Below are 115343 nucleotides of genomic sequence, written 5' to 3'. Positions count from 1 at the left end.
TTTGCCGCCATGGATCCTTTGCCCCTTTTCTTCGGCGGCTTCGGATGTCTGTATTCTGGAGATCCGTATTCGGATTCATTCCCGGTTTGCTCTTCTCCCGGACGATAATATTCGTATTCTTGATTCATAACATTTATCCCCTTTCTGACAGTTATCCCTTTTCTACTCGATACACAGTCTATCGAATAAATGTGTATATTTTGTGATGAAATCATAAACAAAAGCTGAATTCCCTTCTCGGAAATCCAGCTCTTTTCTCTATTCTACAGTCACAGATTTGGCAAGATTTCTCGGCTTATCCACATCGCAGCCACGTCCTACTGCCACATAATATCCAAATAACTGAAGCGGTACAATGGCAAGAGAATTCGTGAAAAACCGATTTGTCTCCGGAATATAGACTACATAATCCGCCGCCTTCTCCACATCCAGATTTCCCTCATTGGTGACTGCCATGACAAAGGCACCTCGCGTCTTGACCTCTTCCATGTTGCTGAGCATTTTTTTATAGAGATCCTCCTGGGTCAGTACCGCTGTAACAAGCGTTCCCTCCTCAATCAAAGAAATCGTTCCGTGCTTTAACTCCCCGGCAGCGTAGGCCTCTGAGTGAATATAAGAGACTTCTTTCAGCTTCAGGGAACCTTCCAAAGAAATCGCATAGTCAATTCCCCGTCCGATAAAAAAAATGCTTCTGGCTGCCAGATACCGGTTGGCAAACTTCTGGATCCGATCCTTATGGCTGAGCAACATCTCCACCTGTGCGGGAAGCTTTTTCAGATCTTCGATCATCTCCGCTAATTCACTCTCGCTGATCGCTCCTCTTGCGTATGCAAAGCGCATAGCCAGAAGATATAATGCAGTCAACTGACAGGAGTAAGCCTTCGTAGTCGCTACCGCAATCTCTGGCCCCGCCCAGGTGTATAGTACATTGTCCGCTTCTCTGGCAATAGAGCTTCCTACAACATTGACGATTCCAAGCACCTTGCATCCTTTCTTTTTGGCTTCTCTTAAAGCCGCCAGAGAATCCGCCGTCTCACCGGACTGGCTGACGACAATTACAAGGGTCCCTTCTGCCAGAATCGGATCCCGGTATCGGAATTCGGACGCTAGATCCACCTCTACCGGGATTCTCGCCATGCCTTCCAACACATATTTTCCTGTCATACCGGCGTGGTAGGCAGAACCGCAGGCTACAATCACGATCTTACTGACCGCCCGGATCTCCTCATCATTCATGCCCAGTTCCTCGATTACGATCTGTCCGTCTTTGATCCGAGGTGAAAATGTATCCGCAATCGCCTTCGGCTGTTCGTACATCTCCTTTAACATGAAGTGCTCGTATCCACCCTTCTCCGCAGCATCGGCATCCCAGTCAATATGAACCGGCTTTTTCTGAAGAGGCTCCTCATCCACTGTGAAAAACTCCATATCTTGTTCAGTGAGCCTTACAATCTCTTCATTCTCTATAAAGTAGACATCTCTTGTATATTTCAGCACTGCTGGTACATCTGAGGCGATAATACTGCCCCCATCCGTATGTCCTACGATCAGCGGGCTGTCCTTCCGGACAGCGTAGAGCTCATTGGGATGATCCTTAAAAATGATACCGAGAGCATAAGATCCTTCCATCCGGTGCATGATCTTCGTCACTGCTTCCAGTGGATTTCCCTTGTAATAATAATCCAGAAGGTGTGCGATCACCTCCGTATCTGTCTCAGATACAAACTGGTATCCTCTGCCCTCCAACTTCTTTTTCAGCTTGATGTAGTTCTCGATAATTCCATTGTGGACGACTACAATCGTCTCTTCGGTGTTCAGATGAGGATGGGCGTTCGTATCAGATGGGGAACCATGTGTCGCCCACCGGGTATGCCCGATTCCAAGTGTACCCGGCAACAGGATGCCATCGTGTGTGAGCTCGCTAAGTGCCTTCAGACGCCCTTTCGTCTTTGCCACATTGATCTTCTCTCCGTCAAAAACCGCAATCCCGGCAGAATCATAGCCCCTGTACTCCAGCTTTGACAGACCATCCAGCAAAATCGGTGCTGCTTCTTCTTTTCCAATGTATCCAACTATTCCGCACATATTTCTCCTCCATTTTGTACAATCAGCCGTTTTTTTTATACTTTTAGCATCACGGCCATTATTTTAGCACCTTCCCTGCCGGTTGTAAAGTATTATTTTCTGAAAGACAAGATTGCAAAACTTGTCCGAAATATCCGTAAAGTGCAAAACAGCAGGGCATGTACCCTGCTGTTTCTTATCGTTTCCTTTCTACAGATCAATGAAATCGATAGAAAAGTCGTCATCATCATCTTTTTGCGTCTTTTTCTTTTTACCACGCCCGAACTTCTTGGACGGTCTGGATTCCTCATAATTCTCTTCAAAGTCGTCGTAATCGTCATCATAGTCATCGTCATAGTCGGAATCAAAATCGCTGTCATCGTCGGAGGATTCTTCTGTGTAGTCATCCTCATAATCATCCTCAAAGTCCTCGTAGTCATCTTCATAATCTTCAAACTCGTCGTCTGCGGAGGAATCGTAGTCCCCATAGTCATCGCTGTCAAACTGCTCGAACTCATCAAATCCTTCTTCCGGCATCTGGATCTTTGGCAGATCATCAGACTCCTTCTTCATCGAAGACTTCGTCTCCGGCCCCTGTGTACCTGATGAAGAGCGCTTTTGGGTGAGGTCATCCAGCTCATCGTACACATCGTCCAACTCCAGATTTCTGCGGTGCAGCTTCACTGCAAGGATCAGAATGAGAAGAAGAAGAACGAGGAACACAAATCCTGCTCCAATCAGTACGACTTCCACATGATCCTGTACAAAAGTGGTCACCTTCCCAAAGACGCCGCTGTCAGAATCCTTTCCGGATGTCGTTGCCGTCACATCATCTCCATAATACTGGTATGTCTGATCCTTAGAATCATAGCGGTAAATCGCCTGATCTCCATCAGCATTCAAACCATTCATAAGATAATATCTGCTGTTCTTGCTGTCCTGCCATGCAGGAAGAGTCTGAGTATCGGAAAGCTCCAGCTCTACTTCCTGGTATCTTGCAGGAAGCGTCACATCCCCTCTGTCGCCCAGAAGAATCAAAGAACCGCCAGAGGCAAGATTCACAATCTGAATCGGGGAAACGCTTCCATCCTCTGCATGATAAAGGAAAAACGCGCCTACATTGCCGGAATCCAACAGGTATAAAAGCTGTACATTACCATTCTCTTTTACCGCTCCCTTTACCGTCTCGCCATTTACCGTAATATCTGCCGCGGAAAATCCCGCAGGAAGCTCATTACTTGGGAAACTGCTTGCTACCGTGTATTCGGTATCATTTACATTCAGTGTGACTTTGCTGCCTGTTGCCGTGCCAGAAGATGACTGCGTCCCGTCTCCTGCCTCAATCTTTACATCGGAGTATCCCGGAGGATCCAAAAGATTTAGTGTCTCGCCATTGGCATCCGTTACTTCCGCGCCTTTCTGCTCAAGCCTCGTTTCTCCCTGGACGAGCGCCTCAAACTCCATATTGAAATCCAGACGCTCCTGACCATTTACAGTCCCGGAATAAACTAAAGTTCCATCTCCCTGATCTGTGACGTTTGCATCACCGTCAACATATCTCATGGCCGTCGTATCGTAATTCATCGTCAGCTCAACCTGGCCAAGGTTTCCGTCACGATTCACTACGCTTCCCTGTATGGTGAACGTCTCTCCGACCTGAATCCCGTCAAGGTCTGTAAAGAAAATCACTCCATCTGCCGCATTGACATACAGCCGGGTAAACGGTACTACCAGACACACTGCAAGCAGTATGCCTGCCAATCGTTTCATCAATTTCATATTTGTACCTCTTCTTTCGTCTCAGATTTTGTTTACATACATAAGAATATGATACACGGTTTACGACGAAATGTCCAGAAGGTATCTTGTGAAATCCAGATACTTTTCCTTATATTTTTCTTAAACAGATTTTGAAGATCGGTTATGGCTCCAGTCTGTGCATGTCTCTCGGGAACAGAGATGCTCTTCTGACATTGCTGTATCCTAAGAGCTGGCTTGTAAGGCGTTCCAGACCGATCCCCATACCTCCGTGAGGCGGCAGCCCTGCCCGGTGTGCCATGAGATAGCTTGCAAATGATTCCGGGCGCATCCCCCTGCGTTGTAACTTTGCCACCTGCTCTTCGTAGTTATGAATTCTGAGGCCTCCGGTAGTAATTTCCAAACCTTGATAGAGAAGGTCAAAGCTTCTTGTCAGTTCCGGATGTTCTTTACTTTCCATGGTGTAGAACGGCCGCTTTTTCTCCGGGTATTCCGTCACAAACACAAACTCGCTGCCGGTCTTTTCTTTGACCCATTGGCAGATCCTTTTTTCTTCCTCCGGCTCCAGATCTTCAGGGTCTGTCACCTCACTGTGGCGAATCCGCGCCACAATCTCCTTGACTTTCGCAAAAGGAATGACCGGAATCTCCTGTAAATCCGGCAGACTGACCTTGAGAAGCGCAAGTTCCTCTTCATATTCCTCCTTCAGATAAGAAAACATCGATTTCAGCATGTAAGTCTCCGTCTCCATCAGTGTTTCCACACTCGTTACATAGCCCATCTCCACGTCTACACTGGTGTATTCGTTGAGATGCCGGGAGGTATCGTGTTTCTCCGCCCGGAACACCGGGGCAATTTCAAAGACCCTTTCATGAACTCCGACCATCATCTGCTTATAAAACTGCGGACTCTGGGCAAGATAGGCTTCTTTTCCAAAGTAGTCCATACGAAAGATATTTGCTCCGCCCTCCGCTCCGGCGGAACCGATCTTCGGAGTATGGATTTCCGTAAATCCGTACTTTCGGAAAAAGATGCGAAATCCATCCGTAATTCCGTTCTGGATGCGGAAAACAGCCCGTTCCTTTTCATTCCGCAGTGTCACCGGACGGTAGTCCAAAAGTGTCGCGAGAGAAGTGTCCACCTCTTTTTGATTGATCACAACCTGGCTTATTTCATAAGGTTTTGAGAGGATTTCCACATCAATGAGATGAAGTTCTGCCCCCATACGGGACCGCTCTTCCCCGACGACTTCTGCCTGGAAGATCACACAGCTTTCCTCAACAAGCACTTCCAGTGGAAATTTCGCCTTTTCTTCTGAATAAACACACTGGTAAATGTGCTTGGCGCAACGGAGCAGCACAAACGCAAATCCTCTCATCTTTCTGATTTTATAGACACTTCCGTGGATTCGGATCACTTCTCCTATATGCTCCAAAAGATTCGTTTCTGTCACCGGTACGGAGCTTCCTGTGATTCTATACATTTCATTCATTCCTGATTTTCCTTCTTTCTCGTTTTTGATTTCTGTTTTTCTCTTTCCCACTTTTTGAACCTTTCTTCGATCCGCCTGCCATCCATGTGGGCATCGTCTTTATGTCCCATTTGATCACAACCTTTCTCTATCTGTCAGGAACTCTTTTGTTTCCGGGAAACAAAAAAACAGAACCACACAAGACTCTCTCCACATCCTGTGTGATTCTGCTCTTCTTTTTTCCACACAGGTACAACACAAGAAGCGCTTGTACCTGTGAATCGTTCACAATACAAGCGCTACCTATCGTCGTCCCTGTACATACTTACAAAATTACTCACTGGGGTCATACAAAAGCAGCTCCTTTCGATTTCCCCCATTCTACACCAGAGCATTTCATATTGTCAAGCAGAGAAATTATTTTTTTTGTATTTTTCATACCGTATTTCCGAAAACTTTCTTCTGGAAAAAAATACTGCAAGCCAGACTCCTAAAAATACAATTACCAGAAACGGTGTCACAAAAAAGCATACGATCGCTCCGGCCACAAACCACAAAGCCCACAAAAAGAGTTGGTTTCTCGCCCCGGTCACCACCAGAGCCGCATCGTAGCACTTTCGTTTTTCCTTGGGAAGCTCCCTGTAGCTTTTGATGAGCCACACACATTTTTCTCCCAGAATGGTGAACACAACTGCGTGTGCCACATGCAGAGCCGCCATCATCATACAGAGAAATACAGAAATTACAATTACCCGTTCCATGTTCCTTCTCCTTTGCATCGGTCTTCTATTATCTTACTCCGAATTTTGGAAAAGGCAAGCGTTTTCTCAGCCAAATTATCGTTTTATTGTATTAGCCAACATTCGCCTGAAACTTCTGTCTTCTACCTGGTCTTTTGCACACGGATAACGATTGCGGCCGCAAGAAGCGCAACTCCGGTAACAGCAAGATATACTTTCTCTTTGTAGCTTCCAGAAACAAGGGAGAACAGATACCAGTTCCCCAGATATTTTGCCCCTGCCCCAAAAGAGAAAAGATAATATCCAAGTGATGCCATGTATCCGATCACCGGATTGTCACTCAGTGCAAAGGCCGCCGCACCGAATCCTCCTAAGAATACCATCCCCGCAAGGGACGCCATAAAATAGTTTCCAAACGGGAAGTCGCATCCTCCTCTTTCAAGTCCCAGGAGAAACACTCCTGTCAGAGCAGCCATGACAGCCACATTCAAAAAGATTCTTACCAGGTAGATACTTCCCATGGACGTATATCTGGCACGGATCAGATCCCGGATGGCTTTATCCTGTTCCGGCAAAAAGACCGGGATCAAAAGGAGCATCCCCGGAAGAACCACATAAAAATCCAAAAGCCTTGCAGTCTCTCCAACGCTTAAATTGCGGACTCCCGCAAGGAGAGGCGCAGCCGCAAAAAGCATGATACTAACGAGCGCCTGCTGTGGCAGATGATGCCGGACGTACTCTTTTCCGGATGCGAGATATCTTCCCATTTCCCCATTTCCCCTTTCTTCTTGCTTCAAAGATCATAGCTGCTCCGGTCACAAGAGCAAGCGCCAGTACAACATAAAAGATACGGTTTAGCAAAAGCTGCGAAAACTGATCATGGAATCCTGCATAATTCATCTCCGTATTATGTCTTGGAATCAGATTCATCCCATACTGGCCCCCGTGCATCGTCTCCTCTCCGGAGAAGAGAGAAAGAAACCACCATGCCGCCTGAACAAGAACTCCGGCTGCCGTTCCGGTCAGCTCCGTAAAGAACATGCCAAGGGCTGTCACTACAAGGATGGTCGGCAAAAGCCATCCCAGGCTGTAGACGACAAACGCACTCATATGAAGATCCACATCGATGCCTTTTCCAAAGCTTACGCACTCCATGAGCGGATGGCAGGTAAGGAGCAGTACCGGCACAAACATGGAGAAACAAAGCGCTGCATATCTGCTGAAGAGAATTGTAAAAGACGAAGCTTTCCGCGTGTAGATCAGCTCTTTCATCTGTGCTCTCTTATCCCGGATCTCCCTTGTCACTGCTACAAAAACCGGGAGAATCGCCAGGATGATTCCCATATAGTCGCAGAACAATCTTGCATATCCTCCGGTCAGTCCGTCTTTTTCCAGAAGATTATGATACTCTTCCAGTGCGTCCTCATAGGTCATCTCCACCACTGCGCTGTTCTTAATTGCCTCTGCCGTAAAATCGGATCCTGGTCCGAGAATCTTGCAGACTTCCTTCATCTCCTTTAAGAATGTTTCATAAGTCAACCCGCCTTTTGGTTTCAGAGTGTAATTTCCTGCCTTGATAACACTACTGCCGTCCGGCATTTCCACTTTCTGCTCTTCTTCCCAGGCATCGAAGTCTTTCTGGAGATCTTCTATCGGAAGCCCGGTCATCTCTTCCAGGATTGTCTCCACTTTCTGCTTCTCAGAATCATTAAGATTCACATGCTTGTTAAAACCGATCGGTGCTGTCGTAAAGCTGTTATGAAAATAGGATTCCGCGAGATTACCAAGCGCTCCTTGTATCTGGTCTTCCGGTTTGTCGGAAAGCTTCATGCCATAGCTTCCTTCCTGCTCTGGCTGAGGCTTTGGTTCAAAGGTGATCGTTCCCATCTGGCTGAAAAAAAACAGTGCCACTGCCAGAATGTAGAGCCAGAAAATCAGGCTCTTCCACAGCATACGACATTCCTTTTTAAACAACGTCCAGATCATGTGAAAATCCCTCCTTTTCCTGCATCAGATACAGATAGGCGTCCTCCACTTGTGGCTCGCAGGCCGTAGCCCGGATCTTCGGAGGCTGCTCCGCCAGAAAACGGACGGTCACATTGTTGCCCTGAGTCAACATACTCGTCAAAGTATAGTTCTCTTTCATTCTACTAAGATCTTTTCTGCTGATCTGAGCTGTATAGACTTTCCCTTTTGTCATTTCCAAAAGCTCCGTTACTGTCCCGCTGTAGTAAAGCTCTCCTTCATCCATGATGGCTATCTGCTCACAAGTCGCCTCAATATCCCCGACAATATGAGTCGATAAAATGACAATTCTCTCCTCCGCGATTTCGCACAAAAGATTCCGAAAACGTACACGTTCTTCCGGGTCCAGTCCTGCCGTAGGCTCATCGACAATCAACACTTTAGGCTCGTGGAGAATGGCCTGGGCAATCCCGAGTCTTCGTTTCATGCCGCCGGAGAGCGCCCTGACCTTTGTCCGGTATTCATCCTGAAGATTCACTTTCTTTAATAATACCGGGATCCTTTCTTTCCTGGTCTGTCTGGAAAGCCCCGAAAGAGCTCCCAGATAATCCATTGCCTCATACACCCCCATATTTGGATACATGGAAAAATCCTGCGGGAGGTATCCTGTGATCCTGCGAACCTTCGCTGCTTCCTCTACTGGAATCCCACAGATCGTGACCTCCCCGCTTTGCTTTTTCAACAGGGTAGCAAGCACCTTCATCAGCGTCGTCTTTCCGGCTCCGTTTCTTCCCAGGAGGCCAAACATTCCGGAAGGAATCGTAAGGGTAAGATGTTTTAAGGCATGTTTTCTTCCGTAGTATTTATCCAGGTCTTTGATCCTGATTTCCATCTGGTTTTTTCTCATCTGTCTACTTCCTTTCTTGTTGATATCTCTATCATACAAGGGATTTCCCTAGATTTTCCCTAAATAAGTGAAAGGATTTCTTTAGATTTCCTTCCGAATTCGGAAAGAGGCTGACACCACAGCCCCATTTCCACTGATACAGTTGGTGTAGCTGACATCTCCGCCATGTTTCCGGCAGAGAATAGCGGAAAGATTCAGACCGATTCCGAAATGTTCCTCCTTTGTACCCTCGCTGAAATACAGATGGGAGGCATTTAACAGGGCATCTTCTGAAAATCCCAGACCATCGTCGGAGACAAAGAGATACAATATGTCTCCTTCTGTTTCTGTCAATATTTCCACATGACTTTCAGCATAGCGGTTAGCATTAGAGAGCAAGTTATCCAGCACCTCCAGAAAAAGATCCTCGTCAAGATACAGCTTCTGATCTTTCATCTGATTCCGGTAACAGATCCTTACCTCTTTTGCCATATTGAGGGCGTCCACCATCCCCAAAATCCGGGCCGCAATCTCAGAGGATTTCTTTCTGACCGGATGAAATGGAATCTCTTCCACCGAACGGAGGGATTTCATCGTCCCACTGAAGCGCTCCAGCCGCCCACACTGCTCAGCCAAAAGTCCCAGTGTATCCTTTAATTTTTCCTGGCTGATCGTTCCTTTTGGAAGGTAACGAACAAGAAAATCCGAATACCCGCGGATCACCGTAAGGGGAGTACGTAGATCATGGGCAAATGCTGCATTGAGCTGTTTCTGGTCCTCCACCAGCTTCCACATTTCTTTTTGATTTTCTTCCAGACTTTTCCGCATTTCCTCAAACGAAGCGCAAAGTCTCCCCATCTCATCCTCACTCGCATAGGAGACCGTAAAATCCAGATCCTTCCTGCCAATCCGGTCCACAGCCCCCTCCAGGATGGCAAACGGTTTTTTTAGCCGCTTCCGGTAAAAAAAGGAAGCAAACACCAGCATCGTGATCACTGTATACACAAATGGACACCATTTGGAAATCTCCTGCAAAAAAATCATCCCGGTCTGCTCCCAGGCCGAAAGTTTCCCCTTCTCATGGTAATAAACATAATGGCCCCCATCACTGGCGTACATAGAGTCCATATCCAAAGCATTTCGCTCTACCAGGATGTCCATCCACCGCTCGCAGACCTGGGTGGTAGCAAAACTCAGCAGTAATGCAGCCACAGCAGCAATACACAGATAGGCAATCAACGCCTTTTTGATCGGAAGGTTCCGAATCCATATCCGAAACGTTTCCATTTTTTCATCTACCCAATCCATTTATACCCCACTCCCCAGACTGTCTCAATGTAATCTTCCTTTGTTTTCTGTGCGATCTTCCCCCGAAGCCTCCGGATATGCTCCGTCACAATACTGTTGTCACCGTTTCCTTCCAACCCCCGGACCGCCTCGTAGATCTGCTCCTTACTAAACACCTGTCTTGGATGCATGGAGAGAAATTCCAGAATATCAAACTCCGTCTTTGTCAGACGGATCTCCTCCCCGTCAAAGCGTACACTGCGTTCATCGTAGCGAATCCGGAACCCTTTCGTCTCCTCGCTCTCCTTTTTGCTTTGTCTGCCCCGCTTCTCTCTCCGCAGATGGGCCATGACTCTTACGCCCAGCTCATCAATAGAAAAGGGCTTTGTAATATAATCATCCCCGCCGGAGAGCAGCCCGTTAATCTTATCCTGCTCCTCTATCTTGGCGGTAAGAAACAAAATCGGACAGCGCACCTCCTCCCGGATCTTTCGGCACACACTCATACCATCCAGATCCGGAAGATTAATATCCAGAAGAATCAGATCCGGCTGCTTCTTTGCCAGTTCGACTGCCTCCCGTCCATTTTCCGCCGTCCAAGTCTCATACCCCGTCATCTCAAAATAATCTTTTAACAGCATCCGGATTCCCGGTTCATCGTCTACAATCAGTAATCGTTCCATCGCCCTTTCCTCCCCGTTGTTTGAACTGTCATACACTTTATAGTATACAATATCTTTCCCTATTTTTTCCCTATTTTCTCATAACACTTCAGGGCTTGTACATCCTGTAAAACATGCTATAATGAAACATAGGAAAAATTACATAGTAAAGGAGAACAATTTCCATGAAAGCTTATGAAAGATTACTAAAATATGTCGTTGTCCGAACTCCAAGCGATGAGACAAGCGACACTGTCCCATCCTCCAAATGTCAGTTTGACCTTGCAGGCATCCTTGTTGACGAGCTGAAAGAACTTGGCGTGGAGGCACATGTGGACGAACAGTGCTATGTCTACGGAAAGATTCCGGCAACTCCTGGTTATGAATCGAGTCCGAAGATCGGATTTATCGCGCACATGGATACGGTTTCTGATTTCTGTGATCACGAAATTGTCCCGGTACTGCACCCGGATTATGACGGAAAAGATCTGGTACTTGGAGAGAGCGGACGCACCCTGGAGGTCAGCGCATTCCCGCATCTTCCAGAGCTAAAAGGTCGTACTCTGATCACAACGGACGGTACGACTGTGCTGGGAGCCGACGACAAGGCGGGTATCGCTGAGATTATGACCATGATCGAGCGGATTAACGAAGAGAACATTCCGCACGGACCGATCCGAGTAGCATTTACGCCGGATGAAGAAATTGGTACCGGAGCATCCCACTTCAACGTGCCGGAATTTGATGCTGATTTTGGATATACTCTGGATGGAGATACGGAGGGCGAGATTCAGTATGAAAATTTCAATGCCTGCAAGGCAGACTTCGAGATCACCGGATTTTCCGTACATCCAGGTTCCAGTAAAGATACGATGATCAACGCCTCCCTGGTGGCATGTGAAATCAACAACATGCTTCCGGGCTGCGAGACCCCTCGCGGAACCGAAGGTTATGAAGGCTTCTATCATCTTGTATCCATGAGTGGAGATGTAGGAAAAGCAGAGCTTCATTACTTCCTGAGAGACCATGACGCCAATATGTTTGAGTCACGCCAGAAGACACTTCGTCTGATTGAGAAAGACTTAAATGAAAAATGGGGCGAAGGTACTGTGAAGCTGACGATCACCCAGCAGTACAAGAATATGTCCACCATCATCAAAGACTGTATGCATCTGATCGAAAATGCAAAAACCGCATGTGAAAATGCAAACGTACCTGCTCAGATCCTTCCGATCCGCGGCGGTACAGACGGATGTCAGTTAAGTTTCAAAGGTCTCCCATGTCCGAATTTGGGAACCGGCGGACACGCCTATCACGGCCCTTACGAACACATCACTGTCGAGGGAATGGATCTGGCGACAGACGTTGTCATCGAGATCGTAAAGCTTTACGCAGAACAGAACTAACATCATAAAAAAGAGTATTTCTGCCGGATGTCAAATTCCGGCGGAAATACTCTTTTATCCCATCCTATTTAGTGTGCTTTGAATCCCTCTCCAAGCACTTCGTTGGATTCCACGATAATGATGAACGCCTTCGGATCAATCTCTTTTACTATCTTTCGGATCCCGTACATTTCTTTATTGTTGCAGGCACAAAGCACAACGTCACGCTCCACACGGGAGTAACTTCCCTCCGCCTTTAAAAAGGTACATCCGCGTCCCACTTCCTGATCAATCCGCTCCGCGACTTCTTTCGGGAAGTCTGTTACAATCAAAGACATTTTACCGGCATCAATTCCGTACATCATCTTATCCACAACCGCGGATAAAAGGAAACTGATCACCATTCCATAAATCAGGCTGTCAATATCTCTGGAAACAAGAAGCGTTCCGAGCAATACGACAAGCGCCTCCAATGCAAAAGAAATCTTTCCAAGGGACAAATGTGGATTCAGTGCCTTGATGGAAAGCATGATGAAGTCAGATCCTCCGGTAGACGTATTTCTCATGTAGATCATCGCATAACCAAGCCCGGAAAAAACCCCCGTACAGATCGCTGCCAGCATCCGGTCGCCAGTGTAGACTGGAAACATCGGCGCCACCACGTCCATAATTACGGATGTGATAATGATCGTCCGAATAGAACGAATAAAAAAGTCTTTTCCCAGAATCCGGAAGCAGACGATCGCCACCGGAATATTTAACAGCATCGCCACCGTACCGATCGGCAGACCAAACAGGTGATAGAAAATCAGGGCGATTCCGTTAAATCCTACCATCGGGAACTTTGCCATAGCAGCAAAATTGTACGTTCCAATGGCAATCAGAATTCCCCCTATAATGTCGATCAGTATATCCATGCCCAGTTTTTTTGTATCCAGTTTCTTCATCACAGATTCTCCTTTCCAGTATGTCCTCACTTTACGCCAAAAAAATAACATCTGCAAACTATAAATTATAATTCGCAAATGCTCTTCCAGAAAATAGTATACTATTTTTCTTTTTTTCTTGTCAACCCCTTTTCTTTACTTTTCCGTTCAACCTGACTATAATGAAAGAAAAAGATCACAAGGAGGTCCTATATGAAACTCGTCTTTCTGGACGCCAAAACCATTGGCTCCGACATCAATCTGTCTGCCTTCGAAACTTTGGGCGAAGTTGTCTACTATGATTTCACTACCCCGGACGAAGCCAGTATTAGAAGCAGGGACGCCGACGTCCTCATCGTCAATAAAACAGAAATCAACGCAAAAACCATTGGGGAGGCATCCCACTTAAAGCTGATATGTGTGACTGCTACTGGGACAAACAATCTGGACAAAGACTATCTCAAAAGCCGTGGCATCGCATGGCGCAATGTGGCAGGATACTCCACAGATTCGGTGGCACAGCACACCTTTGCCATGCTCTTTTATCTGCTGGAGAAGATGCGCTACTATGACGACTATGTAAAAGAAGAACGCTACGTGAGCGACCGGATTTTCACTCATTTTGCCGAACATTTTCACGAACTTGCCTCCATGCGCTTCGGGATCATCGGACTTGGAAATATTGGGCGAAAGGTTGCACAGATTGCCTCCGCCTTCGGTGCAGACGTCGTATACTACTCTGCTTCCCACCAGCCGCCTCAGGAGGGCTATCATCAGGTAGACCTTGACACTCTGCTTGCCACCTCCGATATCATCTCCATCCATGCGCCGCTGACCGTCCATACACAGGGACTTATCAATTCCGCTGCCCTTGAGAAAATGAAACCATCTGCCATCCTCTTAAATCTTGGACGGGGACCGATCGTCGTGGAAACAGATCTTGCAAACGCCCTCAAAAAGGGGACCATCGCCGCCGCTGGACTCGATGTATTAAGCCAGGAGCCCATGACGGATGACAATCCCCTCCTTTCCATCAAAGACAGCAAAAAGCTTCTTATTACCCCCCATATTGCTTGGGCGGCAATAGAGGCACGAACCCGTCTGATGGAGATTATTTATGGCCAGATAAAAGACTTTTTTTCCATCTCCTGATAGTCTTTCCTATTTCTGCCGCGGCTGCGGCTGCTGCAACGACAGCCGCTCCGCCCATCAAACAAAAATCCCCCAGATTAAAGGTGATCTTTCTGATCTGCGGGTCCGCCGCGTCAAATCCGATATAATCCACCACATAGCCCCGTTTCAGGCGGTCATACAGATTGCTGACCGCTCCGGAGAGCATGAGGGATGTCCCTGCAAATTTCCATTTTCCCTTTTTGGAAAACAAAAGCTTCATGTAATATATCAGCAACAGAATTCCTGCTCCCAGGGAGCCTCCCTTTACAAGCCTATCCTCACCGCTCAGCATCCCCAGGGCGAAACCGTAGTTGTGAACCTTGCGAATCCGGATCTTCCCCCCGAACATTTCCTCTTCCTTTGCGCTGTCCGGACGCTTTTCGATGCGGTCTTTCCAGAACAAATCCAATGTCGAAAGGGCAGCGCTTATGGTAACGATCCATTTTTTCATTTGCTCTTATTCTCCTTTGATCCGGTCAATCTCCTTTTGCAGATCCTCAATCTGCTCCTGTCTCTTCTCGATAGCCTCGCAGAATTCAATACAGCACTCGTCTGTCAACTCGTGATTTTCAAACTTTTCATACACAGACTTTCCAATATCCACATAGTCACGCTCATTAGCACGCTCTAAGGTGCGGATCTGACTTTTTAATTTCTCCCTGTCCCAGATCTCATTGGTCTTCTTCCCTACGATATCGGCTGTTTCAGAAAGCTTTTTACCAAGCTCGTCAAAAAAATGATCCATTGTTTTTCCTCCTTTATAACTGCCGGATTTCCTCAAAAGTATGATACAAATCCATGGTACCGTACCCCCACAACCGGTTTGGGTATTCGATCCCTGGGTTCCTCCTCGTTCCAAGAATCAATATATTGCGAATTTGTGAGGAGGAAGCCTGGGCTCCCTGATCCTGTATAATCCACTGTAAAAGCAGCGCCGCGCTCCCTGCCGCAATGGCAATTCCAACGCTGGAGCCTGACCGCTCCGTAAAGCTCCCGCCAGGGATGGCCCCGGTCACATTGACTCCGGGGACGGCAAATTCCGGCTTAATGTTCCTGTCTCTAGTATATCCCCTGCCGGACTGAACCGCAACTGAATTTTCCTCCCAGTTATAGAAAGCGGCCGTAATCGCAGACGGGGTGCTCCCCGGTTCCAGCATCGTTTCATCCGGGCTTGGCCGCAGGAAATACACCTCTCCGGTCAGAAATTCTGAGACCGGAAGCCAGATGTGAAAAAGTCCGTCAATGCTCTGAAGCGGCTCCAGACCGATCTTCCAGATTCCCTCCGCCGGGTCGATAAACCGTAGGATAATCAGCTCTGAATTGGTACGTTCCACCAAAAGCCGGTAATCGATGATGACCGTCGTCTTTTCCAGAAAAAAGCGATACTCATTTCTACTGTTCTGGCGGATAGGCACTTTCTGGATCATTTCACCTGATGGCGAGACCAGAGATACCGCCAGGACATTGGGAATATCTGTCCAGATCTCCGCCTGAAATCCTTTGACCCCCTCTCCTACCCGAAGCTCTACCATCTCCCGGTCCCCCTGGATCCTCGTCTCTCCCTGATAGTGATGACGCTTATCCGCCTCGTTGCCCGTCCCCGTCACTACCACCCGGTTTCTGCCGTTAGCGTAATTTTCCAACTCCTCGCAGATAGGTGCCGTTCCGTTATGCCCTCCGAGACTGCATCCAAGCGGTACGCAGATCACAAGCGCCCTGTCGTATTTCCGGGCAAGCTGATCCAGGTAATAAAGTCCCGCCAGCATATCATTTTCCTGGAAGGCAATCGCTCCCTCCCGGATAAAATAAAAATCCCGCAGATACTGTTTGGCAGGCTTTAACTTTACCATGGCAATCATCGCCTCCGGCGCCGCCCCCACAAACTGATTCTCCACATTGGCGCTCCCTGCCGCCACGCTTGCCGTAAATGTCCCGTGTCCGTCCTCGTCCCTTGTCGGCACAAAGGAAAACGGGTCCTCCTGACGCAACGCCTTATTAATATCTTCCCTCGTATAAGCGCTGCCATAGCAGAAACCCTCAGGCGGATTCCCATCCTGAATCGTCTGGTCCCAGATTCCAAGAATCCTTGTAGAGCCGTCCAGCCCCTGAAATACTGCGTTTGGATAGTCAATTCCCGTATCCAGAAATCCGATGAGCATCTCCTGACCCTTTAATTCCAGACCGGGATAATTCTGGACGGCCGTAATCCCTGCCGCATTAAGTGCTCCCATATCAAGGGGGGTATAGCATCTGGGAATGGAATAATAGGGAATCATGTTTTCCGGAAAGCGATCTGCCTCCTCCTGTGGGAGATACACATTTTTATAGTGTACTCCCGCAGGCTGGGTCAGATAAGTTCCCTCCCTCAGATACGGTAAAAAACGATCTGTAAGCATAAAGTCCCGGTAGTCCTCTGAAAGCACGGCCTCCCTGCACTGTTCTTCTTCCATAAAAAACCTACACATACTTTTTATCAGTATATGTAGGTATCTTCTTTCTTATTTCACTTTTTACCTGCCAAGCCTTGTGGCCGTATTCTGCTCTAACATAGGCACTTCCTGTCCCCTCAGCCGGATCACCGGGCCGCCGGTACCCTCTATGTAAGCTCTTGTAATGATGACTTCACCGATACTGTCATCCTTTGGAATCTCATACATAATATCCAGCATGAATTCCTCAATGATCGCCCGCAGAGCTCTGGCTCCTGTATCCTTTTCCATTGCTTTCTCTGCAATAGCATACAGAGCGTCATCCTCGAACTCCAGACGCACTTCGTCAAGTGCCAGAAGCTTCTGATACTGCTTGAGAATCGCGTTTCTGGGCTCCTTTAAAATCTTGACAAACATCTCCCGATCCAGACTCTGGAGTGTACAGATTACCGGAAGCCGTCCTAAAAACTCAGGAATCATCCCAAAGTTTCTCAGATCCTCTACCGTCACTTTGGATAGAAGATTCTTGTCGTGGTCATATTTGTCCTTCAGATCCGCAATAAATCCAATGGAGGACTGCTTATTCAGGCGCTCTTTAATGATCTGCTCCAGTCCCGGGAACGCTCCGCCACAGATGAAAAGAATATTCCTCGTGTTGACCGTGGTGAGCGGAACCATGGCATTCTTACTGTTGGCTCCCACCGGCACCTCCACATCGCTGCCTTCCAGAAGCTTCAACATTCCCTGCTGTACAGACTCCCCGCTGACATCTCTTTGATTGGTGTTTTTCTTCTTGGCGATCTTGTCGATCTCATCCACAAAGATAATCCCCCGCTCTGCCTTCTCGACGTCGTTGTCCGCCGCGGCGAGAAGCTTGGATACGAGACTCTCGATATCATCCCCGATATACCCGGCCTCTGTAAGAGACGTAGCGTCTGTAATGGCAAGCGGCACATCGAGAAGTCTCGCCAAGGTCTTGACCAGATAAGTTTTACCGGAGCCTGTCGGGCCAAGCATAAGGATATTGGACTTTTCGATCTCTATATCGTCCATTGTATCCGTCACCACCCGCTTGTAATGGTTATAAACCGCAACGGAGATGATCTTCTTCGCCTGCTCCTGCCCGATCACATAATCGTCAAGCTTTGCCTTGATCTTGTGAGGAGCCGGAATATTACGAAGATCCAGCTCCGGCGCCTCATCCTTTTCTTTCTTTTCTTTTTTCTTCTTAACCTTCTGCTGCTTTGGCATCATATTCTCCAGATCCTGCATATTTAAAATCTGGACTCCCGGCATCCGCATCAGTTGGTTCAAATCGATCTGCCCGTTATTCATCAGATCAAAACTTTTCTGCATACAGTCTGGGCAGACATATAGATTATTCGGAAGCTCTATCATCTTACCTGTCACGCTCTCCGGGCGGTGGCAGATGGAGCACAGTTTCTCATATTCTCTGTCGTCCTTAGACGTATCTTCTACAACGCCTTTGACAGCTTCTTCGAGTTTCTGGTCTTCTGTTTTTTCTTCGTCGATCGTTGTATTCTTTTCCTCTGACATTTGCTAAAACCCCTTCTATACTGATTTTACAGCACGTTATAGAAGTTATTATAGACCAGATATCACGCCCGGACAAGTAAAGATTTTCTAAACTGAGAAGTTACTCTTCTATCCACTCTTTTAACTCATCTTCCATCAGGACGCCGGAATGACGTTTTAAAGCTTCTCCGTTTTCAAACAGAACCACTGTCGGGATGCTTAAGATCCGGTACTGCTTTGCAAGCTCTCTATTCTCATCCACATTGATCTTTCCAATTTTCACTGCATCCGTCTTCTCCGCATAGGAATGAAGAATCGGGATGAATGTCTGACATGGTCCGCACCACTCTGCCCAGAAATCGATGAGTACCGGTTTGTCAGACTGTAATACCTCCGTCTCAAAATTCTCCTGTGTGATTTTTAATACTTCTGCCATTTATGTTTCCTCCTTTTTGGTTACGGTTCAGCCATGTACAAAGTCATAAAACCTAAACTCAAACTTGCTGCAATCGAGCCGTCATAGCTGAACTGTTCCTTTTTTCTTTTATTATACCTGATTTTCCACTGTTTTCCGTAACAAAGTCACCAACAGATGCGCTTAGCGTAGACTGTCCCCGGCCAGTTCGTAGAGCCGCTCTTCGTCGAGGACGCGAATCTTACCTCGGGATAGAAGCACAAGCCCCTCCTGCTGAAAATATCGCAGCATGCGGGTGACGACCTCCCTTGCAGATCCAAGCTCCCTCGCCGCCCGGTCGTGAGTAAGCGAAAATTCCATTTTGCCTGAATTTTTTGCCTCTTCAATCAGAAAAGCCGCCAAACGCTTATCCACACTTTTTCCGAGAATCTGCTCCATCGTCCACATCACATCAGAAAACCGCTCTGCCATTAGTTCGTTAGTATATTTCATCACCGAAAGTGAAGTATCCATCAGCTCCTGATAGGCGTACGGCGGGATCACCCAGTAGATGGTCTCCTCCCTTGCCTCCATCCAGATTTCAAAGTCGATGGTACGGAAAATACAGCTTGCGGCCAGAAGGCACAGATCCCGCTCAAACATCCTGTACACTGTGATCTCTTTGCCCTCCCCGGATGTCACAAAAGCCCTTAGCTGTCCACATTTAACGATAACAAATCCCAGGCAGTCAGCGTTTCCCCGGTGGATAATCTCGCCTTTCTTCGCGGTTTTGAGTACCGCTTCCCTCAGGATTTTCTCCTGTTGCGGCTGGCTAAGCTGTTTCCAGAAAGGCAGATATGCTTCTATCTCATTTTCTGCACGATTTCCCATTTTTATCCCTCATTTTCCATCATCTTTAGAAAATCTTCCTCCGAAAGAATCGGAATCTCAAGCTCCTTTGCCTTTCGGTTCTTGGAAGACATAGACTCCGTGTCATTATTAATCAGGTAGCTTGTCTTGGATGTGACAGAGCCTGTCACCTTGCCCCCCCTTTTCTCAATCTCTTCCTTTATCTCATTACGGTTCTTAAAATGATGAACTGATCCCGTGATGACAAACTGTATCCCGGTGAAAATCTGTGCTTCCCTCGTCTCCTCTTTTGTAAGTTTCACTTCTTTTAGAAGCTTCTCATAGCCGGCACGTCTGTCCTGATCCTGAAAATAGTCTGTGAATGACCCGGCAATCACATCACCGATACCGCCGATCTCACTGAGCTCCTCTCTGGTTGCGTCTGCCGTTCTCTGCGGATCCTCGTCAAACTGCTTACAGATCAGTTTCGCCGTAGCTGCTCCCACATTTTCAATGCCCAGGGCATAGATCAGCCTTGCAAGGGTTGTCTCCCTGGATGTCTCAATACTGTCTAACAAGTTTTGACAAGATTTTTCTCCAAATCCCTCCATCTTCCTGATCTCCTCCCTGTGCTGATCCAGATGATAGATATCCGCAAATTCATGGATAAAACCTTTTGCGATAAACTTCTCCATCGTTGCCTCGGAAAGGCCGTCAATATTCATGGCGTCCCGGCTCACAAAGAGGGTGAACGCCTTGATCTGTTTGGCCTGACACAGCGGATTCGTGCAGTAGAGTGCCCTGGCATTTAAAATCTGCCGGACCTTGGTCCTGCCACCGCAGACCGGGCAGGATTCCGGTACGTCCTTCACCCCGCTTCTTGTCAGATTTTCCGCAATCTGCGGAATAATCATATTGGCCTTGTACACCTGGATCGTGTCTCCCACACCAAGCTCCAGTTCCTCCATAATACTGATATTGTGGACACTGGCTCTCGATACGGTTGTCCCCTCCAGCTCCACGGGATCAAAAATCGCCACCGGATTGATAAGCCCTGTCCGAGACGGACTCCACTCAATCTCCTTCAGCGTCGTCTCCCGAATCTCGTCCGCCCATTTAAAAGCGAAAGAATCCCGCGGAAATTTGGCCGTACTTCCAAGTGACTCTCCGTAGGCAATGTCATCATAAACAAGCACAAGCCCGTCGGATGGCACCTCGTTTTTCTGGACCTGACCCGCAAACCACGCCACCTCCTCTTCCACGCTTTTTGCGGTCACGAGATGGTATTCCACAGTCTCAAATCCCTGTTCTTTCAACCACTCCATCTGCCGTGCTCTGGAATTTTCAAAATCCACACCTTCGGCCCGAACAAGGGAGAATGCATAGAAATGGACATTTCTCCTGGCCGTAATTTCATTATTGAGCTGACGCACCGACCCACTGCAAAGATTCCTCGGATTCTTGTATTTGGCGTCCACATCCTCGATCTCTTCATTGATCTTCTCAAAATCATCGTACCGGATCACCGCCTCACCCCGCAGGATGAGTTCCCCCTGGTACGAAATTTTCAACGGAATATTTCTGAACACTTTCGCATTGTTGGTGACAACCTCACCGATTTCCCCGTTTCCACGAGTAACTGCCTTATATAAAGCTCCATCCCGGTAAGTCAGAACGATCGTAAGGCCATCCATTTTCCAGGAAATCAATGCTTTCTGATCCCCCAGAAATTCTTTAAGACGTTCCACTTCCTTCGTCTTATCCAGAGACAGCATCGGCCGCTCGTGCCGCTCTTTCGGGAGCTCACTCACCACCTCGTAACCCACATGAACCGTCGGACTCGCCGCCAAGGTCGTATGAAGCTTGTCCTCCAGTGCTACAAGCTCATCGTACAGTCTGTCATACTCGTAATTACTCATTATTTCCCGCGCCTCCTGGTAGTAAGCGCGCCCTGCTTCATTGAGCAGTTTCACGAGTTCCTCCATTCTCCGCTTCTTTTCTTCCAGACTTGCATCTATCTTTGTCATGTTCTTGGTCTCCTGTTCCCTTTTCTTTCTCTGCGACCGGTTGAACGCCTGACTTTCACCGGCTGATTGGTGGAATATTCCAGCATACTGCTAAGCTCCTCCAGCTCCTGCTCTGTAAGTTTCCGGTACTGTCCGGGCTTAAGATCTCCCAGTCGGACCCCCATAATCCGCACCCGCTTTAATGTGATTACCTGATATCCCAGCGCCTCACACATCCGGCGGATCTGCCGGTTGAGCCCCTGAGTCAGGATGATCCGAAATGTGCGCTTCCCTTCCTTTTTAATCTGGCATGGTCTTGTCACGGTGTCCAGAATCGGGACACCTCCTGCCATTTTCTCTAAAAATGTGTCCGTCATCGGTTTATTTACCGTGACAAGGTATTCTTTCTCATGGTAATTTCCGGCACGCATCATCTTATTGATAATATCGCCATTATTGGTCATCAAAAGCAGTCCCTCTGAGTCCTTATCAAGCCTCCCGGCGTAGGTAATCCTCGTGGGATAATTGAGATAGCGGATGATATTGTCCGGTTCACGCTTTTCTTCGGTGCAGACAATCCCTCTTGGTTTATTGACCGCCAACACAATCATTTCCTCCTCCGGTGTGATCACTTTCCCATCCACCATCACTTCCTGTCCGGCTGAAATTTTCATCCCCATGACGGCCACTTCCCCATCCACCATCACTCGTCCTGCTTCAATCAGGCGGTCCGCCTCCCTCCTGGAACAGACGCCCGATTCGCTTAAATATTTATTCAGACGAAAGGACTCCCTCATGGAACGCTCCTGAAACTGTCTTTCTATCTGGCTGTTCATACGATTGATGACTCCCTTTTTTCTAAAACTACGTTATCTCTATCTTACTTAGAACAGCCCCAAAAGTCAACGGACGCCCCAAACAAGACTATATCTTTTTTTCCCCACTTCTGATATACTGATACAAAGAACAACAAAATTTCTTAACATTATGAAACGATGACGCCTGGAGGCTATCTATGATCAGCTACATTATGAATACAAAAAACTGCATGTCCGTCCTTCTTCTGTCCGACCGCTTCGACAGTTTCTCCTTCATCGGAGGGGAAATCACTACCTACTGCACCTTTCAGATCGACGGGACATATCACCCGGAATTCTTCGCGGACAAAGAAGACGCCGGAAGCGAGCCGTACGTACGCTGGAGCTATGTACGGGAATACTGTCTTTCCCTCATCAAAGGGAAACAGACGCCCCTGCGTTTCCACTTTATCCTGTCCCTTTCACCGGATCAGATCGAAGCACTCCTGCAAAGAGCAGATCTCCCTTACCGGTCCGGCGATATCAAAGGTCTTTACCTCAACTTCCGCTTTGATGGCACCCGTCTGCTCTGCACCACCGGAACCTCTTTTCACACATTTGTACAGGATAAGAGTCTGGAGCATCTGTGGGATGGCACAGTGATGAAACTGTTTGCGTCCAAAGGACTGGAATTTGAAGAAAATAGTTAAATAGATAGCTTTACATAGAGGCAGGTGCGATTTCATACAAAATCACACCTGCCTCGATCTGTTAGAGGTAAAAAATCGGTATTACCGACATCCCCCTTTTCATTAAAAAACATTTTATTTTGTCAGCATCAACATGATATCGTTACTTCTCTTGATGAAGTCTGTCATCTGTTCCGGGCTGAGCGGTTTGTTGGAGAGCATTGCAAGATCGTAAAGCTGCTGGCAGATGATATTGATGTTCTCGCTGTCTTTATTGTTTTCGATATACTGTACCAGTGGGTGGTTGATGTTCAGTACCAGTGTCGTATCGCTTCCAAACATGGAGGCGTCCATGCCGCCCATTCCGTACATCTTCATCATTTCCTGCATTCTTCTGGACTCTTCAGAAAGGGTCATCATGGATGCGATGTTTTCGTCTTTGATCTTTTCCACTTTGACCTGAAGGTTTTCGTTGTTCATCGCTTTCTTGACGATAGAAGCGATCTCCTCAGCCCGTTTTCCAAATGCTTCCTTTTCTTCCTCACCGACTTCCTCTTTTACTTGATCTGTCACATCTGCGTCAATTCTCTGGAAGTGGATATGCTGGTTTCTCTGCTCCAACTGTGTGATAAACGGTGCGTCAATGTTGTGCGAAAGTATGACAGCATCCATACCCTGGCTCTTAAAGAGATTGATATACTGGCTCTGCTGCTGTTCATCTGTCACGTAGTAGATCGTCTTCTTCTCCGTCTCTTTTGCTTCTTCCTTGTTTCCACCGTCCTCTGTCTTTGCTTCTTCCGGTACTTCTCCGATCAGCTCTTTCATGGACAGATATTTGTGATCCAGATTCTTAAAGAGAATGGAGTCCATCATCTTATCACAGAATTTCTGATCCTTAAGGCATCCGAATTTTACAAAAGGACTGATATCGTCCCAGTATTTCTCGTAGTTTTCCAAGTCAGTATTGCACATTCCGGTGAGTTTATCCGCCACTTTCTTGGAAATATACTCTGCCACCTTATTGACGAATCCATCATTTTGCAGTGCGCTTCGTGATACGTTCAACGGAAGATCCGGACAGTCGATGACACCTTTTAAGAGCATCAGATATTCCGGAATGATCTCCTTGATATTGTCGGCGATAAACACCTGATTGTTATACAGTTTGATTGTTCCTTCGATAGAATCGTACTCCGTGTTGATCTTCGGGAAATAAAGAATTCCTTTTAGATTGAACGGATAATCCATATTCAGATGAATCCAGAACAATGGCTCCTTATAGTCCAGGAATACTTTTCTATAAAATTCAATATAATCTTCTTTGCTACATTCGTTCGGGTGCTTTGCCCAGAGCGGATGAATGTCGTTGATCGGAACCGGGCGCTTCTCGATTTTGACTTTCTCTTTCGCCGGAGAGACTTCTACCATCTCTTTTTCACCCTGCTCGTTTTCTTTTTCTTCCATCTTGGCATCTTCGTGAATGTGCTCTACGACAACGTCCGTATCTTTCAGTTCACTCTCGTCAATAGTCTCATATTCGATTGGGGCATTGGCCTTTTCCAGATAAATCTCCACCGGCATGAAAGAACAGTATTTCTCCAGAACTTCTCTTGCCCGGTATTCGTTCGCAAACTGTAGGCTGTCCTCATTTAAGAAGAGGGTGATCTCTGTTCCGACGCCCTCTTTGCTACCTGCCTGCATCTCGTACTCCGTGCCGCCTTCGCTGACCCAGTGTACCGGCTCGGCTCCCTCTTTATAGGAAAGGGTATCAATGTGTACTTCATCCGCCACCATGAACGCAGAATAAAATCCAAGTCCGAAGTGGCCGATCATGTCGTCCTCTGTCGTCTTGTCTTTGTACTTTTCCAGAAACTGAGTCGCTCCGGAAAAAGCGATCTGAGTAATGTACTCCTCTACTTCTTCTGCCGTCATACCAATTCCGTTGTCAATAAACTTCAACGTCTTTTCTTCCGGGTTTACTACTACATGAATTTGCGGCTTGTAGTCCTCAGAAAGGTTGTACTCGCCCATCATATCCAGCTTTTTCAGCTTTGTGATGGCGTCACATCCGTTTGAAATCATCTCACGAAAGAAAATGTCGTGGTCAGAATAAACCCACTTCTTTATAATAGGAAAAATATTTTCACTGCTGATGGAAAGACTTCCTTTTTTCACTGACATGATATATCACTCCTTCATCATCTATCCTGCCGGAGTCAGCCTTTTACAATCTTATTATAATCTGAACTGTCTCTCCGGCATGTCTTTTTCACATCTAACTGTTATCTTAATACCCGCCTGCGAAAAAGTCAATAGAAAATTAGCACTCTTTTAAAAAGAGTGCTAATAATACCTCTTCGGGATACGGCTCTCGCACGGCACTTTTGTCTGACATTTTCCGCACCCATACCGTGGAGCGTACGTCTTCTTCGTTGATTCCAGAAATGTATCACATGGGCTATGCCTCTTTCCCCCTTCCATAGAAATCGCTCCTGCGGGGCAGCGCCGAATACACGCCCCGCACCGTGTACAGTACTCATATAGATCCGTATATTTCCGCTTTCTCGCCTCAAATGTTTCCGTTACAATCAGGCTCCCCAATCTCCCGGCCATCCCTTTCTCTGTAATGATCCCCTTGGAAAGACCAAAAGTTCCAAGTCCACAGACAAAGGCGACATGACGCTCGGACCAGTTACTCGTATAAGACGCGTCCTGCCAGTTTCCTACTCTTTTGGGATCTGGCTTTGTCACGCTGCAAAACCGCCCATCCGCAGCAGGAATCACACTCTCAATTCCTTCTATCCCAAGTATTTTCTGGATCTCCTTACAAAATGCCATTACAAACCGCTGGCCCTCTATCCGGGCGTGCAGCCACAAAGCGGACGGCTCCGGTCCCGGAGTACGATTACTGCTCCTGACTTCTTCTGTAAAAGGGAGAAAAAAGCTCATCACACTGTTCGCTTTTGGAAGCCATTCTTCCGGCAATAAAAACTGCGGTCCAACCGCTTCCTTCTTTTTCAGTTCTTGAAACATCGGATCTTTGGCGTCCCCATATCCCCAGACCGGGGGATCAAAGATCCGCGCCCCGGCAAGTTCTGGTGCAATCGCCTCTTCCAGAGATACGACATTTCTTCTGCTTTCTGCCACAAACTGCGCCGCCTGCTTTTCCATATCTTCTTTTTTCATATCCTCTGTCCCCTCTCTTCCTTTCTGGCTCTGCTTTCAAAATAAAGGAAACGCTCAATCGAGTCCAGGATATCCCGAAACTCCTCCCTCGGTGCCAGCTCAATATAACGTTCCAGAAGGTCTGTCTCCTGCTTTTTGTATCTTCCATAAAAAATATCATACAGATTGTGTCCCCGGATATGAATCCGAATCTCCTCCATGTGGGCTTTCACATCCTCCACTGTCTCCAAATCCTTCCCCAGAACCTCTCGCAGCTTCTTTCCACTACGGATTTTATGCAGATACTCCTTCCATTTTTCCAAAAACATCTCATAAAATGCTTCCTCGGACGGCACGACCCCAAGAAGTGCCATAATTTTAGGATTCAAAAAATAATTTTCAAAAGAATAATACTTGAGGATGAGAACGTTCTTCTCCGTCACCCGTGGAAGCCGGTCCACATCTTCCAGATTCCGCTCTTCGTAATACTGGCATAGCTGCCGTTTCAATTCATTCGCGTCTTTCCCATCCCCATCCCGGATCATAAGAAAATTGTCCTGAAGATAAATCTGATTCATGTATTTCAGGTTGGCGTACGTCTTAATATTCGTACAACTATTGGTGGTAATGATCGCAATCCTGGAAAGTGTCCCGTCCTCCTCGTACGTCTCGTCATAGTATTTCTTAATCAGAAGCGGCAACCTGCTCTTATCCTGTTTGCCCTCCACGATAAAAACAAAATTTACATTCATCAGATCATTGGCAGAATACCCCAGATCATCCAGCACCCCACTGATATCCGTCCGCTCCTTCACTTCCGATGTACCATCCTTTCCGACAAGCACCTGTCGGATCTCTCTGCTGTTGAAATTTGCCAGCAGATTAGGGGCATGCGTCGAAAAGATCACCTGGCTTGTTCTGGAAAGTCGGTAAAGAATATCTCCTGTCACTCTCTGAAGTTTCGGATGCAGGTAAATCTCCGGATCCTCCACAAGGATCACATCCGTCCCCTCCTCCTTTGTCTCCTCACATGTTTCCAAAAGAGACAACATATAAATGCTTCTCATTCCTTTCCCCATCGTATCCATACTCCGGGCCATCTTCTCATCTTCCCGGCAGATCTCCGTGGTAACGGAAAGCATCTTCTCCAGATCCCGGTTCATGGAATAACGGATCGTCTCTTTTCCCCCGTTCTTACGGAAATTGGCGTTGACCCGTCTGGAAAACTCATCCAGATTAAGCTGGTAGAGCTTATGCTCCAAAAGCTTTGCAGCCTCGAAAGCATTGAGGCTTGCTGTTTCCTTCTTATGAATTAACCCGATACAGGAGAAACAATGATTGCAGACTTTCCCCATGTCAAACATGCAGTTGCCGGCCCTCATCCGTTTGACAAGGTCATCCTCCTGCATCAGCAAAAGATCTTCCTCAAAATTTTCCAGATCACGCTGTGCGTCAATGTAATACAGCTTCGGGAGCAGCATCAGAATATAACGATTATGCTTGGAAATCCCGTCTCCGTACCGGATCTTCCCTTCCCGGTTTGCCGTAAACTCAAATGTTACTTCTCCGTCCTTAAAAGAGGGAATCTTCCTGCCAAAATCCCGGCGCCACGATTCGTATCGCCGATAAGAACTGACAATACCGTGATGGTACATCCGCTGTAAATCCTCTTCTCCCACCGTCAGTGTCAGCATGATCTCAATATTGGGATAATCCTCCCGGAAATCCTCTTTTCGCACCTGATAACTCCCGGCTACGGCACGCAAGGCATCCAGTACCGCCGTTTTTCCAGTGCTGTTCTGGCCAACTAAAATCAGCGCCTGTTCAATATCGGGAATGTGAATTTCCCGGATCGATTTGAAATTCCGTATCCGGATATCCTTGATCCTCATGGAATCACCTTCTTTCTTCCTACTCCTATTGTAGCAGGAAGCCTCCATCCCTGCCAGCCATAATCCTCCTCCAAAGGCAAAGAAGAAAGGACAGCGGGAGAAAACTCTCTTCCCACGCTGTCCGTCTGCCTTCGTTTCATCTTTGTTTTCTTTTATTTGGATATCGTCTCCCCTGCTTCCACCGCATTGATTTTCTCCCGGATGGACGCAACCGATGTGTCATCCGGCACAATCACAGAAAGCGGACCTCCGGAATAGGAATAGCAGTACTGCGTGGAAGAAGTTCCTTCCGCCGCAACGGATATGACGTTCCATCCTTTCATTCCCGCAAGCTGTACTCTGACAAGCTCCTGGAGCTGACTTGTAGACATATTCGTCTCTGTGTTACCACTGACCTGGTCAATAAGACGCGGTCCCTTAATCAGAATCGATGGAGACATAGCCTTTTTCAACATCGCTTCAATGACTGCCTGCTGGTTCTTTCCCCTCTGATTATCCCCCTCTGCCAAAGCATGACGCTCCCTGCAGAAAGCCAGGGCTTCTTTTCCATTAAAATGATTGAGCCCTTCCTTTACTTCCACAACCATGCCGGAATCATTGCCCGTCGTAAAGGCCAGCTCAGAATCTACGTCAATCCCGCCAAGGATATCTACCATCTCGATCAGAGATGTAAAGTTCACACGTACATAGAAAGGAATATCCACCTGGTAAAGCTCCTCCAGGGTTGCCATAGAAGTGGCGATCCCATAAGTACCAGCATGGGTCAGCTTATCCGGCGCTCCGTTTGACACACCCGGAATCGGCACATAGTAATCTCTCGGCGTTGTCACAAGCAGGATCTGCTTTGTCTTTGGATTCACTGTGGCAATAATATTCACGTCGCTTCGGCTCTGCTGAGTGATATCTCCATACACATCAATCCCACTGATATAAACACTGAACGGTTCTTCCGATACATTCACCGCAGCGGCAGCTTCCTTTCGGTCAGGAGCTTCGTTTCCGTCGGTGATATCATTCAAAGCTGTACGCACTTCAAACATATAGTAAGACGCAAGCAACAGCAGAGCACTGATCAGCAGCCCCAGAATGCCTCCCAGGAACCTCTTTTTCCGGAATCCGTTCTGCATCCGAAAAATCAGAAGCGCCAGCACAAGCAGCACGACTGCCGCTCCCCCCAGAAATGTCCACGGGATCATTCCGAAATAGACTGCTGTTCCCAGAAAGACTGCCGTCGCAATCATCTGAATCAGAAAAATCAGTCTGCCATGTAATCTTTTGGTATGTCTCCCCCCTGCCGGACCTGGCTCGCGCCCTCTGTATCCGGAGGAAGAACTGCGCCTTTTACGGGTACCAAATCCGAGATCTTCTGGCATCCGGGTCCGCCTTGGCCGCTCCTCATATTCATAATCATCATCGTCGTAATCATTATAGTCATCATATCCATACGAATCGTAATCGTCATAATCATCGTATGTATCATAGCCGCGACTGCGGTCATAGCTGTCATAATCGATATAACGACTGCTTCTGCGATTACGAATATCATTCTCATCGATCTCATTGCCATCGTAATCGGTATACCGACTCCTGGAACGTCTGCCTGACGTTCTCGTCGTATTGCGGGAGCTGCTGGAATTTCTTTTCTTAGTAGAACTGCCCTGCTTCTTTCTCTTCTTCAGGGCCTGCTCGTAAGCCAGTCTCTCCTGACGACTCATTTTAGACATATTACATCTTCCCTTTTCTCTTATTTATTCCCTCGTTAGATTATAGCCCGTCCCACAAAAGGAAGTCAAGGACAAGGGTACACTTTACAAAATCAGGTAGAAAGCCGGAACCCTGATAAATCCCGTATTTACGCAGGTTTCCGGCTCTGAATGAAATTCCGTTTCACAAAATATTAAGAAAGTTGTCAGATTTTTGTACTTTTATCTGGCGCTGTCCTCCCATTTCCGATAGATTGCTTCCAGGGCGTCCGTCACCCCCTCCACTCCGAGAAGACTTGCATTGAACAACATACCGTGTGCCTCAATACTTCCCCATTCTCTTCCGGTATGGGCCTCGTAGTATGTTTTTCTGTCCCGGTCCATCTTCTTGATCTTATCCCATGCCTGCCTGGAATCTAATCCGTAAATCTTCATAATACGGCGGATTCTGTCCTCCTTATATGCATAGATAAAGCTGTGAATACAATTACTGTAATCTCCCAGAATATAATCTGCACATCTTCCCACGAAAATGCATGGTCCCCGGTCAGCAAGACGGTTGATGATACTGCTCTGCACTTCATAGACCTTATCACTTAACGGCACCGACTCATTACTGTCGTTGATAAATACCGTATAATCCCGCATATTAACCACATAGGCAGACAAAAACTTTCCGAGGATCGTCTCATCCACCTTCTCCGCCGCCTCCTGACTGATTGACAACTCATGCGCCGCCATAGAGATCAGATTATTGTCATACAGCGGAATATTCAGTCTCTCTGAAAGCCGGTTGCCAATCTCATGTCCTCCGCTGCCAAATTGCCTGCCGATTGTAATAATAGTATGATTCGTCATATTCCCACACTCCTTTTCCCACTCTATAGTGAAACCATGACTGCTACTCTCTCTTCTTTTTGTGGATCTGAAGCTGCAGATTGACCGACATCGGATTGATCACCACGCCCTTTGTCTCCGGCGCCAGCAGATCCGGAATCTTCTCTGCCGGAATCACTGCCGTTCGAAAGCGGTTCTCCCTGTTAAACTTTTGGAACTCCAGTACGTCGGTAAATACCGGCTGGTAGGAGTCTTCCTTCTTATCTTTTAAAAGCGGCACTCCCTTGTCCGCCTCAAACGCCACAATATAACGGCCTCTGGAGAAATGTGCCATCACTTCTTCCTGTAACTGTTTGACCTCCGATTCTCCCTCACCCTGGTGCAGTCTCTGGGTCTTCTGCATCAGGTATAATGCCGTCAGGACAAGCTCCGGATTCTCTACACGGATCTTGCCCTCCGGAAGTTCTTCTGTATCCGCCCTATGTACAATCTCCGAAAGCTGGAGACTAATCTCACTTTCCAATCCCTGGCCGATAACGACACAGTTGACTCCCATTGCGTATAGATTTGAGAAAAACCGCAGGAGCTGCTTATTCTCCACTTTTACAAGGCTTACAGGTTCCTTTTTTGCAGCAAGCGCCTTAGCGGCATTCTGCGCGTCTTCCAGTTTCATGTATACGAGAACCTCATCATCAAATGTATCCGGATCACAGATTACATATGGCATCCTTGTGCAGGCAGATGCAATCGTATAAACCTCCGGGGCCCTCTGAATATTGCGGATCGCCTCCTGTTTTTGAGGCGTCAGTGTTCCATTTTTCTTCTCATCACTCATGGTCGATCTTGTCCTTTCTGTATCATTCCTGTACAGATATAGTATAAACGATTTCCCGAAAACCTACAATTTCTTTCTGCCCTTTCTTCGGTTCCTATTTCTTGATATGAATGTGGCTCAAGAAGATGAACAGTGCCATCCCCAGTGCCAGGATGTATCCAAAAGCCCCAAGCGCCGGGATCCCCCAGATTTTGGGCTTCATATCCGTGGTACAAATGATACTGGAACTGATCAAAAGCGCCATGGCCAGAAATCCCATGACCAGTCTCTTTACAATCCTGGAAAGCATCTCGTTTAAGTCGTCCGCGGCGTGCAGATCCAGGTTAATCCGGTTCTGGCCTTTCAGAAATCCGTGCAGGATATCTGCCGTCAGTGCCGGAATATCGAGTGCTTTGTGAAGAGAACGGTACATGCTTCTGGCATTTTTCTTCAATGACTTCTTAAAGTCCTTCCCCAGATAAAAATTTCCTGCCATACGGGCAGCAGCAATGTCCACCATATTGATCTCCGGCGCAAGATCCGCAAGGACACCTTCCATATGGGTCAGCCCCCTTGCCAGCATCGTCAGACCGTGAGGCATCCGGATCTTGTTCTTCTTCATCACTTCCATCAAATCCTGAATCACATCCGCCAAATCGATATTTCCCATATCGGTAGTACCGTACTTAGACAACAGGTCTCCAATGTCCCGATACAGCTCACTCTGATCCGGCCGCCCCTGGAACTCTCCCAGCGCCATCACCACTTCCAGAATCAATGCCACATCATTGGCCGCCACACCCTTTACCGCCTCGGCGATCAGATCCTTGTCCCTCTCGGTCAGCCGTCCCATCATCCCCATGTCAATCCAGATAATTTTCCCATCCCGTATCCGCACATTACCCGGATGTGGATCCGCATGGAAAAATCCGTCATCCATGACCTGCTTGATATAATTGTCCACGAGCTTCGTTCCGATCTCCTTCAGATCGTATCCTTCTTCCAGAAGACGCTCTTTTTCATGGATCCCAAATCCATCAATATACTCCATCACCAGGACATGGGTCGTTGTATATTCTTTAAAAAGAGCCGGTGTCCCAACAAAGGCGATGTCATCATTTTTTCTGGAAAACTCCTCCATATTGGCAGCTTCGATTAGGAAATTCATCTCCTCCTGGGTGACAGTCCACAGCTCGTCCAGCACCATATCCAGATCCACAAGTCCTTTCATGCTGATCGGAGGCAGGAGCCGTACTGCTTTGTGAAGAAGACCAATGTCGCGGGACATAATATCGTAAATCCCTTTTCTCTGCACTTTAACGACAACCTTCTCACCTGTCTTTAATACTGCCCTGTGCACCTGGGCGATCGAGGCAGATCCCTGTGGGATCGGTTCAATCTGCTCAAAGACCTCGGTGTACGGACATCCGTAAGCCTCCTCCAGCACTTCCTGTACCTTCTCAAAGGGCATCGGAGCTACTTCCGACCGAAGTCTCATCAGCTCATCACAGTATTTCTTCGGAAGAATGTCGGAATGCATGGAAGCAATCTGACCAAGCTTGATATAGGTCGGTCCCAGCTCCTCCAGAATCAGTCGAAGCTTCTCCGGAGTCACGCCCCGGGAAATCTCGTGTTTGTGAAGCACGGATGTAATCTCTTTTAATCGTTTTCCATACTTTTCCGATGATTGACCATTCATTGAAGCTATTCTGTCTCTCCTTTATCTTCTTCTGTCTGTTTTTCTGGCGTCTCCATCTTCGCAATGGCTTCTTTCAGATCCGCTAACTGCTCCGGTGTCATCTTTCCAATCATCTCCTGCAGCTCTTCTGGGGAATTCGGTTTGAGAGATACATTGACTTTCTCCTTCATTGTCTGTCGGATATTGTGCTTAAGCTCTTCATTAAGTACTTTCCCCTGCTCGACAGTCAGTTCACCTTTTTTCACCATCTCATCCAGAAGTTCCTTGGATTTCTCCGCCGTCACAGCGACGGCACCTACTCCGGCAAGCATCACTTTCTTTAAGTTTTCTCCTAATCCATCCATATGTATTCTCCTCTCTTATATCGTAATCAGATCCATGTAACAACATGTGGAACAAAAATCAGCACCCCCACAATCACCGAGGCAATCGCAGCGATCAGAACCGCTCCGGCCGCCGTATCTTTGGCGATCTTTGCCAAAGGCTTCTTCTCCTCTGTCGCCAGATCTACTACCGCCTCCACGGCTGTATTGACAAGCTCCAACGACAGGACGAGAGCGCACATGATCATGCAAATACACCATTCTACCACAGTCAGCTTCGCTACGATTCCGGCAATCAGAACCAAAACAAGCGCCATACAGTGAACTTTCATATTTCGCTCTTTGCGGATTCCGGTCCAGATACCCGAAAACGCATATCCAAAACTTCTCCACAGCGGATTTTTTCTGTCACCCGGCATATTCATCATCCCCTATCTTTTGTTCCCGTTTTTCTGCTCCACTAATTTATTATTATTTTATCAAAGTTCTCACAAATTATCTAGTCTTTCCCTATTATTTTTTTTATTTTCAGAATTTTTATTTTTTTCAAATCTCTATTGATAAAATGCAAAGAATCGTGCACAATGAAAACATCTGACAAACCAAAAAAAGGAGATTTGAAATGAAATTATATATTGCTTATGGCAGCAACCTGCACAAACAACAAATGGAAAAGCGCTGTCCTGATGCAGTTCCACACGCTGTTGGAACGCTGAATGGATGGGAACTTGTCTACCGCGGAGTCAATCCGAACAGAATCTATGCCACTCTCCAACAAAAGGAAGGAGCCTCTACCCCGGTAGTTCTTTGGGAAATCACACCGAAAGACGAGACAAATCTGGACGAGTACGAAGATTATCCTACGCTCTACTATAAACAGGATATTCCCGTGACACTTACTGATGGAACCACCATACTGGCTATGGTTTATCTTATGACGGATCAGGCCACACCTGGCCGCCCTTCGGACACCTATATTCAGACGATCCGGGAAGGATACGAAGACTTTGATCTGGATCTGTCCGTTTTTGAAGCATCTCTCAAGCACGGATGCTGTTAGAATAGCTATAAAAGGAAAGGAGAGATCACACTGGAACTATTTAACGCCAACCGTTGTGCCATAGAGCTCCAGGCCGGCCGACGGGTAGGTCAGCTTGTGTTTGCTAAAATGGATGCCTGCGCTCTGCATCCGTACAACGGGAAATACCAGGGACAGACTGGCGCCACCGGGTCAAAAGCCTTTCTGGATCCGGACAGACGCAAAGAATAGGAAATCTGTCGTTTATATGGAGAAGAGAATGATATATGAAAATTTTACTTTATTTCTCTTCCCCATTGCAGTATTCCCACAGAGATCAGAAGAATTCCACCGATCATCCATGTCGTCTCAATGGAAAACCAAGCTGCCAGTTTTCCCATAATAAGCATGGAGATATAGTTGAAGATACTCACTATCATCGAATGAAAAGATAGAACCGTTGCACGGTTTCCATGACTGATTTCTGTGTTTAAAACCGTCTCTTTTAACGGATAAATCACACCGAGGAACGCTTCAAAAAGCAGGATTCCGATCAGCAGACTCCAAAACGTATGCAGAAATGCCAGTCCAAGTATACTGATTCCGCAAAATGTACTTGTTATCGCAAGGGCCAAAAAGGATCTGCGCTTTACTCTTTCCAGCACCGCATTTCCGCCCAGCATCGCCACCCGGATCAGAACCCACGCAAATCCGATGATCGTATAATTCACATGTTCAAACCGATGAAGCATTGGCGACCAAAATACAAATACCGGTGAAATAGCGAAAGCCAGAATACTGTTAAATAAAATAATATTCCAGACTTTCTTATCCTTCATACAATACTTCACACTGTCCTTTATAATGAGTCTGATGCCTGCTATGGCCTCTGATACACTCCGCTTTTCTTTCTTGGTACTTATGATCTCCAATTTTGGCATCACTGCTAAACTGATCCCGATATAACATACCGATGAGATCAATGCAAACAGAAAGATCCCCTCCAGGAACCAGTCCGCGATAACACCTCCAAGCAGCCCTGAAAGGATCATCATAATGGAAAGACATTTGTTCTTCTTGAGAAACACCGTCTTACTCTCGCTGACTGATGTATGATCAATCACCCATGCATCCAAAGTTCCGGATTCAAAAGCGCAGGCAAACCCCAAACAGATCTGTGCAGCCAGAAATGCCATCATACCATTTCCAAAGAAAAACAGTACATTCGTAGCTGCCATCAAAACACCGCTCAAAGCTGTCGTTTTCACATAACCGATCTGATCCGCCATCGCCCCCGCCGGAATCTCCATAAAAAAGACTGCGATCAGAGACGTTGCCACCACAAAATTCGTCTCCATCGCATCCAGCCCCTTGCTGTACAAAAACAAAACAAACGTCGCTCCTGTGATCCCGGCATAAAACTCAAACAGACAGTTCAGAAGAAGAAAGGTACTTCTGACTTTTTTGCATCTGATGGCCTCTGCTTCCTTTCCTCTCTCCTCTTCCATACGCCCTCCCACCTCTTTTAGGATAATATGGCATCGATTATATCACCTTTCGTCATAGAATACTATGGTATTTTTACGTTTTCTTAGCCCCTGCTTATGTTCTCTCCTTTTCCTCTGTTTTCAATTCCCGCAATTATCCGGATCAACACTGTTCCCAACCATGCACAAATAATCCACATTCCGTATACGAGTGCCCCATCCTTGTAGCATAAGCGGATTGCCTGGTACGTACTCTGATTCGCCCAGCCGTCTCCGGCAAAGAATTCTTTAACTGTATCTATGTAGAAGCTAATATCCAAAATCTGTTCCCGCGGCAAAAATTCTCTTGGGATGTTCAGCCTGCCTGTCAGATAATACACGGCTGCCATCCAGACAGCAATGATCGCCACCCCCTGCAGTCCCTGCAGCCAGTTCTTCTCCTGCAGCGCCCCCAGCTTCCTGATACTCAAAACCAGCAACATCATACTGAGTGGAATGGCCGCCGCAAGCCATGCAAGTCTTCCCATCTGCAAGGCAATGCTTCTGTGAGCGCTAAGATTCATACTTTTGCCTTCGATCGGCCGGCCAAATAGATCCCTGGTGAAATCGGTTACTTTGCCTATCAGAACCGCTCTTTCTTTCTCACCCCTGACCTCATAGATTTCCCTTCCATGCTCTCCTGCGCCCACATTTTTGATTCTGTATCCCTGTATCTTTGCCGCTTCTATTTCCGCCGTTTCCAGAGGCTCCTTCAGTTGTAACAAAACGCCTTCCGGTAAACTCTCGGCCTCATTCTTGATTCCTTCACTGATCAAAAAATTCATTACCACAAGCCCCGCAGTCATCACAGCAGCCGCTATCCATACAATCAGACGCTCGATTCCTTTTCGCTTACGTTCCCTTTTCATCACTCTTCCCCCGCAATCACAACTACATCGTCATCCTCCAGAGGCCATGTGGAATAATTTACGATTTTCCTTGGCCTGAGCTGATCGTCAAAAACGGAACTCTTCGGAACCAAAGACATATTCCCCTCTTCCATCAATGGATCACTTTCCTCCTTCTGAACGACCCACTCTTTTCCAAACAGTCCTTCCCGCTCTTCTGCAAAAAATAAAACAAAAGATCCATTCTCTTCCTGTTTATAACAAGATAGCGGAATTTTGACCATATCTGTCATTCCTTCTTCTTCACATTGTACGGCGCGAACTGTTTCTACTTCGATCCGCATCATTTTCTCAATCCGTAAAGACAATACCGTGCAGATAACAAGCAGTAAAAATACAGTACATCCGGCTATCCATACTTTCTTTTTCCTCATGTTTCATCAACTCCAAAGCACATCTCGTAATCCATCCGTCAGTTCCTTATGATAGTACAGGAAGAAGAATGTCACCGGAAGCAGACACAAAAGTCCGCACACAGACTGAACCGTCATGCTGTTTTCCATCACACCCGCCAGAAAAACGGAAAGTGGATAATCCAGTTCTCCCTCCAGGAAAATAATCGGCTGTTCCACCATGTTCCAGCTCTCCACAAATGTCAGTACAAATAATGTCACTACTGCGGGCTTTGCAGCCGGTACGACAATATACCTGACAATCTGAAGCTGGTTTGCCCGGTCAAGTCTTGCCGCCTCAAGCCATTCATCCGGAATAGACTGAAAAATAAAGGTCAGCCACACTGTTCCAAACGGGGAAAAAATCCCCGGGATAATAAGCGATTTCCAACTGTTCAAAAATCCCAGCTTTTCCATCAGAATATAATTTGGAAGCAGTGTGACCTGCACCGGAAGAATCATAAACAAAGCCATCATAGCAAGCCAGAACTTCTTCCCGATAAACCGATATTTGGCAAAGGCCGTCCCTGCCATACATGCAAGGATGGTCTGTCCTCCAGCAATCAAAAGACACATTCCAAGGCTTCTCCAGAATTTCACCAGATATCCGGGGCTTTCAAGAAGCACACGGTAATAGCCCATCATGGAGACTCCCGCATTTTTCCCTTCCCACACCGAACAGATCAACATATAGATTACCGGATAGAGAAAAACAAGGGAGATGATTCCAAGGAAAAGAACACGTTTCTGTCTCTTTTTAGCCATACTTTTTCCCCCTTCTCACAATCAGATAAAGCACGTATCCAACCACTGCCGGCACAAGAAGCGCCGCCACAATACTGACCGCAGCAGCAGAAATCTTCTGATAATTCAGGTTCTGGAAATTATTGTTCATAAAGTGCTGCAACAAATAAATACTGTCATCCGGATAATTTCCTCCCAGAAGAAAGGCCTCCCGGTAACATTTAAACCCATTCATCACCGAAAGTACAATGGTAAAGCCAAAGGTCGGAATCAACATGGGCCATGTAATATGCCAAAACGACTGCCATTTCCCGGCACCAAACATTGTCGCATATTCATAATATTCTCTTGGTATCATCTGTAGTCTGGCAAAATAAATCAAAACATAATACCCGGTGAACCGCCAACAATACAGAATACACAGCACCCAGAATGCCGCCGACGTATTCAGCCAGTCTTTCGGTTCTCCTCCAATCAACTCCAAGATCCTATTCCAGATACCGGACTCTCCCCATAAAAACTGCACGCCAAGAACGACTGACGCAATCGGCAGAATCATCGGATACAGAAAGGACAACTGAAAGAACCGCACGCCCTTTACCGCATTTTGCAACAGTATAGAAAGAAACATGGCTCCTGCCAGCGTCACGGGAACAGTCACGGCCATGTATTGGATCGTATTTTTCACCGCCAGAAGAAACATCTCATTTTCAAACAGACTTTTAAAATTATCCAGCCCCACAAACTCACGTTTCCCAATGCCGAAAGATACAGAATACCAGACCGTAATCAAAAACGGTACGAAATAAAATACGAGAAATCCGGCCAGTGCCGGGAATGCCAGCAAGAATCCATTATTACGCTTTCTCATCTTCCTGCCCCCTCCCCACTTTACTCTGACACCAGTTTCTTGTAGATGTTCCATGTGGTATCAGCAATCTCAGAGATCTTCTGCTCCATTTGAATCGAAGGCTCATATCTGTCGAAAATCAGTGCCGACAATTCCGTATACAGATTCCACTCTGCCTCCGTCATAAAATAGACATTCTCGATTTCTCTCAGGCACTCCACTACTTCCTGGGCAACATGCTCATCCGCTGAACTCATCCAGTTTTGTACCGCATTCTCCTGCAATGGAGCTCCGGAAAAATCAATCCATCCGTCCAAAACCGGAAGCTCCCTGTCGTGCTTTTCTTCCTTATATTTGCGTGTCCGTTCATTGAGTAACAGCATAATCAGCTCATATGATTCCTCCTTGTAATCACTGGACATTCCTACCGCCCCATAGGATCCTACCGACGCCACCTTGTGCCCATTCATGTCAGGAATAAGCCGGAGCGTTGTTCCCGGTTCATATCCAACACTTTCTATAAAATTAAGAGAGAAGCCAGATCCTGACTCTTCTATCATTGCATCCGTACTTTCCAAGAAAGAAACCCATTGCTTCACAAACTCTTTCCATTCTTCTTTGTCAAAGAACACTTCCTGATTCTCATAGTCAACCGCCGGCTGCATCCACCGTCCGGCGCCCTGCCATATACCTCTGAATGCCATTTTCTGCTGAATATCAGAAGATGCCTCCGCCTGTTCTATCCACTCCCATAGGGTATCTCCCTCCATTTCGTCTATACCGGATTTCTGTGCCAATACAAACCAATATCCGGACAGCGGAATGATGTACTGTCGTCCGTCAAACCTTCCAGCTTTTAAAAAAGCCTCATTATATGTGCTGTTCTCCCAGTAAGTATCCCCCTCCATATACTCATCCAACGGAGCCAGAGCACCACTTTGCATCGCCTGATATGGATTTTCTAATAAGTAAGATCTCACTTCGGCTATATTATCCTGGTCACTCTCTAACAGATAGACATCCGGCCCCTTTCCTGCCATGATCTCTGTACGAAGCTTCTCGATTTCCGTCTCCCGCTCCGGCCCCTCACCCGGAAGCGTTTGAATCTCGACACGAATCCGACTGTGAATCCCCTCCATAAATCTCGCCGCCATATCCACCTTGTCATATAAACGTTGATCCGTAATGACTCTCAGCGTCTTTTTCTCCTCTTTCTCTCCGCATCCACTGAAACCTGCAGCCAGAGACACAAGGCAAACCATCGCTGTAGCCTTTCTGAATCTTTTCCTCTCTCTCATCACTTTCCCTCCCTCCTCATGTTATTTCCGACTGCTATTATCTAAATTATATCATTTTTATCAATTATCGTCTATCATTAATGTATTTAGTTGATATTTTGTTATAATATTTAATTATTATATTTATTTTTTCATTATTCACCAGCTCTTTAATTTTAGTTATTTCAGAATTTCATCCTCCTCAGTATTTATCGGAGTTTATTTTACCTTGTTAATGTCACAAGAAAAATACCATTCAACTAAGGGAAACTGTATGATTTTTGTCAAAATAATTGTATGTCCTTTCACGGATACTGGTTCTGATTCGACAAAAGGAACCATTTCTCCCCATTTTCATACCCTGATAATGAAGAAATGAATCTCTCAAATAAAAAATACAGGAGGCTTTATTATGGGTATTACAAGTTCTAACAAAGAAATCAACAGCTCACAGATCCGTTGTGGCGGGACATTCCGTGTCACACTTGCACTCTCCGCAGCTCCAGATATTTCGGAAAACCCGACCGATATCGTTCTAGTTCTGGACCGCTCCGGTAGTATGGCTGGAAGTCCTCTGGCCAATTTAAAACTTGGAGCAAACACCTTCATCGATATCATCGATGAGAGTACCGACAGTACACAAGATGGTCAGATTGGCTTGGGAAGCCGCATTGCTATTGTAAGTTTTTCCGGAAGTGCAACGGCGAATACGCAGCTTATCACATCCGTTTCTGATTTAAAATCTGCTGTCAATTCACTCTCCGCAGGCGGTGCAACCAACCATGCAGATGCCTTTTCCACTGCAATGTCCTTGTTTGATCCATCCTCTTCTAATGCCAGGGTGATCGTCATGTTCACTGATGGAAAGACGACTGCCGGAATTCCACCTGCCCCGATAGCCGAAGCGATCCGTGATTCCGGTGTTGTAATCTACTGTATCGGATTAATCGGAGATAATGGTATCGACGTAGACTCCCTCAATGATTGGGCGACAGATCCTGACACTTCTCATGTCGTTTTTACTCCGGATGAGTCCGAACTGGAGGAACTGTTTGCAGATCTGGCAGCCAATATCTCAAAACCAGGAGCAACAAATATAGTAATAGACGAAACATTGAATCCATCTTTCACAATTTTGAACGTCAGCATCCCCTCGACCGGTACTGCTACCACCATTGACTCTCATTCTCTTCAATGGAAAATCCCGTCTCTTGGCGTATCCGGAAATGAAGGCGCTTCTTTAGAATTTTACGTCCAGCATACCGGTAAGACCTCGGGCACTCTTCCGGTCAATCAATCGATCTCTTATACTGATGACGAAGGGAATCTGGTAACTTTCCCAGACCCGACAATCCAGGTAGACTGCGGTACTGTAGTCAACCCTGAACCTTGCCCTGTACCTATTGACTTTACTATCGGAAGCTGTCAGGATTCCCTTATTGTAGATCTTGGCGATACCTGTCTGGAATCTTCCGGCCGGATCGTACAGTTAAATATCACTTTGAAAAACGTCTGCCCGAAAAAACGGGTTGCTCTTGGAATCATCCTTTCGGAGACCGATTCTTACGGTCAAGAATATCCGCGGGGAATGAAAACTATCACCGTACCGGCACACAGTCTTACGGGGTGTCAGGACGTGGAGATCCAATGTATCAAATTCATTTTGCCAGAAGATTTAACCCCATCCGAAAATTCCTGTCGTTCGCTTTGCCACGAACGGAATCTGAAAGCCCGGATCATCGCTCACTACATTGATACCGATTTTCAGTGCTGTGACTCAACGGTTACGTTCTAACATAAAAAACAGAGGAAGGCTCTTTTTGAGTCTTCCCCTTGCTTTATCGCAGAATGATATTGTCATTGTTTCTATTCTTCTGTTAAAATAGTGACCTCTACCGTACCTTTTGGGCAATCTGATGAAAAATGATTCCTATTAAAATCAAATACGCATAGTTCATATTATTGTATAGTTAAAACTTAGTTAGATAAACTTTTCGCATAAAAAACCAAGTCCATCCCCTTTTTGATATTTTCTATCTTTCCTGTCCTGGTATAGTTCATCTTTTCATACAAATGACACAGCTTTTTTTCCTGTAGGATCGTGTCCAGTTCCCATCTTATTGCTTTTGGATACAATGCTTCTACAGCATTGATCGTATCCTGTGCATATCCTTTATTCTGAAATTCAGGCAAAATAAAGATTTGCTTGAGCTTACAAAGCGTTCCAAAATCGCATACACGAACTGCCCCTATTATTTCTTCATTCAGTTTTATCATCCAGTAATCAGTTTCTGATTGTTGAAATCGTTCGTAGATCCGTTCTATTTTTTCTGCCCCCGGATTCGTCTCATAATCCTGATATTTTTCAAGTAGTTCCCCAAACGATCGAATTTGGAGTCGATAGATATCCGGGCAATCTGAAAATGTTGCCCGGATCAGTTTTAACTTCATATTTTTCTCCTAGTAAAATTTCTGCCTGTCCATATCAATCATAAATCTCTTTTAGAACCTGACTGATATTTCGGCAATAATCGGTTTCTCCTCTTCTGTCTATGTAAATCCTTAAGTGCATCTTGAATGTCTTCCACTGTCTGAATATCGTATTCTGCCAGTAGCTGATAGATTATGTTGAGATTTCCTTCTTTTACGTGTATCCGATGGACAGGTTTCGATTATTTTGCCGTAATCAAAGACCTCCTATGATTTGGTATGCTGCTTTTTAGGTAGACACAAATTGCTTAAAATATTTTTTTGTAAATTCATATAATCCAATCCCTGTGGCAATTGATAGGTTTAACGAATCCACCTCGTGAAGATAATTAATCAAAATAGATTGTCCAATTTCGGAATATGTATCTGGCAGTCCTGTTGCTTCATTTCCAAAGATAAGCGAAAAAGCTCTATCAACTTTCATTTCAATTTCGTAATCCTGCAAAGCCTTTGCCCCATTTAGCATGAATGGGAACATATCATGGGACTCTTTATATATCGCATAGTAAGTATCAAACGAATCGTATCGGCATATATTTACATGAAAAACAGCTCCCATTGAAGCTCTAACAACTTTGGGATTAAAAATATCCACTGCAGGCTCTATCACAGCCAAATTTTTTATACCAAATCCCACACACGTTCGGATGATAGTTCCCATATTTCCCATATCACTAGGATTAACTAATACAACATGATTCGAATCTTTATCTAATTCATTGTTGTATTTTTCAAATACACCTATTACAAAACAATTTTCTTTGTCTCTAAGCTTTTCTACAATTCTATCGTTACATTCAAAAAAAATATTATTTGCATTACAAATACCTGTAATAATTTCCTCCTGTGTCACGCTATTTAAATCGGAATGTGTAAAAACTTTCATCACTTTTTTAGGATATTTTTTTAAAAGTTCTATTGTTGGAAAAGCCCCTAATGTATAAGAATACGGCAATTTTTTATTATATTTTTTCATTTTTATATTTGATATCATAATACGCTCCACTGTTTCTCATCTATTTTTTTACTCATTTTAATTGTTCTAAACGAAAATATAAACAAAACCATTTTTCAATATCAAATTCATTTCCAATAATTCCATCTACGTACACCTAATAATTGCAGAAATACGGGATATTAAAGAAATGTTTTTACATAATAGCTCTTACGATATTTAGTAAAAAAACTTGCTTAATAACTTTAACACAAAATCCGATAAATTTCATTCTTTTTTGTTTAATTCTGTTAACATTAAAACTATCGATATACCAAGTACAGCTAAAATCTCAAATGCCCAATACTCCTCATAGTTTCTTAACAGAATGGCTATACAAATCCAAAGAGCAGTTCTCCCTAGAGCATTTTTTTTGGCAATATCCTTTTCACTGCTATCCAATTTCTTTGCAAACGGTACCGGCGCAAATTTATATATGATTAACAGATAAACACCTCCAATAAACGCCATCTCTAATCGATTACATCTAATAAAGCTTAAAAATTTAGATACTAAAATAGAAAACGCAAAAAAAATGTTATAACAAACGAAACACCCTCCATATGACTTTGCGTGATATCCTCCTAATTGAGTTCTCACATTTCCTAATATGAGAATATAAATAACCCCAAGAATAGGATAACCTAAAAATGCAGCTACACTAATTATCCAAATCGAATTAAAAATGGATGTAAGTAATAACCTAATTCCATATTCATAAAGAACTTTCTCTTCGCTTTTTATTATTTCTATTTTTAATAAATTTTTCACCAAATTATTTACTATTTTTTCTATCATTTTTCTTCTTATAATAATTTTAATATTAAAATATGGGACATTCCTGCGAAATCCCCAGGGAATAGGACCACTATATTCTTTTTTTGCTGTATATTCTCTGATCTTAACAATTCTTTCCTAAAAATTATCTTATTCTCATATATTCTTAATTTAACCTATATTTAAAATAGTTGGTATTTATATGAATTACCTATTTTAGTTTTTAATACATATCACAAAAAAGTCATTCCTCTTTCCTATTTTGTAATTGCAGAGATTCCAACGGTATCATCACATGAACACAAAAATTATCTTTTAATTCAAAAACTTCAAACATTCCATCTATATTTTCTACCAATTCTTTAACATGCTCAATCCCCAATCCATGTTCTTCTGTATTTTTCTTATTTGTCTTTAATCCTTTATTATTCTGCAACACAGACTGATTTATCTTATTTTTAACTATGCAACTGACATATTCATTTTTCATTATCATTTCAAAATATACTTCTCTTTGCTCTACTTTCCTTTCAGCCTCAATGGCATTATCAAGTAGATTAAACAATATAATGCTGATTGCAAATCCATCTATTGTATCGTACTCACCAATAATATAGCTGTATAATTCAATTTCATTCTCATGACAAATATTAAATTTTGAATTTAATGTCACATCAATCAGTGAATTTCCCGTAAATATATATTCTTTACTCTCTTTTATATAATAATCATCAATTTTCTCCAAATAAACTAGACTCTCCTGTATATTGCCATTCTCTATCAAGCTTTTTAAGTTTAATAGTGTATTCCTATAATCATGCCTAAGTCTACGAATTCTTTTTTCAGAACGTTTAATTTCTTTAATTTGTTGTTCTTGACATATATTCTGAAATTGTAAAATTTTTATCTTATCTTCTTGATACTTTTGTTCGCTAATTTTACATATTGTAAATACGATATAAATATCTACACCTACTGCACCACAAGAAATAAATAGCAGCCCTAAATGATATGTATTTATATAAACATCGCTATTCAGTAAATACAAAATTACCCCTTCAACCAAGATGGAGTACCATAAAATCAAACTATAAATAATACAATATCTTTTATTCAAGAAAATCTTGATTCTTTTTCCATATTTTAATATTATTGATGTTATAATAAAATATATAGTTAATACCCCTGCTATTCCTAAGTAATAATAGGGATTATGAATATCTACATATTCTTCGAAAGACACACCTCCAATCAAAATAATTATTTGCAAAAAATTTACATTAATTAATGGGATCAAAAGCAACGAAATTAATACTATAATACTATGCTGTATTTTATTTCCCAACAAATATTTTTCACAAAATATAAACAGTATCACAAAATTAATTAATGTTAATAATATGTCATTTATATTTAATAAACTTCCCAACTCTAATGGCAAAAAAATCAATACAATGCTTATCAATCTTTGCCGCGCTACATGTCCCCATACTGATTTAGTTCCGAAAAATTTGATAAGAAAGTTTTGAATTAAAAATGCTTGTACAAAATTACAAAAAAATATACAAAAGCCCAATATCATCCTAAATGCTTTCCCTCCAACATTGCATGAAACGTTCCTTACACTCTTTTTTCTTTTCACGACTTATCTGAATTATATTATTGTCTTCCATAACAATATAAGAATCTTCAAATTTTTTAGCATATCTTAAATTTACTATCGCTCCACTATTTACCCTAAAAAAAGATTCTTCTTTCAACTGATTGAGGCACTCTTTCATTGTCCCTCGAAATTCATATTTCTCCGTCGTACTTGTTATTAATTCAATTTTATGTTCCCAATAAGTTAGATACATAATATTTTCTATTGGTATACACATTGTGGTTTTGGGGGTTTCTAAAAGAAATGAGGAACATTTTTTACTAACTCGGTATATAAATTGTTCTATCATTTTAGGAATTTCCGTTTCAACATTTTTCTTTCTTATAAAAGCGAATGGATAACATTCTAACGAACGAAAAACTAAATTGTCATAACTTGTTATGAAAACAATATTTTTATTCCTTCCCTCCTTTTTTAAGTATTCGGCAATTTTTATACCTGATATATCCGGCATTTCAATATCCAGAATAATCAATTCGTTTTTAAATTCCTTGTTATATTCCAGAAATTTCCTTCCGCTTATGTAGATATTACAGTGAAATTCAATCCCCTTTTTACTCAATTCATATTCTATCAGTTTTTTTATTTTTCGAGCTATTATTACATCATCATCACAAATAGAAACATAAATCATATGCCATTACCCCCTCTTCTTGTTTAAAATCGTTTATGATCATATAAGTGTTCATTAGCTTGGACGAATATCTTTCTTCGTGCCAAACTCAAACATATGTTTTTCCCATTATCTTTTACCAGTCTCGTTGCCTTATTCCTTGACTTAAAGCATGATATTCTTACCTATAATTGAATATATCTCCTTAAATTATTTTGTTATTCTTATCTTAAAGACATTGTTCCAGATGAGAGGGGCTTATGAGTTGAAATGTCTAAAACACTTTTTCTAAGAGCCCTAAAAATAACATTATTTAGGAGGCATGAAGGTGAAAATATATTAGATATATTGTACTATAAATGAGATAAAAAGTATTCACAAATTTTATATTCTAATGCTTCGCATTCTTTTAATAACGGAAAAATTCTTTCAAAATTATAGTCTCCGACCTTGTTCTTCCTCATAGATTCCTTTAAATATAAATTAAGTGCAATTTTTGCTGTGTTACTTAAATCAGAAATTATAGATTCAATATAATCAGAATTGTTTAAATACTCCTTCTCAGAAAAGTATTGATATCGATACTCCCACATTTTACTGTGAGCTAATAATAGACTAAAATGCCGTCTAACCATTGGAGATTGAAGTATATTTTTCCAACATTCTATTCCCCAGAAAAAAGAGTCTTTATCATTATTTTCCAAAACCAAACAGGAATCATATTTTGATAGTAAATTAGTGCAATTCAAAAAATCTTTAATAGATTTTTTAAAGTTGTCAGAGTTAAATGTATATTTCTGTTGAGCATTATATTTTAAAAGAATAATTTCTGTATAATTATTTAAATAATCTTCTATATTAAACCCCTTACATTGAGGAAGAGAGCGAAATGATTCATTCATTTCATCATAAGAACACTCATACATGGTGTATATCCCGTTATAAAAAAAATCATACATCTGAACGGTCCGTGATAATGTATCTATATTAGTAATGATCGGATTATGATCATCATCTATCTGAGTTTTATATTTATGAATAGGACGCATATTCAAGATAGAATAAACATAAAAACCATCTTTAAGACAGGACTCCAAAAAATCAGTGTAATTGGTAAAATTATTTTTGACAAATATAAACGGAAGAGTATATGTATCTATAAAAGGACAAATATTCCAAAGAAATTTAGGAAAAAAGTAATCCGCACCATTTCTTTTATTCATATATACATTAATAAAGTTTGAGTATATCCAATCAAAAGTATCAGGATAATTTTGTAAAATTCCTAATATGCAATTATCAAACGGTACATGTGTTATCATAGGAAAGTTAAAAGGTAAATTTGTCTTCATAGTAATCTTATGCTCCTCTAATGTAAAAACAAAAACTAATAGTATCTTTAAGTAATAATAAAAAAACAGCAATAAAATGTCAATAATAAAAGGAAAATATTATGTGAATTAAAAAAATATTTTATAAATGTAAAAGATGATGAAAATGTTTATTAATATAGGAATCTGACAGGAATAAGGCATATTTTTAAGGGCAGGATATAGTCACATTATAGTCATATAGAAACGCTAATATCATAAAAGTGCAATTGCTAGAGTGTTATTGACTTTAGCAACTGCACTGATTTTATAATAATAGAGGGAGTAATTTGTCTGATGTAGACTCTATTGAATATTTTATTCACCATCTCCCTCCAACCATCCCCCAACTATAAGTATTCGGTTAAGTAATTTAAGTTCTCATTCCTATTTTTCTTTACATGTTAATTTGCAATACTACTATATTTTCGAATCGCTTTTTTAAAAACGATTCTCGCTCCTCCAAAAAATAAAATAGGTGCTACTATCCCCCATATTTGTGTTCCAATATTCAGCCTTCCCAGAACAAACAGAGGCGGAAAATTTGAAACAATAAATATAGGAATAATAAACGTACCAAAAAATTTTAATGCTTTAGGATAAATTGCCATTGGCATCATATTAAAATTGGATAATCCTGAAACTATCTGACTAATTCCTTCACTTTTAACAAACCAAAAAGACAGTAAAGGTGGTAACAAAAGAATACTGTAAAGCATAACAACTCCAAGTATAATGTAAAACACATAGCCTGCTATAATGAAAGGCTCTGTTGATAATTGAAGTGTTTTCCATGCATTTGATACCATAATAACTCCTGCAATAAAGTTTGGAATAGGTACTGCAAGATCTATTGTAGAAACTGTAAGATAAAACTGCAATGAAATTGGTTTCGTAATTGCAATATCTAGGCTTCCATCATAAACACTATTTTGTAGATTTGTAAAATTGAACATAAATAATGCACCATAAACTGCAGAAATAATAAAAAATGTACCAGTAAACATAGTAATCGCTTCTGGTTTCAGTCCGTCCACAATCATATCAGTATTATATACTACAACTGTATATAACAACTTCGAGAATAAGATTAAACTTTCTACTATTAAAATTGTAAAAAAACTAGTACGATACTCCATTTGACTCATAATATACCGTTTTGTAAACAATCCCATCAATCTTAAATGTTTTGTAAATTCTTTCAATACTTATCCCCCTACCGCAACATATTGTAGCAAACCACGTTTCCACAAAGATCTAGTTAATACCCCTAGCACGAAAATCCATATAATCTGTATTCCGATTCCCTTTAATGCTGCCATTAAACCGATTTTCCCAGTAATTATATTGACCGTGAAATATACCATGTACTGGAAAGGAAGCAATTGAAAAACTTGAATGATCGTTTCTCCAAAAATATCAATTGGAAAAATCGCACCACTCATCATATCAATTAAAAACCGAGCACCAAAGAAAATTCCCCATGCATCTGTTATCCAAAAGGAAAGCATACTTAAACAACAGAAAACGTAAAAACTCAAAATCAAAGCCAATAGTATTGCTACTAGAAAGAGTACAATCCTTTCTATGCTCATTGCTATATGAATTTTCCAACTAAAAACAACCAGTACAATAAAAATAAACGCCAGAATAAGCTCCATATGTATTGCCTTTTGCCCAATAAAACTGAATAGTTTATATAACAAGTAGTTAAAAGGCTTGATAATATATTTGCTAAGTCCTCCAGTTTTTACGTCTGCCGATATTTCATTTTCCACTCCTGTTTTTAAAAATTTTGCAATCATTTGTGAGAGGATTGTATACAAAATCATTTGGCTTAATGTGTATCCATATACTATTTGTTTTTGTGAATTATCAAAAATTGCAATCCACAAAAACGTTTGTATGATCATAGGAAAAAAGGCGCTAAATAATACAAATATAAAATTCAATCGGTACTCATATGCACTCTTCATTCCCATTCTAAAACAGCAAAAATATTTTTTCATACTTAAAACTCCAGTCTTGCTATTTACCGGTAAAGTAATTCAATTCCTTTTTCTACTGGAATATCCGAAATACTTATATCTTTAATATTAAGTTTTTGGGTTACATAACCGATAAATTCATGCAAGTTTTCTCTATTGACTTCCATTGTACAATTCAGTCCATCTTTTTTTGTAATTACACCGAATTTACCTAACTTCATATCGTCTATTTCGCTTGATAGTTCTAAATTTACAATTTTGATGTCCTTAAACATATAATTAACATCGCTTAAACTTCCATCATAGAGTTTTTCCCCACCGTTAATTACAATAACTCGTTCACATAAATCCTCAATATCTTTCATATAATGACTAGTAATCATTACAGTTGTTTTATATTGTTCATTCCAGTATCGAATAAAGGAACGAATTTTTTTTTGGGACACTAAATCTAAGCCTATAGAGGGTTCATCTAAAAATATTAATTGCGGAGAATGAATTAAAGAGGCTATTAATTCAAGTTTCATCCTTTCACCTAGTGATAAACGTCTAACCTGTACATTTAGCAAATGTTTTACATCTAAATATTCTGTAAGTTCGTCTAAAAGCATTTTGCATTTTCTTTCATCTACTTCATAAATGTATTGGTTTAATCGAAATGTTTCTGAAGCAGGTAGGTCTGGCCATAACTGACTTTTTTGCCCTAACACCATAGAATACTTCATTTTAAATTCCTTCTGCCGCTTCCATGGACAATATCCCAAAACATGTACTTCTCCGCTAGTCGGATATAAAATTCCACTCAACATTTTTAATGTTGTTGTCTTCCCTGCTCCATTTGGACCTAAAAATCCTATAATATCACCACTATCAATATCAAAACTTATATTTTTTACAGCTTCTTTAGTTTTTTGTTTTCTAACAAGAAGATTTTTAAGTGAGTGCTGAAATCCTTCCTTTTTTTCATAATATGTAAACACTTTATTAAGATTTTTGACTGATATCGCATTCATGCATCTCACCTCGTCTTATTAGTTTGCTGCTGAATATAGCTAAACAAAGACAATATATCGGGAAATTTCGTCATGTCCAATTTGTCATCTTCAAATATGATATTGAATTCATCTTCTACTTTTACAATTAAAGAAATAAAATCAATTGAGTTGATCCCCATTTCTTGTAAACTAGTGTTTAAGCTTATCTCATTATATTGATTATTCAATTGATGAAAAATCCTTGCTAATTTTTCAAATTCCGGGTTCTCTACAACTACTTTTTCTGTAATGTTTTCTGGCATAACTGTAAGTTCTTGAATGTGCGATTTCAGAAACTTTCTATCTATTTTTCCATTGATTGTATATTTTAATTCTGTTATTTGCACAAACTTAAAGGGAATCATATATGCCGGAAGTTTTTTACTCAAGAACGATTTAAGTTCTGTTTGATCCAACTTGTTTTCGTATACATAATAACAAATTAAACCATGATCTCCTTCTGGAAAGCATATGCATTGAAGTTCAGAATCATAGCTGCAAATAGTGTTTTCTACCTCTTCTATTTCCACTCTATATCCCCGTATTTTTATCTGATTGTCTAACCGGCCAATACATTCAAGCTCTCCATAAGAATTCCTCTTACAAAAATCTCCTGATTTATAGTATCTGACTTTTCCATCAGAGGAAAAGATAAATTTTTCATCTGTAAGCTCTTGATTATTATAGTATTTCTCTGCAAGACATTCACCTGAAATATATAACTCTCCTGTATCCTCTGTATCCCCTACAAGTTTATATGAAACATTCTTCATAGGCTGTCCAATGTGAACACGGTTACTTTCTGTCAAATCAGCTATAAAGCACCAAACAGTCGCTTCTGTTGGTCCATACATGTTATATATCTTTGCTGATGTCTTGTTTTGAAGCTCATGTAATAAATCAGAAGGGAAAACTTCTCCTCCAACCAAAAGTACTTTCACTTTAGACAAACATGTTAAATTTTTGTCATATTCTCTAAGCATACGCAACCGTGATGGAGTCATTTGGATAACATCTGCACAATACTTTTCTATATAATAACTGATCATTTTAGGATTTGACTCTATTCCATCCGCTGTTAGAACAATAGATAAACCACAATGTAATGCATAAAATGCTTCTAATACAAAAATATCAAACGAAACTGTTGTTAGGCAAAGCATTCTCGAAACATCTTTTAAATCAATCGCTTCATCCAAACCATCAAAAAAATTTAGAATAGAGTGATTAGTTATAACAACTCCCTTCGGATTCCCTGTTGATCCTGATGTATATATTCTATATACATATTTGCCACTTTGGGGTTCAATGTAAGATTTTTTTGTTTCGCAAAGCTTTTCGATTTGAACTGTCGTTTTCCCATGGAAGTGTTCCTTATTAGATTCGTCTGTAATAAGAACACTTATATCACTATCTTGAATGATATAGTGAATTCTATCTTCAGGCATCGTCACATCTAAAGGAACATAACTAATTCCAAGCATATTAACTGCAAGAATCGATGCAATTAAATCTGGCGAACGACTTAACAAAATACCTACCGCAGATTGGGTATCATCTATATAATTTTTAAGATTTGTTGCTATTGCAATTACACGATTGTTGAGCTCAAGATAACTAAGTTGTTTTTGTTCTGTACATATTGCTACCCTATCAGGATACCTCTTTACTGATTCATAAAAATTGGTATATAAACTATTTCGCATTTTCTTCACCTATTTGTCCTGCAATAATGAATAAACATAATCTGTCAACGATTTAACACTCTCTAATAAATCCGTATTTAACTTTTCTTCTGGAATTGCAATTTCAAATGCATCTTCAATCATAATTATCAATTCTAATGCGTCAATAGAACTATACCCATACTCTTCCAGGAACAAATTCTCATTACTATCTAATTCCTCAACTTTTTTGTCTAACTGCAATAATTCTATAAAAATTTTCTTTATCTCATTCTCAATGTCTTCATATTTAAATTTATTCATTTTTTTCTCCTAAACTGTAATTATATTTATGTACACTTGAACTTTCTTTACATTAGATCTTTTTTATTTTGATGCTAAATTAAGTTCTAAAAATACTTTATTTTATATATTGAAATCTATCTAATAATGTAGCGACAACCTCCTGATCATCCTGGTTTGCACGACCAAAAGATTCTAAAACTACCCAGCCAGCAAATCCATGATCCATAAGTTGCTTATATACTTTTTGAAAGTCAATCAAACCCTTGCCCGGTTCTACAAATTCTGTAATAATACCCCTTAGCCTTCTTATTTTTACGTCAGAAAAATGTACAATTTGAATTCTGTCTTTCAAACAAGATATCCAACGTTCTGGCATCCCAGAATAAATAGAATTGCCTGTATCTAAGCATACTTTTAAAGCCGGCGAATTTATTTTTTCAATAAAGCTCAACACATCATTTGGATAACATAATATTCCGCTAATACTATTTTCCAAACAGATTATAACATCTCTTTTTTGAGCATAATCTGACAAGGCGGTGAAAAAATTCATTTCATTTTGTACGGCTTCTTTATAGCCTACAAACTGCATGTTTTTTTCGTCACTACAGTGCATAGAAATATAAGGAATTTCTAAGAAAGAAGCTACATCTATCATTTTCTTAACAATTTGGACAACTTGCATATTCAAGGTTCCGGAGAGCGTCCAAAATTCTTGTCCGCTTAGCAAAGTTGTAGACATAGCCATAATTTTCATCTTATTCTGTTTGAGTAGCTTTAAAACATTTTCTAAAGACGCAGGAGTGCTTTCCATACTGATAGCTCCACTTTGTGTAAATCCTGCCTCAAAGAAATTTATATTAGATTTCTTTAGTACGTCAATGATATGTTCCATTGAAGTTTCCCCTTCAATTCCACCCTTAAATATAAATGTTGATGGTAAAATCATATCATTCCTCCTTTCTAAGCATGCTGTATGCATGTGGGATCTGCATATCCAGTATTTCCGTAATAATTATAAGTCGCCGCAATACATCCCCCCTTGCAACTATTATATTCTTTACATTTGGAACAAGGTTCTTTTGTTTTTAAATATTCTTCTCTCTCTTTAATAAACTGAATCTTTTTTGAAAACTTTTCTTCCATTCCTTGAACTGATTCTTCTTTTATATTCCCACAATGAAAGTCCTTTATATTTACGAGCCCTGTACATCCGGTAATATCTCCATATGCCGTAATTACAATACTATTTTTAAATGCAGGACATCCATGAAATGGATCATATTGTACATATAAAGAAATATTATTTGAAGTTACTACTCTCGTCTTAGGTATTTTTAAGCTCTCTCTCCAGAGGCATCCCGGTAAGACTAATTCTATCGAAAGATTCTTTTGAAGTTTCGTATTTTTATATTTTTTTACCCATTCACTGACGATATAATATATCTTCATATAATCGTCTTTTTCAACATTATGGTTTACATTTTGTTGCTTTTCAACAACATCAATGAACCTGAGTAGCTGCACCCTACTCAAATTCATTTTTTTTGCAAAATTCAAAAGTTCTATAACCGTACTCTCATTTCTGCTTGTTATGACACTATTAATTCCGATCCCATCATAATTTAAGCTTTGTAATAATTGGATACCTTTTACTGCTCTTTCAAAAGTCCCCTTTACTCCACGCATTTCGTCATGTATCTCTTTATTGCTCGAATCAATAGAAATTTGAAAACGGTCTATCATCGTAATAACTTCTGCTATTTTACTTAGTTCTTTTTCGATCAGCGTTCCATTACTAACGAGATAAATTTGTGTATCTCTATAGGATTTAATATATCTGATTAAATCATATATAAATTCACATAATAACGGTTCTCCGCCACTGATATCAAAAATCCGTACTCCCATACCATATAGTTTATCCACTACCATTTTGTACTCTTCAAAGGTTAATTCCTCTTTCATACGTTCTTGTACTATTGGCTTATGAGCACCTGAGTAACAAATCGCACACTTTAGATTACAACGCATTGTTGGATATAAAAATGCTCTCTTAGCATCGTTATGAATCATTCTACTAATTCCCTTTCTCTAATTATTTTGTTGCATTTTAACTTTCCCAAGCTGAGTTTTTTCCAACTTATCTGTGAACGAAATGATCTTGGGAATTTTTATTGGAGGGAGAAATCTGCTGCAGAATTTTTTTAGGTCATCCGCATCTATATCTTCTTGTACTACAACGAGAGCCTGAATGGCTTCTCCGTACCTTGGATGCTTTACTGATCTAACTAGAACCTCCTTTACGCTCTGATGCTTTTTGATAACTTCTTCGATTTCAAGAGGATTAACCTTGACTCCGGCCAAATTTATCATTCTTTTTTCTCTTCCTTTAATATAGATATATCCTTCTTCATCTATATCAACAATATCACCCGTGTCATACCATTCACCTTGGAAAAGTTCATCTCCAACATATCCAATTCCTCTTCCCTTGCTTTTTATGAGTGAAATTCCATCTATAATTTTGATTTCTACTCCAGTCAAAGGTTTCCCTACTGATTTTATATTGCTTTCCAGATCATCGCAGAGATTAATCGCAATGGTACCGCTTTCTGTACTGCCATATTCTTGATGTATCACTTTTCCTGTGATATTGTAAAATTCACGTGCGATATCGGAATCCAGCTTTGCACCCGCAGATATACATATTCGAAGATTATCCAAGTTGTACTTTTTCTTTTGTAATATTCGATTAAATAATCGGTACATATATGGAACACCATGAAAAACTGTAATCTTTTTATCCTGCAAAATTTCCAGCACCTTGCGTGGCGTAAATTCATTAACGACTTCAATGCACGCACCAATACAAATACCTTCTATCAAGCAGCTTCCCAGTGCATAAGAATGATAAAAAGGAGTCACACCCATTAATGTATCTTCTTTTGTAATACTTACAGTTCTTTGGTAATTTTGAAAAGCTTCAAATAAACTTTCATGTGTTAGAATTACACCTTTAGGCCGTCCCACTGACCCCGATGTATAAAGTATTAATGCAACATCTGTAAGCATAATATCAATAGAATGAACGAAATTATCTACATTATCTTCATTAATAATATCAGAAAATAAATCATCTGTTATCTTTTCCAACTCATTAACGCAGATCCCCTTCACATGAATATCATTCGCAAGGGCGGTTAATCGAATTGAATTTTCATCAATAATTTCATTAATATCGTATGAAAGTTTTGGATCAGCAATTACTGGAACCCTTTTTGCTAACATCGCCCCAAACAATAACACAATAAATTTGTGCGAATTAGGGAGCATGATTAAAATTTTATCTGAACTGTTTGATTGTTTTTGCAAGTAAGAAGCCATATTACATATTTGCATCCATAGTCTCTTGTAACTAACTTCGTTGTCACCTTCTCTCATACATATTTTATTAGGCATGGTTCTAACATTTTGTAATAGCGTACTAAAAATAGTCATTCCCTAATTCCTCCACCTTTTTTAAACATGCCTCTAAAGTTTCCTCACTGTTTAGAATACTACTAATCATTTTTGCTAATTGTTGAATATGATTAGACTGAAAAATATTTCTTCCGATTGCGACTCCCGAAAAACCATATGTAATTGCTTGATCAATTCTTGTCAATAATTCTTTTACATTATTTGAATAATTTCCACCTGCCAAAACTGTATGAATTCCTGTATTGGAAATGCAATCTTCCAAATTTGCTAAATCGCCATTATAGCTGATTTTTACTATATCAGCTCCCATTTCTTGCGCTACTTTTATAAGGTGTGATGTAGTATTGGGATCATTTTCTGCCCCTTTTGCATACATCATGGCCAATAATGGAATTCCCCACTTTTCACACTCATTTGAAACATATCCAAAATCTTTCAACATCTGCGCTTCGTCTTCTCCGCCCAGATTAACATGAATCGATATTCCATCAACACCATACGTCAACGCCTCTTCTACCTGTGTAACCAGCACTTTTTTCTCACTATATGGAGCAAGAGCTGTAGAAGCTGATAAATGCATTATATAACTATATGAACCATATATATTTTCCTCTATTAGTTTTTTAATTGTCCCCTTATGAGCAATAACAGCATCTACTCCGCCGCTCGCAGCTAACTTTACAGTATCACAATACGAATTTATTCCCTTTATTGGACCAAGGGTAATCCCATGGTCAATTGGCAGCAAAAAAGTCTTATCTGAATTATAATTAAAAAGACGTCCCATTCTAATTTTTTTACTCATTACGCACCTCTGACACTCATTTATTCTTCTTCTAAAAACTCATCTATTTTAATTCCAACATGCCTTCCGCCTTCGCAAAAATATGCTAATAATTCATCTCCAATTTTTATGGCTGAGGCATTATGCACTTTCCCCTTTGGTCCTAAAATACGAATGTGCCAATCATCCTGAACGATTACATTAATCCTTTTTCCAGACTTTGATTCCACTTCAATCTTTAGTAATGGCCGTATTTCCATTTTTTTCCTTCCGACACTTACCGCTCGTCCTCTTCCCTCTGTATTTACAGCCATTACTTGCATACCTGATTTCAGTTCTGATAAATATATGGTTTCATCAAAAAACCATGTATATGAATGAACTGCCCCCGCATTAACTCGAAATGGTCTTAATTCCATATAAGGGAGATGATGAGTTTCTGAACTTATCAATATTCCTCCTGTTGAAGTGGATCCGATTAACATTCCTTCATTCTTATCTAAAATTGACGTTGTATCAACGCATACTCTGCATCCCATTCCAATATGTTTAATATCTACTACTTTTCCGGTTTCTAAATTTAACTGCACCTGATTTGCTTTTTCGATCAGTTTACTCATCTCCTCTATTTCCATCATTTCCCGTGATGTAAAAATAATGCCGTCACTTCCTTTTTCCATAACCCCAAATACTATTTCAGCGTCTTGCACATTATTTACAAATTTCATTAATACACAATTCTTTTTTTGAAATGCCGCGATAAGCAATTCAAGCGGAATATTTGTCGTTTCATAAAACAACACACATACATAATCATAAAAAGCGCCGTTTTTATAGACATATTCTAAATCATCTTTGTTTGTAATTACTTTAAATAATGCGCTTGGTAAGCCTTTTTCTTTTGCTTCTCTTAAAATTTCTTCGTTTTCTGAAAATATAATTACATCTTCTAATTCATCCAACTGTTCTATTTTCTCTACATGAACAGCAATCGACATTCTTTTTGGCAATATTTCTTTTTTATACAATTCAGGACGAATTAACAAATGATCAAAATTTTTTTCAAATACCAGACTTAAAATATTATTATCTAATTCTAAATCTCTTGCATCAAACCAAACTTCTCTCTTCTTCATAGCAATATTTCCTTTCTAAGTGAACAACTTGTCATAATCAATCTCTTTTAATAGATACCTGCACATATGAACGATTTCCTCATCTTTATGCTTTTTATAAAAATATGAAAAAGCTTTCTTTAACTTTTCGTTCAAATCATAGCGATAATGTGAAATATGATAATTCACGCACTGATCGGAGTAAATAATAGGATACTTTTTGCATAACCGATATCCCAATTCAAAATCCTCGCAGCCCCATTCCTTTCCTAAATTTTCGTCAAACCCACCTGCCTCTATCACCCATTCTTTAGGGCAACAGAAATTCCCTCCTGTCATACCTATCCAATGATATTTGCTTTCTTCTCTTTCTAAAATTTTATGAATTGTTTCTTCCATAAACGAAGTAGTCTTATACCTTGCAATTTTTCTTTCAAAATCATTGAAAATGTCTTCAACCGATATACATCTTTTCTTAAAATTGTCCATTTTCCTGCTTTCATCTATTGTTTCATATAGAATACCTTTAGATGGATCTTTAAAATAAGCCAATGGAAAAATATCAATTATTTTCCCATGTACACATCTTGGACACTCCTTTTGAAGTAGTACATGATTTTTCAAATATTCAGGGGAAAGTATTAAGTCATCATCAACGAAAATCACAATATCTCCTTGTGCTTTACCAAGACCTTCGTTTCTGGCTGCCGATCTCCCTTTATTGTCAGATAAATGTAATCCCCTTATTCTAAAGGGGAAAGATTGCGTTTCTAAATACTCTTTTGTTCCATCTGAGGAATTGTCGTTTACCACTATTACTTCAAAACTGCTTCTGTCAATGGTTTGGAAGTTAATGGAAGCTAAGGTCAATTTTAATCTAGGAAGTTTATTGTATGTAGGAATTATCAAACTAATCATCTTTTTGCCTTCTTGTATCTTTTTGAATAATGTAGGAAGAAGCAGTACACCCTCCATACTTACCTGCTTGTTCTATATGTTTAGATAATTGTTGTTTTAAGTACAACCGCTTTTCACTTTTCCAAAGATCCACTAAAGTTTTTTCGTATAAATTTCCAAGCGATAAGGAAGGATCATTCTTCATTGAAGCACAACCATATACGTTAAGTTTAGGATCTATATACAATTCTTTTAGCTTTATGCAGGCAGCACATTCGTGTATCTCAAGCATAATGTTAGGAGTTGCGAGGATTTTTTCTAAAACAGCTTTTCCATATGAATCATTCAAACAATGCTTGTATATCTTGATTGTAAGATATAATTTTTCTGAATAGTTTGGGAAAATATCTAAAATTCTATCCAAAGCTTTTAAATATCTAAAGCGGAAATTCTCATCATTTTCTTTACGATTTCCTACCATGATCACTGGAGAATACTTCACTGATATTGCTCCAAAACGATAGGCATAATCAATCATTTCGTCTATTGTATCAACATTTTCTTCTGTAACAGTGCAGGAAATACTAACCGGAAGTCGTTCTGAAAACTTTTTAATATTTTCACATACAGTATCATGGTTAATTCCAATTCTAGTTCTTTCATTTATTTCTTTATCAAACGAATCCAAAGATATGTCTACTGCAAATCCGCTTTCATATAACGCTTTTTCTATATTTTTTGAATAGATGGTCCCATTTGTTGATACAAAATACATCGGCAAGCCTTGCCGAACTAAAATTTTTTTATACTACATGCCGAATCGTTCTGCGGGCAACTGCAATTTCAGCAGGTTTTTTAAATCATTGAAATATTTAGCTGGAATAACTTTCTTATATTCCTTCATTTTGCTCAAAATATCAACTATATCTTTTCTTATAAGAGGTTCTCCCCCCTGTAAGACAATAAAATTCCCTCGAATATCAACAATTTGTTTTATAGTATTTAAAACATCTTCTGTGGATACTTCATCAACTTGTTTATTTAAACTTTCTCCTCTACAACAATATATACACTTTAAATTACATCGATTAGTAATATCGAATACTGACATTTCAATTTTCCTCCATGACACTTTTAAAAAATCGTTTTTCATCTTCCAGCAGAGATAAGACCGACTCATTTAATGTATTAAGACTCTGTTGCGATAATCGACGAGAAATTTTTATTAAGATATAAACAATGTTCTGCCATCGATATATAAATTCTTGCACTTTTTCTTTATATACAGTGCCAACTCCAGATGGATATTCATCAAACGCCTTAAGTAACATTTTACGAGCTGGTATAATAGAATCAAATTGTATTTTAAAGCATAAGCTTGGTATTTGTTCATAGATTTCCTTTTCTGAAAACAATTCTGGGAGTCTCCTTAAATCATTAGCAAAAATGGATAGCTCTTCGTCCTCAAAATTATTTGATTCTATATGAAATTTTTTATTATTCGTTGCTTGTAATTTAGAAATTTTTTCACTTTCTAACGATATAATTGTTTTTTTAAAAGCAGAAAACGCGTTCCAAAATACTTCTTTTTCGATTTCACCTACAAATAATGAACTGGGGTGTGTCGGAACAAAGCAGTCACTAATTATATAACCATTTTTAGTAACATCTAAAATAACTATAAAATGCTTATTTGTATATCCGGTTTGATAACTAGAACTGTAATTTAAATAGTTTGTCATAACCGCAACTAAGACAGGCCGGAAGCTATCCACCTCATTTTTTATATAATTTCGAAACTCATCCTCATTTTCTTGATATTCAATAATTTGGTTTTTGATTTGGTTTTTTAAAAAGAATTTTTTATAAATTTTACCGAATTCATTTGTTAATCGAATATCTGATAAACCTTGTCCTTCTTCAAAACGGTAATGTGTTTTAAAATAGCCACCATTAAAAAAGAGATTTGATGATTTGATGTTAGGGTTATAATAATTTACAACATTTGCTAAAGACGAGAACTGACAATGTACACCTTGATCTGTCTGATATAAATCTTTTAACTTTTGCATTTTGAGTCCTTTATCTTTCTTCTATTTTTCCTATTTTCAACGATTAGTTAGTTTTATTAACTCAAGGATGAAAACTATATATTTTTTATATATGAATCTAAAAAGTGGATCGGTATATCAAAATTTTTAGCTCCATTAAATATAATATCAGCATATATTTTTGTTGAAATAGAATATTTTTCTTCTTGATACTTTGCAGACTCTATAAAATAGGTAGCAATGTCATCCATTTTCATATTAAATTCTTTCATATTTCGTTTTATACGTCTATAAAGCCTTAATTCAATATCTGTATCAATGAAAATTTTTAATTGCAGTATTTCTCTTAGTTTATTAATGGAAAAAATATTTACACCTTCTACAATAATTATTTTTGCACTCGTCTTCGTAGCCTTCTTTAAATCCACCAAAAGAGCGTCGTAGTCAACTGATTCTAAGCTGTTCCAATCATCGTACTCCCTTTGTGTCAATGGCGAAATCATTTTAGGAAGTTTGTTTTTAAAATAACGGTCAGCACAAATCAATATAACCTCGTTTTTTTTATATAGTTTTACAAATTGTTTGCAAAAAAAAGATTTTCCACTTCCAGATCCACCTGACACTCCAATTATTATTTGCTCCATAGTTTTTCTCCCTTTCACTTATATATCAAACTAATAAATATAAGTATGAAAAACTCCTTACATACTTTTAGCAATTCATTACGAGTTCTCATATCAATTAACATTTTAATTCCATTTCAACCTTATCATTAAAATTAATTATAGAATTAATATAATAGAATAGTTGGTATATCAGTTTCTTTCTTATACTTTGCATCCATCTAATAAACTAATAGTCAGTCCCTCATTGGTAACGCCAACTTGGGGGAATACACTATTTCAAATCACGGATGTTCTGATCAAGACGAATTTTGACAATGCTGTTTATCTTTCCATAAACAAAAAAATGCGCTCAATGTAATCCTTATTATGTTTACATAATTGAAAGCGCATACGATTTTCTACGATTGCCTATTATATCCAGACTATTCGTTTATTTATCATTCTTTTTTTCATTTTTCTTTTTTGCTAAAATAGTCTTAATATCAGAATCTGGAATAATCTCGTGAAATCCCCAGTAGGTAGGCCATCCATCCCCTTGCTCTGCTGTATACTCACTTACCTTTGCAACTTTTGTTAATAAAATTTTTTTCAAGTCCATATTAGCATCCTCATTTCTTTTTAATATGTAAAAATAATTAATTATTATATTAGTTTATTACCCATTTTTCTTCAATATATTTGACTTAATCTGTCATTTTTCGTGCTTATTCTGTACAGGAAGATTGAACATAACGTAAGAAAACGAAGTAAAATCTTGTATTGAAAGTTCTGAGGGATTAAAGCTTTCTTAATTTTACCCGGAATTATTATATTTACACGCTTAAGTTATTTATTAGAAATACCACTCATGCACTTTCTATAACCAAAACTTCGTCACTTATCCAGTCAATCTCCTGAAATTATTTCATTTTTTGTCCATACATTTTTCACTGAATCCTAATAGCGCTCTTATCATTAGTTCCCTCCTCTAGTTTAAAAAACCTAATATTTATTATTGTTTAACTAGTAAAAACTGATCTGCCTTTAGTTAAAACTTTGTTTTTAATTTTTAAATTATTTTATTTGATTTACAAAAATTATATTTTGTATTTCATTGAAACTAATTATCAGTTATGCTATATTAACAAATAAGAACTATTTAACATGAAAAAGGTTTTCACATATTTTTTAAAACTTCTTTGCATAACTTTAGTATTATGATTGTGAATTATATACTCTTAAGATAGTATATACTCAGAAAGATGTTATAACGAAGCCGTTGTCCCTTGTGATAATGTGAACAAAGTTAGGATATTAATGAAGTTGATACCTCAAAGATATGCGTGGCCCGAAAAAGGGAAGGAAGAAACATTAAGATTATTTTTATGGCTGTTTTCCTGATTCATACAACAGCTAAACTACTGACTCATTATCTTGAGTTTCTTACATATTTTATTTACAGCCATCACCGTACAGAAATCAAACAACAGTTTTTCTTGCTATGCCCTAACAGCTTAAGCAACAAGAATGGAAATTCCCTTACTACCCCTACCGGACATTTTTTACAAATGTCTTGTAAGAGAAAGGAGTTATATTTATGAAAAAAATTTTACCTTTTAGTAATCCAACTATTACATCATGGACTTGGACCGCTGCAACTTTTTCCATTTTAGGAAACTATCCTAAATGTTTACCTTGGCTATACAATAATTTTATACAATTATTTTGTGAATGTTACGAAAAATGGGTTTCTTTACATTATATTCCTCACGTAGATGTATTTTCTGTCTGTCCATTTTTTCATTCCTCCCTAATACCTCGTACATTCCTTCTTGATCTTAATATAAGTCTTAATAGTTTTATTAGAACTTGTATTAATCACAATTATTATGTCTATTGTATAATTGACGAATCCTATATTAGTAGGAAAAAACGATTTTTACACGAATTACTGATTTATGGATATGATGATTTAACACAGACATATAATATTGCTGACTTCACCCTAACATCAACCCAAAAATATACTCAATCGACCACCTCATATGATAGTATAAATAAAGGTTATGTTTCTATTAGACCACATGAAGATGGATTAACTGATGGTTTAGGTGGTATAGGTGGAATTTATATTTTTTCTGTCAATCCAAATTATAATTATGATTTTAATATAGATTTAATGAAAAACTATCTGAATGATTATATTTTCGGTTCTGACAGCGGTTATCCTTACCGTACCTATAATTTAAAACGGCAAACAGGATCTAATACCGGTTTGCAATCAATAAGCTATGGATTAGATATTTACGACATGCTTCAAAAATATTATAAAGAGGTGAAACAAGAAGAAAAAACTTTTTTCATACAACCGTTGCATGTGCTCTACGATCATAAGTATTTGATGCTACAACGTTTATTATATTTAAATAAAGAATTAAAATTTAAAATTCCTAATGATCTCCTGGAAGAATATTCTATGCTTTTTTCTGAGGTAAATATTCTCCGTAATTTGGGAATAAAATACTGGGTTTCAAGGAAAGTTTCTGCTTTAGATACAGTAATATCGCGTATACCTGGCATAAAACAAAAGGACTTATATTTGACTACCAAACTTATAAACCTTTTGTAATTGAGGTGTATTTTGTCAAATAATCAGTAAAAAAAGATCGTGGGACTGTTTCTCGTCCCTTACCACACAGAATAACTAAAAATGATCAGGAGTTTGCCAAAGTTTGTGTAAACCTTCAAACTGATGTAAGATAGACTTACCAGTTTGGAGGTTTATTTTATGGCAAGGAAAAAAGATACCCCACAAAAAGCAGCCCTTCGGGAAATGATGGGCAACTATCTGAAAGAAAACAATGTAAAGGTCAAGGATGGAACGGATGTCAATTCTATCATGCGGGATATGATATCCATCATCCTGGAAGGTGCCCTGGATCAGGAAATGGATGAAGAATTAGGCTATTCCAAATATGATTATCGGAACAAGGAAACGGATAATTCCAGAAACGGCCATTCCCAGAAGACCATGCATACCAGTTACGGCGATATGGAGATCGATATCCCAAGAGACCGGAAAGGTGAGTTTGAACCGCAGATCGTCAAAAAGTATCAGAATACCGTCACTCAGGATATGGAAGAAAAGATCATCTCCATGTATGCCAAGGGAATGACCACGAATGATATCGAAAGCCACATGCGGGACCTCTACGACATCGAGATTTCTGACAGCACCATCAGTAGGATCACAGATAAGATCCTTCCCATTGTAAAAGAATGGCAGGAACGGCCTTTGGAGGAAATCTATGCAGTCGTTTTTATGGATGCCATCCACTACCATGTTCGCAATGAAGGCAGGATTGTTAAACGTGCGGTTTATATCGCTATAGGAATCGACATGGAAGGGCATAAAGACGTGCTCGGCATGTATGTTGGGCAAAATGAAAGTGCGAAGTTCTGGCTTTCCATTTTGAACGGATTGAAGAATCGCGGCGTAGAAGATATCCTAATCGCATGCGTAGACGGCCTGACAGGCTTTCCGCAGGCAATTGAGGCTGTTTTCCCGGATACTGAGATCCAGCAGTGTATCATCCACCAGATCCGGAATACAACAAAGTTTGTTTCCTACAAGGAACTCAAGCCGCTGATGGCTGATCTGAAACGTGTATATGCAGCCCCAACAGAAGAGATCGCATTAGCAGAACTGGACAGCTTTGGTGAAAAATGGAGCGGGAAATATCCTAAAATCGCAAAATCGTGGAAGGATAACTGGGCGAATCTTTCAACGTATTTCAAGTATCCGGAAGCAGTCCGCCGTTTGATTTATACCACCAATGCCATTGAGGGATTTAACCGCCAGCTCCGGAAGGTTACAAAATCCAAGACCGTGTTCCCTTCTGATGATAGTCTCTTAAAAATGCTGTATCTGGCCATGATGGATATCACAAAAAAATGGACAGGCCACCGACAGGATTGGGGGCAGATCCATTCGCAGCTGGAGATTTTCTTTGAAGAAAGACTATCCGGATTATAAACAGCTTCCTGTTTGAGAGGGCTGGATAAGCCGGCCCTGCTTGACATGTCTGGAAACTGCATTATAATACAATCAAGAGCAGAACCTCAAAAAATTGGTCCTGCCCAAAGTAACTAATGACATATCTTATATCAGTTTTTTTCGTTTACACAAAACCTGAAACGGTCTCAAATGATCGGTTATTTTACTTTATCCAATAAATTTTTTATTCCCAGCGAGCATTAAATAAACTTCTTCAAAAGCGTATTTAAGTTTTGCAATACAACAGGGAAGAAAATCGATTTTTTGATCTATGACTTTTATTCTACAATTAAAACGAATTTACACTCCTATCTAATTCGATTCTTGGACAGAAATTGCTTAAGTTCGCTTTTACCAAAATTTGTGAATCCCAATTTATAATTGGTAGAAAACCTGTTTACATAGAATATGCAAATACCTCTAAACTTTATAATTCTTATTTTTCTGCACAGTTTGTTCAATTAAGTCAATGCAAACGTGACATGAATGAAATATCTGAAAGCCCTATATTAGTTCAAACACTAAAATATTCTCTCAAATCCCAGAAACAGGGGATTGTTTCTCTAAGATCATTTCCCTGTTTCTATGCCTCTTATTATGTTACCATCAAAACTGACCCGTTTTTTATTTCTTAACTAAACTTAGCATTCTTCTAATTCATATTAACTTAATTATGACGTATACTAGATTTTGTAAAAATAATTTTTTTTAAGCGAAAAAGATATGGTCTGCATCCGTTTGATAGAATTAAGTCACGGCAACAACCTCATCATAGGATAGCTATAGAACCATGTCCGATAAGATTATAAAACTAAGTAAAAACATAACAAGCACGATTTAAAAGATCTCATTTGTAACAGTATTGAAAAAGCTTTAAATCCCCTGCTCGCTAAAGAAGCTGGCGGAGCTAGTCAATGTGGAGAAATACGTGCAATCTGCCTGCCGTCAATGGTATCGTTCTGGTCATTACGAGAAGAGTCTCCATACAACAGCAGGCGAAGTGTAACTGAAAATTCGCAAACTCAAAGGTTTACCTTTCGAAACGGCAATAATTAAATGCTATCGACGCAGAGAATCTTCTGCGGAAGAATGTTTTCTTTCAGGCAGCAATCGGCGCTTTTCCTAATGGACAGAGTACTTTAAATCTCGTATGTGCCAGACTGTTAGTTACCATATGACAAGATTTTACTTTTGCAGAAACTCATGTCATTGTCACTTTTTTCAACAACCCAATCTACTTCCCTACTATTTTTATAGATCCATTATTAACAACAAACCAGCTTGTAGACCGGACTCTGTATAAACACTTAATGTCTTACTGGTAATATCTTTACCAGATTCATCGATTCGGAATCTGGGCTACTATTATACTTTACTACCGCTTTTTAATCTCACATAAGGCTCATCTAATCTTTCTTCATAATTTCTGTTGTCTTTGTCTACTCCAAGGCCAAATGATAATAATCTGCCGTTCCTCTAATTGTTGATTTTTTTAAATATCCTTTATTTCTATCATTTTCTTTTCCTCTTTCGCTATTACGAAACATTTAATCAAAATATACATGCAATTAAGATGTATTTCTCTATTACAAATTATCTAGGAGTAAAATAACCATCCAGAAAATCGAACCAGATATAAATATCGGTCACAATATCTGACTGTGAAGACGCAATACAATCATAACGTAAGAGCAAGTTGTTGCACACGTATAGCTCTAGGGGCTTGAATTTCTATACGCGCTTACGCCAAACTTGAGACAAATAGAATGAATATAAATAATAATCAACTTGTTGCTCTCAGAAAAAACTTATTTGTTATTAATATCTTTGAAATCTTTAATGATCTTCCTCTTTAGTAAAAATACTTACAGCATAAAAGAGAGGCACAAGAAAATCTGTTTCTAACAATGCTTGTCCTCTTAAATACAGAGTCCTTCTGTATTAATCATCTATAAATTCATTCAAAGAATACTTTCGGATTTCGCACAATGTATAATGTTTAGTAAAATCAATGTTGGACATAAGTATTATTTTTCTAATTTATCCCCCCTCAATCAAATAGCACAATCACCCTCATTAACTCTTTCCTCACTCATAATAATGAAAGTTTTTGTATGAACTGTCGTTATCGCAGTCTGTAACTGGTTCCAAAACAAAATTATTCATTGGGTATAAGGCATAATCTAAGAAGCTTTCAAAATCAGGAAATTATATATCGTGCTACTTAATCTGAAACTCTCTTAATTCACCTTTTCAAATGTCTTTATTCAAACTAATATCGTCGTCAGGTAAAATGCCCACTCTCAATTATACATTGCAAGATAGCATTCTTTCTCTCTAATATAATATTTTATTATCTTAAGGCACTATCCAAGTTTCTATTGTAAGCACTATGGTATTCCCATTGCAAATTACCAAATATTTGTTATTGTGTTTTTGATTTTATTCTTCAGCAAACTCACAAATTAATTCCATTATTTTAACGACTAATCTCTTTTTGTCGTCATCAAAAGTATTAAAAATTCTCCCAAGTTCATTATCTATCTTTCCTCTATATTCACCATATAAAATATAATCTGCATTTGTCTCTAAAGCTTCTGCTAATCTATACAATGTGTCTGCCGAAAAACCTTTTTGTCCACTCTCTATTTCATATAAAAATTTAGGAGAAATATCTGCCATTTCTGCTAAATACTCCCTTGTATAATGTCTTTCTTCTCTCAAAAATCGTATTCTTATACCTGCATTTTTGTATAATTTTTTCATTTGTATTTCCTTCCTTTTTTCTCATAATACTTTGATTTTTAAGTTATAAAAAGGAACAATATGTATTTATTATCGGCACTATTATTCTATATAGTACGTTACATAAATATCTTTTTTAAATAATATATTAGTAGATATAATTAACTGTCGAAACTATAAATATATTAATAATAGCCTTTTTTATCTTACTGTAAATATTAAAATATCCCTAAATACACTAAGAGGCTTATCAACTAATAAATTTTTATCAAATAGAGACGTAACCACATCGAAGTTTAACATATAAAGCTCAGAACCTAAAGTAATAGTTTAAAAAGTTAATATATGGAAAATCAGGTTATCAATTTGTTTCTTATCTTTTGATCTGTGAATCAGCAAAAATACTGAACTATGTAAGCTTTAAAAACAACAGATACATGCCTCAACCACAATATTAAAAGTACTTAAACAAAGACCATGGGTATATAAATCCTCTCTATGTTATAAAGATACAATATATTCTTTACTACAAGGAATTATCACTCTAAAATTCGGAATCAGCCATATAGGGGAAGCAGACTATAATTCATGCTCCATACAAAGATCTAAACATCTAGAATCTCACCCTTATTCTGATCATTGCTATAATCAATAACCCCAGCTCGGTTAACCCCGATCTGCTCGACTGTCCCATTCAATATGTATAATGATATGGAGTTTTTGTTCATTCTGTTGAATATAATAAGAAAATTTTGAACACAGAAGTGGTCATCATCGGCAAGTTACATTCTTCCAGGTACCCTTTCTAAAAACACTTTTTATATGCACCATTGCAGAACAATTCTTTATAGATATAGTAATCTAACATCCTGGTGTTAGATCATAAATAGTACAAAATAAACATGATCATTTTCAATAAATGGTATACGATATTCATAGATCAGGGAGGAGAATGGTTATGGCAAAAAGTGCTAAATATTCACAGCACTTTAAAGAAGATGCAGTACAGTTTCGACTTAACCATCAGGAATTACCACTTCGCAATGTGGCATAGAATCTTGGAATCAGTGAATCCGCACTGAAAAACTGGATGAAATCAGCTCCCTGACTGTGAAACGCCAGGTTTCTGTCAGCGGAATACTGAAAAATTTAGGCGTTTCACGTTCGGGATATAATATATGGAAGAAACGGGTTCCTTCGGACACATCTGTTCGCCGTGCAGTTTAAAAAAATCCAACGGTGGAAAATTATATACGTCAAATGGGAACCAGAGCTCAATGAGTGAAACCGTATATCCAGACAACTATAGATTCTGACTTCAGCCAGAAACTCAAAAATATCCTCAACGAGGACTTTAATCCTGCGCATCCGGATGCCGCTTGGTGTTCTTATATCAACTATATTTGGACATTTAAAGGATTTGTGTACCTTACCAGTGTCATAGATCTGTATTCAGGAAAAATCATTTCCTGGGTGCTTAGTGAGATGTTGGAAGCTTCTCACGTAGTGGAGTATATTGAAAAAGCAAAACATGTTAGAAAAGTTAAAAAACCATTGATTTTCCATTGTGACAGGGGATGTCAATATGTATCAGAAGCATCTCAAAAAGCGACCACAGGGATAATCCTCAGTTATTCAAAGAAAGCATATTCATGGGATAACGCCTGCATGGAATCCTCCCATGCACTCTTGAATAGAGAATGGATCGGATCCACCGATTTAAATTACTTAATTATACACATGCATATAGATTGGTTTTTGAATACATCGAAATATTTTACAATACCGTACACATTCACAGTCATTGTGTATATTTGTCTTCAATTAAATATAAGAAGCAATATCTTAAAAGTATGGAGAAGAATGCAATAAAACCGAGACGGAGGTGCGGACATTCTCTTGGACTAAGCTGTTAATCCAAAACTGCGCCTGTACTTCATAGGACTCATATATCCTAATGATTTTTTAATTCCTGTTTCATTATACCATACAAGATAATCATTTAATATATCTATAAAGGGAGTATCCCAAAATCCTAAAATGAAATTTTAAATTCCACCGTCCGCTTATGCGGTGGAATTTACCTCCGCACAGTTGATATTTACTCTTTCATACAGAAATGTTATGGTTATCTCTCCTTCTGACAGCAGTAGAAGGAGGAACATTATGAGTAAATATATTCCTGGTAACCAGAAGCATCTTACTCTTGAAGATCGTATTTATATTGAAAATGAATTGAATAAAGGTACATCTTTTAAGAATATTGCCAAATTCTTGTGCAAGGATCCTACTACTATTTCCAAAGAGGCAAGAGCACACAGATTGTCTGACTGGTATCACAAAGGTACTTTTTATAATGCGAAAAACTTCTGCATCCATCGGTACCATTGTAAAAAGACCAATTCCTGCGGCAAGATTATCCTCTGTGGGGTAAAGTGCGTTTCCTTCCCCACTTGTAATCAGACTTGCAAAGACTTTGTAAAAGAACGCTGCAGCAGACTGGATAAGGCTCCTTATGTCTGTAATGGCTGTTACAAAGAAAATCAGCCACTGTACGATTGCACATAAATACGACTACAACGCAAGTTTTGCTGACAGGAAATACCGCGAAAAGCTCCGGGATTCCAGACCCGGTATTAACATGACAAAACGGGAATTACACCAGAAAGATAAAGTCATTTCTCCTCTGATCAAACGGGGACAGTCTTCTTATCATATCCTGATCAATCATCCGGAATTAGATATGTCTGTCCGTACTATGTACTCCTATCTCAATCAAGGACTGTTTACTACACGGGACATGGATTTAAAACGTAAGGTACGTTTTAAACCACGGAAATGCCATAAAACACAGATCACAAACCGGACAGTTTTTGCCAATCGGTTATACAGTGATTTTTGTAACCTGGAGCTCCCATCCTATGTTGAAATGGATACGGTACATTCCTCCAGGGAATCCAAAAAAACTCTGTTGACCCTGTTCTTTACAAAAGAAAAACTGTTTCTTGCTTTTCTCATGAACCGGTGTACGGAAGGCTCTGTGCGCCTTGTTTTTGACCGCTTAGAAAAACGCTTGGGAACCTATGAGTTCGCCTCTGTATTCGAGTATATCCTGACAGACCGTGGCTCAGAATTCGGAGACCCTGTCGCATTGGAAACTGGTGTAAATGGAATACAGCGTTCCAGTATTTATTATTGTGACCCAATGCAGAGCGGACAGAAAGGCGGACTGGAACAGGCGCACACGATGCTGCGGATGATCCTTCCCAAAGGAACCAGCTTTGAATTTCTTACTCAGTGGGATGTAAACACGATTGTAAACCATATCAATTCAACCCCAAGAGAAATCCTTGGTGGAAGAACACCGTACAGCATGGCAACCGAAACATTTGGGGATGAGATTCTAAAAGCATTTCAGCTTAGGCCGATAGAACCTGACCAGGTCAATCTAACACCTAAGCTGATCCGCTTTAATCACTAAGCAACTATCTCAAAAATCTGCTGTCGGACTGGAAGTAAACTTTTCACATTTTTTTAATGTGGCCGGTGGAATTCAGTCCAGCACACTGATTCTCAGTGGCCCGTTTGCCATGCCCAAAAACAAAGATTTATTTGAGAAGTTGGCATAATTATAGCAGATATCGATGTTTTTTGCTTTATTAAAACGCGTAAAAACTGAAAAATTTAAACCCTTGTGGAATTTAATCATGCACTGGAATTTAAAATTTCAAGTCAGCAGTATCCCAAAGTTTGTATCTTACAAGGAGATCAAGCCTTTGATGGCTGATCTAAAACGTGTATATATGCAACCCCAACGGAAGAAATCACATTAACGGAACTGGACAGCTTTGATGAAAAATGGAGCGGAAAATATTCTAAAATCACGAAATCCTGGAAGGACAACTGGGCGAATCTTTCGACTTATTTTAAGTATCCGTAACCGGTCCGCCGTATGATCTATACTACCAATACAGTCGAGGATTTAACCGTCAGCTCCAGAAGGTCACCAAATCCAAGACGGTATTTCCTTCCGACGATAGTCTCCTGAAAATGCTGTATCTGGCTATGATGGATATCCCAAAGAAATAAACAGGCCACCGTCAGGATTGGGGTCAGATCCATTCACAGTTGGAGATCTTTAGTGTTAGGATATAAATAGTACAAAATAAACATGACCATTTTCAATAAATAGTATATGATAGTCATGGATCAAGGGAGGAGAATGGTTATGGCAAAAGGTACAAAATATTCCCAACAGTTTAAAGAGGATGCGGTACAGTATCGCTTGGATCATCCAGAGTTGCCACTTCGCAAGGCTGTGGAGAATCTTGGAGTCAGCGAATCTGCGCTGAAAAACTGGATGAAAGCAGCAAAGGAACATAAAGGCAAGGTTCCTACCCGCGGTTCTGGAAATTATGCAAGTGAGGAAGCGAAAGAGATTGCCAGATTGCAGCGCCAATTACGAGATACGAAGGATGCTCTTGAAGTGTTAAAAAAAGCAATCGGTATTCTGGGAAACTGACAAAAGCTCTTTACACGGCTGCTTCTGAGTACGTGAAAGAAATCAAATCCCTGCCCGTGAAACGTCAGGCTTCTGTCAGCGGAATACTGAAAAAATTAGGCGTTTCACGTTCAGGTTACAATGCATGGAAGAAACGAGTTCCTTCGGACACGTCTGTTCGCCGTGCAGTTTTAAAAGAAAAAATTCAAAAGATCTATGAGGAATCTCATCAAAACTACGGTGCTCCTAAAATTACTGCAGAATTGCGAAAATCCGGGGAGTATGTTTCCGAAAAAACAGTTGGAAATTATATGCGTCAAATGGGAATCAAAGCCCATTGGGTGAAACCATATATCCAGACAACCAAAGATTCTGATTTCAGCCAGAAACTTAAAAATATCCTCAATGAGGAATTCAATCCCACTCATCCAGATGCTGTCTGGTGTTCAGATATCACTTATATTGGGACATTTGAAGGATTTGTGTATCTTACCAGTGTCATGGATCTGTATTCAAGAAAAATCATTTCCTGGGTGTTGAGTGAGACGCTGGAGGCATCCCATGTAGTGGAGTTTCTTGGTTTCTTCTTAGGAAGGGCTAGACCGTTTCAAGTTTTTAGTAAACTAAGATCATAAATCTTCGGGAGCGATAGTACTATGAAAATACGAATTAGAGATTTAAGAACCTCCAAAAAAATAACGCAAACTTCATTGGCTCTTGCTATAGGTTGTTCACAAAATGTAATTAGTAAAATCGAATTAGAATACTCTGTTCCTGATGCAGACATTCTATGCAAAATTGCTGACTATTTTCATACTTCTGTTGATTATTTACTGTATAGAACTGATCAGAGATATAGCTTGGCCCCTGAGTCATCTTCATTCAATTCACGAATAACTGAATATATGTTCAAACTTCAATCCCTTACTCCCAAGGAAATAGAGTCCATTTTTATTATAATTGACGGATTGCTGGATAATGAAATAAAGAGGTGATATTTTGTTACGAATCGCAATTTGCGATGATGATCTGCCTATTAAAAGCGAGATCGAGTCGCTGCTTTTAGATATTATGCAAGATTATTGCATTAAGATGGATATCGACATATTTTTCGATGGCAAAACCTTATATCAGCAAATTCAATCTGGAACAAATTTTGATATCATTTATATGGATATTGAAATGAATGATGTAGATGGTATTCAAGCAGCCCGTCTAATTCGTGCTCAAAACATACCATCTATCTTAATATATATTTCGGCCTATGAGACTTATTTCAAACAACTTTTCGAAGTAGAACCGTTTCATTTTATTTCTAAACCAATTAATGTACACCTTTTTTACAAATATTTCATGGAAGCTTACAAAAAACTAACCTCTCAATTACAGTTTTTTACATTCAGTTTTCATCAAAGATATACTAAAGTCCCCATTTCAGAAATTATGTATTTTGAAAGTCGTGGACGTACCATCTTGATTCATACAACTACAATGAAGTACCGATTTCTAAGTAAACTCGATATTATTGAAAATTATATGCTAGATAATGAAATACATTTTTTACGGATTCATCAGTCTTATTTGATTAATCCATATCACATTCGTTCTATTACCCTTTCAAACATCGAAATGGTCGATCATAGTATTCTTAGTATAGGGCCTAAATATCAAGCTCAAGTGCGATTACAATACTTATACATAGTTGAGGAGTTATAAATGTTTATTTTGGTAATTTACATATTTCATTTTTGGTTATTACACGCTTTTTTTAACTGTTTTTTCGTTTCTAAGAAGCATCAGTCCTTTTCTCTCAAGATAATAGCATGGGCTTGCTTTTTTATTGTACAGCTTTTTATTTCTAGCCAGATAACGTATCCTTTAATCCTATTCACTTTTAATTGCTTTGTTACAATATGTCTGTGCCGCTTACTCTATCTAGCACCCTTAAAAAAGCTACTCTTCCTGTCCATCACATTTTGTGCTACCGGAATGCTCATTGAAGTAATCGTATCTCTGGTTATGCAAATTATAGGCGACAACATAAATAGCGGTTCCATTTTAGGTGCCGTTCTTTCAAAACTTGTTTTGCTTGCTTTTGTTCATAGCATATCTATCATACAAACTCAGAATAGCCGCCGAAGCCCTGCATTATCATCCTGGATATTATTATTATTTATGACAATTTCTAGTATAGTCATAATTCATACTTTATACCTTTTTAATCAAACAAGTTCTTTTCTTGTTTTTCAGGTGTTATCCTTTTTGAGTATTATCTTACTTTTATTCATTAATGTTGGCTTTTTCCTTTTTGATGATAAATTAAGCAAATATACAGACATGAAAGTGGAAAACTCTATTTTATCTCAACAGCTTAAACATTACGAGGCATTGCGCGCTGCCAAAGAAGAGCAGATTAATTTTTTCAATCGCGAAAAACATAACCTCAAAAATCAACTTCTCTCAATTCGAGCCTTTGCCTTAAAAGCTGACTCCTCAGCAATTATAAATTTCATTAATTCATTACTTAAAGACCCCGACTTTGGTCTTACTCCATTTTCAGTATGCGAAAATCTTATATTTGACGCGATTATAAGCTCCAAAGTCAATGTAGCTAAAAACAATAAAATCAAATATACATGGGATATAGATGTCCCGCACTGCCTTCCATTTAATGATACTGATTTATGCGTTCTTCTCGGAAATGCTATTGAAAATTCCCTTGAGGCTTGTTTAAATGCTAAAAGTACCAACAAATTCGTTCATATTGCAGCTCACTATAAACAAAACTGTTTGTATATGCATATTGAAAACACTTATACTCATCAACTAGTGAAATCAGGCAGAAAATTTTTTTCAACTAAAAGAACGTCTCGGTTACATGGCTATGGTTTACCATCAATACAGCATGTTGTTAATAAATATGATGGTGTGTTACTTACAGAAACCAAAAATAATTTGTTTGAATTAAAAATTATTTTATATCCAACTTAATCATTTATCCAAAAAAGAATATATTAACTCAATTATTTCTATAACAATTTCTTTTTTTGGTTCTTCAAATAGATTAAGTATCCTCTGTGCCTCATCGTCTATCTTACCTCGATATTTACCAAATAGTATGTAATCAGAATTGGTGTCTAACGCTTCAGCAAGCCTATACAGAGTATCGGCCGAAAATCCTTTTTGTCCATTCTCGACTTCATACAGAAATTTAGGAGATATATCGGCTAATTCTGCCAAATGTTCCCTCGTATAATGTTTCTCTTCGCGTAAAAATCGTATTTTGGAACCTGCTTCATAATATATCTTTTTCATTTGTATCACTTCCATAGATAAATGGTACTTCATTTTTTTCTAATTAAAAATGAACTATTGTTAATATTTATACTGCCATCGTACCTATTCTATACATTTTTAGATGTATTTTTTTAATATGTCATAAAAAACAGGGTATCTGATAAATTCTCAACTCTCAAGTCTTATGCATCTATAATAAGATATTATAAATTATCATCAAATAATCCGCATTGAGTATTCCGGGCGGTTTTGGTTCTTCCGCATATTTTGGTATAAAGTATGGATTTTGAGCCTCATACATGATAAAATTAATATAATTAAAATGAAAGAAGGAATCTTGAAATGCCCACAAATTCTTCACTTGATTTACAACGATTTTATCCAGATGAGCTTGATATGGTTTCAATTGAAGAAGATCCTGATGAAATAAGACTACATATGCTCTCCAGATCAAAATCTTTTTGCTGTCCAAAATGTGGTGAAGAACTGCGTAAGCTGCATGCTACCCATCACCGAACAGTTCAGGATCTGCCGATTCTCGGGAAGCGTGTTTTTTTGGATATAAGAGTACATGATTTTCAGTGCCAAAATCCCATCTGTGAAATCGGTGCATTTTCCGAAACATTTCATGGTTTCTTAAACCATTATAGCCGAATGACAGAGCGGCTTATAGATTTCGTTACAATACTTGCTCTCGAAACCAGTTGTGAAGCAAGTGCTCGTATTATGCAGGCTATGCATGTTAAGATTAGTGGTGACACAGTAATCCGTATGCTTTTGAAAAGATACCAGACGCAATCCCATATACCTTGTGGAAGCCATATTGGTGTAGATGATTTCGCTTTTAAAAAACGACATACTTATGGGACGATTATTGTTGATGAAAATTCCCATATTCCTGTTGCTGTTCTGGAAGGACGGGATGGATCTGCCCTAAAAGCATGGCTGACTCAGAATAAGCAGGTAACAACAGTGACTCGTGACTGCGCATCTGCGTATGCAAAGGCAGTGGAAGAAATCCTTCCGGATTGTATGCAGATTGCAGACCGGTTCCACTTGCATCAAAATCTCCTGGAGGCAGTAAAGAGTGTAATAAATTCAACAGTGCCAGTGGACATAAAAATTCCTAAAGATGCTGCTTTACCTTATGCAGAAACAGCGGTTTCGGACACTCTCGTGGAGAGCAGTAAAAAAAATGTCTGAGGCTGTGGATAATTCAATAGAATACAATCCTAAAAGTGTACAACTATATAATAACATTCGAGAATACGCCGCTGCCGGATACAGCAAAAGAGAAATCGCTAAAATTTTGCATTGTGGACGTAATACAGTCACTAAGTATCTTAATGGCGACTATGAATCCCTATGCAAAAGAGATTATCGGAGCGGCATGGATCAATTTTATGATGATATTATAAAAGAGCTAAATGCAGGTGTGAGCAGAAAAGATGTCTATTGTCATCTGCTCAAAAAAGGTTATATGGGTAAGCATTCGGCTGCCTATGATTATATGAATAAAATCATAAAACGAGAGCATATTGATATAGCTGTTTATAAAAGTTCTTCTGCAGAGGTTATTCAAAAGCGAAAGAAACTGCAACAATATGACCATATTTCACGAGCAGGCATTTTTCGTTTCCTGTGGATGAACTCTGACTTGAGCAAGGCACATTGTACTTATATTATGGAGCATTATCCTAAAATCCGTCAGTTAGATATATGTATCCGTGAATTCCGGAATATCTACAATCAAAAAATATGGTGCTGCTTTATTTATTCATTGAAAAGTATAAACTATCAGAAATACAGGAATTATCCCGCTTTGCAGAGGGGCTTGAAAAAGATATTGAAGCAGTCGAAAATTCGGTTGCAAGCCCGCTGTCTAATGGATTTGTTGAAGGAACAAATAATAAATTAAAAATGGTAAAGCGTACAATGTATGACCGATGCAGCCGTCAGTTATTAGAAGCAAAACTTATGTATCGCCCTAATGTATAAATACCAAAATATGCGGAAGAGCCCCGAAGTCACGGAATACTCAATTGACAGGAATCGGGATCAGACTACGATCTTTGGGTGCCGTTCTTCAAAAGCTCCGCTGGGATTCAGGGATAATCCATCGCACAGCCAGTGAATCTCTTTGAGAGTCACTTTCCGCAGTTCATCCGGTGTATCCGGCCAATGGAAGGAATTCCGATCCAGACGTTTCATCAGGATCCAGAATCCGGATCCGTCCCACTGGAGAATCTTGATCAATGTGCGTCTGCGATTGCAGAACACGAACATACAGCGGGAGTACGGATCGAGATGGAATTTCAGTTTGATAATTGCGGCCAAACCGGTATAGCTTTTACGGAGATCGGTCACTCCGCACGCCAGATAGACGGTTGTGTTTCCAGAGAAATCAAGCATAGTTCTTCAACGACTGCCAAAGCGTAGTCAGTAGCCTGGCTGGGCAGTCAGCGCCAATTTCAATCCGGATATTTTCCGGAAGAAGGATCGTAACAGAATAATTTCCTGTCCCGGAGTTCAACTGCAGCTCTTGTTCCGAAGGCAGCTTTGCGAACACCAGATCAGGTTCAGGTTCTTTTCCCGGTGCTTCTGACGGAATCTTTCGGATCCAATAGCCCAAAGTAGACTGGGGGATCTTATTCTGCTGACACCAGTCTTTTCGGGATAACCCGCTTTCCTGGAAAGCATGGATCCGATCTGTCCAAAGATTAGCTTTTGAGATTACATTATTATTCATATCCATTGGTATTACCTCCATCATTTGAGACCATCTTATCAAATGCAGGAAAGGATTTGAAGATACGGATGATTACCTACTTACCTTCAAACTTAGATTTTCTCACAAAAATACTCCCTTCTAGATAACAAGTTTTTTTATACTTGTCTATCTAGAAGCAAGCATATCAAATTGATTTTATTATATAAAACCTTCCGTTACATATTTATTGAAAATCAGTACACGGTAAATCATAAGTACCCGCGTATTTTTTGACCGCCGTTCCCGGCGGCCGGTTTACACATTTGTTGTTTTTGTTTTGCTCCGGCAGATTTCCGGCAGCTGTTCAGACCATGGAAGCAGGTCTTCCATAAAACGGTAATCCGTATCTTCCTGATGGTCCTTCATCACAGTCAGGACGTATTCCAGATAGCGGAAAGGATTCAGGTTATTCGCTTTCGCTGTTTCTGTGATGCTGTAGACGATCGCACTGGATTTCGCGCCGTCGATACTGTCGATCAGCTTCCATGCATGTTTGTGCAGGCAGAAGCTGCGCAGCGCGCTTTCCGTTGCGTTATTATCAAGCGGGACTTCACCGTCACCAAGGAATACTTTTCATGCCTCTTCCTGGTTGATGCAGTAGTTGATCCCTTCCAGGGTTTTACCTTTGATCAGACGGCCGGATTCCTTGATCTCTTTTGCCCACGCAAAGAAAGCCTCTACCAGAGGTTTGAGGTTGATCTGCCGCTGTTTCCTGCGGTCGTCCGGTTTCAGATCTGCAAGCTGGTTGTCCAGATGATAGATCGCTTCATAGGCGACCGTTTCTTTGGCTGCCTCATGCTCCTTTTTCGGCAGTGCTTTCAGGGCATCTGCGAAATACCTTCTCGCACGGGTCCAGCACCCTGCAAAGACGATGGCTTCGGTTTCCCGGTCCAGCTTCCGGTAGGTGGAGTATCCGTCGCAGATAACGACACCGGTAAATCCTTTCAGGAATTCCCGGGGATAGTCTACTTTCCGGGTCTTCTGGTATTCATACAGGATGATTGGGGTATCCCCATATCCCTTTCCTGTCCGGTAGACCCACATGTAACTCTTACTGTTCGCCGGCCGCCCATCCTTTGATACCTTGACCGGAGTCTCATCGGCCTGCAGCACATGGAAGCGGTACATCCTGTTATGAAGGTAATCATAAAGGGGCCCCAGATACCGGTCGCACACTGGATCACCCAGTTGGCCATCACCTGCCGGGAGATGTGAATGTCATTGCGCAGGAATTCCTGGCTGATCCGGTATAAGGGAAGGCCGTTTACATACTTGGCATTCAGGATGCTTGCAGCCAGGGAAGGGGTCAGGATGCTGTTTCGGAGCAGCTCCTTTAGCCGGTCTGCTTTCACGATCGTCTGGTTGTCCTTTCCGGCATACACAGCCACATGGTGTTCTTCAACTGTGTAGACTGCCGGCTGTACACAGACTCTTTTATAGACTTCATCCGGAAGCTGTTTCCAGCCAGCAGCGCCAAAGATCTCCTGCAGCTTTTCTTCCGGAAGGGTATGGGGAATGACTTCTACGGGAAGATCCTTAATATCTTCCTCGCGTTTTCCTTTTTTCTTCCGGCGCATGACCTGGATCACATCCTCTTCTGCGGGCTCGACGACATAAAGCGTCTCGGTCAGTGCTTCCGCTTCGTTAAAGATGAGCTCCAGTTCCAGTTGCCCGGCAATCACATCCAGCTTTTCGGAAGAGCGCCCATAACGGTGGTTGTTTGCAGACGCGATCTGCTCGATCAGGCGTTCCATGTTTGTATTCAGTTGGGCCAGCTGGTCCTGCATGGACAGGATCACTGCAACGAGTGTTTCCCTGCTGAAACTGTTCAGTTCTTCCGGTAAGTAGATCTTCGTCATGTTCGGTGCTCCTCGTTTTTGTCTTGCTGGGACTATTGTACCGCAAACTAAAAGAAAAAGCGAACCGAGCGAAAAATGAGTCCGTCATTCTTACCAAAGGATAAACACTCTGAAAAGCCGAAAAAACTATTAGTTTTTTCAGTTTTTCAGAGTACTGATCCACACATCAGCCGATCGCTGTGGAGTACTCTTAATGGAATGAATGGTATGAGATCCGGATGTGGATAACTCTCCACGTATCTGTGTTGGCGAACCGGAAAAGATTTTTAAATTTCTCCGTTTTGCACAACGCATCACAGGAGATCGCCGGGCTGCACTTCCTGGATCGGATGTCTGGATACGATCTCCAGCCCCTGCATCAGCGCCCTGTATTGTTCCGGCGTGATCTCCAGAGCCTCTTCTTTTGTACGGGGCCAGCTGAAGCCGCCAAGCTCCAGCCTTTTATAAAGGAGAAGGAATCCGTCCCCTTCCCATACAAGCCCTTTAATGCGGTCACTGCGTCTTCCGCAGAACAGGAAAAGGATATCCTTTTCGTATGGATCCAGCTGGAAGTTGAATTTCACAATGGATGCCAGCCCGTCAATGCCGCGCCGCAGATCTGTATAGCCGGCAGCAATGTAAACCTTCCGGAATCCGGATGCGTTATTCAGCATCGAGGATCCCTCCTATCCGGGAGAGCAGTTCTGCCGAGGCTGAATTCGAGATCTCCAGGACAAGTTTCCCTTTCCGGATCACAAGATCCGGATGGAAAACGGATGATGCATCTGGCGACACAGCAGGAAATTTAATCTCAGCGAAAGATACCGACTGCTTAACGGCAGATAACTGTCCTGTCTCTGTAACTGCAGGCAGGGACGGATTCTGAGAGGCTTCATAAGCTTCCCGGCGCAGGATGCGCTGCCAGTAAAAGAACTGTTTCTCGGAGATTCCGTTTGCCCGGCACCAGGCGGTCTTTGACATTCCACTGTTCATACATTCATTCAGGATCCTGGCCCAGTGCTCTGCACGGATCTGATGCGTGATTTTATCCATGGCGCTAACTCCTTTAAAAAACTTGTAGTTTTCTGGAGTTATTATCTCATGGAGCGAGGAAACTAGCACGGTACTGGGGATTTACCGTATACGAAAATCAAAAGATAACATTAAGATGTATGGGGTTTATGGCATTCCGAAGAAATTCAAATTAGCCTCTTGTCCAAAGTGGTTATTCTCTCCATCCTTTTCACTATTTCCTTAATGAAAAAATTATTGATTATGAACTATATCTTTTATAATTGCTTCTATGCTTCTATCTGATATAACAACATCTTTAATTGATAATTTTTTTCTAAGTAACCAAAGTAATTCTACCGGATCGTAGCTCTCCGTATCATATTCAATCTGAATATGATCTGCCTCTACTCCCACAATTTTAAAATTCGTCTCTTCTAAAATCGCACAATTAACCTCATTATTTCCTTCACATTTTATTGAAATAGTCTTATACCTATTAAACTCTTCTCTAACATTCTCTATTGGCGAATCTAATATAATCTTTCCATGATTAATTAAAATAATTCTTTTACACAAAGTTTCTATATCTTGATAATCATGCGAAGTAATAACAAAAGTTACCTTTTTTATGTCATTTAACCTTTTTATAAATGCTCTGATACTATCTTTAGATTCAGTATCCAGACCAATTGTAGGTTCATCCAAATAAACAATCGATGGATCATGTAAAAAAGCAGCAGTGATGTTACTTCTAACTCTTTGCCCTAAAGATAATTGTCTTTCCGGCACATTTAATAACTCTTTCAAATTCAGGACATTTACAAATTCTTCAAGATTATTATTAAACTGAACGTCAGGTATATTATATAATTTCTTTAGCATTAAAAAAGAATCTTTAACTGGTACATCCCACCACAATTGGGATTTATTCCCAAAGACTACACCTATATTTTTATTATTTTCCAATCTATGCTCTAAAGGGGCAATTCCATTTACATAAACTGCTCCACTAGTTGGCTGCAAAATTCCTGACAACATTTTTATTGTCGTAGATTTTCCGCTTCCATTTGGGCCGACATATCCGACAGCTTCACCTTTTTCGATCGTAAAACTAATATCATTCACTGCTTTAAATTCTTCGTACTGTCGCTCAAACATACCTTTCAAAAAATTATCATGCCTTTTTCTTCTCTTATATATTTTTTTTAAGTTCTTTACTTCAATTATATTTTCCATATATTCTTGCATGGTGTTTATAGAAGTTCAAACACCATTATTTCCTTTCTTTTTGATCTGGTATCATGGTTTAGGTACTACAGCCTTAAATTTGTGTCCTACAACCCTAATTACTCTATAGAAGCGTGTAACCCCTACAATCATCTAAATTAGTTATATATTGTATTACCAGAAACATTTATACAAAAACTTGTTTCACTCGAATTTGCATTGATAATCATAACTAGATCTTACAGTATCAAACTTTTTGGAAAAAGGTACTACATTTATAACTTAACTTTAGCGCTCTCAAATAATACTGATAATATGCATATGCTGCTCTTCAGACTTACTTCCCTCGAATCTGACACACGATCATTAGTCATAAATCTGAAGGCATTATATTAACAAACTTCTTGCTAATTTATACTCGGATTTCCACACCTAGCCTAATTCCCTTAGTTTCCAGTACTATTATAACTCCTCAATCCTTTTTTCCAAACATTTATAGCAATAAATCCAATGATAATAGAAGTACAAAAAACTATTAGCGGTATAGGCAATGTTTCTTTTTGGCAAATATACATTGATGGATAATATGCAACAAAAGCAAAAGGCAGAATAGCCGTAAGCAATACCTGCACTCCAAATGAAAAAACATTCAAAGGATATCTTGCTAATTCACGTACTGTTTGAACAAAGATTGCTATAGACTCACCTCGAACCAACCAAAAATTCAAACAATTAAAAATTAAATATATACTTGAATTAATTATAAATCCACATATTATCATTTCAATAGTACATATAGCTAGTTGCCAATTCCATACAACGCCAACATGATTTGCGAAAAAAAGAAACATAAAAAAACTCAATCCAAAACTAACAACGGCTGGCAATTGAATCCTAATTCCTAAAACTTGAATCAGGACCGAAGTGGGACGCAGAATCATATAATCTATACTACCGCTTCTTACAAATTCGCCTATCTCCCACACAGCATCCCCAAACGCTTGACTCAACGCTTCTGTCATTCCTCCAAAAGCAAACAACAGACATAATTCCCAAATTGTCCATCCACCTAACTTTCCCATAGTATTCGCAATAATAATGAGTCCTAAAAATTTTACAAACTCTCTCAAAATCATTGACACAATCCAAATAATACTATCTCCCGGATATTCAGTCATAATATTCCAGGCCATCTTTAAATATGAAATGAACACTTCTAAATAATATTTTGCTCTAATTATTTTCATAAATCTATCCACCCTGAACAGTCACTTTTAATATTACTCTTTTATAGATTGCTTTACTTATAATGGACAAAATAAAGATCCACATAATCTGCAAAATCAAATAGCCTAAAATCTGATTAAAAGTATATTTTCCCAAAATACAATTAACCGGAACAGAAATCATACTTGCAAATGGAAGATAAATTAGTACATTTTGAATTATTTCTGGGAAAAAGGCAAGCGGTATAATACCTCCAGCCAGAAAACTTAAGATTGCATCTTTCGAAAACTTCAAGCCATAACTATTCATGGTATAGAATCCACATAAACCTATCAAAAAATCAAAATAGAAGGTAATACACATGGCCAGAAACAACATAACAACAAAAATAATGACCAACCAAAAGTTAGTTTTTATTTCCCCATTTAACATCACCATCGAAATTATAAAAACAGGTAGACCCTTGGCAAGATAAAAAAAAGCAAATTCACCCATTCTTTTTCCAAATAAATTTTCAATTAACGAAATTGGACGCATCAATTCCACATCTATTTTTCCTTGATATATCCACGAGCTCAGTTCCATGTTTATTCCATTTGACATGTGATTATTTAAAATTTGTGACAAAATAACGTATACAACAATTTCCTTCGGAGAAAAGCCATTAATTTCAGAGCTATTTTTAAAAACCGCTTGCCATAAGCTAAAGTATAAACATATTGCTACCAACATTCCTAGCAGATCAAACCATACACTTTGCATGTATGCCATTTTTTCCTTAAAACTCATTTTCCCGAAATACAACAGGGTTGTAATCTTTTTCATAAACTCCATTATCGTAATTCCTTTGTTATTATTATTTCACATGGTTATATCAAAGAGTACTGGTACCGCAGCATTTTAAGCATAAAGCATTTCTATTCATTACACAATATCCTATTCTATAATTTTATCAGTTATAAAATTCTAAACTTAGCCTATTATCTTTGTAACGATCTAATTTTCTTTCTGACTAGTATCATGTAGATCCTTTTTATAATGTAAAAACGCAAAATACAGCAGAATCACTCTATACAGTAACCGTTACATGTCCTTTCTTATCTTTGCCTTACTTTTCCCAAATCAAAAAAAGCACTATAACTGTCTATGCATCTCCCTTTCCTATAAATATCCGTTCTTGTAAGAATCTAGTAACTTTAGAAATCTACAAGTTTTTAGTAGTACCCCTTATGCATAAAATTAAATACCTCAGATATCTACAGAACGCAAAAAAAATCCCGAATGAATACATAAATAGTAGTAGAATACTCAAAATTACCCGTTCTAAGAAAAGGGATTTCATAAAACCTGTTCTTCTCTTGGCGTAAAATTTTTTGTAAAAATTTTTATGGAATCTCAGAATCCCTTACTATGTGTGCTATTTTGTTTAGATTAGTCTCCTACAATTTAAAATGTGATATTTTCTCTATAATTAAACCTCTATCCGTTTCTCAAAACTCATCTACTGTTTTATCCGTATCCTATAATCCCAAAAGGTTCTCTCTCGTGTCAAAAGAATTCTAGGAATCAAAATAACACAACCGGACTCCAGATACAAATTGTCTGCATTAACAGATAGCCTGTTCTAGCAGATCGCAATTCCCCTCTTATCTATAAGCTATCTCGGATAATAGAAAATAATCACGATACGGCAATACCAGTTATTAATGATGAAACCAGAGAGGATACTCTGACATCTAATCCGGGAAGTGTATTTCTGAAATCTCCTATAGATCATTATTCAAAATAGAAAGAATAAAAACTTTTTCCGTTTTTGTTACTATGAAGAGATATAGGAATTATCCACGCCCAAGTCTTATTGTTTTCATCTGACAAAGATTTCTCACTGGAATCATGCTATAGTGTAGAGAAAGCTCTGGTAATCTTTTTAAGTAAAATCAATAAGATTCCGTTTACCACGCTGAATTCTCTTGTTTTATTTGCTATATTCTATACATGTTCAACTTTTTCTCTTCTGCATTAACAAATAAGTGTTCCTTTAATTTTCATGCACTAAGCAGCTCAACATTAAAACAAACATATCAAAACAACTGAAATCCATTTCTTACCAATTATTTTCTATAGATCGTTTCAAGAATATCTGCTATTTTTTTACTTGCATATCCATCGCCATATGGATTTATTCCATTGCACATTTCATCATATTCTTTTTCATTATCTAATAGTTTTTTCATATTATTGTATATGACTTTTTCATCCGTTCCTACAAGCTTTAAATTTCCTGACACTACTCCCTCTAAACGTTCAGTTATGTTTCTTGTCACAAGAACCGGCTTTTTTAATGCTGCTGCCTCTTCTTGGATACCTCCCGAATCTGTTAAAATAAAATAACTTCTTTTCATTATATTATGAAAATCCATAATTTCTAAAGGCGCCACCAAATGGATTTGTGAATTTCTCCCTAAAATTTCATCTGCAATTTTTCTTATTTCAGGATTCAGATGAATCGGGAAGAGAATTCTAACATCTTTATATTCATCTACAATTTGTCTTATTGCTCTAAATATTTTCCTCATAGGTTCACCCAAATTTTCTCTTCTATGGGTAGTAACCAAAATTAGTCGATTTCCCTTAGCCCACTCTAATTCATTACTATGATAATTCTTGGATATTGTCGTCGCCAACGCGTCAATTCCAGTATTTCCTGTTATGAAAATATTGTCATATTTCTTTCCTTCGTTTAACAAATTCTGTTTAGCCTGTTCAGTTGGTGCAAAATTGTATTGAGCTAAAATACTCACTATCTGCCTGTTAGCTTCTTCTGGGAATGGCTCTGAAATATTATATGTCCTTAATCCCGCCTCTATATGTGCAATAGGAATTTGTAAATAAAAGCTGGCAAGAGCAGCTGCTACTGTTGTTGTTGTGTCTCCATGTATCATTACCAAATCTGGTTTTTCTTTTTCTAATACCTGCTTAATATTAGATAAAATAGAAGAAGTTATATAAAACAGATCTTGTCCATTTTTCATAATATCCAAATCATAGTCTGGAATAATATTAAAAATTCTTAATACTTGATACAACATTTCTCTGTGTTGACCTGTAACGCATACTCTTACATCAAAAGTTCCCCTTGATTTTAATTCATTAATTAGCGGGCACATTTTTATTGCTTCTGGTCTTGTTCCAAAAACTGCAATTATTTTTAACATAATTCTCGTCCCCCTGATTCATTGTATTATATCCCTTGTATATGTTTTTTCTAATACATCAGACAAATCTTCTGTTATTCTATTAGCTATTATTAAATCGCTTTCTTCTTTAAATTTTTGTATTTGTTTTTCAACTTTAATATCTTCATAATATTCTTTATTCCATTTAGGTTCAAAAATAATTGTTTGACATTTATACGTTTTTAACCAATGAACAATGTCTAAAACTGCTGATTCTCTAAAATTATCGGACCCTCTTTTCATTGTTAATCTGTAAACTCCAACAATTACTTTCCGTTGCTTTTTAGAAATTTTCTCAATTTGTTTCTGAATTTCATTTATAATAAATTTTTTTCTGATTTCATTTGCCTCGATGCTTGCTGAAATCAGTCTTTCTGGAATATTAGTAAAACTTTTTCTTAATTCTTTAGTATCTTTGGGAAGACAATATCCACCATATCCAAAGGATGGGATATTGTAATAATTTCCAATTCTCGAATCATCACAAATTCCCCTAATAATTTTTTCGCTGTTTAATTTCAAAGAAACCGAAAAATTATCAATTTCATTAAAAAATGCTATTCGCATTGCCAAATATGTATTTGCGAATAATTTAACAGCCTCTGCCTCTGTTGTATTCATAATTCTAACAGGTACATTTTTATGATCTTCCAAAAAAATTTTTGATATATCCATTATTTCCCTTCTATTTGCATTTTCGGAGAACCCTATGATAAGTCTTTCTGGATTTTTCTCATCTAGTAACGAACTCCCCTCCCTAGAAAATTCCGGAACATAAAACAAACTAATAGAGGGGAACTCCCCTTGCAATACTTTGCATCCTTCAATTGGCAAAGTAGATTTAATAATTACCACGGGGATTTTAGAACATCTGCTAATATCTTTTAGAACTTGTCTTATTGTATCTAAACCCAAGTGCCCTGTTTGATGATTAAGATTTGTAGGTGTTGCAATAATTACGTAATCTGCATCTTCTAATTTTTCTTCTATGTCACTACAAATGCCAAGCTGCTTTTGTGATCTTGTTTTTTCCATTTCAAAAAATTTTTGTATTTCTGTATCTTCAATAGGCGATTCAGCATTTAAGAGCTTTGCTATTTTTTCTTGATCTATGTCAAAAATACAAACATTATTTTTTTCGCTCAGAAACACAGCAACAGAAAGACCTACATACCCTGCACCAAAAACAACAATATTTCTTTTCTTTCTATTTATCATATTATATTTCCACCTCTGGCAATTTTATAAAACTTGCTTTTATATCTCCACAGTATATTTTATTCATAGCCTGTCTATTTATCATTTCTTCTTGAACATTTATTCTAGGAAAATTACTTGAAGAAATTTCACATCTAACCCGGTGCCCAGCCAAAAAGGAATATGCTATTGTTCCTATAGTCAACTCATAACTTCCTTTTTTATTGGCATTTTGTTTTATTCTCAGAACAGAGTCTAATATATTAATAGGACAATTATCTTGATCAACATCTACTATTTTTATAGCATAGTCCATTTGTTCTAATGTTGATTCACAAACTAATTGTATTTTAATTTTCCCAATAACACATAACTCCTTAGTTAACCTTTCAGATGTATAAACCAACACATCTTCTCTATTTTCAATGAGTTCCTGATTTTTGGGGCCTCCCAATCCCTTAGGGATTGCATCAATGCATCTTCCTCCACAAGTTGGCACAAGATCATTTCCCTTATACGTAAACTCGTCTTCATTGTTTTTACTTTCTTCCCACTGTAATCTTCTTTCCTTGTCTCCTAATGAATTAGTATATATTGCCAAAAACATGTTTCTTTCGATTACAGTTGGCTGTTTATGCAAAGAATACCATTTATTTTTTCCCATAATAAATAGCTTTATTTCTGACACAACATCTTCACCTTTTTCTATCTTGGAAAACCAATCCAAAATGTCAGTTGATGAGTATTTTTCAAAATTGTATATGCCGTAGTCAACATCGCCTACAGTGGCTTTAAAGATTTCTGTATGCGACCACGGTCCGATTACTAATTTTTGAGGTTTTGAAGATCTATTTACTGCTAAAAGAAATTCCTTAATTGTTCCTTCACAAAAAATATCATACCATCCTGATACATAGTACCCACTTGCATCCCAATACCGAGCATTTGTCTTTTTGTCTATATAGTTCCAATACTTATCATCATTTTCATTGATCCAGTGTTTATAGTATGGGAGATTATTATTTACTGGAAAATCTGTCAACTTTCTTTTATATAATTTTGCTATATCATTTGATAGAAATTGTATGTAATCAATTACAGATGGTTGTAACATATGTTCCTCGTCAGTAAAAGCAAAAGAATGTGACCACGACTGTACAAATGCTTGTTTAAGGCAATGATTTTCATAAAACCAATCTCTTCGTATATTTCCTGATGACATAATCGGTGAAATTGCAACTACGCCTTCCTCTCCCCCCATCATCATCGCAGTAAATCCTTCATAAGAAACACCCAATGAATAAATATGCCCATTGCTCCAATTTTGTTCCTTTACCCATTCAACAGTAGTTTTTCCATCTTCCTTTTCATTTTCAAATGGCAAAAAAATACCTGTTGATTCATAACGTCCTCGAACATTTTGAACAAGAAGTGCAAAGCCCTTTTTTACAATTATATATGGATCAAAAACAGTATTTATATTATGCTTTCCATACGGTGTACGCATAATAATTACTGGCACTTTATCCGATTGAACAGGTAGATACAAATTACCATTTAAATATTCTCCATCGCTGGTTTTTATATCTACTTCTTGTAATATAATTTTCAAATTTGATTCTCCTCATATTATATAGTAGTAGTGTTTATAGACCCTCTCCAAGGTCTGTATGCTATACTGTTTGTAGATACTATGGATCGGTACATTGCTCCTACCACTCTGATTTAAGGACTGTTCCAACCATAATCTTTTTTGTAGTTTAAACCAACCATATACCACATAGCAGTTAATTAAGAACGATGTTGTAATCTCAAGGAGTTTCTTGGATTCTACAGGACAATACAGAAAAGAAGCCTATACCTTTTGCCATGAAACTGTAAAAACATCCACCAACTCTTTATGTCCTCAAAGTCTTTGGAACTAAACCACACCCTCAAACTCTTTCATCAAGTAACTCCTTAAATTGATAAAGTCATAGCAGCCATCAAACGAATCATGAGAAAAAATTTCATTCGTCTATTCTAACAATTCCCAGCATCAGGTCAGTGGATGCTATGACTATTGCCAAGATTAATAATTTCAACCGTTTTGATTCTACAAATACTATACTAGTATTCTTCATCCATTTACCAATCCAAGCATATGTATAATGCTATAACACATATAAAACAAAATTATCGATATCTTCATATGCTCTTTACAACACTACAACATATATCTATCATCGTGATAAATCTTTTGGTGCATATTTGATAAGAAGTAAGACAATCAAAACATTACACCGTTTCTTTATCTCATAGTCCTAAAATAATATAACTATTTTTTGCCATGAACAAAAACACTCATACCTACCAACAGCCGGATAAATTCTACATATATCCTCTTTTAGAGTGCCAGAAATGACACTCTGTTTATCATGCGGCTCCAAAGTTCATATATATCTGAAGTATATTTTCGCAATTCATTCAATATTTTTCATTTTAGATTCGACATTTATTATAACAAGTAGTCTTTCTTTAATTTTTCAGTACAAATCTATTTTTTAAGTATCTGATTTCTCATTTCTTCGTACACTTTTATAACCATATCTGCGCCAAATTCTTGGACTAATGTTGTAACCTCCTTTAAATATGGATTAATAACCTCTGCAAAAGGTGGACAAATATTTGTAACATCCGATTTTGTTGTAATAATTCCATCCCATCTTTCTTGCTTGTTATATAATGCATCACACAAAGAATTTTGTCGTAAATCACCAAAATTTGGACATTCTTTAGATGTCTGATAATCACAAGGATATACTTTTCCGTCCGAACCAATCGTTGCAAAAAAATAACGATAATAGCATCCTTGTGAACATTTCCACCTTCCACGACTTTTTTCAGGTACATAAGTGTGCATCATTAGTACCTTAAACCGTTCGGAATTATATTTTTTTATATAATTATTTATTGTACTAATCATAGCTTCTTCATTTTCGATTTTATCTTTCTCATTTCCCGTTATATCAAATTTGATACAAATAGAATTTGCCCCAACTTCTATTAAATCTTTAATTACCGTTTCTAAATCCTTGAAATTGTCATATGTAACTGTATAGCCTGCATTAATTTCAGTCTTACTTTCTATTCTTTTTTTCTCTTCTACCAAACCTTTAATATTATTAATAATCGTAAAATAAGTATACTTAATATAGTTTGGCTGTTTTATGGCATTCCAGGTTTCAGGTCCACCATCTATGCTTATATGAACAGAATCTGTATGGCATAGTACATTCCAAGTCTTTTCAGTCATAAGAGTTCCATTCGTAAAAATTCCTATCTTAAGATTTCCTTTTTTTAGTAATTTTATTGCCATCATCAAACAATCCCATTTTAGTAATGGTTCTCCTGTGAATCCTGAAAATTGGACTGTTTCAATTTTCGTCCCGTTTTTTTTAGCACATATGATTTGAGTAGCAATCCTTTGTATATCCTCTTTATTCATTGAATCCGGTATTTCGGATGTTTCATTTTCTTTATTAATATTAGCTCCTACACACCATCTACAATTCAAATTACATCTACTGGTCAATTGCCAGTCTATTTGAATTGGCAAAATTTCATTTTGTTTTATAAATTCTTTGAACCATGTATATTTATCAATTATTAGGAAACGTTCAAATCCCAAAATGTCTTCTGTAATTAGATCTGTCTTTTCCAATAATCTATTTAACAATTTTTTGTATACCTGAGTATATGAATCCATCATTCTTCCGTCCATCCTGACATTCTCTTTATTATCTCATAATTCTCTATCGTGCTATTCGCAAATTTTAGAGCTGGAGCTTCCATTCTGTTCATTACACCTTTACAAAATCTACAATTATTAAGAAGCCTCCAAAGTATTGTTTTTAACATGAATTTTTTTGAAAGTTTTGAATTTTTCAGCAAAATCATTATATGATCTTTAATATAATTTTTTGTGCTAATCGTATTCGTTATTGTTTCACCACTTTGTTCTTTTATTATAAATTCATTTTCCGTAAAAATAATTTGATTATCATTACAATTTTTAAATAATTTAAGTGAAAAATCAAAGTCTTCTCCATAACCGATATTTGTACAAAAAAAAGAGTTTTCTTCCTTTTCAATAGTTTTTAGCAAATTTAATGCAATTAAGGTTGCATGATGTGGGAACCCATAAGCTGCACATTTGCATAGTTTGCTAACTGTTGCATATTTCTCTTGCAAATAATATTTACTTGCTATCTTTTTAGACGAATTAGAAAAAATAATTGAACCGCAAATTAATAATGTATCTTGTTTTTTCATATTTATAGCTTTGCTTAATACATGCGGATTGTACAATATATCGTCTGCATCAAGCCTCATCACCCAAATATCTAAATCATTTCTCATCTGATTCATAATTTCTTGTATTCCACGATTCATAGGTTTAGATGCAGACCGTTTTTCGTTTTTACTTCTTCCGATCGGAATAATTTTTACCCTTTTATCATTTCCAAATTTATGCGTAACCAACTCCAACGCTCCATCATCTGATCCATGATCAACAACAAATACTTTTACAGAAATATTCTTTTGCCCTAAAACACTACGTACTGACTTTTCAATGCTAGATATTGAATTGTACATCGGGATAACCACATTTACTTCCATTTTCATCTTTTTATTCCTTTTTTATCCAAAATTTGCCATTTAAGCACAAATAATCAATAGGAACTTCTAAAAATGTCTTTATTGCATTTTCTGGAGTTTCTACAATAGGTTCGTTGCAATTAAATGAAGTATTTAGTAAAGCTTTTCCCCCAGTATTCTCTTTCATATATTCAATGATTTCTCCAATCCCAGAATTACCGGCAACTGTCTGTATTCTAGCTGTTCCATCTAAATGAACCGCTGCTGGATTTTCATCTCGAAATTCATCCGTAGTTTCTACAATGTGCATCATAAAAGGACTATACTCTATATCCCTTGTACAATAATGCACATCTTTTTCCAATACTACCGGTGCAATCGGACGAAATGGTTCTCTAAATTTAATCTCGTTATTAAGTCTTTCTTTTATCTTCGGATATCTCGGATCAGCCAGGAGACTTCTATGTCCCAACGCTCTTGGTCCATGTTCACTCTTGCCTTCATACCAAGCAATTACTTTTCCATTACTAATTTCCTCTGCAGTTCGTTGAATAATACTAAATCGATTTAAAGGTTCTGCCTTCACCCCATATTTCTGGATAGCTCCTATACATTCCTCATCATTATATTCTGTACCGTTAAATACCAAGTCCTGATCACTTATTTTACAAGTTTTTAAGTTTAGTACATTATTCAAAATAAACATAACAGCCCCCAGAGAAAGACCTCCATCATGTACTGAAGGTGGAACAAAGACTCGATCAAATATCTTTAATTTGGCAAGTTCCGTATTTAAATAACCGTTTAGTGCCACTCCTCCACCCAAACACAACGTTTTAGCTTTTGTCACCTCATACGCTTTTTTTGCTAAATTTATTCCGGCATAGTTTGTAACCTTTTGTATAGCATATGCAATATCTGCAGCATCTTTATGCTGCCAACTATTTACAGCAGAAAACATTGGCATATCCTCATCCGGCCAACAGTTTTTGATAGCTTTTGCTGGATTTAGACATCCTCTTACAGGTCTCATACAATAATCCGCAAATGTTTCTACAAATTTGTTTTCTCCTAATGCAGCCAATCCCATAAGCTTACCAGCAGCGAATGGATTCTGAAAAATACTTTTAGAATAAATATGCCAAAGCGAGCCAATATCACAATTTCCTATTTTTTTAAACCACTTAAGTTTATTGTTCTCCCAATAAGAAATACTTGTAGAGGTATACGCATTCGTTGTATAAAAATCTCCACCTCCATCCCATGTTAAAGTCACTGACTCTTCCTCATTACTTGTATAAAACGCATATGATGCGTGACTCAAATGATGCGGCACTGAAAAGCATGGTATCTCTCTTCCGTAAAATTTAACTTTCATTTCAACCCATTCATTTGGTTCATCATATACCTTTTTGCTAACATATTCTAATCCTGGATCCGTTCCCTTAAAATTGGCTTCTGTTGTCATAATAACATCAATTTCATTAGGGCTAATTCCTAACTTTCTTAATGTTTTCTCAACATAATCCATAACATTTCCTGAATCATGTCTAATCCTTGAAAATCTTTCTTTTTCAAATGCCCCTAATAATTTTCCATCCTTAAAGACACACCAATTGGCGTCATGTCCTCCACAAATTCCTAAAGAAATCATTTTTATCTCCTAGCCTAATTTTTATCGATAATGATATTATTAATCTCTTGACTTCGTGCTTTCCATGTGTTCTCTTCCGTAAAATTACGCATCATTTTATATTCATTTTCAGTAATTTTATGATCAATCATTTTTTCAACTTTATTTGCAAACTCTTCTTTACTACATGCAAATTCTATCATTGGATAATTTTTAATTTCTGGTAAATTTGTTGAAACAACTGGCAGAAACGCTCCCAAATACTCAAAACATTTTAATGGTGAACACGCTTTGGTAACTTCATTAACCACAAACGGAACTATTGCTAAATTCGCTTGTCGTAAGTATGATACTAATTCTTCGTGTGGAACTTGTCCCAAAAATTTAATATTATAATTATGTTCTAAGTTTTTAATAATTTCAGCAATATTTCTCCCATCATCTTCATCTTTGCATGGCAAATATGGGCCTAACATCAAAAATTCGTATTCCGGAAATTTTTCAACAAGATATTCTATAATATCCATTTCAAACCACTCTGGCCAAATAGCTCCAGAATAAATAATTTGTTTTTTCTTTCTTTTACTACGTCCTTTTACTTCTTCATAACTCATAAATAATTTATCAGCAAATGCATTTTTTATTGCATTTGGAATAACTTTAAATTCTTTATCTGTAATCTCTCGATTCTTTTGAGCTAGCCATTCACTAATAGTAATGCATTGATCTGCCATAGAGATATATTCCTTTTCCACATCTTTCCCCCAAGGTTGTACAGGAAATCCATCCCAAAAATCCATCTGATCATAAATGTGAAAAATTCCTTTTTCTTTTGCCTTTTTTAAGATTCCAAGAAAACTTTCTACCGGATTATGGGATTTAATATAATCTGGTCTCCATTTTTCTAAAATGTCATCTTCTGTTTCAAAAATTTCGGCCTGTTGATGCATAGCTATAAGTTTTCCTGATTCTTTGTCTCTCCGTAAAAGTCGTAATCTGTGAGAATTAAACAGTGAAAATTTTTTCATTTGATCTATTTCTGAATCACTTTCAAATAAAAAAACAACTTCATCACCACGCGCAATATCCTCTTCACATAAGCAAATCGGCCTATGACCGCCCCCACTAATCCATGGATTATAATATGCTAAAATCAAAATTTTCATCTTTCTCCTCCTAATTTTTTCTTAATGGTATTACTTTAAAAAACTTTTATATCATTTTATCTTTCCATGTCTTGGGAGTTTTATCATTAATTATTTCAATATCATAATTGTACTCAAACTCCTCTGCTCCATCTTTCTTTATGTAATCAACCATCCTTTTAATACTTGTTTTTAAATCTACTTTAGTTTTATAATTTAATATCCTTCTTGCCTTTTCTGCTGAACAGGTGGCATATTTGACCTCGTTTGGGCGTGCTGGAACATAAATTGGGTGCAGATTAAATTTTAATTCATTTGCAATTATTTTAGCCAATTCGTTTATCGACACAAATTCCTCATCAGGTCCAATATTAAAAATCTCTCCATTCAAGTCATTTCTAAAAATTAGTTGCTCAATACAATAAATTACATCTTCAATATCAGAAAAACACCTTTTTTGTTCCCCATCTCCATAAATTATCGGTTGTTTCCCTTGTAACATTCTATTAATCATTATTGCAGCTACATTTCTGAACGGGTCATTTGAACGCTGCCTTGGTCCGACTATATTATGAGGCACAACAATATTAAAATATATGTCATTTAGTTCACATATTTGTCGAATTACCAGTTCCGCAGCATATTTTGCCACTCCGTATGGTACCCTAGGATTACAATCCATTTCTTCTATAAATGGCAGTGTTTCCTGCTCCCCATATCTAGACATGCTAGAACAATATATAAATTTTTTTATTTTATTCTGTGCCGCAGCACTCAAGACACTCATAGTAATCCCAAATGTATTATGAGTAATATAATACGGTGAAAACAATGACAGTCCATCATGAGCTGTACATGCTGCATGAAAAACCACATCGCACCCTTTCATATACTCATTCATCTTTTTTAAATTACCACAATCTTCCTGATGAAATTCCACTTTTGAATTTACATTTTTCAATTGCCCGCCTACTAAATTATCAACTCCAACCACTTCTACACCTTGATTAATAAGACTATCTGCTAAATGGCTTCCCAAAAAGCCCGCAACACCTGAAATAAATACTTTCATTTTGCATCTCCTCCTATATTCCATTTCTTTTATTTTTATGTTATGATAAAATGGGTATTTTTATATTTCATTCTTTTTATAAAAGAAATACTCACACTTTCTATATAATAACCATTTATCTAAAATAAGGATTAAAATCTATTCTGTAATTTTTATTTAGTTGCCTATCTTTAATTTTTTTAGAAGGATTTCCATAATATATGCAATTACTCTCGGCTTTCCCCTTAAAAATACTCCCCGATCCAATTATAGCTTTTTCTTCGATTATAGAATTATCTAGAATAATCGCCTCCGTTGCTATCCATACATTATTTTTTATCCATATGGGATTGGTTTTATACTCAAATATTTCCGATCTTGTACTATGTGTACACGAAATTATTTTTGCAAAGCAGGAGATAGATACATCATTTTCAATAATGACTTTTCCACTTCCATCCACAAAACATGAATGGTTTATAATACTTCTTTCCCCTAATTCTATTTTTTGTGGTGCAATTATTATGGTATATAAACCTATTCTCGCCCCCTTCCCTATTTTCATTCCAAATCCTTCATAAAACTTTTTTCTAATTCTCCAACAAGGAATTCTATTAACTAAACAATTCAATATTATAAAGGTCATATCCTTTTTTAGAAAATCCCAATCAATATTTTTCATTTTATCATATCACCACATTTCACTTTCCTTGCTTTTTTAAACAATTCTTTATTCTTTTTTGTAATTCTAATTTTTTTATTTTCATTTTTTCCACAAATCTCCAAATCAATTCTACCTTTCGCAATCTGTGGATGTCTTAATATTCTCACTCCTTCGTTGTCTACTTTTTCTTTCGCAAAAACAATATATGAATATTTTTCATCTTCATAAGGAACATCGGCATTTTTTATCAATTTGTGCAATTTACTTCTTTGCACTCTACATGTGAAATGACACCAATCGTCACTTTTTATCCTACATTCTTGTTCATGCGGACATGGTGCCACTATATGTGCTCCTAAATTAAGAAGTTGTTCTCTAGCATATTTTATTACATCGAATCCTTTTGGCGTTCCTGGTTCAATAATAACTAATAATTTATCGGCACAATTCCATAATTTACTAATAACAGTCTTTCTGGCACTTCCAGTCATTTCATTTAAAACATATGAGGAAATTACCATATCATATTTTTCTTCAATTTCCATGTTAATTAAATCTTGTGAATACCATTCTGCTTGTTGAATAGCTCTATGGCCTTCTCTCATATATTTTCTTCCAATCTTTTCCATTGCAGCTTCTTTTTCTAAGCATACAATTTTTTCTATATTGAAATAATTACAAGCTGCCCAAGTTGCTGCCCCAGTACCAGCACCAACATCTAAAAGGCTTTTACATTCTTTGCTATATAGTTTTTTTGTTTGGTCTAAAACACTAGATACAGCTTCATATGTTGCTGGCATCCGAACAGCGGAATAGACAAGCGCTTCTATTTCTTTATTAATAAGTGACCTATTTTTCCCACTCTCGTTCCTATACTTATTTGTAATATTATCAGATATTATTTTTACTTGTTTTAAGTCAAGTTTCTCCATTTCTTTTTGAATAACAATTGCTAATTCCTGTGGAAATGCCATAATATATTCTCCTTTCTCTAAATACTAAGTTTTCAGATACATTATAGCATATATATATTTTTTTTATCTATAATTCACTTTATATAAAACCTATTAGTATTTAAATCGATTTCTACTTCTGTCCCATCAGAAAAAACACTTTTTTGTTTTTTATAATCATTATCAATAAACTCATGTTTAATTAATTCTTTATAGACTACTTTTTTATGCAGATCCATTACAATTTTGCAACGCTTTATTCGTTCTTTAAGACTTAAATTTTCATCATTTCCGAAGCATCCATCCATATTAGGATATGATGATTCTCTTTTTAAATACGGTATTCCGCCATTGATTAATGCATAAAGCATATAATCTTCATCTTTATACTTTTCCATCATCCACGGAATAATAACACACTCATGATAAACTAAATTAAACAACGGAACCGGTATTCCATTTCTTGCGGCTTTTTGATCATACATCATAAAATTGTATGGTGCATAATGAGCAAATACTACTCCAGGTAAGCTCCAGTCAGTTACTTCTTCTGAGCTAGTTAAAATTCCTTTTGAAATTAAATAATAAAAAATCTGCATTCTATAATCCAGGCATTCTTTTCGTGACATTTTGTGCTTATAATTATAACATTCATCCCCTTCATTACAGTTAAACACATCAATATATGTACCATCTAAATCTATTTGATGCTCTTCCAAGTTTTTGTAATTCCTTTTTACAAAAGGTAGTACTTGAGATGCACATAAATAGGATTGTTTTCCACCTGCCCATAATTGATGCACCGTAATATTTCCATCAGAATTTTGACATGCAAATTCTTTTGAAAAAGATTTTGCATCAAAATAAAAGTCTCGATATTGATCATGAATACCGCCCGCATATCCTAAATCATGTAGTGTTTTAATAAAATCCCTAAATGCATCCCATCCTCCCGCTTCTTTACATGCTTCTAATGCATCTGGATGTTTATTATCATATCCATCTTGCATCCATCCATCTAAATGAACATAGGCTTTTTCTAATCCCAGCTTTGAATAATTAATAATTTCCTCTTTTCTTTCTTCAAAAGTAGTAAGGGAATAATTGTTCTGAATATTGTTCTTATCATAAAAGATAGACGTATTAGCAATACTTGTTTTTATTCCTTCATGAATAATAGCGGCTCCAACTAATTTATCTACATCCAACTTAATTCTTTTTTCCTTTAAAGTTATAAACTTCCCCTGTTCCTTTATATATTGTTTATACTTTTTACAAATCTTTGTATAATCTGTATTTTCTTGGAAAATCATTCTTATACATCTTTTGTAACGCATCAATCCTAAGCTTGGTACCCATCTAACGCCTATATGTGTATATGGTCCTCCTGCTGGATGATCAACGTAATAAAATGCATCCCATGGTTGTTCACAAATAGCAAGATAACCTTGTCCATCTTTTATTTGTGCATACCATGGCATATAGGAAGCTGAAGTACAAAATTGTCCATCAAAAAATGGCATTCCAAATTCGTTTTCCCATGTATTCGGTAGCAATAGCCCTTGCTGTACATTAATTAGTGTATACCAATTTTGACTTTTTTTCTCAAATTCAAAATGACAAGGCCAACATATTTCACTTATCTTCTCATCTTCTTTTATCGGAATTAACTCAAATATGACATTTTTATCATTTTTTTCTATCCATACTCTTGTCATTAATTCATAGTTTTTTTCAAAATTACCAAATCCCGAAAAGTAAGTATCAATTCCTATACCTATAGCATTTTCCCACTTATTGTGGTTAATAATATCGGCCTCATTTAAATAGTACTTTTGTTTATTTTCTATAAAGTATGGATTATATGATGAATCGCTCTTCCAAAAAGTTTCATTATATCTAATCTCAATTTTTAATGTTCTTTCGCATATTTTAATTTTCATATTTTGATATTCAATTTCCATTTGATGGCACTTCCTTGATTCAATAATTTAGAATAAATTCTGATTTAATAATAAAAGTATTTTTTATTATCGAAAACCATACATTGTACCTATATAACTGAACTATAGCCATAAAACATACAAAATCGAAATTCTTTCTTCTTGAAATATCAAGAAATATAATATCCCTTGCCTTTGTAGCAAAAAAATATGTAATATTTGTTGATCTACCAAACTCCACCTTATCTTGCTTTCACTCAAAAAGCATATTTAATGCCGGGTAATTAGTTATGCCAATAAATATGTGATGAAACCCGTAAAATCGCCAAGCCAAGCAAAAAGTATCGGTCTAATTCTAAGCTACTTCGTCCTTTCTGATATAGTGTAGGTGATAGCAAGTCACCAACCACAGAAAGGAGTCCCTATGAAATTTGATGAACAAGGGTTCCGTCATCTCGTTGACGAAACCATCGCCACAATCATACGGTTAGGCACAACGTCCCATGCTGTGCTTGACCGTTACAAACGCTTTACTGAAATGCTGGTAGGACACTTAAAAAGTCTGGATCAGCCGTTTGAACTGACGCTCTGCCTTAAATGGGTCAATTCTCTGGATCACGATCCGGCTTGCGTGCTTAGCGCATCCTATGTTGGCTGGAAAGCACTGCACAGGTTCGTCCATCTGCCGGCAGAACAGCAGGCCGGAACACTGACGGAATGGCGTCATTATCTGTGTTTCACCCCGGAACTTCCTGAAACTGATGAATATAAAAACATTCTTGTTGAATTTCAGGAAGTTATGAAAGAGGAAGGCAAATATCCGACTACCATAAAGTCGTACAGTTCCATGGCCCGCAAGCTTCTCCTTTATCTGGAAAGCGTAGGTATTACAAAGTTTTCCGATGCAAGGAACCAAAACCTTCTGGACTATTTCCAGACAGACCGGTTCAAGAACCGGAACCTGAAAGGGTTCCAGACGGAATTGTGTGTCCTGAAAAAGTTTCTGCGGTTTGCGACAGATGCCGGTTACACAGCCTGCAAGACCCTTCCTTATGCCCTGCCTAAAATCCGCCAGTCCAGAAACAAGATCATTACTACGATTGACGAAAAAGTAGAGGCAGACCTTCTGGAAGATGAGCCGGACAGCCTTGTCAACAAGAGGGATCAGGCGATTCTCCTGTTGGCGCTGCACACCAGCCTCCGAAGCTGCGACATCCGGGCATTGAGGTTCTGCGACATCGACTTGGAAAAAGAGACCATCCATATCCACCAGAAAAAGACGGGGGTTGACCTTGAAATTCCCATAGACAGCGCCACACAAAACGCCATTATTGATTACATCCTGAACGAGCGCCGGGATTGTAAGCAGGAATATATTTTTGTCACGTCCGTAGACCCGATAAAAAAGCTGGCCCGCAGGCATTACAGGATGAAATACCGTACACAGGGGACGGAATCCTATGAAAATCTTCCGCACGATGGTCTCCATATTTACCGGCGCACTTTTGCGTCGCGGCTTTTGCAGTCAGGAACACCGTTACCGCTCATTTCCGAAATGTTAGGGCATATCGACAAAAACTCTGTCCGCGTGTATCTCTCAACGGATGAAGCAAAAATGAAGCGGTGTGCGTTAGACATCTCCCTGATCCCTTGCCGAAGGGAGGAATACTGATGTACGCAAGTAAATTTGGCCCTGTTATGGAAGAAATGCTTACCATCCGGCACCGTTCCGGTTTGCAGCTAAAGTTTATTGGTTTTTTCCTTAACGACTTTGATGCTTTCTGCGCCAGAGAGTATCCAGAAGCCACACTACTTACAAAGGAGATTGCCGAAACATGGATTCACAGCTCCGATTCTCCATCCCGGCACCACATGGCGCGGCGGGTCTTAACAATGAAGCATATCGGGGAATACCAGCAGTCGCTTGGCTTAAACGCTTATGTCCCGAATTACCGGATTAAGAGGCCAAAGGCAGAGGAACCCCATCTGTTTACGGATGAACAGCTTTCGTTGTTTTTTGAAACTGTTGACACCAAGCTGATCCCGACAGAGACATATCCGTATAAAGACACGATGTTCCCGGTATTTTTCCGGCTGGTTTACTGTTGTGGCCTCCGCAGCTCCGAAGCGTGCAACCTGAAGGTGTCAGATATTGATTTCCCCAAAGGGACGATCTGTATCTACCAATCGAAGGGCATGAAAGACAGGGAGCTTCCCTTGTCAGATGACCTTCTGGACTTATGCTACCGTTTTGACCGGTATTACCAGAAGCAGTTCCCTGATCGTACTTATTTTTTCAAGCCGAACCAGGAACGGGAACACATGATAAGCGCCGATGTCAGCAAGATTTTTCAGGCCATACTTAAAAAGGCAGGGTTGTTGGAGCTGCCCGGAAAAAGGTTTACAACGCATGGCCTCCGCCATCTCTTTGCTGTTCAAAACATTAAAAAATGTGCTGACGCAGGAGAAGATTTCTATAACTGGATTCAGTATCTTTGCAGGTACATGGGACACAAGCACATCCGCTATACACTGTACTATCTGCATATCACCTCACAGCTTTTCCCTGTCTACCGGGAGAAGGTGGACGCCCTTGAGAAAGGAATCGGTGTGGTCTATGCGGAAGAATAAACAAAAGCCAAAAAAGATGTTTTTCATCTACACAAAGGATTTTTTCAACCACTTGCGCTCTGAACTTCACAGCGAACGGACAATCGAAACTTACTGCCAGTCATTGAACGCTTTCCGTATTTATCTCTACGAAACCTACTCAAAAACTGTTGACCAGATCACAACTGATTTTATTACAGAAGAAGTGATCCGCGAATTTTTGAGCAGTGTTGCTGACAACAACAGTGTTGGGGCACACGGAATGTCCGGCTGTCCGGGATAAAGGCACACCTGAAATATGCCGCCACCCGTGATATGGAGCTTGTACCCCTGCAAATCAGCATTTCTGCTGTGAAGCACAAGAAAACGTACCCGAAACGCCATAACTGGCTGGATAAGGCAGATATTGAACTGCTCCTTGCGCAGCCGCCACAGACAAAGATAGGGGTACGGGATCGCTTCATTATCCTGTTCCTGTTCTCAACCGGGGCGCGACTTGCCGAAATGCGTTCTGTCCAGTTAAAAGACGTCATTATAAATGAAAAGTATCCGTACATCCGAATCACCGGTAAAGGAAACAAACCGCATATCGTCCCTATCCCGGAGGATTCTTTTCTAAAAAACTACAAGTATTACTGCCCCTTTACCATCCCAAAGAGAACCCGGATGATTATCTTTTCTATCCGACTGCAAAAGGTGGCAGAGAAATGATGTCTGAGGACAACGTGCAGCGCATCCTGAAAAAGTATGGGGACGCTGCCCGCTGTTCCAATCCAAAGCTGCCTTCCATCCATCCGCACCTTCTCCGACATTCCTATGGGGCGCAGCTATACAGGCTTGGGGTCTCTCTCCCGGAGATAGCAAAACTTCTTGGGCATGAGGATATTTCCACAACGGAAATCTATGCGGAGACTGATCCTGAAATGGCGGCAGAAGCCATTTCAAAGATGTTGGGCAAACAGCCGGTAAGGAAATGGGACTTCCTTACCGAAGATGAAAAGTTAAAAATCTTAGGACTAAAGTAGCTCAGAATTAGGCCGATACTTTCTTGCTAAACATGGTGTAAACACCGGCTTTCGCAGAATTTATCGGTCTTATTTTTTACGAGGCATTAAAAATTTTAGACCGATGTCGGTCTAACGCTTTCATTCCCCCTTAATTATTTTATTAATAAAAATGCTTTTCTATGTTGCTCCATTTTTTTTGCCGGATACTGAAAATAACTTTTTATCTGTTTTTCTGTCAGCCCCTGTTCAATCCCTAAAATAATCTCATTTAATTCTTCCTCCGACAGCCTTGCACTGTATCGCTTGATACATTCTATCAGAGATCCGGATAAATCCCATTGTTCTTCCTTTTCTTCCAAATCAGACTGTTTCTGCCCATTTTTCATTGCCAGAACATCCTCTGGCGGCGTTTGATCCGCTTCCCGATTTACATTTCTTATAATATTTTGAAATGCCTTTTCAATTTCCTGCTCAGAAGGAAACGGAGCTTTATTCCAGTCCTGATAGAGAAATTCTTTTCCTTTTGCCTGAAATACATGGATATTCGGGTCTTTCTTGGCAGCTTCCAAATAATATTCTGCTTCTTTCCGGTCTAAAATGTGAATACGGTCCCGACACAGGATCGTGTGATAGGACATAGTTTCAGAATCGTAATATGTAAAAACCGGATGCTCATAACCGCCTTGTTTGTTTAATTCCATTGCATGAAGATACTCTTTCGTATGGAAAGGCAATGCCTTTTCATCCAGAATCGGTCTTTGCCCTTCCATAAAAATAATGCACTTTTTTCGATCAAGTCGCTTGACTTCGGCCGGAGTCATCAGTTCACGCCCGGACTGCTGGTAATTTTCACTGGTACTTCCATTTCTTCCCATGCTGCGGCCATCATGGCGTGTATCAATCGTCATTTTTCCAAGCAGTTCGGAAATATATTTATGAGTAGATAATGCTCCCGGCCCCGATCCCAAGTACAATAAGGTCGCACAATTATCCAGCATGGTTTCCCATTTATCATTTTTGAATAATGTCTTAATCTGGGAAACCGACTGCAGCACCGGCATCATACAAATATTTCGGGATCTTACCACCCCCAGAAGGACATCCGGATCGGTCGGTTTTGACCCGGCATAGAATTCATCCATCCAGAACTCAACCGGAATAGGGAGAGGACCATGGTATTCGTTATCTGCCATCCGCATTAAGATATCGAATGCCTGGGTATAAAAAATGGAAATCAAAAAATTGTAGGATCTGTCATTATCCGGCAAGACCAGCAACAACGCAATCTTACGGTCTGTTGGATGCTCTGCTGTTCCTCCAACTCCTGCTCCCAATTCCCGTATCTGGATATCATCTCCTTCAAAAATGCGTTTTACCCCTGCCGTTTCGCAGAGTTTTAGCATTGCATTTACCATGATGATGATACTCCGAACAGTTTCCGTTGCCCCTTCTTTCAGTTTTCGGTAATCCCGTACCGGCGGGTAAAAATCCCCTTTTCGTTTTGCCAGCTTGTCCATTTCCAGCTGGAGTCTTGTAGTTTCCCCATCCGGCATCTTTTGTGTCTCCAAATTGACCAGATATAGAATATTGTTCATACTTCCCACACGGGATTCTTCCATCGACTCCAGCCATTCGTAGTAGAAAATCGCCTGCAAATACAGATCTACTCCGTCATCCCAAAACGGTTCGCCCTGCATGGCATCCAGTTTTTTTACCGCTTCATGGAGATTTGTGATCAGCCTGATTAAATCTTCTTCCTTCTCAATATAGAGGAATGGATTGTAACGGTCCGATTTCTCCGGGTTTTTGAGATTTAAAGACCGGATCGTATACCCTTTTTCCTGCAGATAATGTCCAAATTTATACTGCAGCTCCCCTTTCACGTCCAGCGCAATATAGTGATTTGCTGCCTTTAGTAAATTGGGAGTGACGACAGCGTTGGTTTTATAAGATCCCGACGATCCAATAATAAACATATTGTTATTGGATAACACCCCCTCCATGGATACGGACACATGTTTGCTCAGGATTCTATTTTTCCGTTCATCTTTATTCCGAATTCTTTTTAGACTTCCGGGTGTCGCCCATTCTTCTGATCCATATTCCTTATTAAAATGGAAATTTCGGTTATGATAGCTGTGCCAGTTTACAAAACAAATCCAGCCTAATAGGCCAATTCCCAGACAGGCCGGGCTTTTGTCATTCCACCAGTTTCTTAATGGATGCAGAAAAATATAGGCTGCAGTATCCTGCAGATTCTCTATAGACAAACCGGAAAAGAGGAACAATCCGGACAGGAAATAACTCACTGTCAAAAAAATAAGCAATGCGATTACATACAGTCCAATTGCGGGTTTCTGCTTTTCAATCATGCCAGATCCTCCTGCCTATTTTGCTTTGATTGGATTTGCCGGAATTTTTTCCGGTCTTCCCGTTTTCACAGCTGCTTCTTTGCCTAATGCGATCTTGGAAGATTGCTGTATAGAGTCTGCCACTTTGGTATAATGCTTTTTCAATTCAGCTCCGCTTCTTCTGGCGGATATTGGTATAATTTTCCCGTATACATTGAATACTAATATAACTCACGTGGTTTTCTGTCGGCCGGGATAATTCTTCGATCCCTTTCCGGCCTCCCTGCATCTCCCGGTTAATATGCTGTTCAAATAATGCCTGAAACTTCTGCCGATCTTCACTGAACACGGCAATCTGGACCATTCCATCCGATTGATTAGATCCGGCATCACACAGTAACGGATTTGTGCCTGTTTTAAATCCTGCTGGAAACGGACCGTATTTCCCGGCACATTGATTAAATCCAGTTTCCCTTTTGTAACCTTTATGAATTTTTCGAATGTAAGAAGATCCGTGTGTTTTAACAACTTCTGATCATACATTCTGGATAGCATCTGATATAACCATAATGCCATTCTGGCATCTGCAAATAACAGCATACTTACCATCCGGGTACCATTCTGAATGTTATAAAGTACTCTTTCATCTTCCTGATCCATCGTTTATCCTCTCCTACTTTCCAGGCTGTAATTGCGGCAAATTCTGAATTTTTTGTAAGGATACAGTCTTCTCTATGGATGATTCCAAGGCTATTTCTTTCTGATTTAACCGATCCGCGTAGCTTTGTGCGGTTTCCTTATTGCGAAATTCCAAGATAACGTCTCTTTGATCCAACACCGCTTCCCCGGTCTTCGTGTCTACAATCAGATAAATCTCTTCCGGCTGATTCTCCTCTTCTTTTTCCGCTTTCAAAAAGCCTTCTTCTGACCGCACAACATACCGGGCCGAATCGGTTTTATCTTCCATAATTGCTTTTCTTTGATTTAATTGATCTGCGAATTGCCTTGCAGACTTTTCATCCTTCCATTCCCGAATGACGCCATTTAATTGCACTTCTTTACTAACTGTACGTTTGACTCGATATTGATCCTCATGTTTCTGAACTTGGTACTCCGTCACACCATGATCCGCAACAAATTGATTCAAACGATTCAGATGCTCTTTAGCCAACAGCAGTTCGTCTTGCATGCCTTCTATCGCTTTAAGACATTCCTGATAATCCGGCTTTAATTTGATCTGTCCATTTAACAGATTAGATCGGTGCACTCCGATTGCATTGGCAAGCCATTGTAACGTATTTTGATCCGGATTGAACACTCCGGCTTCAATCCACTTTAGCTGCTCCGGCGAAATCAGACAGAGCCTTGACAACTGCTCCACGGACATTCCAATCTCTTTGCGTCTTTCTGCAATCAGACTTCCAAATTTTGTAGGTTCCTCTAACGGGACCAGCTTCTTTAACTGTCCGGTCTGACATTGCGTATTCAGCCAGTGTTCAAACTCTCCGGTCTTTTGTTCTGGATGCCGAAAAAGCTCTTCCAATTGCTGTCTGGACAAAATTTCTTCCATTCCCTTTTGATGATAAGAGTACAATTCTTCTAGTTTCGTAGATGGTTCCATGAATCTTCCCCCTTATCGTTTTGGGATCTTTTCCGGTGTCGGGATCTGGATGCTGTTTTCGTACCATTTTCCTTCTTGATACATTTCCAGCCCGGTCTCCTTACTCCGATACCGATAGATATGGTCCGACAACTGTTCCCCATATTCCACCTCACTTTGGTTGATTTCCTGAACCATTTTTTCATACTCCGCATCCGGCTGATCAAATTTTTTAGGATCGACTGCGATCAACTCGTGCACCGATGACGGCAGGATATAGAACTCACCCTGAAAGATATTCTGAAGGCTTTCATCACGTTCGGATTCATAATATGCGCAGCCCCAAAATACTTGTTGGAATTTGTAACAACATACATCGGAACCGGAAAGACTTCTCGTAATTCTTCCGCAGGTAGAATAGCTGGGATTATATTTTCATCGATCAGTACATCAGTTATAGACGAAATCACCGGTTTTTGCTCTATCAGATTTTTTGCAGCAATTCCCAGTATTTCTTTTCCTGAAAGATTCATGATTGAACAAAGGTCATAATTGATATCAAGCGACAGATTATTCGTAATCTCTACTACCGGATAGAATGCAAGATCCTGAAGCTTCATATAGGGTTTGTCCGCTAAAAACACCGTATTTCTTTCCCGATTGATCGCACGCAGCGTAACACGGTTCAAAATATTCTCTTCCCCTTTCATTTTTTCAACAAGCATTTCTATCAAATTCTGGCCGTTGGCAACAATATCCACATAATCTCTGGCTGTTTTTTTCAAGGCTGTTTCCGGATAAGAATAATCATATGCATCCAGATATAGCATTGGGGATACTGCCACTCCTTTCTGTCTAACTACCAGACCATCTTGGATTATTCCATTTCTTTTATTGACTTCATATACTTTTACGTCTGCCTGCTGATACTCCTGTGGTAGATAGTCCTTTATATGCTGCTCTACATATTGATTCCGTTCTTTTCTATTCATCCTTCTCTGCCTCCTGTTCTGCTTCATACACTAATTGTCCATCTAAAAAGAATGCTTCTCTTTCTACTACAGCCTTCTGAGTCTGATGAAACTTACCGTACAACTCCCACATTTTTTTTTGTATTCTCTTCCATATTTTTGCTCCTTTCTATCCGCTTTTTGGCTCATACTTTGATAGAGTTCTAATTTCTCGTTGATTCGTTTATAGGTTTGAAAAACCTGTTCCAGCAGATGATCCATTTTTTCTTCAGCATGATCCCCAAATCCTTTCCACACAATTTGATAATGAACCTGAAAATGTCTCTTTCTGGATTCTGTCACTTCAATTCCCATGTTCCACTGCAGCATCATGGATATCATGTCCGCTCGTAATTCCGCTTCCGCTCTGTCCATCTCTTCCTGATAGGTGACACCATGTCTAATTTCATGGCTTAGCGTGGACAGCTTCTCCGTATCGTTCAGAAGGTGGTTCAAAACAATTTCTTTACTGTCCTCTTTATAACGGTAAAATCCTCTTAATGAAATGGATTCCATATCCTGATCCGTTACCCTGCAATACAGTTCCTCCTCCGCAAATGCTGTCAAAACCTCAATCCATCGACCGTGCTCTTCCGAATTTCGTCCCATCTGAAACAGGGCCGGGTATTGTTCTTTTGGAAAATTAGTCTGGGAAATATCGAAAACATTACCAATTCCATAAGTCAAGATCTGTTTCCCCTGGATTTCCCCTCGTTGATAAGCTGCTCTTTGTTCTGCAGTTGCCAGTTTCAATTGCACTGCTTCTTGCTGATCAATCATCAGGTATGTCACATATTTCGGCACATATACCCTGATTCCTTTCTGTCCTTTTACACTGACTCCCATCTGTTTCCATGCACTATAAGACTGTACAAACGTTGCGTTTGGATTTTGCTGATAAATCATCTGGGTGTTCCGAAGGCTATAATGGTAAAACCGACTTCCAAACTCAAGAAATTCCATAATCTGCTGTGGGTCCTGCTGATACTTGGAAAATTCCTGCAACCACGCTTTCATCTGTTCCTTCTTGGCTTCATACCCCGCTTTCCATCCCGGTTCCTTTTTCTCCATTTTCCATCATCCTTTCACATTGTCTGCAACGGACTGGATCTGTGATTTTCTCCATCTCCGGGTGCATTGAGACAGAACAGCCCTTCCATACAGCTGTTTTCGGACAGCTCCACCGATAGTATGCGCCTTCTTCGTCTATCAGATAAGCACATGCTTCTTTGTCACTATATCCAATCACTGTCATCTGCGCCAAAATACCTTCAAAATTTTCTACTCCGATACAGTTTCCCTCCTTTCTCCACGGGAATCCAAACAAATACAACATTGCCTCCCGCTGTTCCCTATCCACTGTGGAATTTTTCTGAAGCTGCATGGCTAACAGATCCATCATGGCAGCTTCCCTTCTCTTGTAATCAAATCGAAGATCCGAAATCAATCCTCCATACTTATCGGCCAATTCTTCCAATACCCCATGTAATCCACCTCTTTGCTGCAATTGCTTTAATCGTCTCATTACGTTGACACTAAAATTCGGATCTGCAAACTCCATAATCTGTTTGGGCGTCAGTCCTTCTTCCAGACAGTCAATCAAAAAATCTTTCTGCTCATCTGACATTTTTTCGTTCGTCAACAGTCCTTCCAGCTCCTTTTTTCTTTTCCGATACCAGAACTGTTTCTTGGCTCCTCGTGTTAAACTGACCGCCTGTTCCCTTTTTTTCTGGTGTTTCAGTTCTTCTTCAAGGAACTGAATCCGCTTCTCCTTTTCTTCTATCAGATGTTTGTATGATTCTGCTTCTCGTTTGAATGCGGTTTCCAGATTTTCTTCAACCAAAGTTCTGAGCTGTTCGCTCTGTTTTCTGGTATCCGTAATCTCATTTTTCAACTTCAGCACTTCCTCACCTAATTCGTCATGATCCGTATAAAGATTCTTTAGATAAAAAAGGCGTTCTTTTCTAATCTGACTGGTACTCATATCTTTCTGCTCCATCTCCTGCAGATCCTTACAGGACATGCCATCCAATGCTGCCAGATAATACCATTCTCTTTTTTTCCAGTCCGTAATACTCTCCAGAAACGAAACCACGTCCCGGTCTAATCCAATATTTCTTGCAATGACAATCTGGCACTGTAAAACCTGCTCAATTAACGTATCCTTTCTTGGTGCTGATTTTTCCTCGGACATGCTGCTCCTTTCTTTTGCATTTCCAATGCTGCTTCTTGCTCTTTGCGTTCTTTCCGTACCATTCGCCTCAGGACTTTGACATCCGGATTTTCCTTTGTCTCCCTTTCCTGTGCCATGAGCAGACCGCCTGGGTATTGCCTCTCCAATTCTTCCATTTGATCTAGTATCATTTCCATTTGGTGATCATCCATTGTCTTTTTTTCAACTTGTTTTCTTAAAGCCTGATATTTCTGACGCACGGCAAGTTCCTCCGATCCAAGTCCAGATTTCCCGCTTTGCCGATTTTCCAAACGGAGTTCCTGATATACAGCTTCCGCATCTTCCACGGACCGAATTCCGTACTTCAGCATTACCCCCACTTCTGCAGACAAAAAGTGGATATGAAGCAATTGTTTCCGGATCGCACTTTGATTCACTGCATAGGGATTCAAGTAGTGAAAATATCTGATACGATATAATTTTTTCACCTTTCGTATCTGATAACGGGACTGAAGCCGGCTGCAGAGTTTCCCTTTTTTCACTGCTTTTACGATGGGCGGCATCTGCCGGTGTTTTTCCTGAAGTTGGATTCTTTTCTTGATTTCTGCATAGCGATATCCCATTCCAAGACTGCGATCTCTTCTTCCATGTTTTGCTCCCGGTGCATAAAAAGTCAGGTATGTTTCCGTTTTCTGCCAAGTACCATACCGGATCTGATACCCATCCTGCTTTAGCCGGCCACAAACTCCTCCATAGTCCTGGATCGTGAAATCGCATAGTCAATATCCATCTGGATAATTTTTTTCCATGTCATCCTGCCCTCTTTTTCTGCTAGATACTCTCCGTACTGTTTTCCGGTACGTTCTTCTTGAAATTGAAGTTTCATCAGACCATGCTTTTCACAAATCCGGTCTGCCATTGGCTGGATCTGTTTTTCCCAGTCTCCTTTCACATAGCGATACTTATACCCGGTTAATCTGGAAACCGAATTGAAGCAAATATGAGCATGCAGGTGCTCTTTGTCATTATGGACAGCAAATACATAATCATAAGCGTCTCCTAAGTATGCTTCACAAAATTCTTTTGTTATTTGATACACCTGCCCTTCGTTTCCTTCTCCTTTGGTAAAAGACAAGACAAAATGATAGCCTTGCCTCCCATCCAGTTTTTCAAAATCCCGTTTTGTGTCCATCATAGTTTCATAAATTTCCTGCGCCTCCGTTCCACAGTTCCCACCTATCCATATCTGATGTTCCGTTTTTTCTTCATTGAGAATATAACAGATACAGGCATAAAGTCCTGCCGACGGATTCCCTTGTTTTCGCTCTTTAATGTGCATCAATTTTGTAATTGCCATACTCACTTATCTCCGAGCATAAAGCTGAATCAGTTCTTTCAGCAGATCCTCAATCTTTTTCTGCTCTTCCTTGAGCACTTGGATATCAGAAAGTTCTCCAAACTCAGAATCCATTTTTCTCGTGACCTGATGAATATTGATTCCGATTTTTCGAATTTGAAAAATCAAATCCTCCATCTTTCTTTCAACCCGAATTGCATTTCTTTCCGGCATTAAAACCCTGTTTCGGATAAACTTACTGATATTGATTGTCCCGCTCTTCGACCTGCAGTCTGGATCATGTTCCGCTTCACTCTTAACCATCTGATATTCTTTTTCTGATAGTCGAATTCCAATATATTTTTCTTTTTTACATGAGTTCATCGCCGGAATCATTTACATCAGCCAACTCTCTTTCAGCCTGTTCGCCATTGTCTTTTTAACTTGGTCATGCCATTTTTCAAAATCCATTTCATTCCTCCTGTTACAACAAATGATCAAAAGTATCCAGATCAAACTCCTCATTGATCTTTTGTACATGTTCCGTCTTTTTTCCCTTTTGAAGTTGAGAAAGAATTTCCATTCCCAGCTGCTCGTTTTTGTGCACTGCACTTAGGATAGATTCCAGTTTTTCATCTGTTTTGTCATCTGGATTCTCTGCGAATTTCCTGACTGCAGATTCCAAATAAAATTCCCTTGATGGGTATTTCCGCTGATCTCTGTGATCCATCAGTTCAACAATATCCTCTGACAGCCGGAATGTTTTCTTTATTTTCATTCCATCCCCCCCTTTCCCTTTATCTACAAAAAAACAAGCAGCCTCAACTGCTTGTTTCCACTTATACTATATCATTCTATCTCTCGTTCCTCTAGGTTTCTTTAGGTTCCTATCAGGTAGTCCCCCTACTGTACCTGATGTATGGCTTTCTGCCATTGCAGGATGTCCGACTGCCAGTTTTTTGTATGGCAGACTGCCAGTATAATACGATATGTTTTGGGCAAGATACGCATTTTGTTTAACAAAATGCCATCTTATTAGGGAGTACTGTTCCCTAATACCCTTTTTAAATCCACTTTTAATTTCTTGCTCTCTATGTATGCCAAAATATTATTCATTTATTTTAATTATCTTGTCAAACCAAACCAAAGACTCCTCTTTATGTGTCACCACAATTACTGTTTTATCTTTTTGAATAGCCCTTAATGAATTGAACACTATATTTTCTGTTTTCTGATCCAAGCCACTTGTGCCCTCGTCTATCACCAATATTTCTTTATCTTGTAGAAACAATCTAGCCAAAATAAGTCGTTGTCTTTGACCTCCTGATAATTTTTCTCCCCTTTCTCCAATAACTGTTTTCAATCCTTCTGGCATTTTTTTAATATCATCATATATTCCTGCTTTATGGCACGCATTATATATTTCTTCCATACTAGCTTCTTCTTTCCCATAACGCAAATTTTCTTCTATTGTATCATTAAACAAAAGACTATCTTGCATAACAAATCCGATACTTTTATATAATGATGATAACTCTATTTTTTTTAAATCTATCCCTGATAGCAAAATCTTCCCCTCTGTAGGTATCAAAATACCTGCCATTAATTTAATAAGTGTAGATTTTCCGCTTCCACTCTTTCCAATAATTGCAACATGTTCTCCTTTTCTACTACAATATATTTATGGTTAATATCCCTTACAACCAGTAAGGAATTATCCATCTTGTTGCCTAAGCTGTATAATGATAGAGCAATAGGTATGTCGTCCCCTTTCTTGGACTTCGCGTCCGTAAATAAGACTGATAACCAGCTCCTCATTTGCAGCATTCGTTTTATGCAGGTTGAATCGCCTTAGGTGAATTCGTGTCACACCACAGTAGATTGAATAGGCAATGAGTAAAACTGGTGCTTATCCATTGCATAATTAAATCTTAAGGAGTGACAAATTTATGAACGCAGTAGGTATCGATGTTTCTAAAGGCAAAAGTATGGTCGCTATCATTCGCCCCCTTGGTGAGATTGTTGCTGCACCTTTCGAGATCAAACACTCGGCTAGTGACATTAAGTCTCTTGTTAATCTTATCCATTCCGTTGAGTGGGAATCCCGTATTGTCATGG

The 115343-nt window shown here is 39.3% G+C and carries 106 protein-coding genes and 7 pseudogenes (1 of these 113 running past the window's edge); 24 read left to right on the top strand and 89 right to left on the bottom strand.

Going from position 1 to position 115343, the window contains the following annotated elements; all coding sequences use genetic code 11:
* The 10 genes from AOA56_RS01345 to AOA56_RS01300 form a co-directional block, all read right to left on the bottom strand.
* Positions 1-128, bottom strand: partial view of a S1C family serine protease gene (locus AOA56_RS01345; RefSeq protein ID WP_024732994.1) — the beginning only. Its footprint begins 1153 nt before the window's first position; 128 of the gene's 1281 nt are visible here — the first part of the coding sequence; it begins with the start codon at positions 126-128; its stop codon lies off the left edge, out of view.
* Between the two features lie 130 nt (positions 129-258).
* A complete protein-coding gene (gene glmS, locus AOA56_RS01340; RefSeq protein ID WP_024732995.1) occupies positions 259-2085 on the bottom strand; it encodes a glutamine--fructose-6-phosphate transaminase (isomerizing) in 1827 nt (608 codons plus the stop codon).
* A 189-nt stretch (positions 2086-2274) separates the two neighbouring features.
* On the bottom strand, positions 2275-3843 hold the full coding sequence (locus AOA56_RS01335; RefSeq protein WP_024732996.1) for a hypothetical protein: 1569 nt from the start codon (positions 3841-3843) through the stop codon (positions 2275-2277).
* A 142-nt stretch (positions 3844-3985) separates the two neighbouring features.
* Positions 3986-5314 (bottom strand): aspartate--tRNA(Asn) ligase, encoded by a 1329-nt coding sequence (aspS, locus tag AOA56_RS01330; RefSeq protein ID WP_238117736.1) that lies wholly within the window; start codon positions 5312-5314, stop codon positions 3986-3988.
* Between the two features lie 383 nt (positions 5315-5697).
* Positions 5698-6054, bottom strand: coding sequence for a DUF3784 domain-containing protein (locus AOA56_RS01325; RefSeq protein ID WP_024732998.1), 357 nt, complete (start codon positions 6052-6054; stop codon positions 5698-5700).
* Positions 6055-6176: 122 nt separating this feature from the next.
* Positions 6177-6800, bottom strand: coding sequence for a hypothetical protein (locus AOA56_RS01320; RefSeq protein WP_048622069.1), 624 nt, complete (start codon positions 6798-6800; stop codon positions 6177-6179).
* A complete protein-coding gene (locus AOA56_RS01315) occupies positions 6733-8019 on the bottom strand; it encodes an ABC transporter permease (RefSeq protein ID WP_024732999.1) in 1287 nt (428 codons plus the stop codon). Before AOA56_RS01315 ends, AOA56_RS01320 begins: the two co-directional genes overlap by 68 nt.
* Entirely contained in the window at positions 8000-8890 is an 891-nt protein-coding gene (locus AOA56_RS01310) for an ABC transporter ATP-binding protein (RefSeq protein WP_024733000.1), read from the bottom strand. Before AOA56_RS01310 ends, AOA56_RS01315 begins: the two co-directional genes overlap by 20 nt.
* A gap of 96 nt (positions 8891-8986) precedes the next feature.
* Positions 8987-10192, bottom strand: a complete 1206-nt coding sequence (locus tag AOA56_RS01305; RefSeq protein WP_024733001.1) for a sensor histidine kinase — start codon at positions 10190-10192, stop codon at positions 8987-8989.
* A complete protein-coding gene (locus AOA56_RS01300; protein ID WP_024733002.1) occupies positions 10180-10854 on the bottom strand; it encodes a response regulator transcription factor in 675 nt (224 codons plus the stop codon). The genes AOA56_RS01305 and AOA56_RS01300 overlap by 13 nt, the downstream gene beginning before the upstream one ends.
* 164 nt (positions 10855-11018) lie before the next feature.
* Here AOA56_RS01300 and pepT point away from each other — a divergent pair, with 164 nt between their 5' ends.
* Positions 11019-12239: a peptidase T gene (gene pepT / locus AOA56_RS01295; RefSeq protein WP_024733003.1), complete on the top strand. Its 1221-nt coding sequence runs from the start codon at positions 11019-11021 to the stop codon at positions 12237-12239.
* Positions 12240-12307: 68 nt separating this feature from the next.
* On the opposite strand, the gene AOA56_RS01290 is transcribed toward pepT, so the two are convergent.
* The gene (locus AOA56_RS01290) at positions 12308-13165 is read right to left on the bottom strand and encodes a YitT family protein (protein ID WP_024733004.1); all 858 of its coding nucleotides are present in this window, start codon (positions 13163-13165) and stop codon (positions 12308-12310) included.
* A 192-nt stretch (positions 13166-13357) separates the two neighbouring features.
* On the opposite strand from AOA56_RS01290, the gene AOA56_RS01285 reads away from it, so the two are divergent.
* The gene (locus AOA56_RS01285) at positions 13358-14296 is read left to right on the top strand and encodes a D-2-hydroxyacid dehydrogenase (RefSeq protein WP_024733005.1); all 939 of its coding nucleotides are present in this window, start codon (positions 13358-13360) and stop codon (positions 14294-14296) included.
* On the opposite strand, the gene AOA56_RS01280 is transcribed toward AOA56_RS01285, so the two are convergent.
* The 8 genes from AOA56_RS01280 to rluF form a co-directional block, all read right to left on the bottom strand.
* Entirely contained in the window at positions 14256-14768 is a 513-nt protein-coding gene (locus AOA56_RS01280; RefSeq protein ID WP_024733006.1) for a signal peptidase II, read from the bottom strand. The two genes, AOA56_RS01285 and AOA56_RS01280, sit on opposite strands and share 41 nt — an antisense overlap.
* A gap of 6 nt (positions 14769-14774) precedes the next feature.
* Complete coding sequence (locus AOA56_RS01275; RefSeq protein WP_024733007.1) at positions 14775-15062, bottom strand: hypothetical protein; 288 nt, start codon at positions 15060-15062, stop codon at positions 14775-14777.
* A gap of 13 nt (positions 15063-15075) precedes the next feature.
* A complete protein-coding gene (locus tag AOA56_RS01270) occupies positions 15076-16767 on the bottom strand; it encodes a S8 family peptidase (RefSeq protein WP_024733008.1) in 1692 nt (563 codons plus the stop codon).
* 60 nt (positions 16768-16827) lie between these two features.
* Positions 16828-18303, bottom strand: a complete 1476-nt coding sequence (clpX, locus tag AOA56_RS01265; protein WP_024733009.1) for an ATP-dependent Clp protease ATP-binding subunit ClpX — start codon at positions 18301-18303, stop codon at positions 16828-16830.
* A 100-nt stretch (positions 18304-18403) separates the two neighbouring features.
* A complete protein-coding gene (trxA, locus tag AOA56_RS01260; protein ID WP_024733010.1) occupies positions 18404-18718 on the bottom strand; it encodes a thioredoxin in 315 nt (104 codons plus the stop codon).
* Positions 18719-18880: 162 nt separating this feature from the next.
* Positions 18881-19567 (bottom strand): Crp/Fnr family transcriptional regulator, encoded by a 687-nt coding sequence (locus AOA56_RS01255; RefSeq protein ID WP_034594659.1) that lies wholly within the window; start codon positions 19565-19567, stop codon positions 18881-18883.
* Between the two features lie 2 nt (positions 19568-19569).
* Positions 19570-21531 carry an NAD-dependent DNA ligase LigA gene (ligA, locus tag AOA56_RS01250; protein WP_053769080.1) on the bottom strand — a complete coding sequence of 654 codons (1962 nt, stop codon included), beginning with the start codon at positions 21529-21531 and terminating at the stop codon, positions 19570-19572.
* Positions 21532-21548: 17 nt separating this feature from the next.
* On the bottom strand, positions 21549-22367 hold the full coding sequence (rluF, locus tag AOA56_RS01245) for a 23S rRNA pseudouridine(2604) synthase RluF (RefSeq protein ID WP_024733012.1): 819 nt from the start codon (positions 22365-22367) through the stop codon (positions 21549-21551).
* A gap of 179 nt (positions 22368-22546) precedes the next feature.
* Here rluF and AOA56_RS01240 point away from each other — a divergent pair, with 179 nt between their 5' ends.
* Positions 22547-23038 carry a DUF5721 family protein gene (locus AOA56_RS01240; protein ID WP_024733013.1) on the top strand — a complete coding sequence of 164 codons (492 nt, stop codon included), beginning with the start codon at positions 22547-22549 and terminating at the stop codon, positions 23036-23038.
* Positions 23039-23152: 114 nt separating this feature from the next.
* Here the strand turns inward: AOA56_RS01240 and htpG are convergent, their stop codons facing one another.
* The 10 genes from htpG to AOA56_RS01195 form a co-directional block, all read right to left on the bottom strand.
* The gene (gene htpG / locus AOA56_RS01235; protein ID WP_024733014.1) at positions 23153-25198 is read right to left on the bottom strand and encodes a molecular chaperone HtpG; all 2046 of its coding nucleotides are present in this window, start codon (positions 25196-25198) and stop codon (positions 23153-23155) included.
* A gap of 162 nt (positions 25199-25360) precedes the next feature.
* Positions 25361-26203, bottom strand: coding sequence for a 4Fe-4S binding protein (locus AOA56_RS01230; RefSeq protein WP_024733015.1), 843 nt, complete (start codon positions 26201-26203; stop codon positions 25361-25363).
* A complete protein-coding gene (locus tag AOA56_RS01225; protein WP_024733016.1) occupies positions 26200-28074 on the bottom strand; it encodes an ATP-dependent nuclease in 1875 nt (624 codons plus the stop codon). Before AOA56_RS01225 ends, AOA56_RS01230 begins: the two co-directional genes overlap by 4 nt.
* Entirely contained in the window at positions 28071-28214 is a 144-nt protein-coding gene (locus AOA56_RS15730) for a hypothetical protein (RefSeq protein ID WP_155200514.1), read from the bottom strand. The genes AOA56_RS01225 and AOA56_RS15730 overlap by 4 nt, the downstream gene beginning before the upstream one ends.
* A 12-nt stretch (positions 28215-28226) precedes the next feature.
* On the bottom strand, positions 28227-29798 hold the full coding sequence (locus AOA56_RS01220) for an LCP family protein (RefSeq protein ID WP_024733017.1): 1572 nt from the start codon (positions 29796-29798) through the stop codon (positions 28227-28229).
* 201 nt (positions 29799-29999) lie between these two features.
* A complete protein-coding gene (locus AOA56_RS01215) occupies positions 30000-30635 on the bottom strand; it encodes a cytidylate kinase-like family protein (protein WP_024733018.1) in 636 nt (211 codons plus the stop codon).
* A gap of 43 nt (positions 30636-30678) precedes the next feature.
* Complete coding sequence (locus AOA56_RS01210) at positions 30679-31449, bottom strand: SseB family protein (RefSeq protein ID WP_024733019.1); 771 nt, start codon at positions 31447-31449, stop codon at positions 30679-30681.
* A 94-nt stretch (positions 31450-31543) separates the two neighbouring features.
* Entirely contained in the window at positions 31544-33127 is a 1584-nt protein-coding gene (locus tag AOA56_RS01205) for an ABC1 kinase family protein (RefSeq protein ID WP_053768792.1), read from the bottom strand.
* Between the two features lie 5 nt (positions 33128-33132).
* Positions 33133-33471: a phasin family protein gene (locus AOA56_RS01200; protein ID WP_024733020.1), complete on the bottom strand. Its 339-nt coding sequence runs from the start codon at positions 33469-33471 to the stop codon at positions 33133-33135.
* 26 nt (positions 33472-33497) lie between these two features.
* Positions 33498-33869, bottom strand: a complete 372-nt coding sequence (locus tag AOA56_RS01195; RefSeq protein WP_024733021.1) for a diacylglycerol kinase family protein — start codon at positions 33867-33869, stop codon at positions 33498-33500.
* A 203-nt stretch (positions 33870-34072) separates the two neighbouring features.
* On the opposite strand from AOA56_RS01195, the gene AOA56_RS01190 reads away from it, so the two are divergent.
* Both AOA56_RS01190 and AOA56_RS01185 read left to right on the top strand, forming a co-directional pair.
* Positions 34073-34510 carry a gamma-glutamylcyclotransferase family protein gene (locus AOA56_RS01190; RefSeq protein ID WP_024733022.1) on the top strand — a complete coding sequence of 146 codons (438 nt, stop codon included), beginning with the start codon at positions 34073-34075 and terminating at the stop codon, positions 34508-34510.
* A 15-nt stretch (positions 34511-34525) separates the two neighbouring features.
* Positions 34526-34720: pseudogene (locus AOA56_RS01185) on the top strand (dCTP deaminase); the annotation flags it as partial.
* A gap of 44 nt (positions 34721-34764) precedes the next feature.
* Here the strand turns inward: AOA56_RS01185 and AOA56_RS01180 are convergent.
* The 6 genes from AOA56_RS01180 to AOA56_RS01155 form a co-directional block, all read right to left on the bottom strand.
* Positions 34765-35976 carry an MFS transporter gene (locus AOA56_RS01180; RefSeq protein WP_024733023.1) on the bottom strand — a complete coding sequence of 404 codons (1212 nt, stop codon included), beginning with the start codon at positions 35974-35976 and terminating at the stop codon, positions 34765-34767.
* A gap of 83 nt (positions 35977-36059) precedes the next feature.
* On the bottom strand, positions 36060-36863 hold the full coding sequence (locus tag AOA56_RS01175) for a hypothetical protein (RefSeq protein ID WP_024733024.1): 804 nt from the start codon (positions 36861-36863) through the stop codon (positions 36060-36062).
* Positions 36863-37276, bottom strand: coding sequence for a hypothetical protein (locus AOA56_RS01170; protein WP_024733025.1), 414 nt, complete (start codon positions 37274-37276; stop codon positions 36863-36865). Before AOA56_RS01170 ends, AOA56_RS01175 begins: the two co-directional genes overlap by 1 nt.
* 6 nt (positions 37277-37282) lie before the next feature.
* Positions 37283-38059, bottom strand: a complete 777-nt coding sequence (locus AOA56_RS01165; protein WP_024733026.1) for a carbohydrate ABC transporter permease — start codon at positions 38057-38059, stop codon at positions 37283-37285.
* Positions 38052-38909: a carbohydrate ABC transporter permease gene (locus tag AOA56_RS01160; protein WP_024733027.1), complete on the bottom strand. Its 858-nt coding sequence runs from the start codon at positions 38907-38909 to the stop codon at positions 38052-38054. Before AOA56_RS01160 ends, AOA56_RS01165 begins: the two co-directional genes overlap by 8 nt.
* Positions 38910-38929: 20 nt before the next feature.
* Positions 38930-40186, bottom strand: a complete 1257-nt coding sequence (locus AOA56_RS01155) for an ABC transporter substrate-binding protein (protein WP_024733028.1) — start codon at positions 40184-40186, stop codon at positions 38930-38932.
* 391 nt (positions 40187-40577) lie between these two features.
* On the opposite strand from AOA56_RS01155, the gene AOA56_RS01150 reads away from it, so the two are divergent.
* On the top strand, positions 40578-41960 hold the full coding sequence (locus AOA56_RS01150) for a vWA domain-containing protein (RefSeq protein WP_053768791.1): 1383 nt from the start codon (positions 40578-40580) through the stop codon (positions 41958-41960).
* Positions 41961-42142: 182 nt separating this feature from the next.
* Here AOA56_RS01150 and AOA56_RS01145 read toward each other — a convergent pair whose 3' ends face one another.
* From AOA56_RS01145 to AOA56_RS15725, 22 genes and pseudogenes are all read right to left on the bottom strand, one after another.
* Complete coding sequence (locus AOA56_RS01145; RefSeq protein ID WP_024733031.1) at positions 42143-42616, bottom strand: GNAT family N-acetyltransferase; 474 nt, start codon at positions 42614-42616, stop codon at positions 42143-42145.
* Positions 42617-42884: 268 nt separating this feature from the next.
* Entirely contained in the window at positions 42885-43661 is a 777-nt protein-coding gene (locus AOA56_RS01140) for a TrmH family RNA methyltransferase (RefSeq protein ID WP_238117737.1), read from the bottom strand.
* Positions 43662-43877: 216 nt separating this feature from the next.
* On the bottom strand, positions 43878-44447 hold the full coding sequence (locus AOA56_RS01135) for an accessory gene regulator B family protein (RefSeq protein ID WP_024733033.1): 570 nt from the start codon (positions 44445-44447) through the stop codon (positions 43878-43880).
* A 223-nt stretch (positions 44448-44670) separates the two neighbouring features.
* Positions 44671-46008, bottom strand: a complete 1338-nt coding sequence (locus AOA56_RS01130) for a sensor histidine kinase (RefSeq protein ID WP_053768790.1) — start codon at positions 46006-46008, stop codon at positions 44671-44673.
* A 1-nt stretch (position 46009) separates the two neighbouring features.
* Positions 46010-46723 (bottom strand): LytR/AlgR family response regulator transcription factor, encoded by a 714-nt coding sequence (locus tag AOA56_RS01125; RefSeq protein WP_053768789.1) that lies wholly within the window; start codon positions 46721-46723, stop codon positions 46010-46012.
* A gap of 332 nt (positions 46724-47055) precedes the next feature.
* Positions 47056-48054, bottom strand: coding sequence for a hypothetical protein (locus AOA56_RS01120; protein ID WP_024733037.1), 999 nt, complete (start codon positions 48052-48054; stop codon positions 47056-47058).
* A gap of 422 nt (positions 48055-48476) precedes the next feature.
* A complete protein-coding gene (locus tag AOA56_RS01115; RefSeq protein ID WP_024733038.1) occupies positions 48477-49277 on the bottom strand; it encodes an ABC transporter permease in 801 nt (266 codons plus the stop codon).
* 3 nt (positions 49278-49280) lie between these two features.
* Positions 49281-50081 carry an ABC transporter permease gene (locus AOA56_RS01110; RefSeq protein WP_048622108.1) on the bottom strand — a complete coding sequence of 267 codons (801 nt, stop codon included), beginning with the start codon at positions 50079-50081 and terminating at the stop codon, positions 49281-49283.
* 23 nt (positions 50082-50104) lie between these two features.
* Positions 50105-51073, bottom strand: a complete 969-nt coding sequence (locus tag AOA56_RS01105; RefSeq protein WP_024733040.1) for an ABC transporter ATP-binding protein — start codon at positions 51071-51073, stop codon at positions 50105-50107.
* A 5-nt stretch (positions 51074-51078) separates the two neighbouring features.
* Positions 51079-52800, bottom strand: a complete 1722-nt coding sequence (locus AOA56_RS01100; RefSeq protein ID WP_053768788.1) for a non-ribosomal peptide synthetase — start codon at positions 52798-52800, stop codon at positions 51079-51081.
* A gap of 9 nt (positions 52801-52809) precedes the next feature.
* Positions 52810-53082 carry a phosphopantetheine-binding protein gene (locus AOA56_RS01095; RefSeq protein ID WP_024733042.1) on the bottom strand — a complete coding sequence of 91 codons (273 nt, stop codon included), beginning with the start codon at positions 53080-53082 and terminating at the stop codon, positions 52810-52812.
* Between the two features lie 97 nt (positions 53083-53179).
* A complete protein-coding gene (locus tag AOA56_RS01090) occupies positions 53180-54013 on the bottom strand; it encodes a sugar phosphate isomerase/epimerase family protein (protein WP_024733043.1) in 834 nt (277 codons plus the stop codon).
* Between the two features lie 14 nt (positions 54014-54027).
* Positions 54028-55140 carry a radical SAM/SPASM domain-containing protein gene (locus AOA56_RS01085; protein WP_024733044.1) on the bottom strand — a complete coding sequence of 371 codons (1113 nt, stop codon included), beginning with the start codon at positions 55138-55140 and terminating at the stop codon, positions 54028-54030.
* A gap of 18 nt (positions 55141-55158) precedes the next feature.
* Positions 55159-56565 carry a class I adenylate-forming enzyme family protein gene (locus AOA56_RS01080; protein WP_024733045.1) on the bottom strand — a complete coding sequence of 469 codons (1407 nt, stop codon included), beginning with the start codon at positions 56563-56565 and terminating at the stop codon, positions 55159-55161.
* Positions 56552-57352, bottom strand: coding sequence for a 2-amino-3,7-dideoxy-D-threo-hept-6-ulosonate synthase (locus AOA56_RS01075; RefSeq protein WP_024733046.1), 801 nt, complete (start codon positions 57350-57352; stop codon positions 56552-56554). The genes AOA56_RS01080 and AOA56_RS01075 overlap by 14 nt, the downstream gene beginning before the upstream one ends.
* Positions 57353-57372: 20 nt before the next feature.
* Entirely contained in the window at positions 57373-58467 is a 1095-nt protein-coding gene (locus AOA56_RS01070; RefSeq protein ID WP_053768787.1) for a 3-dehydroquinate synthase II domain-containing protein, read from the bottom strand.
* Positions 58468-58482: 15 nt separating this feature from the next.
* Positions 58483-59421 (bottom strand): glycosyltransferase family 2 protein, encoded by a 939-nt coding sequence (locus tag AOA56_RS01065; protein ID WP_082349811.1) that lies wholly within the window; start codon positions 59419-59421, stop codon positions 58483-58485.
* Complete coding sequence (locus AOA56_RS16580; RefSeq protein WP_330376401.1) at positions 59357-59635, bottom strand: SPASM domain-containing protein; 279 nt, start codon at positions 59633-59635, stop codon at positions 59357-59359. Before AOA56_RS16580 ends, AOA56_RS01065 begins: the two co-directional genes overlap by 65 nt.
* Positions 59636-59881: 246 nt before the next feature.
* Positions 59882-60454, bottom strand: a pseudogene (locus tag AOA56_RS16575) (radical SAM protein); the annotation flags it as partial.
* A 1-nt stretch (position 60455) separates the two neighbouring features.
* Entirely contained in the window at positions 60456-61415 is a 960-nt protein-coding gene (locus AOA56_RS01050; protein WP_053768784.1) for a BtrH N-terminal domain-containing protein, read from the bottom strand.
* Between the two features lie 74 nt (positions 61416-61489).
* Complete coding sequence (locus AOA56_RS01045) at positions 61490-62038, bottom strand: uridine kinase family protein (protein ID WP_053768783.1); 549 nt, start codon at positions 62036-62038, stop codon at positions 61490-61492.
* A gap of 412 nt (positions 62039-62450) precedes the next feature.
* Positions 62451-62618: a hypothetical protein gene (locus tag AOA56_RS15725; protein ID WP_155200552.1), complete on the bottom strand. Its 168-nt coding sequence runs from the start codon at positions 62616-62618 to the stop codon at positions 62451-62453.
* 978 nt (positions 62619-63596) lie between these two features.
* Between AOA56_RS15725 and AOA56_RS01040 the strand changes: the two genes are divergently transcribed.
* Both AOA56_RS01040 and AOA56_RS01035 read left to right on the top strand, forming a co-directional pair.
* Positions 63597-64628, top strand: a complete 1032-nt coding sequence (locus AOA56_RS01040) for a hypothetical protein (protein WP_053768782.1) — start codon at positions 63597-63599, stop codon at positions 64626-64628.
* A gap of 159 nt (positions 64629-64787) precedes the next feature.
* On the top strand, positions 64788-66035 hold the full coding sequence (locus AOA56_RS01035) for an IS256 family transposase (protein WP_053768781.1): 1248 nt from the start codon (positions 64788-64790) through the stop codon (positions 66033-66035).
* 2463 nt (positions 66036-68498) lie between these two features.
* Here AOA56_RS01035 and AOA56_RS01030 read toward each other — a convergent pair.
* Entirely contained in the window at positions 68499-68822 is a 324-nt protein-coding gene (locus AOA56_RS01030; protein WP_024733052.1) for a helix-turn-helix domain-containing protein, read from the bottom strand.
* A 1260-nt stretch (positions 68823-70082) separates the two neighbouring features.
* Between AOA56_RS01030 and AOA56_RS01020 the strand changes: the two genes are divergently transcribed.
* The 8 genes and pseudogenes from AOA56_RS01020 to AOA56_RS15990 all read left to right on the top strand — a co-directional run bounded on the left by AOA56_RS01020 (position 70083) and on the right by AOA56_RS15990 (position 76293).
* On the top strand, positions 70083-70673 hold the full coding sequence (locus AOA56_RS01020; protein WP_238117696.1) for a DDE-type integrase/transposase/recombinase: 591 nt from the start codon (positions 70083-70085) through the stop codon (positions 70671-70673).
* Positions 70674-70967: 294 nt separating this feature from the next.
* A pseudogene (locus AOA56_RS15435) lies at positions 70968-72282 on the top strand (IS30 family transposase).
* 262 nt (positions 72283-72544) lie between these two features.
* A pseudogene (locus AOA56_RS16695) lies at positions 72545-72887 on the top strand (transposase); the annotation flags it as partial.
* Between the two features lie 142 nt (positions 72888-73029).
* Positions 73030-73323, top strand: coding sequence for a transposase (locus tag AOA56_RS01000; RefSeq protein WP_024733054.1), 294 nt, complete (start codon positions 73030-73032; stop codon positions 73321-73323).
* A gap of 32 nt (positions 73324-73355) precedes the next feature.
* Entirely contained in the window at positions 73356-73937 is a 582-nt protein-coding gene (locus tag AOA56_RS00995) for an IS3 family transposase (protein ID WP_205694922.1), read from the top strand.
* A gap of 21 nt (positions 73938-73958) precedes the next feature.
* Positions 73959-74297 carry a helix-turn-helix domain-containing protein gene (locus tag AOA56_RS00990; RefSeq protein WP_024733056.1) on the top strand — a complete coding sequence of 113 codons (339 nt, stop codon included), beginning with the start codon at positions 73959-73961 and terminating at the stop codon, positions 74295-74297.
* A 4-nt stretch (positions 74298-74301) separates the two neighbouring features.
* A complete protein-coding gene (locus AOA56_RS00985) occupies positions 74302-75018 on the top strand; it encodes a LytR/AlgR family response regulator transcription factor (protein ID WP_024733057.1) in 717 nt (238 codons plus the stop codon).
* 546 nt (positions 75019-75564) lie between these two features.
* Positions 75565-76293 (top strand): ATP-binding protein, encoded by a 729-nt coding sequence (locus tag AOA56_RS15990; RefSeq protein ID WP_162224685.1) that lies wholly within the window; start codon positions 75565-75567, stop codon positions 76291-76293.
* Here the strand turns inward: AOA56_RS15990 and AOA56_RS00975 are convergent, their stop codons facing one another.
* Positions 76294-76617: a helix-turn-helix domain-containing protein gene (locus AOA56_RS00975; protein ID WP_024733059.1), complete on the bottom strand. Its 324-nt coding sequence runs from the start codon at positions 76615-76617 to the stop codon at positions 76294-76296.
* A 324-nt stretch (positions 76618-76941) separates the two neighbouring features.
* Here AOA56_RS00975 and AOA56_RS00970 point away from each other — a divergent pair, with 324 nt between their 5' ends.
* Positions 76942-77802: an ISL3 family transposase gene (locus tag AOA56_RS00970; RefSeq protein WP_053768779.1), complete on the top strand. Its 861-nt coding sequence runs from the start codon at positions 76942-76944 to the stop codon at positions 77800-77802.
* A 555-nt stretch (positions 77803-78357) separates the two neighbouring features.
* The gene (locus AOA56_RS16755; RefSeq protein ID WP_117493586.1) at positions 78358-78597 is read left to right on the top strand and encodes a transposase; all 240 of its coding nucleotides are present in this window, start codon (positions 78358-78360) and stop codon (positions 78595-78597) included.
* A gap of 60 nt (positions 78598-78657) precedes the next feature.
* On the opposite strand, the gene tnpB (AOA56_RS00960) is transcribed toward AOA56_RS16755, so the two are convergent.
* The 19 genes and pseudogenes from tnpB (AOA56_RS00960) to AOA56_RS00860 all read right to left on the bottom strand — a co-directional run bounded on the left by tnpB (AOA56_RS00960) (position 78658) and on the right by AOA56_RS00860 (position 101159).
* Positions 78658-79011, bottom strand: a complete 354-nt coding sequence (gene tnpB, locus AOA56_RS00960; protein ID WP_024733060.1) for an IS66 family insertion sequence element accessory protein TnpB — start codon at positions 79009-79011, stop codon at positions 78658-78660.
* Entirely contained in the window at positions 79004-79354 is a 351-nt protein-coding gene (gene tnpA / locus AOA56_RS00955; RefSeq protein WP_082349805.1) for an IS66 family insertion sequence element accessory protein TnpA, read from the bottom strand. The genes tnpB (AOA56_RS00960) and tnpA (AOA56_RS00955) overlap by 8 nt, the downstream gene beginning before the upstream one ends.
* A gap of 270 nt (positions 79355-79624) precedes the next feature.
* Positions 79625-81228: pseudogene (tnpC, locus tag AOA56_RS16855) on the bottom strand (IS66 family transposase).
* A gap of 293 nt (positions 81229-81521) precedes the next feature.
* Positions 81522-81881 (bottom strand): IS66 family insertion sequence element accessory protein TnpB, encoded by a 360-nt coding sequence (gene tnpB, locus AOA56_RS00935; protein ID WP_024733062.1) that lies wholly within the window; start codon positions 81879-81881, stop codon positions 81522-81524.
* On the bottom strand, positions 81871-82260 hold the full coding sequence (gene tnpA / locus AOA56_RS00930) for an IS66 family insertion sequence element accessory protein TnpA (RefSeq protein ID WP_053768778.1): 390 nt from the start codon (positions 82258-82260) through the stop codon (positions 81871-81873). Before tnpA (AOA56_RS00930) ends, tnpB (AOA56_RS00935) begins: the two co-directional genes overlap by 11 nt.
* A gap of 213 nt (positions 82261-82473) precedes the next feature.
* Positions 82474-83457 carry an ABC transporter ATP-binding protein gene (locus AOA56_RS00925; RefSeq protein ID WP_024733064.1) on the bottom strand — a complete coding sequence of 328 codons (984 nt, stop codon included), beginning with the start codon at positions 83455-83457 and terminating at the stop codon, positions 82474-82476.
* A gap of 437 nt (positions 83458-83894) precedes the next feature.
* Entirely contained in the window at positions 83895-84695 is an 801-nt protein-coding gene (locus AOA56_RS00920) for an ABC transporter permease (RefSeq protein WP_024733065.1), read from the bottom strand.
* A gap of 4 nt (positions 84696-84699) precedes the next feature.
* The gene (locus AOA56_RS00915; protein WP_034594715.1) at positions 84700-85500 is read right to left on the bottom strand and encodes an ABC transporter permease; all 801 of its coding nucleotides are present in this window, start codon (positions 85498-85500) and stop codon (positions 84700-84702) included.
* Positions 85501-86786: 1286 nt separating this feature from the next.
* Positions 86787-87890, bottom strand: a complete 1104-nt coding sequence (wecB, locus tag AOA56_RS00910; RefSeq protein WP_024733067.1) for a non-hydrolyzing UDP-N-acetylglucosamine 2-epimerase — start codon at positions 87888-87890, stop codon at positions 86787-86789.
* An 18-nt stretch (positions 87891-87908) separates the two neighbouring features.
* Positions 87909-89129: a nucleotide sugar dehydrogenase gene (locus AOA56_RS00905; protein WP_053768777.1), complete on the bottom strand. Its 1221-nt coding sequence runs from the start codon at positions 89127-89129 to the stop codon at positions 87909-87911.
* A gap of 1 nt (position 89130) precedes the next feature.
* A complete protein-coding gene (locus tag AOA56_RS00900; RefSeq protein WP_024733068.1) occupies positions 89131-90720 on the bottom strand; it encodes a CocE/NonD family hydrolase in 1590 nt (529 codons plus the stop codon).
* 924 nt (positions 90721-91644) lie between these two features.
* Positions 91645-92871, bottom strand: coding sequence for a radical SAM protein (locus AOA56_RS00895; protein ID WP_053768776.1), 1227 nt, complete (start codon positions 92869-92871; stop codon positions 91645-91647).
* Positions 92856-93776 (bottom strand): glycosyltransferase family 2 protein, encoded by a 921-nt coding sequence (locus AOA56_RS00890; RefSeq protein WP_053768775.1) that lies wholly within the window; start codon positions 93774-93776, stop codon positions 92856-92858. Before AOA56_RS00890 ends, AOA56_RS00895 begins: the two co-directional genes overlap by 16 nt.
* Positions 93777-93780: 4 nt before the next feature.
* Positions 93781-95403, bottom strand: coding sequence for a carbamoyltransferase C-terminal domain-containing protein (locus AOA56_RS00885; protein ID WP_053768774.1), 1623 nt, complete (start codon positions 95401-95403; stop codon positions 93781-93783).
* Positions 95404-95417: 14 nt separating this feature from the next.
* Positions 95418-96548, bottom strand: coding sequence for a glycosyltransferase (locus AOA56_RS00880; RefSeq protein ID WP_053768773.1), 1131 nt, complete (start codon positions 96546-96548; stop codon positions 95418-95420).
* Between the two features lie 46 nt (positions 96549-96594).
* On the bottom strand, positions 96595-97599 hold the full coding sequence (locus tag AOA56_RS00875; protein WP_024733076.1) for an NAD-dependent epimerase/dehydratase family protein: 1005 nt from the start codon (positions 97597-97599) through the stop codon (positions 96595-96597).
* A gap of 115 nt (positions 97600-97714) precedes the next feature.
* Positions 97715-98260 carry an acyltransferase gene (locus tag AOA56_RS00870; protein ID WP_024733077.1) on the bottom strand — a complete coding sequence of 182 codons (546 nt, stop codon included), beginning with the start codon at positions 98258-98260 and terminating at the stop codon, positions 97715-97717.
* On the bottom strand, positions 98257-99216 hold the full coding sequence (locus tag AOA56_RS00865; protein ID WP_024733078.1) for a small ribosomal subunit Rsm22 family protein: 960 nt from the start codon (positions 99214-99216) through the stop codon (positions 98257-98259). The genes AOA56_RS00870 and AOA56_RS00865 overlap by 4 nt, the downstream gene beginning before the upstream one ends.
* A gap of 74 nt (positions 99217-99290) precedes the next feature.
* Complete coding sequence (locus AOA56_RS00860) at positions 99291-101159, bottom strand: DUF5696 domain-containing protein (protein WP_053768772.1); 1869 nt, start codon at positions 101157-101159, stop codon at positions 99291-99293.
* 403 nt (positions 101160-101562) lie between these two features.
* On the opposite strand from AOA56_RS00860, the gene AOA56_RS00855 reads away from it, so the two are divergent.
* The 5 genes from AOA56_RS00855 to AOA56_RS16455 all read left to right on the top strand — a co-directional run bounded on the left by AOA56_RS00855 (position 101563) and on the right by AOA56_RS16455 (position 104773).
* On the top strand, positions 101563-102810 hold the full coding sequence (locus tag AOA56_RS00855) for a tyrosine-type recombinase/integrase (RefSeq protein WP_024733079.1): 1248 nt from the start codon (positions 101563-101565) through the stop codon (positions 102808-102810).
* On the top strand, positions 102810-103769 hold the full coding sequence (locus tag AOA56_RS00850) for a tyrosine-type recombinase/integrase (protein ID WP_053768771.1): 960 nt from the start codon (positions 102810-102812) through the stop codon (positions 103767-103769). The genes AOA56_RS00855 and AOA56_RS00850 overlap by 1 nt, the downstream gene beginning before the upstream one ends.
* Positions 103756-104031 (top strand): site-specific integrase, encoded by a 276-nt coding sequence (locus tag AOA56_RS16175; protein ID WP_024733080.1) that lies wholly within the window; start codon positions 103756-103758, stop codon positions 104029-104031. Before AOA56_RS00850 ends, AOA56_RS16175 begins: the two co-directional genes overlap by 14 nt.
* Before the next feature lie 68 nt (positions 104032-104099).
* Positions 104100-104459, top strand: a complete 360-nt coding sequence (locus AOA56_RS16460) for a tyrosine-type recombinase/integrase (protein WP_202030956.1) — start codon at positions 104100-104102, stop codon at positions 104457-104459.
* On the top strand, positions 104456-104773 hold the full coding sequence (locus tag AOA56_RS16455; protein WP_024733082.1) for a tyrosine-type recombinase/integrase: 318 nt from the start codon (positions 104456-104458) through the stop codon (positions 104771-104773). Before AOA56_RS16460 ends, AOA56_RS16455 begins: the two co-directional genes overlap by 4 nt.
* Positions 104774-104907: 134 nt before the next feature.
* Here the strand turns inward: AOA56_RS16455 and AOA56_RS00840 are convergent, their stop codons facing one another.
* The 11 genes and pseudogenes from AOA56_RS00840 to AOA56_RS00785 form a co-directional block, all read right to left on the bottom strand.
* Positions 104908-107127 carry a VirD4-like conjugal transfer protein, CD1115 family gene (locus AOA56_RS00840; protein ID WP_053768770.1) on the bottom strand — a complete coding sequence of 740 codons (2220 nt, stop codon included), beginning with the start codon at positions 107125-107127 and terminating at the stop codon, positions 104908-104910.
* A 210-nt stretch (positions 107128-107337) separates the two neighbouring features.
* Positions 107338-107766: a hypothetical protein gene (locus AOA56_RS00835; protein ID WP_024733086.1), complete on the bottom strand. Its 429-nt coding sequence runs from the start codon at positions 107764-107766 to the stop codon at positions 107338-107340.
* Between the two features lie 13 nt (positions 107767-107779).
* Entirely contained in the window at positions 107780-108727 is a 948-nt protein-coding gene (locus AOA56_RS00830) for a helix-turn-helix domain-containing protein (RefSeq protein WP_024733087.1), read from the bottom strand.
* A 12-nt stretch (positions 108728-108739) separates the two neighbouring features.
* A pseudogene (locus AOA56_RS00820) lies at positions 108740-109698 on the bottom strand (DUF5688 family protein).
* A gap of 66 nt (positions 109699-109764) precedes the next feature.
* A complete protein-coding gene (locus AOA56_RS00815) occupies positions 109765-110787 on the bottom strand; it encodes a hypothetical protein (protein ID WP_024733090.1) in 1023 nt (340 codons plus the stop codon).
* On the bottom strand, positions 110750-111910 hold the full coding sequence (locus AOA56_RS00810; RefSeq protein ID WP_024733091.1) for a coiled-coil domain-containing protein: 1161 nt from the start codon (positions 111908-111910) through the stop codon (positions 110750-110752). The genes AOA56_RS00815 and AOA56_RS00810 overlap by 38 nt, the downstream gene beginning before the upstream one ends.
* The gene (locus AOA56_RS00805; RefSeq protein ID WP_053768769.1) at positions 111871-112512 is read right to left on the bottom strand and encodes a hypothetical protein; all 642 of its coding nucleotides are present in this window, start codon (positions 112510-112512) and stop codon (positions 111871-111873) included. Before AOA56_RS00805 ends, AOA56_RS00810 begins: the two co-directional genes overlap by 40 nt.
* A gap of 107 nt (positions 112513-112619) precedes the next feature.
* Positions 112620-113246 (bottom strand): relaxase/mobilization nuclease domain-containing protein, encoded by a 627-nt coding sequence (locus AOA56_RS00800; protein ID WP_024733094.1) that lies wholly within the window; start codon positions 113244-113246, stop codon positions 112620-112622.
* A 6-nt stretch (positions 113247-113252) separates the two neighbouring features.
* The gene (locus AOA56_RS00795) at positions 113253-113549 is read right to left on the bottom strand and encodes a plasmid mobilization protein (RefSeq protein ID WP_162224684.1); all 297 of its coding nucleotides are present in this window, start codon (positions 113547-113549) and stop codon (positions 113253-113255) included.
* 160 nt (positions 113550-113709) lie between these two features.
* Positions 113710-114003 carry a hypothetical protein gene (locus tag AOA56_RS00790; RefSeq protein ID WP_024733096.1) on the bottom strand — a complete coding sequence of 98 codons (294 nt, stop codon included), beginning with the start codon at positions 114001-114003 and terminating at the stop codon, positions 113710-113712.
* A 330-nt stretch (positions 114004-114333) separates the two neighbouring features.
* Positions 114334-114837, bottom strand: a complete 504-nt coding sequence (locus tag AOA56_RS00785) for an ATP-binding cassette domain-containing protein (protein ID WP_242843434.1) — start codon at positions 114835-114837, stop codon at positions 114334-114336.
* A gap of 337 nt (positions 114838-115174) precedes the next feature.
* Between AOA56_RS00785 and AOA56_RS16685 the strand changes: the two are divergent.
* Positions 115175-115343: pseudogene (locus AOA56_RS16685) on the top strand (IS110 family RNA-guided transposase); the annotation flags it as partial.

The organism is Sellimonas intestinalis (assembly GCF_001280875.1).
Classification (GTDB): Bacteria; Bacillota; Clostridia; order Lachnospirales; family Lachnospiraceae; genus Sellimonas; species Sellimonas intestinalis.
Note: the sequence above shows the minus strand (reverse complement) of the source record. Positions and strands in the feature narration are given on the sequence as shown.

Excerpts from the sequence above, each read along its gene's own strand:
- AOA56_RS01160 (WP_024733027.1), bottom strand. The coding sequence starts at position 38,909 with ATGAGAAAGCGTAATAATGGATTCTTGCTGGCATTCCCGGCACTGGCC.
- tnpA (WP_082349805.1), bottom strand. The coding sequence starts at position 79,354 with ATGGATATGAATAATAATGTAATCTCAAAAGCTAATCTTTGGACAGAT.
- AOA56_RS01065 (WP_082349811.1), bottom strand. The coding sequence starts at position 59,421 with ATGGAGGGTGTACTGCTTCTTCCTACATTATTCAAAAAGATACAAGAA.
- AOA56_RS01170 (WP_024733025.1), bottom strand. The coding sequence starts at position 37,276 with ATGAGGAAAAAGAAAGTATGGATAGCCGGATGTACTGTATTTTTACTG.
- AOA56_RS00970 (WP_053768779.1), top strand. The coding sequence starts at position 76,942 with ATGCCCACAAATTCTTCACTTGATTTACAACGATTTTATCCAGATGAG.
- AOA56_RS00810 (WP_024733091.1), bottom strand. The coding sequence starts at position 111,910 with ATGTCCGAGGAAAAATCAGCACCAAGAAAGGATACGTTAATTGAGCAG.
- AOA56_RS01120 (WP_024733037.1), bottom strand. The coding sequence starts at position 48,054 with ATGAAGACAAATTTACCTTTTAACTTTCCTATGATAACACATGTACCG.
- AOA56_RS15730 (WP_155200514.1), bottom strand. The coding sequence starts at position 28,214 with ATGAAACGAAGGCAGACGGACAGCGTGGGAAGAGAGTTTTCTCCCGCT.
- AOA56_RS00875 (WP_024733076.1), bottom strand. The coding sequence starts at position 97,599 with ATGAAAGTATTTATTTCAGGTGTTGCGGGCTTTTTGGGAAGCCATTTA.
- AOA56_RS01150 (WP_053768791.1), top strand. The coding sequence starts at position 40,578 with ATGGGTATTACAAGTTCTAACAAAGAAATCAACAGCTCACAGATCCGT.
- AOA56_RS01135 (WP_024733033.1), bottom strand. The coding sequence starts at position 44,447 with ATGATAGAAAAAATAGTAAATAATTTGGTGAAAAATTTATTAAAAATA.
- AOA56_RS01195 (WP_024733021.1), bottom strand. The coding sequence starts at position 33,869 with ATGCCGGGTGACAGAAAAAATCCGCTGTGGAGAAGTTTTGGATATGCG.
- clpX (WP_024733009.1), bottom strand. The coding sequence starts at position 18,303 with ATGTCAGAGGAAAAGAATACAACGATCGACGAAGAAAAAACAGAAGAC.
- AOA56_RS00895 (WP_053768776.1), bottom strand. The coding sequence starts at position 92,871 with ATGGACGGAAGAATGATGGATTCATATACTCAGGTATACAAAAAATTG.
- AOA56_RS01075 (WP_024733046.1), bottom strand. The coding sequence starts at position 57,352 with ATGAGTAAAAAAATTAGAATGGGACGTCTTTTTAATTATAATTCAGAT.
- AOA56_RS01050 (WP_053768784.1), bottom strand. The coding sequence starts at position 61,415 with ATGCAAAAGTTAAAAGATTTATATCAGACAGATCAAGGTGTACATTGT.
- AOA56_RS01275 (WP_024733007.1), bottom strand. The coding sequence starts at position 15,062 with ATGGATCATTTTTTTGACGAGCTTGGTAAAAAGCTTTCTGAAACAGCC.
- AOA56_RS01290 (WP_024733004.1), bottom strand. The coding sequence starts at position 13,165 with ATGAAGAAACTGGATACAAAAAAACTGGGCATGGATATACTGATCGAC.
- AOA56_RS01240 (WP_024733013.1), top strand. The coding sequence starts at position 22,547 with ATGATCAGCTACATTATGAATACAAAAAACTGCATGTCCGTCCTTCTT.
- AOA56_RS01225 (WP_024733016.1), bottom strand. The coding sequence starts at position 28,074 with ATGAGGATCAAGGATATCCGGATACGGAATTTCAAATCGATCCGGGAA.
- AOA56_RS01080 (WP_024733045.1), bottom strand. The coding sequence starts at position 56,565 with ATGACTATTTTTAGTACGCTATTACAAAATGTTAGAACCATGCCTAAT.
- AOA56_RS01205 (WP_053768792.1), bottom strand. The coding sequence starts at position 33,127 with ATGAATGGTCAATCATCGGAAAAGTATGGAAAACGATTAAAAGAGATT.
- AOA56_RS01090 (WP_024733043.1), bottom strand. The coding sequence starts at position 54,013 with ATGATTTTACCATCAACATTTATATTTAAGGGTGGAATTGAAGGGGAA.
- AOA56_RS00865 (WP_024733078.1), bottom strand. The coding sequence starts at position 99,216 with ATGGCATTTCCACAGGAATTAGCAATTGTTATTCAAAAAGAAATGGAG.
- AOA56_RS01215 (WP_024733018.1), bottom strand. The coding sequence starts at position 30,635 with ATGACGAATCATACTATTATTACAATCGGCAGGCAATTTGGCAGCGGA.
- tnpA (WP_053768778.1), bottom strand. The coding sequence starts at position 82,260 with ATGGATAAAATCACGCATCAGATCCGTGCAGAGCACTGGGCCAGGATC.
- wecB (WP_024733067.1), bottom strand. The coding sequence starts at position 87,890 with ATGTTAAAAATAATTGCAGTTTTTGGAACAAGACCAGAAGCAATAAAA.
- AOA56_RS00870 (WP_024733077.1), bottom strand. The coding sequence starts at position 98,260 with ATGAAAAATATTGATTGGGATTTTCTAAAAAAGGATATGACCTTTATA.
- AOA56_RS01315 (WP_024732999.1), bottom strand. The coding sequence starts at position 8,019 with ATGATCTGGACGTTGTTTAAAAAGGAATGTCGTATGCTGTGGAAGAGC.
- AOA56_RS01000 (WP_024733054.1), top strand. The coding sequence starts at position 73,030 with ATGGCAAAAGGTACAAAATATTCCCAACAGTTTAAAGAGGATGCGGTA.
- AOA56_RS01105 (WP_024733040.1), bottom strand. The coding sequence starts at position 51,073 with ATGAATGCGATATCAGTCAAAAATCTTAATAAAGTGTTTACATATTAT.
- AOA56_RS01035 (WP_053768781.1), top strand. The coding sequence starts at position 64,788 with ATGGCAAGGAAAAAAGATACCCCACAAAAAGCAGCCCTTCGGGAAATG.
- trxA (WP_024733010.1), bottom strand. The coding sequence starts at position 18,718 with ATGGCAGAAGTATTAAAAATCACACAGGAGAATTTTGAGACGGAGGTA.
- AOA56_RS01110 (WP_048622108.1), bottom strand. The coding sequence starts at position 50,081 with ATGAAAAAATATTTTTGCTGTTTTAGAATGGGAATGAAGAGTGCATAT.
- AOA56_RS00885 (WP_053768774.1), bottom strand. The coding sequence starts at position 95,403 with ATGATTTCTTTAGGAATTTGTGGAGGACATGACGCCAATTGGTGTGTC.
- tnpB (WP_024733062.1), bottom strand. The coding sequence starts at position 81,881 with ATGCTGAATAACGCATCCGGATTCCGGAAGGTTTACATTGCTGCCGGC.
- AOA56_RS01130 (WP_053768790.1), bottom strand. The coding sequence starts at position 46,008 with ATGATATTGGGCTTTTGTATATTTTTTTGTAATTTTGTACAAGCATTT.
- AOA56_RS01045 (WP_053768783.1), bottom strand. The coding sequence starts at position 62,038 with ATGGAGCAAATAATAATTGGAGTGTCAGGTGGATCTGGAAGTGGAAAA.
- AOA56_RS01335 (WP_024732996.1), bottom strand. The coding sequence starts at position 3,843 with ATGAAATTGATGAAACGATTGGCAGGCATACTGCTTGCAGTGTGTCTG.
- AOA56_RS01085 (WP_024733044.1), bottom strand. The coding sequence starts at position 55,140 with ATGATTCATAACGATGCTAAGAGAGCATTTTTATATCCAACAATGCGT.
- AOA56_RS01210 (WP_024733019.1), bottom strand. The coding sequence starts at position 31,449 with ATGAGTGATGAGAAGAAAAATGGAACACTGACGCCTCAAAAACAGGAG.
- AOA56_RS16755 (WP_117493586.1), top strand. The coding sequence starts at position 78,358 with ATGGTGCTGCTTTATTTATTCATTGAAAAGTATAAACTATCAGAAATA.
- AOA56_RS00800 (WP_024733094.1), bottom strand. The coding sequence starts at position 113,246 with ATGGCAATTACAAAATTGATGCACATTAAAGAGCGAAAACAAGGGAAT.
- AOA56_RS01255 (WP_034594659.1), bottom strand. The coding sequence starts at position 19,567 with ATGGGAAATCGTGCAGAAAATGAGATAGAAGCATATCTGCCTTTCTGG.
- AOA56_RS01145 (WP_024733031.1), bottom strand. The coding sequence starts at position 42,616 with ATGAAGTTAAAACTGATCCGGGCAACATTTTCAGATTGCCCGGATATC.
- pepT (WP_024733003.1), top strand. The coding sequence starts at position 11,019 with ATGAAAGCTTATGAAAGATTACTAAAATATGTCGTTGTCCGAACTCCA.
- AOA56_RS01200 (WP_024733020.1), bottom strand. The coding sequence starts at position 33,471 with ATGGATGGATTAGGAGAAAACTTAAAGAAAGTGATGCTTGCCGGAGTA.
- tnpB (WP_024733060.1), bottom strand. The coding sequence starts at position 79,011 with ATGCTTGATTTCTCTGGAAACACAACCGTCTATCTGGCGTGCGGAGTG.
- AOA56_RS01305 (WP_024733001.1), bottom strand. The coding sequence starts at position 10,192 with ATGGATTGGGTAGATGAAAAAATGGAAACGTTTCGGATATGGATTCGG.
- AOA56_RS01095 (WP_024733042.1), bottom strand. The coding sequence starts at position 53,082 with ATGAATAAATTTAAATATGAAGACATTGAGAATGAGATAAAGAAAATT.
- AOA56_RS01175 (WP_024733024.1), bottom strand. The coding sequence starts at position 36,863 with ATGAAAAGGGAACGTAAGCGAAAAGGAATCGAGCGTCTGATTGTATGG.
- htpG (WP_024733014.1), bottom strand. The coding sequence starts at position 25,198 with ATGTCAGTGAAAAAAGGAAGTCTTTCCATCAGCAGTGAAAATATTTTT.
- glmS (WP_024732995.1), bottom strand. The coding sequence starts at position 2,085 with ATGTGCGGAATAGTTGGATACATTGGAAAAGAAGAAGCAGCACCGATT.
- AOA56_RS00830 (WP_024733087.1), bottom strand. The coding sequence starts at position 108,727 with ATGGAACCATCTACGAAACTAGAAGAATTGTACTCTTATCATCAAAAG.
- AOA56_RS00790 (WP_024733096.1), bottom strand. The coding sequence starts at position 114,003 with ATGAAAATAAAGAAAACATTCCGGCTGTCAGAGGATATTGTTGAACTG.
- AOA56_RS01285 (WP_024733005.1), top strand. The coding sequence starts at position 13,358 with ATGAAACTCGTCTTTCTGGACGCCAAAACCATTGGCTCCGACATCAAT.
- AOA56_RS00915 (WP_034594715.1), bottom strand. The coding sequence starts at position 85,500 with ATGAAAAAGATTACAACCCTGTTGTATTTCGGGAAAATGAGTTTTAAG.
- AOA56_RS00880 (WP_053768773.1), bottom strand. The coding sequence starts at position 96,548 with ATGAAAATTTTGATTTTAGCATATTATAATCCATGGATTAGTGGGGGC.
- AOA56_RS01190 (WP_024733022.1), top strand. The coding sequence starts at position 34,073 with ATGAAATTATATATTGCTTATGGCAGCAACCTGCACAAACAACAAATG.
- AOA56_RS00990 (WP_024733056.1), top strand. The coding sequence starts at position 73,959 with ATGAAAATACGAATTAGAGATTTAAGAACCTCCAAAAAAATAACGCAA.
- AOA56_RS00920 (WP_024733065.1), bottom strand. The coding sequence starts at position 84,695 with ATGAAAATAATTAGAGCAAAATATTATTTAGAAGTGTTCATTTCATAT.
- AOA56_RS01325 (WP_024732998.1), bottom strand. The coding sequence starts at position 6,054 with ATGGAACGGGTAATTGTAATTTCTGTATTTCTCTGTATGATGATGGCG.
- AOA56_RS01320 (WP_048622069.1), bottom strand. The coding sequence starts at position 6,800 with ATGGGAAGATATCTCGCATCCGGAAAAGAGTACGTCCGGCATCATCTG.
- AOA56_RS00815 (WP_024733090.1), bottom strand. The coding sequence starts at position 110,787 with ATGGAGAAAAAGGAACCGGGATGGAAAGCGGGGTATGAAGCCAAGAAG.
- AOA56_RS01125 (WP_053768789.1), bottom strand. The coding sequence starts at position 46,723 with ATGATTTATGTTTCTATTTGTGATGATGATGTAATAATAGCTCGAAAA.
- AOA56_RS01220 (WP_024733017.1), bottom strand. The coding sequence starts at position 29,798 with ATGTCTAAAATGAGTCGTCAGGAGAGACTGGCTTACGAGCAGGCCCTG.
- AOA56_RS01310 (WP_024733000.1), bottom strand. The coding sequence starts at position 8,890 with ATGGAAATCAGGATCAAAGACCTGGATAAATACTACGGAAGAAAACAT.
- AOA56_RS01165 (WP_024733026.1), bottom strand. The coding sequence starts at position 38,059 with ATGGCTAAAAAGAGACAGAAACGTGTTCTTTTCCTTGGAATCATCTCC.
- AOA56_RS01270 (WP_024733008.1), bottom strand. The coding sequence starts at position 16,767 with ATGGAAGAAGAACAGTGCAGGGAGGCCGTGCTTTCAGAGGACTACCGG.
- AOA56_RS01100 (WP_053768788.1), bottom strand. The coding sequence starts at position 52,800 with ATGCGAAATAGTTTATATACCAATTTTTATGAATCAGTAAAGAGGTAT.
- AOA56_RS00855 (WP_024733079.1), top strand. The coding sequence starts at position 101,563 with ATGAAATTTGATGAACAAGGGTTCCGTCATCTCGTTGACGAAACCATC.
- rluF (WP_024733012.1), bottom strand. The coding sequence starts at position 22,367 with ATGAACAGCCAGATAGAAAGACAGTTTCAGGAGCGTTCCATGAGGGAG.
- AOA56_RS00925 (WP_024733064.1), bottom strand. The coding sequence starts at position 83,457 with ATGGAAAATATAATTGAAGTAAAGAACTTAAAAAAAATATATAAGAGA.
- AOA56_RS00835 (WP_024733086.1), bottom strand. The coding sequence starts at position 107,766 with ATGGATCAGGAAGATGAAAGAGTACTTTATAACATTCAGAATGGTACC.
- AOA56_RS01155 (WP_024733028.1), bottom strand. The coding sequence starts at position 40,186 with ATGAGAGAGAGGAAAAGATTCAGAAAGGCTACAGCGATGGTTTGCCTT.
- AOA56_RS16455 (WP_024733082.1), top strand. The coding sequence starts at position 104,456 with ATGATGTCTGAGGACAACGTGCAGCGCATCCTGAAAAAGTATGGGGAC.
- AOA56_RS00975 (WP_024733059.1), bottom strand. The coding sequence starts at position 76,617 with ATGAAAAAGATATATTATGAAGCAGGTTCCAAAATACGATTTTTACGC.
- AOA56_RS16175 (WP_024733080.1), top strand. The coding sequence starts at position 103,756 with ATGCGGAAGAATAAACAAAAGCCAAAAAAGATGTTTTTCATCTACACA.
- AOA56_RS16580 (WP_330376401.1), bottom strand. The coding sequence starts at position 59,635 with ATGCTTGAGATACACGAATGTGCTGCCTGCATAAAGCTAAAAGAATTG.
- aspS (WP_238117736.1), bottom strand. The coding sequence starts at position 5,314 with ATGAATGAAATGTATAGAATCACAGGAAGCTCCGTACCGGTGACAGAA.
- AOA56_RS01280 (WP_024733006.1), bottom strand. The coding sequence starts at position 14,768 with ATGAAAAAATGGATCGTTACCATAAGCGCTGCCCTTTCGACATTGGAT.
- AOA56_RS00805 (WP_053768769.1), bottom strand. The coding sequence starts at position 112,512 with ATGGGATATCGCTATGCAGAAATCAAGAAAAGAATCCAACTTCAGGAA.
- AOA56_RS01180 (WP_024733023.1), bottom strand. The coding sequence starts at position 35,976 with ATGGAAGAGGAGAGAGGAAAGGAAGCAGAGGCCATCAGATGCAAAAAA.
- AOA56_RS00795 (WP_162224684.1), bottom strand. The coding sequence starts at position 113,549 with ATGGTTAAGAGTGAAGCGGAACATGATCCAGACTGCAGGTCGAAGAGC.
- AOA56_RS00860 (WP_053768772.1), bottom strand. The coding sequence starts at position 101,159 with ATGGAAATTGAATATCAAAATATGAAAATTAAAATATGCGAAAGAACA.
- AOA56_RS00890 (WP_053768775.1), bottom strand. The coding sequence starts at position 93,776 with ATGAAAATGGAAGTAAATGTGGTTATCCCGATGTACAATTCAATATCT.
- AOA56_RS01070 (WP_053768787.1), bottom strand. The coding sequence starts at position 58,467 with ATGAAGAAGAGAGAAGTTTGGTTTGATGCAAGAGATTTAGAATTAGAT.
- AOA56_RS00850 (WP_053768771.1), top strand. The coding sequence starts at position 102,810 with ATGTACGCAAGTAAATTTGGCCCTGTTATGGAAGAAATGCTTACCATC.
- AOA56_RS15725 (WP_155200552.1), bottom strand. The coding sequence starts at position 62,618 with ATGGACTTGAAAAAAATTTTATTAACAAAAGTTGCAAAGGTAAGTGAG.
- AOA56_RS00905 (WP_053768777.1), bottom strand. The coding sequence starts at position 89,129 with ATGATAAATAGAAAGAAAAGAAATATTGTTGTTTTTGGTGCAGGGTAT.
- AOA56_RS01300 (WP_024733002.1), bottom strand. The coding sequence starts at position 10,854 with ATGGAACGATTACTGATTGTAGACGATGAACCGGGAATCCGGATGCTG.
- AOA56_RS01030 (WP_024733052.1), bottom strand. The coding sequence starts at position 68,822 with ATGAAAAAATTATACAAAAATGCAGGTATAAGAATACGATTTTTGAGA.
- AOA56_RS01040 (WP_053768782.1), top strand. The coding sequence starts at position 63,597 with ATGAAAAAAATTTTACCTTTTAGTAATCCAACTATTACATCATGGACT.
- AOA56_RS01230 (WP_024733015.1), bottom strand. The coding sequence starts at position 26,203 with ATGAAAAAAGAAGATATGGAAAAGCAGGCGGCGCAGTTTGTGGCAGAA.
- AOA56_RS00840 (WP_053768770.1), bottom strand. The coding sequence starts at position 107,127 with ATGATTGAAAAGCAGAAACCCGCAATTGGACTGTATGTAATCGCATTG.